The sequence below is a fragment of the Methyloceanibacter stevinii genome, from assembly GCF_001723355.1.
Taxonomy (GTDB): Bacteria; Pseudomonadota; Alphaproteobacteria; order Rhizobiales; family Methyloligellaceae; genus Methyloceanibacter; species Methyloceanibacter stevinii.
This window is the reverse complement of the sequence record NZ_LPWE01000011.1, coordinates 341,550-447,500: the sequence shown is the minus strand read 5'-3', so window position 1 is coordinate 447,500 and position 105,951 is coordinate 341,550. Positions and strand designations below refer to the sequence as shown.

89 protein-coding genes, 2 tRNA genes and 9 pseudogenes (2 of these 100 running past the window's edge) are annotated in these 105,951 nt (G+C 62.5%); 46 read left to right on the top strand and 54 right to left on the bottom strand.

Translation table 11 applies throughout. The features are described from left to right. The 3 genes from AUC70_RS08900 to AUC70_RS08895 all read left to right on the top strand — a co-directional run. Window positions 1-1,052 carry the 3' portion of a M23 family metallopeptidase gene (locus tag AUC70_RS08900; RefSeq protein ID WP_141702043.1) on the top strand. 832 nt of this gene lie to the left of the window's left edge, so the window shows 1,052 of its 1,884 coding nt (coding positions 833-1,884); the start codon falls outside the window, past its left edge; it ends in the stop codon at window positions 1,050-1,052. Further along, on the top strand, window positions 962-1,186 hold the full coding sequence (locus AUC70_RS18845; protein ID WP_083241454.1) for a M23 family metallopeptidase: 225 nt from the start codon (window positions 962-964) through the stop codon (window positions 1,184-1,186). Before AUC70_RS08900 ends, AUC70_RS18845 begins: the two co-directional genes overlap by 91 nt. 922 nt (window positions 1,187-2,108) lie before the next feature. Beyond that, window positions 2,109-3,167 (top strand): hypothetical protein, encoded by a 1,059-nt coding sequence (locus AUC70_RS08895; RefSeq protein WP_069444486.1) that lies wholly within the window; start codon window positions 2,109-2,111, stop codon window positions 3,165-3,167. Window positions 3,168-3,832: 665 nt separating this feature from the next. Here AUC70_RS08895 and AUC70_RS08885 read toward each other — a convergent pair. Then, the gene (locus tag AUC70_RS08885) at window positions 3,833-4,642 is read right to left on the bottom strand and encodes a bestrophin-like domain (RefSeq protein ID WP_069444484.1); all 810 of its coding nucleotides are present in this window, start codon (window positions 4,640-4,642) and stop codon (window positions 3,833-3,835) included. Window positions 4,643-4,879: 237 nt separating this feature from the next. Beyond that, window positions 4,880-6,889 carry an RNA polymerase sigma factor RpoD gene (rpoD, locus tag AUC70_RS08880; protein WP_206599340.1) on the bottom strand — a complete coding sequence of 670 codons (2,010 nt, stop codon included), beginning with the start codon at window positions 6,887-6,889 and terminating at the stop codon, window positions 4,880-4,882. A gap of 570 nt (window positions 6,890-7,459) precedes the next feature. On the opposite strand from rpoD, the gene AUC70_RS17155 reads away from it, so the two are divergent. Next, the gene (locus AUC70_RS17155) at window positions 7,460-7,627 is read left to right on the top strand and encodes a hypothetical protein (RefSeq protein ID WP_158007414.1); all 168 of its coding nucleotides are present in this window, start codon (window positions 7,460-7,462) and stop codon (window positions 7,625-7,627) included. Between the two features lie 208 nt (window positions 7,628-7,835). Here AUC70_RS17155 and AUC70_RS08875 read toward each other — a convergent pair whose 3' ends face one another. The 5 genes from AUC70_RS08875 to AUC70_RS16275 form a co-directional block, all read right to left on the bottom strand. Then, window positions 7,836-8,240, bottom strand: a complete 405-nt coding sequence (locus AUC70_RS08875; RefSeq protein WP_069444483.1) for a hypothetical protein — start codon at window positions 8,238-8,240, stop codon at window positions 7,836-7,838. Continuing rightward, window positions 8,237-8,728 (bottom strand): DUF6998 domain-containing protein, encoded by a 492-nt coding sequence (locus AUC70_RS08870; RefSeq protein WP_069444482.1) that lies wholly within the window; start codon window positions 8,726-8,728, stop codon window positions 8,237-8,239. Before AUC70_RS08870 ends, AUC70_RS08875 begins: the two co-directional genes overlap by 4 nt. 736 nt (window positions 8,729-9,464) lie before the next feature. Further along, window positions 9,465-9,541, bottom strand: a tRNA-His gene (locus AUC70_RS08865). A 407-nt stretch (window positions 9,542-9,948) separates the two neighbouring features. Then, complete coding sequence (locus tag AUC70_RS08860; RefSeq protein ID WP_244505574.1) at window positions 9,949-10,245, bottom strand: phasin family protein; 297 nt, start codon at window positions 10,243-10,245, stop codon at window positions 9,949-9,951. After that, window positions 10,188-10,454, bottom strand: a complete 267-nt coding sequence (locus tag AUC70_RS16275; protein WP_141702042.1) for a hypothetical protein — start codon at window positions 10,452-10,454, stop codon at window positions 10,188-10,190. Before AUC70_RS16275 ends, AUC70_RS08860 begins: the two co-directional genes overlap by 58 nt. A 315-nt stretch (window positions 10,455-10,769) precedes the next feature. On the opposite strand from AUC70_RS16275, the gene AUC70_RS17150 reads away from it, so the two are divergent. The 8 genes and pseudogenes from AUC70_RS17150 (at window position 10,770) to AUC70_RS08825 (ending at window position 19,106) form a co-directional block, all read left to right on the top strand. Beyond that, on the top strand, window positions 10,770-11,480 hold the full coding sequence (locus AUC70_RS17150; RefSeq protein ID WP_069444481.1) for a hypothetical protein: 711 nt from the start codon (window positions 10,770-10,772) through the stop codon (window positions 11,478-11,480). 64 nt (window positions 11,481-11,544) lie between these two features. Further along, a pseudogene (locus AUC70_RS18840) lies at window positions 11,545-11,700 on the top strand (histidine kinase dimerization/phospho-acceptor domain-containing protein); the annotation flags it as partial. Between the two features lie 137 nt (window positions 11,701-11,837). Beyond that, window positions 11,838-12,281: a sensor histidine kinase gene (locus tag AUC70_RS08850; RefSeq protein ID WP_069444480.1), complete on the top strand. Its 444-nt coding sequence runs from the start codon at window positions 11,838-11,840 to the stop codon at window positions 12,279-12,281. 317 nt (window positions 12,282-12,598) lie between these two features. Then, window positions 12,599-13,648, top strand: coding sequence for a Fe(3+) ABC transporter substrate-binding protein (locus AUC70_RS08845; RefSeq protein ID WP_069444479.1), 1,050 nt, complete (start codon window positions 12,599-12,601; stop codon window positions 13,646-13,648). 10 nt (window positions 13,649-13,658) lie between these two features. Next, entirely contained in the window at window positions 13,659-14,183 is a 525-nt protein-coding gene (locus AUC70_RS17140) for a hypothetical protein (protein ID WP_069444478.1), read from the top strand. Continuing rightward, window positions 14,155-15,942, top strand: a complete 1,788-nt coding sequence (locus AUC70_RS08835) for an ABC transporter permease (protein ID WP_083241424.1) — start codon at window positions 14,155-14,157, stop codon at window positions 15,940-15,942. The genes AUC70_RS17140 and AUC70_RS08835 overlap by 29 nt, the downstream gene beginning before the upstream one ends. Window positions 15,943-16,081: 139 nt before the next feature. Continuing rightward, on the top strand, window positions 16,082-17,878 hold the full coding sequence (locus AUC70_RS08830) for an AsmA family protein (RefSeq protein WP_069444477.1): 1,797 nt from the start codon (window positions 16,082-16,084) through the stop codon (window positions 17,876-17,878). Window positions 17,879-17,915: 37 nt separating this feature from the next. Beyond that, a complete protein-coding gene (locus tag AUC70_RS08825; RefSeq protein WP_141702040.1) occupies window positions 17,916-19,106 on the top strand; it encodes an extracellular solute-binding protein in 1,191 nt (396 codons plus the stop codon). 350 nt (window positions 19,107-19,456) lie between these two features. Here the strand turns inward: AUC70_RS08825 and bcsS are convergent, their stop codons facing one another. From bcsS to AUC70_RS08785, 8 genes are all read right to left on the bottom strand, one after another. Continuing rightward, on the bottom strand, window positions 19,457-20,242 hold the full coding sequence (bcsS, locus tag AUC70_RS08820) for a cellulose biosynthesis protein BcsS (RefSeq protein ID WP_069444475.1): 786 nt from the start codon (window positions 20,240-20,242) through the stop codon (window positions 19,457-19,459). Window positions 20,243-20,416: 174 nt separating this feature from the next. Then, window positions 20,417-21,601: a calcium:cation antiporter gene (locus AUC70_RS08815; protein WP_244505553.1), complete on the bottom strand. Its 1,185-nt coding sequence runs from the start codon at window positions 21,599-21,601 to the stop codon at window positions 20,417-20,419. Further along, window positions 21,598-22,335, bottom strand: a complete 738-nt coding sequence (locus tag AUC70_RS08810) for a proteasome-type protease (RefSeq protein WP_069444474.1) — start codon at window positions 22,333-22,335, stop codon at window positions 21,598-21,600. The genes AUC70_RS08815 and AUC70_RS08810 overlap by 4 nt, the downstream gene beginning before the upstream one ends. 20 nt (window positions 22,336-22,355) lie before the next feature. Further along, entirely contained in the window at window positions 22,356-23,165 is an 810-nt protein-coding gene (locus AUC70_RS08805) for a transglutaminase family protein (RefSeq protein ID WP_069444473.1), read from the bottom strand. A gap of 3 nt (window positions 23,166-23,168) precedes the next feature. Further along, window positions 23,169-24,128: an alpha-E domain-containing protein gene (locus tag AUC70_RS08800; protein ID WP_069444472.1), complete on the bottom strand. Its 960-nt coding sequence runs from the start codon at window positions 24,126-24,128 to the stop codon at window positions 23,169-23,171. Continuing rightward, window positions 24,122-25,573, bottom strand: coding sequence for a circularly permuted type 2 ATP-grasp protein (locus AUC70_RS08795; RefSeq protein ID WP_069444471.1), 1,452 nt, complete (start codon window positions 25,571-25,573; stop codon window positions 24,122-24,124). Before AUC70_RS08795 ends, AUC70_RS08800 begins: the two co-directional genes overlap by 7 nt. A 217-nt stretch (window positions 25,574-25,790) precedes the next feature. Next, window positions 25,791-28,952, bottom strand: coding sequence for an efflux RND transporter permease subunit (locus AUC70_RS08790; protein WP_069444470.1), 3,162 nt, complete (start codon window positions 28,950-28,952; stop codon window positions 25,791-25,793). Further along, entirely contained in the window at window positions 28,949-30,268 is a 1,320-nt protein-coding gene (locus AUC70_RS08785; protein ID WP_083241423.1) for an efflux RND transporter periplasmic adaptor subunit, read from the bottom strand. The genes AUC70_RS08790 and AUC70_RS08785 overlap by 4 nt, the downstream gene beginning before the upstream one ends. A gap of 363 nt (window positions 30,269-30,631) precedes the next feature. Between AUC70_RS08785 and AUC70_RS08780 the strand changes: the two genes are divergently transcribed. From AUC70_RS08780 to AUC70_RS08770, 3 genes are read left to right on the top strand one after another with little or no spacing between them, the layout of a single operon-like run. Further along, complete coding sequence (locus AUC70_RS08780; protein ID WP_425283590.1) at window positions 30,632-31,840, top strand: PQQ-dependent sugar dehydrogenase; 1,209 nt, start codon at window positions 30,632-30,634, stop codon at window positions 31,838-31,840. Window positions 31,841-31,895: 55 nt separating this feature from the next. Then, window positions 31,896-32,525: an SGNH/GDSL hydrolase family protein gene (locus AUC70_RS08775; protein WP_069444649.1), complete on the top strand. Its 630-nt coding sequence runs from the start codon at window positions 31,896-31,898 to the stop codon at window positions 32,523-32,525. A 45-nt stretch (window positions 32,526-32,570) separates the two neighbouring features. After that, complete coding sequence (locus AUC70_RS08770) at window positions 32,571-33,563, top strand: SMP-30/gluconolactonase/LRE family protein (protein WP_069444469.1); 993 nt, start codon at window positions 32,571-32,573, stop codon at window positions 33,561-33,563. A gap of 35 nt (window positions 33,564-33,598) precedes the next feature. Here AUC70_RS08770 and AUC70_RS08765 read toward each other — a convergent pair whose 3' ends face one another. From AUC70_RS08765 to AUC70_RS08745, 5 genes are all read right to left on the bottom strand, one after another. Continuing rightward, the gene (locus AUC70_RS08765; protein WP_141702039.1) at window positions 33,599-33,946 is read right to left on the bottom strand and encodes a hypothetical protein; all 348 of its coding nucleotides are present in this window, start codon (window positions 33,944-33,946) and stop codon (window positions 33,599-33,601) included. A 174-nt stretch (window positions 33,947-34,120) separates the two neighbouring features. Further along, on the bottom strand, window positions 34,121-35,485 hold the full coding sequence (locus tag AUC70_RS18370) for an efflux RND transporter permease subunit (RefSeq protein ID WP_069444467.1): 1,365 nt from the start codon (window positions 35,483-35,485) through the stop codon (window positions 34,121-34,123). Beyond that, window positions 35,434-36,405: an MMPL family transporter gene (locus AUC70_RS16775; protein WP_069444466.1), complete on the bottom strand. Its 972-nt coding sequence runs from the start codon at window positions 36,403-36,405 to the stop codon at window positions 35,434-35,436. The genes AUC70_RS18370 and AUC70_RS16775 overlap by 52 nt, the downstream gene beginning before the upstream one ends. 313 nt (window positions 36,406-36,718) lie before the next feature. Continuing rightward, window positions 36,719-37,195 (bottom strand): DUF2269 family protein, encoded by a 477-nt coding sequence (locus tag AUC70_RS08750; protein ID WP_069444648.1) that lies wholly within the window; start codon window positions 37,193-37,195, stop codon window positions 36,719-36,721. A 2-nt stretch (window positions 37,196-37,197) separates the two neighbouring features. Further along, on the bottom strand, window positions 37,198-38,538 hold the full coding sequence (locus AUC70_RS08745; RefSeq protein ID WP_083241420.1) for an SDR family oxidoreductase: 1,341 nt from the start codon (window positions 38,536-38,538) through the stop codon (window positions 37,198-37,200). An 87-nt stretch (window positions 38,539-38,625) separates the two neighbouring features. Between AUC70_RS08745 and AUC70_RS08740 the strand changes: the two genes are divergently transcribed. Continuing rightward, on the top strand, window positions 38,626-39,306 hold the full coding sequence (locus tag AUC70_RS08740) for an ion channel (RefSeq protein ID WP_069444465.1): 681 nt from the start codon (window positions 38,626-38,628) through the stop codon (window positions 39,304-39,306). A 30-nt stretch (window positions 39,307-39,336) separates the two neighbouring features. On the opposite strand, the gene AUC70_RS08735 is transcribed toward AUC70_RS08740, so the two are convergent. The 4 genes and pseudogenes from AUC70_RS08735 to infA all read right to left on the bottom strand — a co-directional run. After that, window positions 39,337-39,412, bottom strand: a tRNA-Phe gene (locus tag AUC70_RS08735). Between the two features lie 157 nt (window positions 39,413-39,569). Then, window positions 39,570-39,782: a DNA gyrase inhibitor YacG gene (locus tag AUC70_RS08730; RefSeq protein ID WP_069444464.1), complete on the bottom strand. Its 213-nt coding sequence runs from the start codon at window positions 39,780-39,782 to the stop codon at window positions 39,570-39,572. Then, window positions 39,779-40,489, bottom strand: coding sequence for a Maf family nucleotide pyrophosphatase (locus AUC70_RS08725; RefSeq protein WP_425283589.1), 711 nt, complete (start codon window positions 40,487-40,489; stop codon window positions 39,779-39,781). Before AUC70_RS08725 ends, AUC70_RS08730 begins: the two co-directional genes overlap by 4 nt. A 49-nt stretch (window positions 40,490-40,538) precedes the next feature. Then, a pseudogene (gene infA / locus AUC70_RS08720) lies at window positions 40,539-40,754 on the bottom strand (translation initiation factor IF-1); the annotation flags it as partial. A 230-nt stretch (window positions 40,755-40,984) separates the two neighbouring features. Here infA and AUC70_RS08715 point away from each other — a divergent pair. Further along, the gene (locus AUC70_RS08715) at window positions 40,985-41,257 is read left to right on the top strand and encodes a DUF3303 domain-containing protein (RefSeq protein ID WP_069444645.1); all 273 of its coding nucleotides are present in this window, start codon (window positions 40,985-40,987) and stop codon (window positions 41,255-41,257) included. A gap of 63 nt (window positions 41,258-41,320) precedes the next feature. On the opposite strand, the gene AUC70_RS08710 is transcribed toward AUC70_RS08715, so the two are convergent. The 4 genes from AUC70_RS08710 to AUC70_RS08695 all read right to left on the bottom strand — a co-directional run bounded on the left by AUC70_RS08710 (window position 41,321) and on the right by AUC70_RS08695 (window position 44,179). After that, window positions 41,321-41,992, bottom strand: a complete 672-nt coding sequence (locus AUC70_RS08710; protein ID WP_069444463.1) for a hypothetical protein — start codon at window positions 41,990-41,992, stop codon at window positions 41,321-41,323. Next, complete coding sequence (gene dnaG / locus AUC70_RS08705; protein ID WP_141702038.1) at window positions 41,989-43,239, bottom strand: DNA primase; 1,251 nt, start codon at window positions 43,237-43,239, stop codon at window positions 41,989-41,991. The genes AUC70_RS08710 and dnaG overlap by 4 nt, the downstream gene beginning before the upstream one ends. A 90-nt stretch (window positions 43,240-43,329) precedes the next feature. After that, window positions 43,330-43,671 carry a hypothetical protein gene (locus AUC70_RS08700; RefSeq protein WP_425283588.1) on the bottom strand — a complete coding sequence of 114 codons (342 nt, stop codon included), beginning with the start codon at window positions 43,669-43,671 and terminating at the stop codon, window positions 43,330-43,332. A 139-nt stretch (window positions 43,672-43,810) separates the two neighbouring features. Next, window positions 43,811-44,179, bottom strand: a complete 369-nt coding sequence (locus AUC70_RS08695) for an antibiotic biosynthesis monooxygenase family protein (RefSeq protein ID WP_069444460.1) — start codon at window positions 44,177-44,179, stop codon at window positions 43,811-43,813. A 99-nt stretch (window positions 44,180-44,278) separates the two neighbouring features. Between AUC70_RS08695 and AUC70_RS08690 the strand changes: the two genes are divergently transcribed. From AUC70_RS08690 to AUC70_RS08665, 6 genes are all read left to right on the top strand, one after another. Beyond that, window positions 44,279-44,755 (top strand): MarR family winged helix-turn-helix transcriptional regulator, encoded by a 477-nt coding sequence (locus AUC70_RS08690; RefSeq protein ID WP_069444644.1) that lies wholly within the window; start codon window positions 44,279-44,281, stop codon window positions 44,753-44,755. 89 nt (window positions 44,756-44,844) lie between these two features. Further along, window positions 44,845-45,234, top strand: coding sequence for a hypothetical protein (locus AUC70_RS08685; RefSeq protein ID WP_069444459.1), 390 nt, complete (start codon window positions 44,845-44,847; stop codon window positions 45,232-45,234). Between the two features lie 216 nt (window positions 45,235-45,450). Beyond that, entirely contained in the window at window positions 45,451-46,164 is a 714-nt protein-coding gene (locus tag AUC70_RS08680) for a DUF2189 domain-containing protein (protein WP_206599337.1), read from the top strand. A 227-nt stretch (window positions 46,165-46,391) separates the two neighbouring features. After that, window positions 46,392-47,249, top strand: coding sequence for an SMP-30/gluconolactonase/LRE family protein (locus AUC70_RS08675; protein WP_158007410.1), 858 nt, complete (start codon window positions 46,392-46,394; stop codon window positions 47,247-47,249). A gap of 95 nt (window positions 47,250-47,344) precedes the next feature. Further along, entirely contained in the window at window positions 47,345-48,538 is a 1,194-nt protein-coding gene (locus AUC70_RS08670) for a D-alanyl-D-alanine carboxypeptidase/D-alanyl-D-alanine-endopeptidase (RefSeq protein WP_069444456.1), read from the top strand. Window positions 48,539-48,632: 94 nt separating this feature from the next. Continuing rightward, complete coding sequence (locus tag AUC70_RS08665; protein WP_069444455.1) at window positions 48,633-48,899, top strand: hypothetical protein; 267 nt, start codon at window positions 48,633-48,635, stop codon at window positions 48,897-48,899. Between the two features lie 106 nt (window positions 48,900-49,005). Here AUC70_RS08665 and AUC70_RS08660 read toward each other — a convergent pair whose 3' ends face one another. The 3 genes from AUC70_RS08660 to AUC70_RS08650 all read right to left on the bottom strand — a co-directional run bounded on the left by AUC70_RS08660 (window position 49,006) and on the right by AUC70_RS08650 (window position 50,898). Further along, window positions 49,006-49,407 carry a hypothetical protein gene (locus AUC70_RS08660; RefSeq protein WP_141702037.1) on the bottom strand — a complete coding sequence of 134 codons (402 nt, stop codon included), beginning with the start codon at window positions 49,405-49,407 and terminating at the stop codon, window positions 49,006-49,008. Window positions 49,408-49,576: 169 nt separating this feature from the next. Continuing rightward, entirely contained in the window at window positions 49,577-50,194 is a 618-nt protein-coding gene (locus AUC70_RS08655) for a hypothetical protein (RefSeq protein WP_141702036.1), read from the bottom strand. A gap of 254 nt (window positions 50,195-50,448) precedes the next feature. After that, entirely contained in the window at window positions 50,449-50,898 is a 450-nt protein-coding gene (locus AUC70_RS08650) for a GatB/YqeY domain-containing protein (protein WP_069444452.1), read from the bottom strand. 281 nt (window positions 50,899-51,179) lie between these two features. Between AUC70_RS08650 and carA the strand changes: the two genes are divergently transcribed. The 3 genes from carA to greA all read left to right on the top strand — a co-directional run bounded on the left by carA (window position 51,180) and on the right by greA (window position 56,434). Beyond that, the gene (carA, locus tag AUC70_RS08645; RefSeq protein ID WP_069444451.1) at window positions 51,180-52,415 is read left to right on the top strand and encodes a glutamine-hydrolyzing carbamoyl-phosphate synthase small subunit; all 1,236 of its coding nucleotides are present in this window, start codon (window positions 51,180-51,182) and stop codon (window positions 52,413-52,415) included. 13 nt (window positions 52,416-52,428) lie between these two features. Beyond that, complete coding sequence (carB, locus tag AUC70_RS08640; RefSeq protein ID WP_069444450.1) at window positions 52,429-55,836, top strand: carbamoyl-phosphate synthase large subunit; 3,408 nt, start codon at window positions 52,429-52,431, stop codon at window positions 55,834-55,836. Between the two features lie 124 nt (window positions 55,837-55,960). Further along, window positions 55,961-56,434 (top strand): transcription elongation factor GreA, encoded by a 474-nt coding sequence (greA, locus tag AUC70_RS08635; RefSeq protein ID WP_069444449.1) that lies wholly within the window; start codon window positions 55,961-55,963, stop codon window positions 56,432-56,434. Window positions 56,435-56,471: 37 nt separating this feature from the next. Here the strand turns inward: greA and AUC70_RS08630 are convergent, their stop codons facing one another. Continuing rightward, complete coding sequence (locus AUC70_RS08630) at window positions 56,472-57,458, bottom strand: AraC family transcriptional regulator (RefSeq protein WP_069444448.1); 987 nt, start codon at window positions 57,456-57,458, stop codon at window positions 56,472-56,474. 185 nt (window positions 57,459-57,643) lie between these two features. Between AUC70_RS08630 and AUC70_RS08625 the strand changes: the two genes are divergently transcribed. Together AUC70_RS08625 and bla are read left to right on the top strand one after the other, a co-directional pair. Continuing rightward, window positions 57,644-58,108 carry a cupin domain-containing protein gene (locus AUC70_RS08625; protein ID WP_069444643.1) on the top strand — a complete coding sequence of 155 codons (465 nt, stop codon included), beginning with the start codon at window positions 57,644-57,646 and terminating at the stop codon, window positions 58,106-58,108. A gap of 60 nt (window positions 58,109-58,168) precedes the next feature. After that, window positions 58,169-59,053, top strand: coding sequence for a class A beta-lactamase (gene bla, locus AUC70_RS08620; protein WP_069444447.1), 885 nt, complete (start codon window positions 58,169-58,171; stop codon window positions 59,051-59,053). Window positions 59,054-59,056: 3 nt separating this feature from the next. On the opposite strand, the gene glk is transcribed toward bla, so the two are convergent. After that, window positions 59,057-60,031, bottom strand: coding sequence for a glucokinase (glk, locus tag AUC70_RS08615; protein ID WP_069444446.1), 975 nt, complete (start codon window positions 60,029-60,031; stop codon window positions 59,057-59,059). Window positions 60,032-60,368: 337 nt separating this feature from the next. On the opposite strand from glk, the gene AUC70_RS08610 reads away from it, so the two are divergent. The 6 genes from AUC70_RS08610 (at window position 60,369) to AUC70_RS08585 (ending at window position 67,175) form a co-directional block, all read left to right on the top strand. Next, window positions 60,369-60,827, top strand: a complete 459-nt coding sequence (locus tag AUC70_RS08610; RefSeq protein ID WP_069444445.1) for a c-type cytochrome — start codon at window positions 60,369-60,371, stop codon at window positions 60,825-60,827. Between the two features lie 93 nt (window positions 60,828-60,920). Beyond that, window positions 60,921-61,853, top strand: a complete 933-nt coding sequence (locus AUC70_RS08605; RefSeq protein WP_069444444.1) for a LysR family transcriptional regulator — start codon at window positions 60,921-60,923, stop codon at window positions 61,851-61,853. Window positions 61,854-62,003: 150 nt separating this feature from the next. Then, window positions 62,004-62,477, top strand: a complete 474-nt coding sequence (locus tag AUC70_RS08600; protein ID WP_069444443.1) for a formate dehydrogenase subunit gamma — start codon at window positions 62,004-62,006, stop codon at window positions 62,475-62,477. Then, window positions 62,474-64,030 (top strand): formate dehydrogenase beta subunit, encoded by a 1,557-nt coding sequence (locus AUC70_RS08595; protein ID WP_069444442.1) that lies wholly within the window; start codon window positions 62,474-62,476, stop codon window positions 64,028-64,030. The genes AUC70_RS08600 and AUC70_RS08595 overlap by 4 nt, the downstream gene beginning before the upstream one ends. A gap of 10 nt (window positions 64,031-64,040) precedes the next feature. After that, entirely contained in the window at window positions 64,041-66,887 is a 2,847-nt protein-coding gene (gene fdhF, locus AUC70_RS08590) for a formate dehydrogenase subunit alpha (RefSeq protein ID WP_069444441.1), read from the top strand. A 42-nt stretch (window positions 66,888-66,929) separates the two neighbouring features. Continuing rightward, window positions 66,930-67,175 carry a formate dehydrogenase subunit delta gene (locus AUC70_RS08585; protein WP_069444440.1) on the top strand — a complete coding sequence of 82 codons (246 nt, stop codon included), beginning with the start codon at window positions 66,930-66,932 and terminating at the stop codon, window positions 67,173-67,175. 111 nt (window positions 67,176-67,286) lie between these two features. On the opposite strand, the gene AUC70_RS08580 is transcribed toward AUC70_RS08585, so the two are convergent. The 9 genes from AUC70_RS08580 to AUC70_RS08540 form a co-directional block, all read right to left on the bottom strand. After that, a complete protein-coding gene (locus AUC70_RS08580; protein ID WP_069444439.1) occupies window positions 67,287-68,276 on the bottom strand; it encodes a PQQ-dependent catabolism-associated beta-propeller protein in 990 nt (329 codons plus the stop codon). A 23-nt stretch (window positions 68,277-68,299) separates the two neighbouring features. Further along, the gene (locus tag AUC70_RS08575) at window positions 68,300-69,466 is read right to left on the bottom strand and encodes an ABC transporter substrate-binding protein (RefSeq protein ID WP_206599336.1); all 1,167 of its coding nucleotides are present in this window, start codon (window positions 69,464-69,466) and stop codon (window positions 68,300-68,302) included. Window positions 69,467-69,926: 460 nt separating this feature from the next. After that, window positions 69,927-70,445, bottom strand: a complete 519-nt coding sequence (locus AUC70_RS08570; RefSeq protein ID WP_083241414.1) for a c-type cytochrome — start codon at window positions 70,443-70,445, stop codon at window positions 69,927-69,929. A gap of 512 nt (window positions 70,446-70,957) precedes the next feature. Beyond that, window positions 70,958-71,791 (bottom strand): hypothetical protein, encoded by an 834-nt coding sequence (locus tag AUC70_RS08565; protein ID WP_141702035.1) that lies wholly within the window; start codon window positions 71,789-71,791, stop codon window positions 70,958-70,960. 4 nt (window positions 71,792-71,795) lie between these two features. After that, window positions 71,796-73,562: a quinoprotein dehydrogenase-associated putative ABC transporter substrate-binding protein gene (locus tag AUC70_RS08560; RefSeq protein ID WP_069444437.1), complete on the bottom strand. Its 1,767-nt coding sequence runs from the start codon at window positions 73,560-73,562 to the stop codon at window positions 71,796-71,798. A gap of 221 nt (window positions 73,563-73,783) precedes the next feature. Next, window positions 73,784-75,673: a PQQ-dependent dehydrogenase, methanol/ethanol family gene (locus tag AUC70_RS08555; RefSeq protein WP_069444436.1), complete on the bottom strand. Its 1,890-nt coding sequence runs from the start codon at window positions 75,671-75,673 to the stop codon at window positions 73,784-73,786. A gap of 709 nt (window positions 75,674-76,382) precedes the next feature. Beyond that, window positions 76,383-78,299 carry a PQQ-dependent dehydrogenase, methanol/ethanol family gene (locus tag AUC70_RS08550; RefSeq protein WP_069444435.1) on the bottom strand — a complete coding sequence of 639 codons (1,917 nt, stop codon included), beginning with the start codon at window positions 78,297-78,299 and terminating at the stop codon, window positions 76,383-76,385. Between the two features lie 430 nt (window positions 78,300-78,729). Beyond that, the gene (locus AUC70_RS08545; RefSeq protein WP_069444434.1) at window positions 78,730-79,380 is read right to left on the bottom strand and encodes a response regulator transcription factor; all 651 of its coding nucleotides are present in this window, start codon (window positions 79,378-79,380) and stop codon (window positions 78,730-78,732) included. Next, window positions 79,377-80,813, bottom strand: coding sequence for an ATP-binding protein (locus AUC70_RS08540; protein ID WP_141702034.1), 1,437 nt, complete (start codon window positions 80,811-80,813; stop codon window positions 79,377-79,379). Before AUC70_RS08540 ends, AUC70_RS08545 begins: the two co-directional genes overlap by 4 nt. Window positions 80,814-81,351: 538 nt before the next feature. On the opposite strand from AUC70_RS08540, the gene AUC70_RS08535 reads away from it, so the two are divergent. Then, a complete protein-coding gene (locus tag AUC70_RS08535; protein WP_069444432.1) occupies window positions 81,352-81,768 on the top strand; it encodes a hypothetical protein in 417 nt (138 codons plus the stop codon). A gap of 438 nt (window positions 81,769-82,206) precedes the next feature. After that, a complete protein-coding gene (locus AUC70_RS17135; protein ID WP_158007407.1) occupies window positions 82,207-82,413 on the top strand; it encodes a hypothetical protein in 207 nt (68 codons plus the stop codon). Window positions 82,414-82,562: 149 nt separating this feature from the next. Here the strand turns inward: AUC70_RS17135 and AUC70_RS08525 are convergent, their stop codons facing one another. From AUC70_RS08525 to ppa, 5 genes and pseudogenes are all read right to left on the bottom strand, one after another. Beyond that, window positions 82,563-83,078 carry a hypothetical protein gene (locus AUC70_RS08525; protein ID WP_069444430.1) on the bottom strand — a complete coding sequence of 172 codons (516 nt, stop codon included), beginning with the start codon at window positions 83,076-83,078 and terminating at the stop codon, window positions 82,563-82,565. A 368-nt stretch (window positions 83,079-83,446) separates the two neighbouring features. Next, window positions 83,447-85,479, bottom strand: a pseudogene (locus AUC70_RS17960) (CYTH and CHAD domain-containing protein). 138 nt (window positions 85,480-85,617) lie between these two features. After that, window positions 85,618-86,258: pseudogene (locus AUC70_RS17955) on the bottom strand (GGDEF domain-containing protein). 733 nt (window positions 86,259-86,991) lie between these two features. After that, window positions 86,992-87,306 (bottom strand): hypothetical protein, encoded by a 315-nt coding sequence (locus AUC70_RS16765; protein ID WP_141702032.1) that lies wholly within the window; start codon window positions 87,304-87,306, stop codon window positions 86,992-86,994. A gap of 101 nt (window positions 87,307-87,407) precedes the next feature. Then, complete coding sequence (gene ppa, locus AUC70_RS08500; protein WP_069444425.1) at window positions 87,408-87,938, bottom strand: inorganic diphosphatase; 531 nt, start codon at window positions 87,936-87,938, stop codon at window positions 87,408-87,410. Window positions 87,939-88,515: 577 nt separating this feature from the next. Between ppa and AUC70_RS08495 the strand changes: the two genes are divergently transcribed. Continuing rightward, entirely contained in the window at window positions 88,516-88,803 is a 288-nt protein-coding gene (locus tag AUC70_RS08495; RefSeq protein WP_069444424.1) for a hypothetical protein, read from the top strand. 31 nt (window positions 88,804-88,834) lie between these two features. Further along, on the top strand, window positions 88,835-89,203 hold the full coding sequence (locus AUC70_RS08490) for a SpoIIAA family protein (protein WP_069444423.1): 369 nt from the start codon (window positions 88,835-88,837) through the stop codon (window positions 89,201-89,203). 2 nt (window positions 89,204-89,205) lie between these two features. Here the strand turns inward: AUC70_RS08490 and AUC70_RS08485 are convergent, their stop codons facing one another. The 3 genes and pseudogenes from AUC70_RS08485 to AUC70_RS08475 all read right to left on the bottom strand — a co-directional run bounded on the left by AUC70_RS08485 (window position 89,206) and on the right by AUC70_RS08475 (window position 92,441). Beyond that, entirely contained in the window at window positions 89,206-90,411 is a 1,206-nt protein-coding gene (locus tag AUC70_RS08485) for an ABC transporter permease (RefSeq protein ID WP_069444422.1), read from the bottom strand. Further along, window positions 90,411-91,138 (bottom strand): annotated as a pseudogene (locus AUC70_RS08480) (ABC transporter ATP-binding protein). Before AUC70_RS08480 ends, AUC70_RS08485 begins: the two are co-directional and overlap by 1 nt. Beyond that, window positions 91,135-92,441 (bottom strand): annotated as a pseudogene (locus AUC70_RS08475) (efflux RND transporter periplasmic adaptor subunit). Before AUC70_RS08475 ends, AUC70_RS08480 begins: the two co-directional pseudogenes overlap by 4 nt. Window positions 92,442-92,851: 410 nt before the next feature. Between AUC70_RS08475 and AUC70_RS08470 the strand changes: the two are divergent. After that, window positions 92,852-93,352, top strand: a complete 501-nt coding sequence (locus AUC70_RS08470) for a DUF4405 domain-containing protein (RefSeq protein WP_069444421.1) — start codon at window positions 92,852-92,854, stop codon at window positions 93,350-93,352. Window positions 93,353-93,379: 27 nt separating this feature from the next. On the opposite strand, the gene AUC70_RS08465 is transcribed toward AUC70_RS08470, so the two are convergent. Then, window positions 93,380-95,926, bottom strand: a complete 2,547-nt coding sequence (locus tag AUC70_RS08465) for a plasma-membrane proton-efflux P-type ATPase (RefSeq protein ID WP_083241409.1) — start codon at window positions 95,924-95,926, stop codon at window positions 93,380-93,382. A gap of 300 nt (window positions 95,927-96,226) precedes the next feature. Between AUC70_RS08465 and tkt the strand changes: the two are divergent. The 7 genes and pseudogenes from tkt to pgi all read left to right on the top strand — a co-directional run bounded on the left by tkt (window position 96,227) and on the right by pgi (window position 104,208). Then, window positions 96,227-98,325 (top strand): annotated as a pseudogene (gene tkt, locus AUC70_RS08460) (transketolase). A 62-nt stretch (window positions 98,326-98,387) separates the two neighbouring features. Next, window positions 98,388-99,399: pseudogene (gnd, locus tag AUC70_RS08455) on the top strand (phosphogluconate dehydrogenase (NAD(+)-dependent, decarboxylating)). A gap of 11 nt (window positions 99,400-99,410) precedes the next feature. Next, window positions 99,411-100,799, top strand: a complete 1,389-nt coding sequence (gene zwf, locus AUC70_RS08450) for a glucose-6-phosphate dehydrogenase (RefSeq protein ID WP_069444420.1) — start codon at window positions 99,411-99,413, stop codon at window positions 100,797-100,799. A 9-nt stretch (window positions 100,800-100,808) separates the two neighbouring features. Continuing rightward, on the top strand, window positions 100,809-101,474 hold the full coding sequence (locus AUC70_RS08445) for an HAD family hydrolase (protein WP_069444419.1): 666 nt from the start codon (window positions 100,809-100,811) through the stop codon (window positions 101,472-101,474). Window positions 101,475-101,497: 23 nt separating this feature from the next. After that, on the top strand, window positions 101,498-102,148 hold the full coding sequence (locus tag AUC70_RS18365) for a transaldolase family protein (protein ID WP_280138236.1): 651 nt from the start codon (window positions 101,498-101,500) through the stop codon (window positions 102,146-102,148). Further along, window positions 102,133-102,573 (top strand): transaldolase family protein, encoded by a 441-nt coding sequence (locus AUC70_RS18360; RefSeq protein WP_280138235.1) that lies wholly within the window; start codon window positions 102,133-102,135, stop codon window positions 102,571-102,573. Before AUC70_RS18365 ends, AUC70_RS18360 begins: the two co-directional genes overlap by 16 nt. Before the next feature lie 12 nt (window positions 102,574-102,585). Beyond that, window positions 102,586-104,208 (top strand): glucose-6-phosphate isomerase, encoded by a 1,623-nt coding sequence (gene pgi, locus AUC70_RS08435; RefSeq protein ID WP_069444418.1) that lies wholly within the window; start codon window positions 102,586-102,588, stop codon window positions 104,206-104,208. Between the two features lie 126 nt (window positions 104,209-104,334). Here pgi and AUC70_RS08430 read toward each other — a convergent pair whose 3' ends face one another. The 3 genes and pseudogenes from AUC70_RS08430 to rpe all read right to left on the bottom strand — a co-directional run. After that, window positions 104,335-104,907, bottom strand: coding sequence for a PAS domain S-box protein (locus AUC70_RS08430; protein ID WP_244505572.1), 573 nt, complete (start codon window positions 104,905-104,907; stop codon window positions 104,335-104,337). Continuing rightward, window positions 104,890-105,461 (bottom strand): annotated as a pseudogene (locus AUC70_RS16255) (EAL domain-containing protein); the annotation flags it as partial. The pseudogene AUC70_RS16255 and the gene AUC70_RS08430, both read right to left, overlap by 18 nt. A 336-nt stretch (window positions 105,462-105,797) precedes the next feature. Further along, window positions 105,798-105,951, bottom strand: the end of a protein-coding gene (rpe, locus tag AUC70_RS08415; protein WP_069444414.1) for a ribulose-phosphate 3-epimerase. The gene runs 536 nt beyond the window's last position; the window shows 154 of its 690 coding nt (coding positions 537-690); its start codon lies off the right edge, out of view; the stop codon is at window positions 105,798-105,800.

Below are 105,951 nucleotides of genomic sequence, written 5' to 3'. Positions count from 1 at the left end.
CCACCGTCATCCATAAGCTGACCGACGAAGACGAAGCCTTCCGCGAGACGCAAGTGGCGAATGCCCAGACGAAGCTCGTCACGGTCAGCAAGAACGACACGCTAATGGGCGTGCTCCTCAGTGTCGGCACCAGCAAGGAGCTGGCAAACGAGCTGGTGGACAGCCTCGATGCCGTGTTCGGCCCCGAAGATCTGAAGGCCGGACAGAAGATCGACTTCCGCCTCATCGAATCCGAGGCCGATTCGGAGGTCAAAGAACCGGTTCGCATCAGCATTTTCGCTAGCTCGGGCGACCACATCGTCACCACGTCGCGCAACCGCGACGGCGACTATCTGGCCTCGACCGTGGTTCCCCTTGACGAAGTCGTGGTCACCGCCTCCAACCGTGCTTCGCTGTATGAGAGCTTTTACGAATCCGCGCTCAAGCAGAAGCTTCCGGGCGACGTCATCATGAAGCTGCTGCGGGTCCACTCCTACGATGTGGACTTCAAGCAGAAGGTTCGCCCTGGGGACACGTTCGAAGTCTTCTTCGAAGGCGACGGCACCAGCGAGAAAGCCGGCGAGCTGCTTTACACGTCCATGACGGTGGCCGGCGAGACCCGCAAATTCTATCGCTTCCGCACCCCTGACAACACGATCGACTTCTATGACGAGAACGGGTCCAGCGCGAAGAAATTCTTGATGCGCAATCCCGTGAAGGGCGGCCGTCTATCGTCGGGTTTCGGTAATCGCCGCCATCCGCTGCTCCGCCGCATCCGCATGCACACGGGCGTCGACTGGGCCGCACCGGCAGGCACCCCGATCCTGGCCGGCGGCGATGGCACGATCGAGATGGCCGAGCGCCATGGCGGCTACGGCAACTACATCCGCATCCGCCATGCCAACGGCTTCGCCACCGCTTACGGGCACATGACCCGCTTTGCCACCGGCTCCAAGCCTGGCGCCCGCGCAAGCAAGGCCAGATCATCGGCTATGTCGGCACGACCGGCCGCTCCACCGGCCCCCACCTTCACTACGAAGTCCTGGTCAACAACAAGTTCGTCAACCCGATGACGATCGCCGTGCCCCGCGGCCTCGAGCTTGATGGTCGCAACCTGGCCGCCTTCCAAAAGGAACGCCGCCGCATCGATGCCCTGATGGAACTGGATCCCGTCACCAACCGCATCGCCCAAGCCGACATTCAATAGATTTGCCCTACCGCGCTAGCGCGCTACTTGAGGACGTTTCTGTTTGCGCTACCGCGCTTCGCGCTACTTGAGCGCGATATGCTCTATCGCCTAGCGGCTACTTGAGCGCGAGGGTCGCTTTCAAACCCTGCCTTCCCTCCTTCGTCATTGCCGGACTTGTTCCGGCAATCCACGTCTTTCATGCCGCCCCTCACATTCGTGGATGCTCGGGACAAGCCCGAGCATGACGAGTCAGAGGAAAAACGCGCACGCCAAAATTCCCGCTGCCGTCCGGCACCGGGTTCGCCAAAATCCCCCTACGTCTCAAAACAACTGCCCTCACGCAGTGAGGAGTCCCGAAGGGACGTGCGGGGCGCTGGTCGGCCGCCGTCCGATTGTTTTTGTTGGGCAGCCTTACTGCGCTCAAGTAGCGCGTATGCGCGGTAGCGCGAAGAATTGGCCCCGCATGGCGTTCGGACAGTGCTTCGCACACGCTACCAAACCTGCGCGAAGCTCGCCTCGACGCCGCAGCGATGTTTTAGAGCCCCCATCCGCTCTGCTTACCGCCGGTGGCACAGGCGCACGCGAACCGCATGCGCCTCACCCGATGGCCCACGCGTTACAGCGCAGGCGGTCGGAGCGGGGACCCCCGAGGCTGGTCCGTTAGCCGCGGCGCGGGTGTCCGGGGCAGGCCTCCACGGAGACATCAACACCCTTCCGTTCCGCGCCACCTCGGGCGCTGCATCCCCCGCCCCGAGAGCAGACGGTCTGCAGCTCGCGTCCTCACGAACGAGGGATACACACAGTGTACGGCAGGTTTTGGAGGGGGAGGATAAGAATCGGGCGGAAGTGTCGAGCAGTGCGGTCAACATAGAAGGCGCTCGCAATATAGACGCTTCAGCGTGTATTCTAATTCAACTTCACTACTTAACGTTGGTTCGGAATGTGGCAGGAATTTCGCCAGAGTCGCGTCAGGCAGTTCTGCGAGGAGCTAACCCCGAAGCGACTCGATAGCATCCTTCAGTACTTCACAAACCGGTTTCAAGGGTTCGGACGCGGCAGAGTCTACTTCGACGACTTGTCGCTCAGCATTGCGCTGACGCTCACGACAAATGACACACCCATCAATGAACTCATTAGTGACGAGTTTCGTCAACGATCCGTGTCACTGCTCCCAGCCATCCTGGAGGAACTGGTTATTGAGACGCCTTTCGACGTCTTGCGGGCGGTAAACACGATTGTCGTCTCTGCTGCACTTACGGCAGAGATCTCTCGTGCTCGGAGAATCTCCACCAAGCCCGAGCAGTTGGCGTCTGCGCTTCGCGAAGCAGAGCAGAAAATCGATGAGACTTATGCGTTTCTGCGCTCCAATCCAGAGCTCTGGTACTCTTTGACCGAGATACTCCACGATATCGATAGCGTAAGCGGGGCAAACTTCAAGCACAGTGAGATCGACAAGATCATGCATCTAGAAGCGCTCAAGCTAGCGCTGTATGTCGCGCAGAAGGATCATGCGTTCGACGATGGAGATGACGGCCGATATGTGGAGATCCATAAAGCAGCGGCTAAGCCAAAACTCAGCGCAGTTGACAAGGCCTACTACCTATCCAAAAGGTTCGGTGGCCCAAGATTTGTGACAACTCCGAACTCACCTTTCTCAGCTGTCGCAGCATTAATCTTTGAAATAGCGACAGGGACCCGAGACAGCAGCATGCTTGGCTCAATAAACCGATTCAAATCCGGGGATCGGCCATTCATGTCGGCAATTGAATGGGACACCGAGCACCTCACGCCTACGGACGCGGAGATGAGAGATATTACGATCAACTGGCATCACCGACGAGCAAAGCTCTTTGCTTCGTTGTTCAGGCGAAACGACCACAACATGGGCCTCTTTGGAACCATGGTCTTGGGAGAATTGGCCGAACAGAACTTCAAAGAAACTCAGGTCGCCTTGGAGACCCGTATAAAGGCTGACGCCAATCAATCCGACATCGACTGACTCTTGCAATTCTCACGTAGATAGAACTCGGCGCCAGTCTGGTATGACCCCCAATATTGGCGGCAGGGGTTTAGTATTTTTCAACCTTGCCTCGTTATTGTGCGCAGACACCCCCAAGATCTGCTCATTCTAGGCCGAAGGACAACGAGAAATGCAAAGGGTCAAAAATTTAGAGTCTAAATATTCGACACTTCAGGACGTGGATCTGACTGATACTGGGCCAACCCAAGACGAACTAGCTAAGACGTACGTCTCGGGCGATTTCGGGATGAACGCTCGTTTCAGTTTCAGAATGGAAACGCCTTTGAAGGCATTGAAGCAATGGCTGCATCGTCTCCTGGTCCAATAAGTGGCCCCACTGGTATGACCATCGAAGATTTCTGTGTACGGAATGGCTATAGCATTGAAAGGCTGGCCACCGAGTTAGAGGTTAGCAGGGCCACTATCTTCAACTGGAAACGACATCCGGCGGGACCGCCCCGGGCAGTTTTGCTCGCGTTGCGCGCGTTGGAACTGGATACCGACTCCAGAAAGACCCCCGAGAGAGATGAGAAGCTGCCCTCGAAAAAGTATAAGCGTAGCGGATACCGATAGTACAACTTAGACAAGCCAGCCGCTCCGACGACAAGAGATGTGACGCATCCGAAGGGTCACCTCACCGCCCCCTACTCCCCGCCCACCGGCCCCTCTGTCTTCATGCGCTGGATGACCGCGTCGATCGGGTCCGGGGTGATGTGGACCGGGCCTGAGAACGGGAAGTTCAGGTGGATGGCGAGGAAGAAGGTCGCGCCGACGATCATGGCGAGGCCCGCCGTCATCAGCACTTGCGGGCCTACTTTCTGCGTGGCGAAGAAGGCGGGATAGGCGAGCGTGATGAGCCCGCCGAGAACGAGCACGCCCCAGATGACCGGGGTCATGTGGCCGCCCACGTCCGAGAGCCGCTCCAGCCGCAAATCCGCCGTCTGCTGCAACAGATCGATGCCGTGCAGGATGGTCGGCATCAGGGCGAGATCGTTCGACTGGATCTGCCCCAGCGTGTAGCTCAGCTTCGCATAGGCCTCGGACGCCTCGTCGCTGCCGTGGCGGCCGAGCTCCATCTGCGGCCAGTCGTCGTCGCGCACGGCGACCGCATAGGTCATCAGCGCACTGCGGATCTTCGCGCCGTCCGCTTCCGGATAGTTGTAGCTGTTGCGGTAGAGATTGTAGAAGCGCTCGGCCTCCGCATCGACGGCGTGCTTGGTGTCCTCGAACTCCTGCCACACGCCGACCACGACGAAGGCCAGCAGCACCGAATAGGCGACGCCGACCACGGCATATTTGAAGCCGGCGACCTCGTGGTTGGTGGCGATGACCTTGACGCCGAACGTCCAGCGGACCGCGAGCTGCAGCCCCACGCTGAAGGCAACGCTCGCGCCGATGACGAGGCTCGCGAGCAGCCAGACCGGCATCGCGTTGATGATCTCCAGACCGGTCAAAATTCTTTTCCTTGCGCTACCGCGCTTCGCGCAACAAAAGCACGGCGTTCGCCCCCTTCGTCATTGCCCGGCTCGACCGGGCAATCCAGTAACCACCGCCGTGCCGGATCACGACGGGCGGAGTCTACTGGATGCCCGCCTTCGCGGGCATGACAGCCTCGGACATCGTGCCAGCCCCAAACAAAATGCCCGGCGCGAGGCCGGGCATTACTGCAATCCATAAAAGGCACGAAGTGCCTAATTGTCCAGGAAGCTGCGGAGCTTCCGCGAGCGGCTCGGGTGCTTCAGCTTGCGCAGGGCCTTGGCCTCGATCTGGCGGATGCGTTCGCGGGTGACCGAGAACTGCTGGCCTACCTCTTCGAGCGTGTGATCCGTGTTCATGCCGATGCCGAAGCGCATGCGCAGCACGCGCTCTTCGCGCGGCGTGAGCGAGGCCAGCACGCGCGTGGTCGTCTCGCGCAGGTTCGACTGGATGGCCGCGTCGATCGGGAGCACGGCGTTCTTGTCCTCGATGAAGTCGCCGAGATAGCTGTCTTCCTCGTCGCCGATGGGCGTCTCGAGGCTGATGGGCTCCTTGGCGATCTTCAGGACCTTGCGGACCTTCTCGAGCGGCATGGCGAGCTTCTCGGCCAGCTCCTCGGGCGTCGGCTCGCGGCCGATCTCGTGGAGCATCTGGCGCGAGGTGCGCACGATCTTGTTGATGGTCTCGATCATGTGCACGGGGATGCGGATGGTGCGGGCCTGGTCCGCGATCGAGCGGGTGATCGCCTGACGGATCCACCACGTGGCATAGGTCGAGAACTTGTAGCCGCGGCGGTATTCGAACTTATCGACGGCCTTCATCAGGCCGATATTGCCTTCCTGGATCAGGTCCAGGAACTGCAGGCCGCGGTTCGTGTATTTCTTGGCGATGGAAATCACGAGACGCAGGTTCGCCTCGACCATCTCCTTCTTGGCCTGGCGCGCTTCCCGCTCGCCCTTCTGCACGATGGAGACGATGCGGCGAAACTCGGCGATCTGCAGGCCGGTCTCGGTGGCCAGCTGATGGATCTCGCCGCGCAACTCCTTCACGAGCCCGCGCTCGTCGTGGATGAAGTCGGCCCAGCCCTTCTTCTTCAGGCGGCCGACGCGACGCAGCCAGTTGGGGTCGAGCTCGTTGCCCTGGTATTCGCCGATGAAGTCCTCGCGCTTCACGCCATAGCCTTCGGCAAGACGGAGCAGCCGGCCCTCGTAGCCCATCAGCTTCTTGTTGATGAGGTAGAGGGTCTCGACCAGCGTCTCGATGCGGTTCGCATTGAGCTGGAGGGATTTGACCTCGGTGACGATCTCGTCCTTGAGCTGCTTATAGCGGCGATGCTGGCTGGTGGAGAGGTCCTCGTTCTTCAGCGCCTTCTCGACCTGCTGATCCTGCAGCTTACGGAGCTTCTTGTAGTTGCTGGCGACGAGATCGAAGGTCTCGAGAACCTGCGGCTTCAGCTCGGCCTCCATGGCGGCGAGCGAAAGCGAGTTCTCCATGTCGTCGTCGTCGTCTCCTCGGACTCGCCTCGGCGCCCTCTTCCTCGGATTCCTCGTCGTCCTTGCCTTCGGCCTTAGCGGCGCCATTGGCCTTGTCCTCGCCCTCCTCGGGCTCCTCGCCCGGCAGCGGCTGCGAGGGCACCTGCTTGGCGTCAGGGCCTGATAGGTGGCTTCGAGATCGATGATGTCGCGGAGCAGAATCTTGCCTTCGTTCAGCTCGTCGCGCCAGATGATGATGGCCTGGAAGGTGAGCGGGCTTTCGCACAGCCCGGCGATCATGGCTTCGCGGCCGGCCTCGATGCGTTTGGCGATGGCGATCTCGCCCTCGCGGGACAGAAGCTCCACGGAGCCCATCTCGCGCAGATACATGCGCACCGGATCGTCGGTGCGCTCGGCCGGCTCGCGCGCGGTGGTCTCGGGCTTGGCCACGGCGGACTGCGCGACGACGGCCTTGCCGCCCTCGCCGTCCGTGTTCTCGCCTTCTTCCGCCTCTTCGCTATCGATCACATTGATGCCCATATCCGAGAGCATGGACATCGTGTCCTCGATTTGCTCGGACGAGACTTCCTCGGACGGAAGCACCTCGTTGAGCTCGTCATAGGTGACGAAGCCGCGCTGCTTGGCCGTCTTGATAAGCTTCTTGACGGCGGCGTCGGACATGTCGAGAACAGGTCCGTCCTGGGACTGAGTCTCGGTCTCTTGATCTTCGGCTTGGGCGGTCTTGGTGGCCATGCATGTCACTCCGGGGCGCGCGGGCGAAAACGGCGCCAGTATCGTGGCGGGAAGCGCTCAAAGGCGCCTCGCCGATCGGCGGCTCTAGCTGTGCCTGTGGTCAGGCCTGTCTAGGGCTAAAGCCTCTTCGGTTGTCTCTGGTTCCGCCCAACCCTCCAGACGGACCAGAAGCGATTAACGGGCGCATCCTTAATCGTCAATTAAGCATGCACCTCATGCGGGCGGCGATTTTCGCCCGAAAACCCTCAAGCCCGGAAAATTGTCCGGTTTTTGCCCGGAAATCCGGGGTTTTCCTACCGACGCGGGCACTGCGGAAAAAACGCGCGCACTCAGGCGTCTCATATTTGACGTACCAGGATGACTTGGCGAGCAGCGGTGCCCCTGTCAAGGGCGCAATCCGCGCACCCGGCTGGTTTTTTCGTCGCTCCCGAAGGCGCGGCCAGGGGCCCTGGTGAACAATCGCCAGAACCAACGCCAACGCTCCGGGGCCCTGAGCAGTCCACCTTGAGGCTTGCGTGGATCTCAGCACAAGAACATCCTTGAAGGCCAATCGAATAGGAGGATCGTCGGATGGCAGACTCAAAGGGGTTCGCAAGGGAGCTCAACGCGCTCATCAAGCGGTACATCGATGGGGGCAGCGACCCGGAGGATATCGCCGCCGAATTGGCTCGCGAAGCCAGTTACGTGTTCGGGCACTACAACCTCGAAATCTATCTCGAGACACGATCCAAAGGCTGAATTGCCAGCAACGCAAAGCCACGCCCGGGCGCTAGGGGCAATGACTGCGCAACGGGCTGGTCGTTTCGCGTCTCACGAAGGTGTGGGCGTTTGAGGACTTGGTCTGGTTCCGCAGGAAGTCAGTTTGTAGTGGTGGTGGAACCCCAGGCGACCATCTTGGCAGACATCTCTGTAACTCCGCTAGCTGACAAGACCGAAAGTTCGCGTCCTACTCGACGCTGCCATAGTTGCCGAGCCCATAGCCGGCTATTAGACCGCCGAGCGCCCCAAGGCCCAGCGAGAGCACACCTCCCATTAGCGCAATGAAGGTGTTGGCCCGTACAATTGCGTCCTCTTTGTCGTTTCCAGAACCCTCACGGCGCTGCCAGTTAGCAGCCAACTTCGCTGCAAGCCATGCAATGAGAATTGTACCGGTCTGCGGAACCGCGAAGGCGACAAGCACGAACGCAAGAGCCCTCTCGAAGGTACCAAGTAGCCCCGAGGGAACATGAGGGTACAGCTTTTCCGACGAGACTTGGCTCTGCTCACGAACCCATCTTGTGAATGGCCCAACAATTCTGTCGGAACCAAACACGAATAAGAGACCAAGAACGAACAGGATGCCGCTGCTCATAGCGCTTGCTCTGCCTTTCGTACGTTGTCAGTTATGTCAATGACACCAGGCATGTCCCACACGATGTCCTTCAGAAGGAAGCGATGTGCATTTACCCTGGGCATCGGTCCTGCTCTTTTCCGAACTACTTGATATGGGATTAGCGCCGCGCGCTGAACCTGGAAACGTTCGTCGAATAGGACGCCAGCCAAAACATCGAAGGGCTTTTGGTCGAGGCCGCGAAGCGCGCTCAGCTGGCGAGACTTGTTCCAAGGCGTAAGCCGGCGTCCTTTAATCTCATACCGGGTGCCATCAGGACCTACAGCATCAACTCCCTTGGCCGACTTGCCCTGACGCTTTAGACCAAGAGCGGAGCAGACGTACGTCTCTGCGAGATCGCCCACGATATTGGCGGACTGGATCACGTCTCGGCTGCGCAGTTCGTTTTGGCAGTCTGCGATGAGCGCGAGCAACTGGCTGTTAGTTTTCGATGACAGTTTGAGCGCCATGCGTCTCCCCTCCGCAAACGGCTAGTAGTTGAGCAGTCTGGTGCGCCGTCACGTGGCTGAGGCCGTCAACAACCCAAACGCTCAACGCTCTTAGTCATAAGATCGCTTGTTGCATCGCGACCCAACCCGAAACGATGGCATCGGGTTCCCACTAGCATCTACACCTGGTGCAGTCGCGCTCGCACTTGCACACACTGTCGACACACACCAGGGGCCCTCGGTATGATTCCTGTTGACATACCGGCGGGCTTGAATCGCTTCCCTCGTAGGCCGATTGATATTCAGGGTGATGGTGTAACGAGGATCCCACTCGCCATCACGTCCTCGACATGTACCCGTCGTGACGTACGCCTCATACTGCAGCTTGCAGTATCCGGCTTTCTGGCTACCAAACGCCCCGACACAAAGCTGTGCGGCACGCGCTGTTAGATTTGCAGCCGAAACTGACGCGATGAGGACGAGCACTCCAAGTAGCGGCCTTCTCTGCGGCATAACTCATGCCTCCCAATCTGCACTGGCGATTGCACACGCAAAATTAGTAGAGTGCGCATACTACACGCATTTGCAACTGTTAATGGGAACCATGTGGTGGGCAAAAGGAGTCTGCCAGGCAACGCATGAACCGCACTTGCCGCCAATGCTTTGTTTGTCTTCGGCGAACGTGGGATCAACCTTCGCGGAAACGGCGATGGTCTGCGCGCAGTCGAATAGGGAGGCTCAGGTCGTATTGGAAAAATGGTACCGCTGACTGGATTCGAACCAGTGACCTCTTGATCCACAATCAAGCGCTCTAACCAACTGAGCTACAGCGGCACATCTGCCTGACGGCTCCTGTCCTTGCCCGAGGCATTCGAGAGCCGGCCGTCCGTGCATCCGGGAACGTCTTCGAAAAAGCGCCTCGGACCGGCTGCCGGGCGGGCACCTCGACCGGACCCTAAGGGCAGCCCTTTGAGCTTGCAAGCAAGCCGTCCGATCGCCCCCGCAACACGCCGGAGGCGCAGATTTCACGACGGGCGTGGAAAATCAAGAGCCGCAGAAAACAAACTGAAAATAAAAGGCCCGGGATAAGACCCGAGCCTCAAAAGTGATAACGCAATACGCGACTGACAAACGCTGTTACAGGCGACTTTTTGCACCTTCGTTACGCATTAACTCGGTTACACGACGCGATACTCGGCTACGCTACACATACTTGGCCACGCGAGGCGGCGGCGCCTGGCTTAAGAGGCCTTGCGCACCGTCTCGAAAGACTTGGTCATCTGATCCTTGAGCGGACCGGACGTGTCGGTCGCAATCTTCTTCGTCAGCTCCTGGATCTCCGTCGCCTGGCCCGCGAACACCTCGAACTGGTTGCGGATGTAGGACGACTGCAGCTCCACGAACTCGGCAAGGGTCTTGGCGCCAGCCAGGCTCTTGGCGTAGTCAAAACCCGAGTTCAAATTGCGCTGCGCGATTTCGATCAGCTTACGATTGAAAGCCGTGGCGCCCTGTCCTGCCGCATCGAAGGAGCGCTCCAGCGCGTCGATCGATTCGTCCAGCGCTTCCTTGCCACGCTCGTAGGCTCGCGGGTCTGATTGACGGTGTTCTCCGCCATCGAGCGCACGCTCTCGGGCACTTCAGCATCGAATTTCAGGGCGTCGAATTCCTTGGCGGCAGTCTCGAACGACTCCGTCATCTTCTCCATGGTTTCCATGGGCGTCTGGGGCATTTCTGAAGTCTCTGTCATCGGGGCACCTCTCCGTTGTGTTCCTCAATTCGCCTGTGAAGGGAATGAACGCGGATTCAACTCTCAGCCGCCGCTTTTGTTGCACTGCACTATATTTTCTGGGCCGCGCCGATTCAAGTGACAGAGCTGTCAAAAAGGCTCTATTTATCGGTGCTGGACGAATTTCTTGCTTTCGGCCTATGGATCGAATCCAATTGCCCTAAGTTTAGTGGTCGAGTCGATCTGACGCCGCTAGACAGGCACCATTTGACTGGGCAGAGATGCACATCAAATGTGCGTAAGACGTGCTCAGGAAGGGTCTCACCGGGGCGGATCATGACCGACCTCAGGCTGCAAAATCGGATAGGACAGGACGACCGGGAAGCGCTTGAGCATATCGCGCGCGCGCTTGAGGGCCGTGTGTTGTCCGGCCCCGCCTCGGTCGGTGAGCCCGCGAACGTCAACGGCGAGCCGGCCAATGGCAGTCTTGCCGCGCCCGCAGCGACAGACGGCGACGCGGACGAGCAGCTGAGCACGCCTCAACTCGACCCCGCGGGCGTCGAAGCGCTGATCGAGGCGATGCCGGCTGCGATCGGCATTCTCAAGGGCGATGCCCTCAACACCGTCAACAGCGCCTTCGCCTATGCGTTCGGCTATCGCTCACCGGCCGAGCTGATCGAAGCGGGCGGCCTGGACGCGGTCCTGCCCGGCGGCCTGGCCGAGTTGCGCGGACATCCGCCGCGCGAGCCGATCGGCGGCATCGCGGCCGTCTCCCGGTCGCGGCGGCGCCTGAGCGTGACCTTTTTGCTGAGCCCGCTCGACCAGGGCGGGCAGGTGCAGCTCCTGCGTCTGGTCGACCCTTCGGATCTCGAGCTGGAACCGCCCGCACCCGAGGCAGAGGCAACAGCCGCCGCGGTCGCAATTCCCACCAGTCAGCGTCCGAGCCAGAGGCACAGGCCGAGCAAGAGGCACAGGCCGAGCCGCTTGCCGTGGCTGTGGCGCCCGCAGTTGCCGAGCCCGCGCCTGCCGAGAGCGCGCCAGAGGTAGCGCAGCCGGCGCCAAGCCCGGCCGTACGAAGGACCGGACCGACGAGGCGGACACAGCCGCCGCGGTGGCCGCCGCGTTGCGCGAACGGACCCGGGAAGTCGCGGCACGGCAGCTCGATTTCCTCGCCAAGGTCAGCCACGAGGTGCGGACCCCGCTCAACTCAATCATCGGCTTCGCGGAACTGATGCTGCATGAGCGCTTCGGCCCGATCGGCAACACCCGCTACAAAGGCTATGCGGAAGACATTCATCAGAGCGGGCTCTATGCGCTCAGCCTACTGACGACCTGCTCGACATTTCCAAGATCGAAGCCGGAAAGTTCGAACTCGACTTCACCTCCGTCGACGTCGCCGAGGTCGTGGAAGCGTGCGTCGCAAGCCTGCAGCCGCTCGCCAAGCGGACCCGGATCGTGCTGCGCACATCCTTCGCCGACGACCTGCCTCTGGTGCTGGCCGACCCAAGGCGCTTGCGGCAGGTCCTCCTGAACCTCCTCACCAACGCCATCAAGTTCACACGCGAGGGGGGGCAGGTCATCGTCTCCGGCACGATGGTCGGCAACGAACTGCGCTTGCGTGTTCGCGACAGCGGCGTCGGCATGAGCGAGAACGACATCGCTTATGCCATGCAGCCCTTCCACCAACTCGACACCTCGCCCCGGCACCAGTCCGGAACGGGGCTCGGTCTTCCGCTGACCAAGGCGTTGACCGATGCGATTCGCGCCCGGCTCGAACTTACGAGCGAACCCGGCGTCGGCACCTCCGCCGATGTGATTTTCCCGAAGGAACGCCTGTTCCGACGCTAGCGGCGAAGCGACGCGGCCCCGCTTCCAGAACCACGGCCAGACGGCAAATTTGCTCTCCAGCGCTGAGAAGACGCGTTCACGTTGCAAGAACAGACTGTTAAGTATGGAGGTCTCTTCTTGCGAATACTTATTTCTTTGAATTCTTCTAAATCCAATCTTTGGTTTAGAAGGCTTCTAAGTTCCGTTTCATTTACATAATCTTATTGACACCCGCCAGTCCGGCAGCTTTAAGCGAATATATGTGTCCCCGGCGTGTTCCGGGGAGAGGTACCACTGTCCGATACCAGGGCCTTGAACCCTGGCCATTGGAGGATTGAATGCGCTGGACATTTGCGTGCGCGGCCACGGCTGCGGCACTTCTCGCTACTTCCGTTTCACACATCCCGGCTCGCGCCGAAGCGCCCGGCGAAGTGAATATCTATTCTTACCGGCAACCCTATCTGATCGAACCGCTGCTCGAAGAGTTCAGCGCCGAGACCGGTATCAAGACCAACGTCATCTTCGCGTCCAAGGGCCTGATCGAACGCATCCAGGCCGAGGGGCGCAACAGCCCGGCCGACCTTTTGCTGACGACCGATATCGGCAATCTCAGCCAAGCCGTCACATCGGGCATTTCGCAACCCGTAACGTCGGCGGCGATCGATGAGTCGATCCCTGCGTCCTACCGCGGCACCGACGACGAATGGATCGGACTGACGCGGCGCGCCCGAGTGGTTTACGCCTCCAAGGACCGGGTCGAGCAGGACAGCATCACCTACGAAGAACTCGCCGACCCGAAATGGCGCGGCAGGATCTGCATCCGCTCCGGGCAGCATCCCTACAACGTCGCGCTCGTCGCTTCGATGATCGCTCATCTGGGCCCCGACGAGACCGAGACTTGGCTGCGCGGCGTCAAAACCAACCTCGCCCGCAAGCCCGCCGGCAACGACCGTCTTCAGGTGAAGGGCGTCTACGCAGGCGAATGCGATCTGGCGATCGGCAACACCTACTACATGGGCAAGATGCTGACCGACGAGGACCATCCCGAGCAGAAGGAGTGGGCCGAGTCCGTGAAGATGCTGTTCCCGAACACGGACGGCCGCGGCACGCACGTCACGGTCTCCGGCGTCGTCTTGGCGAAGAACGCGCCGAACAAGGACAACGCGCTCAAGCTCATCGAATTTCTGGCCTCGGACACGGGTCAGAACATGTACGCGGAAGTGAACCACGAATACCCGACCAAGGACGGTGTTCCGTGGTCGGACCTTGTCCAGTCCTGGGGAACATTCAAGGCGGATGCAGTATCGCTGAACGAGATCGCCGCACTGCGTAAGGCGGCAAGTGAGATGATCGATAAAGTCGGCTTCGACGACGGGCCGAGCTCATAAGGGGGCGGTAATGAGCTTTCAACCACGATTCACCAACCATCACGAAACCCGTGGCGAAGTCCACGCCTTCTCCGGGCCCGAATGGCTCGTAGGCGTCGGCTTCCGCTGCTGGCTCGCAGGGTATGACACAGGCGACATCACCTGCTGGGAGAACGGCTGGAACACCTTCAATCGGGTTCTCGGTCCGGCACGCGCGAAACGCGCCGTCACCGAACTTGCCTGTTGGGTGCGCGCCACGCGGGCTGCGGCCTCCCGCCCGATCGAGTACAACGCGCTCGACAGCCGGCGCTTCTGCGCCGACGAGTGCATGGCCATGTCCCTGATCGCCGCCTCGCAGCATCATCGCTGCCCGGCCATGCAGGCCTGCGCACTCGCCCTGACGGGATCGGACACGGTCGACCCGGTCATCGATGCCGCCAACGCCTTCGCCGACGCGCTCGACGAAGCCGATTACCGCCTCAACCAGGAGATCGTGGCCGCGCTGGTCGCCTCCGAGGCCCGTGCGCATGGAGGCTCGCTCTCTGTCCCGCGCTGATCTGCCGTCTGGGCAGGTCGCGCAGGCTCGGCCGGCGTCCTTGAGGCGCCGGTTCGCAAGGCTGTTTGAGAAGGGCAACTTTTCCTGGTCCGCAGGCGCCCTGATCCTATCTTTGCTCGCGGCGGCGCCGTTGTTCGCGATCGCCGTCATGGCGCTGCAGTCGAGCGGCGACACCTGGCCCCATCTCATCGAGAACGTCCTGCCGGGCGCCGTGCGGCGCACGCTGATCCTCATGGCGGGGGTCGCGGCCATCGCACTTGTCACGGGGACAGGGACCGCGTGGCTCGTCACGATGTACCGCTTTCCGGGCCGGGGGCTGTTCCAGTGGCTGCTGTTGCTGCCCCTGGCGATGCCCACCTACATCATTGCCTTTTGCTACATCGAACTCTTCGACTACTCCGGAGAGGTGCAGACGGCGCTGCGGAACCTGTTCGGCTGGCAAAGCGCGCGGGACTACTGGTTCCCGGACATTCGAACGCTGACAGGCGCGATCTTCGTCATGGGTGCGGTCCTCTACCCTTATGTCTACATCACCGCGCGCGCCAGCTTCGTCGCCCAGTCGATCTGCGTGATCGAGGCGAGCCGCACGCTGGGCCGCAGTGCCGCCGAAACCTTCTGGCAAATAGCCTTGCCACTCGCCCGCCCTGCCCTTGCCGCTGGAACGGCGCTGGCGCTCATGGAAACGCTGAACGATATCGGTGCCGTCGAGTTCTTCGGGGTGCGGACGCTCACCGTGACCGTCTACGACACGTGGCTCGATCGCGGCAGCCTCGCGGGCGCCGCCCAGATTTCCTGCGTGATGCTGCTCTTCGTGCTGGCGGTTCTGGGACTTGAGCGCGGGCTGCGGTCCGGCAAGCGGTTTCATCATACGACCGGTAAGTACCGGGATCTGCCTGAGTCGCGGCTAACAGGATGGAAGGCGGGCTTCGCGACGCTGGCCTGCGCCCTGCCCATCCTGATCGGTTTCGTTCTGCCCACCTACGTACTGGCGGGCGACGCCATCGTGCATCTTGCGTCCGGCCTGACCGAGGACTTTTGGCGCGCGGCCATGCACAGTCTCACGCTTTCGCTTGCGGCAGCCGTGCTCGGCGTGATCTTCGCCGTGGTCCTCGCCTATGGGCGGCGTCAGACCCAGTCGAAGCTTGTGCACATCGCGAGCTTCGTGCCCGCCGTCAGCTATGCGGTGCCGGGTACCGTTCTTGCCATCGGCATACTGATCCCGCTCGCCGGTCTCGACAACACGATCGACGACGCGGCCCGCTCTCTGTTCGGCGTGTCCACGGGGCTGATCCTCTCGGGTTCTGCCTTTGCCATTGTCGTCGCCTACACCATCCGCTTCCTGGCCGCCTCGCTCGGCTCCGTGGAGGCGGGGCTCAGCAAGATCACGCGCAACATCGATGCAGCCGGCCGGACCTTGGGTGCGTCGGTGACCCAGATGCTCTGGCGCGTCCATCTTCCCCTTCTTCGCCCCACGCTCGGCGCGGCTGCGCTGCTCGTATTCGTGGACTCCATGAAGGAGCTCCCGGCCACGTTGCTGCTGCGTCCCTTCAACTTCGATACGCTGGCGACCCAGGTCTTCACCCTGGCCTCGCTCTATCGCTACGAGGAAGCCGGTCTGTCAGCTTTGACCATCGTCCTAGTCAGCCTGGTGCCGGTACTGTTTCTCCACGGAATCATTGCCAGGAGCCGCCCCGGCACTTCGGCCTCGCGCGTCCACACTACCGGCACGAAGGAGGAATTGGCGTTGCCAATTTCCTGATAAACCAAGAGAATGAACCCCTTGGGTTCGCCTGGTTTGGGTTGTCGGCACCTGTCGGGGTGCACTGTCCGCCGCTCGTTCACGGACAGCCGATCCGCGCGGGCCGAGCCCATGCAGCCGGGTATGTGGAAGGGTCGGGATGAGGCCGCGCCAATCTATTTGGAAATGGCTTCTTGCCGTACTTCTCGCGATCATCGCCGTCGGCGTTGTAGTTCTGCTCCTGCGGCCTGCCGGGCCCCCGGCAGACCTCCGGGACCGGGTTGAAGCATCCTTTTCAGACTGGACCGGCGGAACGGTGAGGCTCCCAGAGCCACTGCGTGTGCGCTATCTGCCGCCCTCGATCGAGGGTACCTTCTCATTGTCGGGCGCCGCAAAGCTACCGAGCGTCCAAGCCGTGACCGCTCCCAAATTCCGGCTCACCTTGTCACTGCCCGATCTGCTCCTGGGCAGTGTCTCGTTCAGTGCGCTGCGGCTGGACGGGCCGACACTCACGCTCAAACCCGGAGAGGACGCGCGGACTGCGAAAGCGGTGCTCGGGAAGCTCACGGCCTTTCTGGCGGGCGCGCCCCTGGAAAGCGTGCGCATCCATCGAGGCGTGGTCGAACCGGCGACCGGCCAGCCGCTCCTTCGCAAGCTCGATCTCCGGCTGAACACGCGCGGTCAATCCGGCGCGTTGGAAGCCGTGGGCTCGTTCGTCTTCAACGGCGAGCAAGTCACCTTCTCGATGGACCGGGGCAGGACGAGGGAAACCGAAGACGGACAAAGCTCGCCACTCAAACTGAAAGTCACCTCCGCCCCTCTGACGGCCCGCTTCGCGGGGACGATGCAGCTGGGCGACGAACTCGGCGGCGAAGGCCGTCTGGAGGCGACGTTGCCCGACATCCGCCGTTTCCTGGCTTGGGTCGGGGTTGTGTTACCTGAGGGCGAGAGCCTGAAGGATGCGAGCGCCACCGGGCGCGTGCATTGGCTCGGACCGACGCTGACATTCGACGACGGCACCTTTGATTTCGATGGGAACGAGGCCGTGGGCTTGTTGGCGCTTACTGCTGGGGCGCGCCCGCGCATCGACGGCACGCTCGACTTCGAAAGCCTGTCGCTCGACCCGTACCTTACCGGCGCCTCGGCTTCACAGGCGGACGCCCCGCTGTTCGACTGGGTGCTGCTGAAGCATCTCGATGCAGATCTGCGCGTGTCGACAGGCCGTCTATCGGCCGGCGCTCTGCGGCTCGGCGGCGGCGGCCTTACGATCAACGCCAAGAACGGCGTCATCTCCAGCGAGATCGGCTCATTGGAGATTTGCGGCGGCCAGGCCGAGGGGCGGGTCGATCTCGATCTCTCCTCGCCTCGCGTGGAAGCGGCGTTGGCGGGCAGCCTTGCTGACGTCGCGATCGATTCATGCCGGCAATCACTCGGACTGAGCGTGCCGATCACGGGCTCGGGCACGGTGAACACCGATGTGTCGACTGGGGGCACCACGCACGAGGAACTCATTCGCGGCCTTGCAGGCACCGTTTTGGTGACGGCCAAAGACGGAACGCTGCCGATCGATCTGACGACGCTTCTATCCAAGCCGGACGCCGAGGCCACGGGATGGAGCGAGGGCGCGGCCACCCCGTTTTCAGAGCTCAAAGCGGACTGCAGCCTTTCGGCCGGGCATCTGTGGTGCCAGAGCTTTCACATGATCACCGGCGGCAAGCCCGTCTCGGGCGCGGGAGGCCTGGACATCGCGCGTCAAACCCTTGATTGGGACCTGCGAATGGCGGATTCTGAGGTTTCTCCTGATGCCGACGAACCCGTTTCGGGGACCCAACCAGGCATCACGATCAACGGTTCGCTCACGGCTCCGGAGATGGCGCGCGCGCGCGGCGGCGGCTCCAGAGGTCGCCGTACCGGAACAGGACACGGAGAAGCAGTAGCGCACGCCTTGAACGGCTGACTATAACGAAGACGACGACAACCGACGGTCATTGCTTGTGTTGCACCACTCCACCAACCACCGCATTTCCAACGGCATGCCCCGCGGCCGCGTTGCCGCGGCGCTCGCATTCGTCTTGGCATGGAGCATTCCGTCGGCGGCATGGTCGCAACAAACCTTGAACATCGCGACCTGGGGCGGCGCGTATGGCCGCGCCCAGCAGATCGCGCTCTTGGAACCGTATGCGAGGAAGACCGGCACAGCCATCGCCACGGAGATCTATGGCGGCGACGTTGAAAACGTCAGATCACTGATTAAGGACGGCAAGACACCGGTGGACGTCGTGGATGTCTCGGCCGGCGCCCTCAAGACCCTCTGCAACGAAGGTCTCCTGGAGCCTCTCGATCCGGAGTCGCTGAAGACCGACGGCGATGCGGCGGACGATTTCCTGCCGGGGGCCATATCGAAATGCGGCGTCGCCTCCGTCGCCTGGGCCATGGCGATCGTCGCCAACCGGAAGGCGTTCCAGGGCGGCCCGCCGGCAACGATCGGCGCGCTGCTCGATACGGGCCGGTTCCCCGGCAAACGCGCGCTCCCGAACAACGCGCAGCGCACTCTCGAGCTGGTCCTGCTGGCGGACGGCGTCGCGCCAGGCAGCGTCTACCAGGAGCTTGCAACGCCCGAAGGCGCGGACAGGGCCTTTGCCGCTCTCGATAGGATCAAAGGCAACGTCCTTCTGTGGAGTAAGCCCGAGGAAGCGATGGCGTGGGTCGTAACGGGCCGGGCCGCAATGGCTGCCGGCTATAGCGGCCGGATCTTCCGCGCCGCGGTCGTCGACCGCAATCTCGAGATCCTTTGGGACGGACAGATCTACGACCTTGACGCCTGGGCCATTCCAAAGAGCGCGCCGAACAAGGACGAGGCCATGCGCTTCATCCGTTTCGCAACCGAGCCCGCCCAACTGGCCGCCCAAGCTAGGCTCACGTCCTACGGTCCCATGCGGACGTCGGCCCTCGCGCAAGTTGGGAAGCATCCGGCCATCGGCGTGGATATGCAGCGATTTCTCCCCACGGCTCCGGACAACTCCCGGAAAGCACTTCGGTTCGATGAGCTCTGGTGGGAAGAGAACGGCGATGCTTTAAACAAGCGCTTCGCCGCATGGGCTGAGAGCTTGCGCGCGCCGAAGACGGCAAGCCCCGAGCAACCCAAGAGCAATGGGGCGAATGCTCCCTCAGCGAGCGCTCCTTGAGACGCGGGCGATCAAGCGCACACGCGCATCCACAGCACGTAAGAAAGTACGGGTATAAGCGCCACGTCCAATTGCGCTGCCTGCGAGCTTCGTGTCATCCTTTCCGATGGAGCGAGTCTTCGGGTCTTCGTTTTCGAAGCGCAATCATCTTCGAGTCGAGTCCCTTCCTTGACACTCTCTACACAGAACGCACCATCCGAAGGTCCGCTCGCCGGGGCGGTCCGCGTTCAAAGCACTGCCGGGGCGGGGCCGGCAGTGCACTTTGACCGCCAGCCGACGCAAGACAGCCTTCAATGGCGGTCTCCCGTCTCCCTTTTTCAGCGGCGTTTCGGCCGCGCGCAATGATCTCTCTAGAACTTGCGATAGAGGCCAACCGCGAGATAACCACTCGGGTCGCTTAGGAGATAGTCACCCGTAAAACCGCCCGACACAGTTGCTTCGAAAGTCTCGAACTTACCGCGCACGAAAGCGCCGCCGCGTCCCGCGTCGTATTCCTGATTGCCGAGCACGCCGCCTTCAAGTCCGACCGCGAAGATCGGTCCCACGCGGCATCCGATGCGGGTGAGCTGCCAGTACTCTTGGAAGGCCGAGCCATAGGCGCCGTCCGCGGAGAGGAACCAGCGATCGGAGATGTCCGTCCAGGTCTCGAGCGTGAGCCTGAGACCGAGTTCCGTCCCTTGAACCGAGTTGTTCGGATCGAACGGGGTGATGGCCTGGTCGACGGCTTCGATGCCCGCGTAGGTGCGCACAATCGTGCGGCCTCGATGGAACTCATACCCGGCCTGCACGGAGAGAAACGCGACCTCACCGTCAAACATGGTCCGGCGATAGGCGGCACCGTCGAACAGCGTACCTTCATAGTCGTAGGGGCCCCAGGCCCCCACGGCCCGAAGCCGCCAGCCCGGCGCGTCGAACCCCTCGCCAAAGGCATAGCCGCCGCCGACATAGATGCTCGTGTAGTTGTTGGCGGTCTCGACGCCGCCGAAGACTTCGCGCCGTGGCGCTGCCTCATCGGCCTTGGCGACACCTGCTGAGAACAGGGCGCCCGCGGCGGCAGCGAGCAGGACACACAACCCGATGGCCCGGGCGCGGCGGGTAGCCTCACCCGCCGTGTCGCCTAGCCGGTCCGCCGTCACGCGCCTGCTCCACCTGTGGTTGTCGATCAGCCATCGTAGACGGCGCGTTGCAAAAACCCCGGCAACCACGTTGTGCGGAAGCGCTTAGGTCACAACCATTGGTAGTCAAATGCGTGCTTTGTTCCCCACAAGTTGGCAGAAAATGCTCCTGGCCGCGGGGCCGCGACGCGAGCGCTAGGGCTTGAAGATCAGGAGCACATAGGTGCCGAACAACACCAGATGCACGAAGCCCAGCAGAATGTTGGTGGGCGCGCCCGAAAAGGTGATGTGGCACACGAAGAGCGTCACCGAGAGCAGAACGATGTCGACCGAGCTGAGGCCAAGCTTGAGAGGGGTTCCGGTGAACAAACTGATCGCCAGCATGACAGGCACGGTCAGTCCGATGGTCGAGAGCGCGCTGCCGAGACTGAGATTGACGGCGCGCTGCAACTGATCACGCATGGCCGCTTGAAGCGCGGCCGTCCATTCGGGCGACAGGATCAGCATGGCGATCACCACGCCGCCCAAGGCGTTGGGCAAGCCGATCTGTGCGATGCCATGGTCAAGAAGCGCTGCCAGGGGCTTCGACAGCAGAACGACCGGCAGCAGCGTGGCGAGCAGCAGCACCGCGTGGACAGGGCCGGAATAGGTCGGGCCGTGATGGCCGGAGTCGGCCATGTCCGTGTCGGAACCGCTTGGCGTGACGGCAGGGGTCTGCCCTACCCCCTTGCCCGCGCCGGTGAGTTTCGGCTGCACGAAGAATTTCCGATGCCGCGTCGTTTGGATTCTGAGAAACGCCGCGTAGAGAAGCGCCGTCATCGCGCCGATGACGATCGCTTGCTGCCATTGGAGTGTCGGCCCCGACGTCGATTCCGTGAAAGTCGGGATCACCAGCGCCAGGAAGGCGAGCGGCGTGATGACCGCAAGGTAAGCCAGCGCACCTTGCAGATTGTATTGCTGTTGCACGTAGCGCAGACCGCCGACCGCGAGCACCGTTCCGACCATCCCGTTGAGGACGATCATGAGAATGGCGAACATGGTTTCGCGGGGCAGCGTGGGGTTGGGCGTCTTGCCCAGCATGACGGTCGCGAGAATCGCGACTTCGATACTGATGACCGAGAGGGTCAGGATCAGCGTGCCATAAGGTTCGCCCAGGAGTTCGGCCAGGGCGTCCGCATGGCGTACGACGCCGAACGCGCACCAAATCATGACCCCGAACAGCCAGACGAACATGAGGCCAAGCCACGGCAGGCTGTCCAGGTAGCCGAGCCACCCCTTACCGACGGTGAAGAAAAGCACCGTGGTCACGATGCCCGCAATGAGACCGGACTCGGCGCGCAGGATGCCAAGGAGAGTCTGGGGTACGCCCGCCGCGGTCACAGGACCCAGCCGGGGTCGTGGCCAACATTATGGAAGGCATTGAGGAGCGCCGTCCCCCACCCCTCGCGAAGCTCCTGCAGATACGGGTTGTCTTCTTCGAGCCGAATGGTGAAGGCACGGCTCAGCGTGTCGCGCCGGTAGATCATCAGGTCGATGGGCGGTCCCACCGAAACGTTCGAGCGCATTGTCGAATCGAAGGAAATCAAGGCGCACTTGGCGGCGTCCGTCAAACTCGTCTCCCGCCGCAGGACCCGGTCGAGGATAGGCTTGCCGTATTTGACCTCACCGATCTGGAAATAGATCGTGTCGCCCATGGCCTCGATGAAGTTGCCCGCGTCGTAGATCTGAAACAGCCGGAGCCTGCCCCCCCGCACCTGACCGCCGAGCACAAACGAGGCGGAGAAGTCGATGTCGTGCTGCTGCAAATAACCGGAATCGACCTTGTGGACCTGGCGCAGGGCCCGGCCGATGATCCGCGCGGCCGTGAACATCGAGGTGGCGGCGTAGAGATCCTTCTCCGGGTCGTCGGACTCCAGCCACTCTCCGATGAGGCTGATCACCCCTTGCGTGAGCGACAGATTGCCCGCCGTGAGCAGGGTGAAAAATCGTTCGCCCGGACGTTCGAAGGTGAACATCTTACGGAAGGTCGAAACGCGATCGATGCCGGCGTTGGTGCGAGAATCGGACGCGAGCACCACCCCTTCATCAAGCAGAATACCGACGCAATACGTCACTGATCCTACCGTCCCCGGCTTTATTGCTGATTTGGAAAACTGACGCGGACACTCATTTCTTCGTCACCGCCGCCTGCCCGAACGCCGCGCATGGGACCAGCTTCGGAATAATCGAGACCGATAGCGGTCCGGACATACGACTCATCTGGGCAAGCGCGATTGGTGGGATCGAACCCCACCCAGCCGAGAGAGTCAACGAATGCCTCAGCCCAGGCATGACTGGCCGTGTGGGCGTCGTGGCCTATGCCTTGGGTCATATACCCGCTGACATAGCGGGCCGGAATGTCGAGAGAGCGGGCGGCCGCGCAAAAAATATGCGCGAGATCCTGGCACACGCCACTGCCCTGCTCCATAGCCTCGGCGCCCGTCGTGTGGACGTGGGTTTCGCCCGGCTTGTAGGCGACCGCCTTGGCGATGGCCAGCATGATGTTGTGCAAGACCTCGATCCGGTCCTTCTCGTCCTTGCCCTGGGCCGCAATCGCGAGTTCGCGGATCGGCTCCACCGCCACGGTCGCCGGCGTCTCGCGAAGATACAGCATGACAGGCAGCTCGGGGGACGCCACGCCGACGACGCCGCTGGTATCGCGCGTCCGCACAAGGCCGCTGACCCGGATATCGAGACGTTCGACGGGCTTCGTCACCGTGAGCGTATGGCATGCGTTGCCGTATTGGTCATGCCAGGGCGTCGTCGTGGCGCCCGGACAAATCAGGGCCCAATTCTCCACCGCCTGGGTGCGGCCGGAAAGCGGGGTCATGCGCAAGTACTGCGTCGTCGCCAGGAGCGGCTCCGTGTACTCGTAGGACGTGGAATGCTCGATGCGGATCAGCATGCGCTAGACGGCCTCCGCCATCACCATCGGGGTCATCAGGAAGTCTTCTTGGATCTGCGACCCCAAGGCGTGGTTGTCCTCGATGAAGCGGGTCAGATACTCGTGCAGCCCTTCGCGGAACACGGCCTGGATCTGCCCGTAGCAGAGTTGCGCGTGGGTCTGGCCCGCGAGCCGGCGGCACTCCAGCGGCTTCTCCTTGGACAGCTCGTCCAAGGTCGACAGTACGATGGCGTAGCAGTGATGCAGGGAGCGCGGCATGTCTTCCCGCAGGATCAGTAGCTCGGCCACGCGCCAGGGATAGATCGTGTCGTGGTAGATGCGCCGGTACGCGCGGTATGCGCCAACCGAACGGAGCAGCGCAGCCCACTGATAGTAGTCAACGTAGCCGCCGACCTTCTCGGTATCCGGCAGCAGGACGTGGTACTTCACATCGAGGATGCGGGCCGTGTTGTCGGCACGCTCGATGAAGGTGCCAAGGCGCAAGAACCGGAAGCCGTCGTCGTGGAGCATGGTGCCGAAGACCACGCCCCGAAAGAGATGGGACCGCTCCTTGACCCAGTCGAAGAAATCCCGAAAGCCCCACCGCTCGACTTCGTCGTAGTCGAAACTCTGCATCTGCAGCCAGGTCGCGTTCAGGGTTTCCCACGCCTCGCTCGATATCGAGGCCCTGCGGGCACGTGCATTTTCGCGCGCATTGCGAATAAGCGAGTAGATCGATCCGTTGTTCTCTGGGTCCAGCGCGACATAGCGCACGAGGTTCTCGTGAGTCAGCGCGTCGTAACGCTCGTGGAAATCATCGTCGCCCGGCGCGATGGTCAGGATCGGCTCGAACTGTTCTTCCCGGCCGAGCGAAGTCGGCAGCAGGGCGAGCCGGAAACTCACCTCGAGCATGCGGGCGGTGTTCTCGGCACGCTCCATGTTGCGCGCCATCCAATACAGATCCTCGGCGGTCCGGCTCAGCATGCTCCACGCTCCAAAACCCAAGTGTCCTTCGTCCCGCCGCCTTGGCTCGAATTGACGACCAGCGACTTCTCGCGAAGCGCCACACGCGTCAGGCCGCCCGGTATGACGGACGTCTCGTTGCCCGAGAGCACGAACGGCCTCAGGTCCACATGACGCGGCTCGATGTTGCCGTTGCACAGGGTCGGCGAGGTGGAAAGTGTGAGTGTCGGCTGAGCGATGAAATTGGCCGGGTCCTGCAGCACGCGCGCCTTGTAGGCCTCCTGCTCCGCCTTGGTGGAGGCCGGCCCAATCAGCATGCCGTAACCGCCGGAGCCCTGGACCTCTTTCACAACGAGATTCTCGATGTTCTGGAGAACGTGCTGGCACTGCTTGGGATCGCGCAGCATGTAGGTCTGAACGTTGTTCAGAATCGCGTGCTCGCCGAGATAAAACTCGATCATGCGGGGCACGTAAGTGTACATGGCCTTGTCGTCGGCCACGCCGGTTCCGAGCGCGTTGGCGAGGGCGACATGGCCTGCGCGGATCACCGACAGAAGGCCGGGAACCGCGAGCAACGACCCGGGATAGAACGCGAGCGGGTCCATGAAATCGTCGTCGAGACGGCGATAGATCACATCGACGCGGACCGGACCCTCGGTCGTGCGCATCCAGACATAGCCATCGCGCACGAACAGATCGACGCCTTCGACAAGATCGATGCCCATCTGCTCGGCGAGAAATACATGTTCGAAATAGGCGCTGTTGTAGCGGCCGGGCGTCAGCAGCACGACGACCGGGTCTTCCGCCCCGCCCGGCGCGACAGCGCGCAAATTCTCCAACAGGCGTTCGGGGTAGTTGCCGACCGGCGACACGGCCTGGCCGTTAAAGGCGTCCGGGAACAGCCGCATCATGATTTCCCGGTTCTCGAGAAGATAGGACACGCCCGACGGGGTGCGGACATTGTCCTCGAGCACGAAGAAGTCGCGCTCGCCCGTGCGGACGAGATCGACGCCGGCGACGTGCGCGTAGACCCTTCGGAAGATCAACACCGATCTCGGGCCGAAGGCGGGGTTCTTGAACACGAGCTCCGCCGGGACGAGCTCGGCCTTCAGAATCTCCTGGTTGTGATAGATGTCGTACAGGAACATGTTGATTGCCTTCACCCGCTGAAGGCAACCGCGCTCGACCAGATCCCATTCGGAGTGGTGCAGGATTCGCGGGATCAAATCGAAGGGGATCAGGCGCTCGGTCGAACCGCCTTCCGTATAGACGGCGAAGGTGATGCCAAGCCTGCGGAAGAGCGCATCGGCGGCTTCTTGCTTGGTCGCAAGAGATTCGAGCGAAAGGCCGTCGAGGAACTTGGCGAGCTGCTTATAGGCAGGCCGCACATTGCCCTCGGAATCCTTCATCTCATTGAAAAATTTGGCGTAATACTCGGCAGAGTCCGTCGGAACTTCCCCTGCCATCAGCGTCTCTGTGTCTTGCGGCAAACTCAGCCGTCTCCATTAAGCGCCTTGGATCGCCCGTTCCTCACGTCCGTTTCCGTCCCGTAGTCGTATTTTTTAGGCATCATAGTCGGATGCTACTGGATTGGGCAACACCGGCCTGAGCTTGCCCACCGCAACGAGGTCCCAAGGCCGTGACACGAGCATCCGGTCCCGCAGCCTTCGGACGCAAAACGCCCTACTCCGCAGGCTTGGCGCTCTCTTCCTCCGGCAACTTCCGGTCCGGCATGAACTTCCGCACCACGACATAGAAGATCGGCGTGAAGATCAGGCCGAACGCCGTAACGCCCAGCATGCCAGAGAACACGGCCGTGCCCAGGGACTGGCGCATCTCAGAGCCGGCCCCGGTCGCGATGACGAGCGGCACGACACCGAGAATAAAGGCCAGTGCCGTCATCAGAATCGGCCGCAAGCGCACGCGCGCCGCCTCGACCACGGCCTGGAACCGGTCCTGGCCTTGCTCCTCGTTCTGCCGCGCGAATTCGACAATCAGAATGGCGTTCTTCGCGGCCAAGGCAATCAAGACGACAAAGCCGACCTGTCCCAGAATGTTGATGTCCATCCCGCGCAGCATCAATCCACTGACCGCGGCTAGCAAACACATGGGCACGATCAAGATGACAGCGAGCGGCAAGCCCCAGCTCTCATATTGAGCGGCGAGCAGCAGGAACACGAACACAACCGCCGCGGCGAATACAAAGATGGCGGTGTCGCCGGCTTGTTTCTCTTGATAGGCGAGCTCGGTCCATTGGTAGGAATAGCCTTCGGGAAGGACTTCGGCCGCGAGCCGCTCCATGGCCTCCAATCCGTAGCCGCTCGAAAAGCCCGGTTTCGTTCCGCCTTGCACGGCTGCCGCGGGAAACAGGTTGAAGTGCTCAACCCGGTACGGCCCGGTGATGTCGCGGAACGCGGCCACAGAGCCCAGCGGCACCATTTCGCCTGCCGCATTGCGCGCCTGGAGTTGCGATATCGCGTGCAGATCCTGGCGGAACTTGCCGTCCGCCTGCGCGGTCACGCGGTACACGCGCCCGAGGAAGTTGAAGTCGTTCACGTATTGTGAGCCGAGGTAGACCTCGAGCGTCTGGAAGATGTCGTCCGCGTTCACACCGAGCATTTCGGCGCGCACCCGGTCAATATCCGCGTAGACACTGGGCGTACCGGTGTTGAAGGTCGTGAACACGCGCGAAAGACCGGGGTCCTGGTTCGCCGCGCCCATCAACGTCTGCGCGACTTCCGCAAGTTGCGACAACGGCGCGCCCTTCGTGTCCTGCACCTCCATCTTGAAGCCGCCCGTGGTGCCGATTCCGCGCACCGGCGGCGGCGAGATGCTCAAGATGAACGCATCCTCGATGGACGCGAAGCCCTGGTTGAGCGCACCGGAGATGGCGGCCGCGCTCAGGCCCTTTTTCGCCCGCTCCTGGAACGGCTCGAGCGGCGTGAAGACCACTGCCGAGTTCGAGTTCGTGGTGAAGGTGGCACCGTCCAGGCCGACGATCGGAACCGCATGGGCAACGCCCGGCGTCTCGAGGGCGATCTTGGTCACCTTCAGGGCCACCTCGTCGGTACGGGACAAGGCCGCGCCTGGCGGCAACTGGATGATGTTGATGAGATAGCCGAGATCTTGGTTCGGAATGAAGCCCGTCGGCGCCGCGCGGAACTGAAAGACGGTCAACCCGATCAGTCCGGCATAGATCGCCAGCATGATGCCGGACATGCGCAAGAGCCGGCCCGTGAGCGCGCCATACTTGTTCGCCACCCAATCGAAGCCACGATTGAAGACACCGAAGGCCCGGTCGAGCACCCGTCCGATCAGTCCCTTTTTCTCGCCGGCCTCATGCGGCTTGAACAGCAGCGCGCACAGTGCCGGACTCAAGGTCAGTGACACGACGAGTGAGATCAGCGTGGCTGTCGCGATGGTCACCGCGAACTGGCGGAAGAACTGGCCGAGAATGCCGCTCAGGAACAGCGTCGGGATGAACACCGCGCAAACGACGAGGGTCATCGCGATCAGCGCGGTGCCGACCTCGTCCATCGTGCGGTAAGCCGCTTCACGCGGCTTGAGGCCCTCACGAATGTTACGTTCGACATTCTCCACCACCACGATCGCGTCGTCGACCACGATGCCGATCGCGAGCACCAAGCCGAATAGCGACAGGTTGTTCAGCGAATACCCGATCGCCGAAAGCACAGTGAACGTGCCCACGAGCGAAATCGGAATTGCGACGATGGGGATCAGCGACGCGCGCCATGTCTGGAGGAAGATGACGATGACGAGCACCACCAGGATGACGGCCTCGAACATCGTATGCAGCACGGCCTCGATCGATTCGGAGATAAAGACCGTCGGGTTGTAGACGATGTCGTAACGCAGACCGGCCGGGAAGGACTTCGAAAGCTCCTCCATGGCGGCCTCGACCTCGGCGGCCGTATCGAGCGCATTGGAGCCCGGACGCTGGAAGATGCCCATCGGGATCGCGATGCGGCCATCGAGATAGCCATTCAGGTTGTAGTCCGCGGCCCCAAGTTCCACCCGGGCCACGTCGCGCACCCGCACGACACGCCCCTCCCCCTCGACCTTCACAATGATATTGCCGAAGTCCTCGGGCGTCGTCAGACGCCCTTGCGTCTCGACATTGAGCTGAAAGGCTCCAGGCTGGGGCACCGGCGGCTGGTTGATCACGCCGGCCGCGACCTGCACGTTCTGTCCGCGCAAGGCGCTGATGACATCGCCCGCGGTGAGATTGCGGAGGGCCAGCTTGTCGGGGTCGAGCCAGACGCGCATCGCGTAGTCTCGCGCGCCGAAGATCCTGACATTTCCGACGCCGTCGATACGCGACAGCACATCCCTCACATGCAGCGTCGCATGGTTCGAGACGTACAGCATGTCGCGGCTATCGTCGGGCGAACTCAGATGGATCACCATCATGAGGTCCGGCGACTGCTTCACGACCTGGACGCCAAGCGAGCGCACTTCCTCAGGCAGACGCGGGGTCGCGATCGCGACGCGGTTCTGCACCAGCACCTGCGCCGTATCGAGGTCCGTGCCCAACTTGAACGTCACGGTCAGCGACATCGAGCCATCGCCGGTCGACTGAGACGTCATGTAGATCATGTCGTCCACGCCGTTCACTTCCTGCTCGATGGGCGTGGCGACGGTATTGGCGACGATCTCGGCGGACGCGCCCGGATATTGCGCCGTCACCTGAATCGATGGCGGCGCGATCTCGGGATACTGTGAAACCGGCAAGCTGAAATAAGCGACGCCGCCGATCAGCGTAATGAGGATCGAGATAACGGCGGCGAAGATCGGCCGGTCGATGAAGAAGTGCGAGAGCTTCATTGAGCGGAGGCCTGTTGCCCTTTAGGTTTGATTTCGCCGGGCTGCGGCGTGACCTTCTGACCGGGCCGCGCCCTCAACAACCCGTTGATGACGACCTTGTCGTCGCGGGTGATGCCACTCCGGACGACACGCAAGCCGTCATCCGTCACAGAACCAAGCTCCACGGGTTTCGGCACGACCGTCCCGTCTTCGGCCACGGTGAACAGCAGTTTTGTCGACTGGTCCGTGACCACGGCGGCGTCGGGCACGAGCATCGTCGGCTTCTCCTGGGACATGGGCACGCGCACGCGGCCGAACTGTCCGGGCGTGATGAACAGGTCCTTGTTGGGAAACGATGCGCGGACGCGGATCGTGCCGGAGGAACGGTCGTATTGGTTGTCGACGAAGTCGATCGCGCCCTTCAGCGGCCAGTCCGTCTCGTCCATGAGCTGGCCTTCGACCGCCACGCTGTTGGTGCGGGCGGACTGCACCTCGCCTTTCTGGATGAGGCGCTTGTAGGTCATGCCGTCGCCCTCGCTGATGTTGAACATCAGCCAGATCGGATCGAGCGAAACAATGGTCGTGAGCAACGTCGTCTCGCCGGGGCCGCCGACGACCAGGTTGCCGACACTCACTTCGTGACGGCCCACACGGCCGGAGACGGGCGCCAGAACGCGCGTGTAGTCAAGGTTCAACTGCGCCTGATCGACTTCCGCGCGAGCCTTGTCGCGAGCCGCCGTCGCGTTCTTCACTTCCGCGGCGCGCTCGTCGAAGGTCTGCCCCGAGGCATAGCTTTTCTTATGCAGCTCAGCCGTGCGCTCAAGCTGCACCTTGGCAAGGTCGAGTTGGGCCTCGGCTTGGACAAGGTCGGCCTTGGCCGAGTCCAGCGCAATTTCGAACGGACGCGGCTCGATGACGAAGAGAAGATCGCCCTTCTTCACCAATTGTCCGTCTTTGAAATTGACCGATTCCAGGTAGCCGCTGACTCGGGCGCGGATCTCGACGGATTCCTGAGCCATGAACTGTCCCGTGAAGTCACTCCATTCCCGCAGCGTCTCGACCAGCGGCGCGGACACCGTGACCGGTGGCGCGGGCGGCGCGCCGCCGGGAGCGCCTGCCTGTTGCGCTTCCTGAGGAGCGGACATGTACCAGTACACGAGCCCGGCCACGGCCAGCACAGCCAGCGTGATGAAAAGGAGTCTGCCGCCACGGCCCGACGCGGCCGCTTCCTGTTCCGATCCGGACGGCGGCTTGGATGCCGGCGTATCGGACACGGATGGCTTGCCGCCCTTCGAGTCCTGTGCCTCGCGCTTGGCGCTTTCGTTTCTCTGCTGCATTCTAATGATCCGAGGAGGATGACTACCGTCGCCCGCAAGACTGCGATTCACGACTTCGCCGTGGGGCTTATCACATTATCTCACCCGCCTGCACGGTCCCATAGGCTGAAAGGCCGCAATGTCGCAGCGGGGCACCCAAAAACCCAAACAGCCGAAGCACTTAATGGCCGTTTCACACCAATTTGACCGCCGACGTCCCATCCCTGCCCAGGTTTGGCCAAAGTTGGCGCCCGCGAGGATCCGAAGCTCCATGCATAGACGTCTGATCACCGGTCTCTTCGCCGCTTTGGTTTGCGTGCTTCTGCCGGGCTGCGGCGAGGAGGCTACCTTGCCCGTATCGGCCGGCACGGCCCGAACCCTGAATTGCCCCCGCCTGTCGAAACCACGTTGCCCACGGTCGTGATCGCCGAAGCGACAGGCTGGCCGGATGGAAAGGCACCGCAAGCCGCGGACGGCCTGACAGTGAACGCCTTCGCCTCGGATTTGGACCATCCGCGCATGCTCTATGTCCTCCCCAATGGCGACGTGCTGGCCGCCGAGAGCGCCGCGCCGCCGCAACCCGGCATGACCGACGGGATTATGGGGCACCTGATGAAGCTCGGCATGTGGTGGGCAGGTGCCGGTGTCGAGAGCCCCAACCGGATCACGCTTCTGCGCGACGGCGACGGCGACGGCGTGGCCGAGACGCGCACGACGTTTCTGTCAGGGCTCAATTCGCCCTACGGCATGGCGCTCGTCGGCGACAGTTTCTACGTGGCGAACACCGACGGCATCGTCCGCTTCCCCTACAGAGCCGGCGACACAGAGATTTCCGGAAAGGGCGAACCGGTTGCGGAGCTCCCCGCCGGTCCGGTCAACATCCACTGGGTCAAGAACATCGTCGCCAGCCCTGACGGCACGAAGCTCTATGCGTCGGTAGGCTCCAACAGCAATGTTGGCGAACGCGGTTTCGACAGCGAGGCCGGACGCGCGGCGATCCACGAGATCGATCTCGACAGCGGGTCCTCGCGCCTGTTCGCGTCGGGCCTTCGCAATCCCGTGGGTCTCGCATTTCAGCCCGACAGCGGTACGCTGTGGACCTCGGTCAACGAACGGGACGAACTCGGCAGCGACCTCGTGCCGGATTACATGACCTCAGTCCAGGAGAACGGCTTCTATGGCTGGCCCTACAGCTATTACGGCGACCACGTGGATGCGCGGGTCCAGCCGCAGCGCCCCGATCTCGTGAAGACGGCGATCGTGCCCGACTATGCACTCGGACCGCATACCGCCTCGCTCGGGCTTGCCTTCTACACCGGCGACCTGTTCCCCGAGCGCTTCCGGGGCGGCGCCTTCGTCGGCCAGCACGGGTCCTGGAACCGCCGGCCTCCGAGCGGCTACAAGGTGATCTTCGTGCCGTTCGAGGGCGGCATGCCGTCGGGAGAACCCGAGGACATCCTCACGGGGTTTCTCGGCGCGGACGGCAAGGCCTACGGGCGCCCCGTCGGCGTGGCGGAAGACCGGACCGGAGCCCTGCTCGTGGCCGACGATGTGGGCAATACTGTTTGGCGCGTTGCGCCGGCCGCACAATGACGGCGAGACTGACGAAAGCCGACTTGGGCGGCACCAAGCGACCGGGGAGACATCCGTGACGAAAACCATCCTGTGCTTCGGCGACTCCATCACCTGGGGCTACAATCCTAAAGACGGAACGCGGTTTGCGCCGGAAGACCGCTGGCCCCGCGCGTTGGAAGCCGCGCTGCAGGGGCGGGTCCGGGTGGTCGAGGAAGGGCTGAACGCACGGACGCTCGCCACGGACGATCCCGCGCGTCCCTATCGCAACGGGATGGCGATGCTGCCGCCGCTCCTGGAGAGCCATGCGCCGCTCGATGTGGTCGCGGTCATGCTGGGGACGAACGACAGTGCGCCCTGCTATGGGCTCACCGCGGGCCGGGCCGGCATCAATCTCATGGCGATGGTCCGGGCGGTGAACGCGAGCCAGGCAGGCCCTGGCGGCACAGCGCCGAAGATGGTGGTGATCGCCCCGCCGCCGCTTGGATCGTTAAGCCCGGAAATGTCACTGATGTATTCCGGCGGGCAAGGCACCTCGCGGGGGCTCGCCGGCGCCTATGAAACCGTCGCCAAGCGTTTCGGCATCGGTTTTCTCGACGCGGGCGAAGTCGTCAAGGTGAGCGCTGTCGACGGCGTGCACCTCGATCCGGAAGCACAGCGCACGCTCGGCGTCGCGGTCAGCAAGGTTGTGGAACCGTTGTTATAGACGCGTGCTATAGGCGTTTTCGCGCCGCTCGAACGGAGGTCTGACATGACGGACGAAAGAGCCAAGCAAGAAGCCGACAGCTACACCTGCTTCCAGGCCGGATTCCGGAAGGTCCTCGGCAAAGACTTCGAACGGCGCGTCCTGATCGAGACAAACGCCCATGAGGGCCCGGTCTATGTCGCCGCCGAACACGCGCTGTATTTCACCACCGTGCCGGAACCGGGCCCCAAGAACATCGCCATCATGCGGCTTGGCTTGAAGGGCGACAGGTTTCCCTTCGAAGCGGGCACGCTCGAGGTCGTGCGGCAGCCGTCGAACATGGCGAACGGTATGTGCCTCGACCGCAAGGGGCGGCTTCTGATCTGCGAACAAGGCACGCTGGATGAGCGGGCGCGGATCAGCCGGATGGACCTTGCGACGCGCGCCCTGAAAACGATCGTCGATTCCTGGCGCGGGATGCCGCTCAACTCGCCGAACGATATCGTTGAGAAGTCGGACGGCACCGTGTGGTTCACCGATCCCAATTACGGCGAGCTGCAAGGCTTCAAACCGGCCGCCAAGATCGGCGCCTATGTCTATCGCTACGACCCCGCGAGCGGCGAAACGGCCGTGGTGGCGGACTCGTTCAACAAGCCGAACGGCCTCGCCTTCTCACCCGACGAAAGCGTGCTGTACATCACCGACACGGGCGCCAATCAGGCTCCCGGCACCTATTTCGTGAACCTGCCGCACCACATCCGCGCTTTCGACGTGCACACGGGCGGTCACCTGCGCGGCGACAGACTGTTCGCGACGGTGTCGCCGGGCTGCCCGGACGGGATCAAGCTCGATACGAAAGGACGGGTCTACACCTCGTCGGCGACGGGCGTGCAGGTCTTCTCACCGGAGGGCGACCTTCTGGGCGAGATAGCCGCGCCGGGCGTCGCCAACTTCACCTTTGGCGGCCCGAAGAACGATGTGCTCTTCATCTTGGGCGACACGCAAATCTGGCAGGCCAAGGTCAAGGCGAAAGGCGTTTCGACCTCAGACGGGTCGTGATCCTTGGGCGTGGCACGCCCCTGCCAGCGGCAAGCCTAACGCCGGTTGAGGATGACTTCGCCTTCGCCCCGCGGGCTCTTGAACGTCACCGTCTGCGTTTCACCCTCGACGACAACGCGGACCCGGCCGCTGACGTCGTACTGCGTGAGGATGAATTCGCCGGTGTAGACACCCGGACGCACTTCCAGAAGTTCGCCGATCTGCTTCATCATCTTCGACGTAGAGGCGCACTGGGCGACGACACCGAAGACCTTGGCGCTTTCCTGCTTATAGCTGACGCGGCACCGGACCTTCTCAGTCGGCCCTTCAGTCTGGGTGACCGTGCCCTCGCCGCTCCATTCTCCGGCCAGCGCGGCTGCCGATGCTGCTGTATTCGGCGCCACTGCCACTATGAGGGCAAGCAGTGCGAACCCAAAAAACGCGCGTCCGGTGACCTGCGCAAATTCCCGACCTGGCACCATCGAACTCCCGCGCGAAAGACGGTTCCCCATCACTTGCATAAATGTACCTCCGCTCATTGCCCACTGAGCATGATGGCTGAAGCCCCCAATCCGCCATCAATGCCGCGATCCGCTCTTCTTTAGCGGACCACCTTCCAGGATTGCAATCGTTGCGGGGAGTATCAGTAGGTTCGCCAACAGGGCCGTGGCAAGCAACATAATGGCGACTTCGCCGAAAAGACGCAGATTCGGCAGCTGACTCAACAGTGTTGCGGCGAATCCGGAGATCAAAACAACCGTCCCGACCGTCAGAACCGGCCCAATCGTGGTCAGCGTCTCTTCCAGCGCCGGACGCACGGCCCGGCCGTGAGAGCGCATCAAGCCGTAATAGTTGAGAATGTGGATCGTGTTGTCGACCGCGATACCGAATCCGATGGTAAAGGCGACGACGCTGGTGAACTGCAAGCCCAACCCGGAGAGATAGAGGAACCCGGCGACGACCATGATCGGAAGAAGATTGGGCAAGACACAGTAGAGGCCCGCGCGCACCGACCGGAACACCAGACCGACAAGCATGATGTTGAGGCAGATCGCGAGAAGAAGACTTCTGTTCAGCTGCGCGATCATCTCGTAGCTCGCTTTCGCGGAAAGAACCGAGAGGCTCGTCGCCGTGAAGACCACCCCCGGATAGGCGGCACGCAACTTATCGAGTTTGCTTTCCAGCTCCTTCACCACCGGCAGGAGATCCGCGGCATCCGTCCCTGGGAAATACCCGGTGACAAGCGTCGAGTTGTCGTCCACCGATAGGATTCTATCCATGAGCGGCGTCTTGGCTTCCTGGAGGAGGCCGAAGAATTGATCTTCGGTCATTTCGCCGGCAACCGCCCAACTTTCGATGCCATGGAGCGACGTCACGCTGCGTATCAGAGGCAAACCGGCGACGATCCCATCGACCTTGTTCACGAGCTCCGCGCTTTCGGGGCTGTCTATACGCGTGCCCGGCGGCATCTGAATATGGACGAAGATATTCTCGGTTCCCGCCAGCCGGTCGTCGATGGCGTTCATGGCGAGATGCGCCGGGCTGCGCTCGGGCAGGTACTCCCGATATTGATAGCGGGGACTGATCTGAGCGTAGAGCACGCCGGCGCTGACCAAGAGGATGAGACCGCATCCGAGCACCAGCCGCGGCCGCACCAAAGCGAAATGGGCAACGCCGTGGCAACAACGGCTTGCCGCGCCGAAGGCTAGATCGGCTTTGTTTCCAAGCGACTTTTTCTTCTTCACACGGCTGAAGAGCAGAAAGGCCAGCGACGGCACGACCGTGATGGTGACAAGGTACGCAATCGCCGTGCCGATCGCCGCCGTGAGTCCGAAGCCCGCCACGATCTTCAGCGGCACAAGGGTGAGCGAGAACAGCGCGATTGCCGTGGTCAGCGAGGCCAGCACACAGGCGGGCCCGATCTCGCGCACGGACCGGTCCACGGCCTCGTAGACCTCGGCGCCTCTGCGAGCTCGCGTCTGACCTTGAAGAGAAGATGGAGCGAGCTTGCCACTACGAGCACGATGACGAGGGCCGGCACGACCCCGCTCATGACGTCGACCTCCGTTCCGCGCAAACCCGTGATCCCGCCCAGCCAGATCACAGCGATGACGGACGGAAGCGCCGCCACGCAGACATAGGTGATGCTGTGGAAGAAGAGCCAGGAGATGAGCAGGACGATCAGGAACCCGACGGAGATGAACGTCATCTGGTCGGCCATGAGCGATGAGACAATTTCGAGGCGCAAGAACGACAGACCCGAATATTGGACCGTCATGTCGGTTCCTTCGAGCATGCGCTCCGTCACATCGCGCAACTCACTCGCCACGACGCGCAAGTCGTCGATATCCGGGTAAGGCTGCATCGCGATCACGAAGAGCGTGGTCTGCCCATCCGGCGACAGGAGCTTTTTGGCCACGAGCGGATGGTGAAGGATCGCTTCTTTCGCCTCCGGCAAATCCTTCTCCGTGATCTCCGGAGGGAAGAGCGGCTCGGCGCCGCCGGCATTGTCCGGCGGATGGCGGGCCGAAAACATCGACACGACATCGCGCACGCCATTCGCGAAGCTCAGCTCGAGATGGAGATCGCGCAGGCGCTCGAGATTCTTGACCGTGAAGAGATTGTCGGACCGGATGAGAAGCAGGACATCCTGGCCGCTGTCCGGATACTGCTCCTCGACCAGCTGGAACTTGGCGTAGTCGACGGTCCCGGAACGGAAGATCTCGCGAATATCGCTCGAGAACCCGACTTTCGTCGAGAAGTAGGCCAGCGGCAGCGTAATCAAGACGATGAGCAGAAGGGTCGCGCGCGGAAAGCGCAGGGCAACAAGCCCAATCCTCTCGAGCCCAAAACCAGCCGACATCAGGCGCAGAGTCTCCCAGGCCTCGAAATGGGCTGCATCGCCGACATCGCATTTCCCCCCAAACTTGACCGCCCACGCCGACGGCCGGCGCAGATCCTAGAATCGCGCCCCCCTTCAGTCCATTAGAGCACGAGCCGGGGGGCGATGCCCAGGGCTCGGTTCGCGGGCCCGAGAGGGCCGACTCCCCTCTGCAGGCGCCGAATCCTTTGACTTTGAAGCGCAAATTAAGACGTTAGCGAGGCTGGACCACGAGATTTCAGCCCCTGTGGCCCGTGAGCGGATCAGCCTGCCGGGCATGGCGTTTTCGGGCGGCTCAATGAAGCCCCAGCGCCGGCCGGGCGATCATCAGCCAAACGATGATGAGCACCGCCGCGAAGGCCGGAATCCCGAACGCGAACCACCAGCGAAACAGCGCGTGGTACTGCGGCGGAAGGGGCGTGCCCGCGCGCACCGCCGATGCCGCTAAATCCCGCATCCGGAGCTGCATCCACACCACGGGCACCCATAGCGCGCCGATCAGCAGATATAGAAGGACGGACAGGACGATCCATCCTTGATGGAGCGCGTAGCCCGCCTGCCAGGCGAGTGCGAGGCCCGTGAGCGGCTGCAGAACGACGGCCGTCGCCGTGAAGACCAAGTCGGCAATCACCACGATGCGCGCTACCCCGGCGATAACCGCCGGATCCTTGGTGCGATGGGCCATCAGCATGAAGAAGGCGATGCCCGCGCCGGTCCCCAACAGCACGCAAGCCCCGATGATGTGGACGTATTTGAGCGCGAGATAGGTCAGCATCAGCGCTCTTCCAGGATCATCAGGGCGACGAGGGTCAGCACGACAATCGGAATGACCTTCACGAGCGGCCCCAGCGGATCGACCCATAGCGCGGGCAGAAGGATCGTCCCGGCCACGAGATAGGCAGCGGAAAGCCCCAGCGCGGCCCAAAGCGCAACACGCGCCGTCCGCCGGTAGGCGGTCCCGAGCCCGATCGCGATATCGGCCACCGAACCCGCGACGACCCAGCCATGGCCCGGCGGCGCCGGCGCGGCTGCATTCAGCGGGTCCAACGCTCCCTGCCATCCGGGGCCAAGCGCAATCAGCCCCGTGAGGACCCAGTACAGGGCCAAGACGCCCAGGACCACCGGCTTTAGAAGATAGAGGCGCGCAAACCACTTCTCCTGAACCGATGGCGGTTCGGCCGCGAGCCCGTCCTGGAAGGATATCGGATCGATGCCGGTTGTCTTCATCCAGTCGCTGGGATCGCCGACGGCGCCGCGCTCGATCTCCAGCCTGGCGGTGCTGCGCAGCGGCGGACGCCAGCCAAGCCAGCTGACTGCATCGCCCAGACCGTAGACGAGGCGCTCGAGCGCTTTCGGCGCGCGAACGATCCTGGCCGGCTTCCAACCGAACCATCTGCGGAACGAGGCGACGACCTCTTCGAACCGCAAGAGATCAGGCGCCGCGACCTCCAGCGTCAGTTTCGACGGCGCCTCCGGCTTCAGGAAAAAGGCCACCGATTCCGTCAGATCGTCGAGTTGAACCGTTTGGAACGGTCTTGCATCCGCCGGTACCGCCAGGACGGGAAACGCGGCGAGCGCCCGCAGCAGCGCACTCCCGCCGAAGGCCGCGCGGCCGATCACCACGACCGGACGCAGGATCACCCAATCGAGGTCGCTGCCCATAAGAAGCGTGTCGCCTTCGCTCTTGGTGCGGGAAAACGCCGTCGGGTTCGGGCGGTCGACGCCGATCGCCGAAATCTGGATCGCGCCGCACCTGCCGCGCGACACATGCCCTGAACAGCGCGCCCATCCCATCGCGGTGACGCCCGCCGTCGAGTCTTGAGCACTGTCCTGGAGGGCACCGGCACAATTGACGACGGCATCGACGCCCTCGAGGTACGGAAGCCAATCCTCTTCCTGGGTGAGCTTTGCGATATCGGCTGCGATCGCTCCGGCCCGGTCCGTGCGCGAGGGGATGGAACGCGCCAGCCTGATCACGTCATGACCATCAGAGCGGAGGCGCGCCGACACCGCCGCGCCAATCAAGCCCGTCCCGCCAAGGACGAGGATGCGCAACTGGGCGGCAGCGCGCAGCGCGCTCGCGCCCACATCTTCTTCGCTCTGACTTGCCTGCATCACTCCCCCGACGGCCCAACGCCTAGTATAGTCCGGTCGCGTACCGCGCGTCCGCCGCCGGCGTGATCAGGGAATTGGGGAAACGCTATGGTTCGGAGCATGAGCGAACTGCGGGAGCGGTGGCAAGACCCACTGCTTACGGCGTTGACCATCTTGCTTGCAGTGTTGATCTTCGTCCTCGCGCCCCTTCGCGCCGAGAGAATTCCCGGCATACAAGAAATCGGGTTCGCACTCGTGACCGTTCTCACCGGCGCGGTCCTTGTCCTGTCCGGGAAACGCCTCGCGCTCTGGGCTCTGCTGATCGCCCTCGTGCTCGCGGCCATCGCCTCGGTTCGCCGTCACTTCCATCCCTCTATGGTCGATGTGTATCTCGATGCGACGGCATGGCTGCTGATCAGCCTGGCGCTCATGAGCGAAGTGGGACGCGTGGTTTTCGCACCCGGACGTGTGACCTATCACCGGGTGGTGGGCGCTATCCTGCTCTATCTCGTCATCGGTCTAGCATTCAGCGCGATCTTCACGTTCATCGGCGCCGCGTCCGAGAATGCCTTCTCCGGTTATATCGTAAAGGACAGTGCGTCTCTGGCGGACACGATGATCTATTTCAGCTTCGGGGCGCTGACGGGAATCGGCTCGGGCGACATCACGGCACTGCATCCTGTCGCGCGAAGCCTTGTCTTGGTGGAAGCCATGGTCGGACAGCTCTATCCCGCGACACTGTTGGCGCGGATCGTGACGCTGGAGATCGAGGACCGGCCCCGTTCATAGCTGCGCTTTGCAGCCTATGCTGGCGGAGAATGGTGCCCAGGGGCGGATTCGAACCACCGACACGCGGATTTTCAGTCCGCTGCTCTACCAACTGAGCTACCTGGGCGTGCCTACTGTCAGGCTGGACGCGATGGGCCGCCTGGCGAAAAAACCGCGCAAGGCCCTATCCCGTAAGGCCCTGGCTTATAGGCAATCGGCCGGGCTCTGTCGAGACCGGACTTCGCGGGTTTTTGCGTCCGCGTGCGACCAGTAAGTTTGTGGGCTCAGTCCTCGTTCCAGCCGGCGGGCGGCTCGGGATAGGCCTCCTCGGCGGGGTCTCCGGGAACGGCATAGGCGCCCTTGAGCCAGCGCCCGAGATCGAGCTCCGCACAGCGCTTCGAGCAGAAGGGACGATGGGCCTTGACCGTCGGCTTGCGGCAGATCGGGCAGCGCGCGACCGCCTTTTGCGCCGCTTTGCTGTCCCGTCCGGCGGTCACTCGGAGTCGACCTCGGCCTTGGCCAGCCACAGCAGCGCCACCGGATAGCCCTCGCCCGCCAGCATGCTGACCGTCTCGGTGAGCGGCAGGCCCACCACATTGGTATAGGAGCCCACCAGCTTGATGACGAAAGGCCCCGGCAATGCCTGAATGGCATAGCCGCCTGCCTTGCCGCGCCATTCGCCGCTGGCGAGATAGGCGCCGATCTCCTGGTCGGTGATGTTGCGGAAACGAACGCGGGTCTCGACCACGCGCTCGCGCCACCGCCCCTCGGGCGTCACCATGGTCACCGCCGTGTAGACGCGATGGGCGCGGCCGCGCAGGAGCCGCAGCATGTCCGCGGCCTCGTTCTCGAGCTCGGCCTTGCCGAGCACGCGCCGGCCGACGGCGACAACCGTATCGGCAGCGATCAGGAAACACTTGCCGAGTTCCGGCTCGTTTTTGACGAGCTTCAGCGCGGCCTCGGCCTTGGCCTTGGCCAGCCGCCGGACGATCTGACGCGGCACCTCGCCCTTCGAGACGCTCTCGTCGACCGAGGACGGGCGCAGCGCGTCCGGCACAAGCCCTGCCTGTTCGAGCAGCTGCAGCCGGCGCGGAGACGCGGAGGCGAGCACGAGTTTCGGCCGGAAGCTGGAGCCCGGCTTCGGCGCACGGCGGCGCGTCGGCCGCTTCGGCGCCTTGATCTTACCCGGCACAGCCGCGGCCACGGGCTCCGACTCGGCTGGCGCCGGCGTGCTCCGTTTCAGCCCGAGCTTGCTTAAACCGGTAAGTGATCCGACCTTTAGTGAGATCATAAGGGGTCATCTCGACCAAAACTTTGTCACCAGCAAGCACCCTAATCCGGTTCTTGCGCATACGTCCCGCCGTGTGGGCGATAATCTCGTGTTCGTTCTCGAGTTTCACCCTGAAAGTGGCGTTCGGGAGGAGTTCGGTGACCACCCCCGGAAATTCGAGCATTTCTTCCTTCGCCATAAGGCTCCTTCCGCATCCTTGAATTGCCGCGGAGAATGGTCGCGTGGGACGCTAAAATCAAGGAGGATTCCGGGATTTGTCTGGCACCCACAGAACTGTCCGCCGGCAATCATCGGCGCGTGCGGTCAACGCGATGTCGTATACAATCGCCAATCTTGTGGTGGCACGGGCTTCCTCCAAGGCTTGCGCCCGTGCTGCCAATGGCGACGGCTTAGCGAGTGGAGCACACCATGCTTTTTGTTTGCTATGTGACGATCGACCCCGACGCGCGCGATGAGAGTTTGGCGCGATTCATGGAGAACGGCGTGGTCGAACCCTCGGGCGTGAAGCTGCTCGGCGCGTGGATATCGCTCACGCAGCAGGAAACCTGGAGCATCTTCGAATCCGATAGCGCAGAAGCGATCATGGCCCTGTTCGATCCCTGGACGGATCTCAACGTGCATCAGATCGCCCCGGTCATGGACTTCGATGGCTTGAAGAAGTTTTTGGAATCGAAGGCCTAGCAGGTCCGGCGGCGCCGCTAATGCCCACCCTGCCGGCGGCGCCTTTGGCGGGTGGCGCGCTTTTTAGGCGCGCGAGCATGTCCTGAAAACGCTGCTTCGCGTCGCGCATGGCCGCATCGTCCGTGTCCTGCTTGAGGCCGACGCTCGCCACTTCCTGCTGCAGAACGGCGAAGCGCTCGTACTCTGCTTCGGACATGTCGGCGATAGCTCGGCGCTTTCGGCGATCTCACGGCTGAGCGTCGGCAGCGCCCGCCAGCGATAGAGCATGTCCGTGAACTGCTCCTCCACCTCGTCGCGCGGCATATCGGGTTTCAGGAAGGCATGCCGCGCATGATGGCTTTCCAAGAACAGCCGGTCCAGCAGCTCCCCGTTGGATCCGTCGCGGAGTTTCGCGATCAACGCCTCGCGCGTGATGGCATGGTCGTCGTGGATGGCTCTCGTGGCGGCGGCGAGCAGTGCGGCGAGCTTCTTGTCCGTCACATCCACGCTCGCGATCTCTTCGGCGTACTGATCGAGCAGCCAAGGATGGTTCACGAGCGCCAGAGCAACGATCGTACCGAACCCATACGCGGTTGGCGGCGGCAGCGCCTCCCGGCGGACGGACTTCGCTCCATTGCTCCGGCCCGGCCGACCGTCCTTGCCGCGTCGCGGCTGCGGCCGCCACAGTTCGAACAGCCTGTTTTTGATCTCGCGGCGATAGTGTTCGCGGACGCGCACATTCTCGATCTCGTTCAACAACGTCTCGAGCCGCGCTTCGAGGCGGCGCGCCGCTCCGGCGTGTCGATGGCGCCGGCGCGCATCTCCCGGCGCCAGGCCATGTCGATCAGCGGCATGGCGTTCTTGAGATAGGCCGAAAAGGCGGACGGCCCGGCGCTGCGGACGAGATCGTCCGGGTCCTGGCCTTGGGGCAGGAAGGCGAAGCGGAACGAATGGCCTTCGCGCAGCACGGGCAGCATCCGGTCCACGGCCCGCGCCGCGGCGGCCTCGCCTGCCCGGTCGCCGTCGAAGCAGATCACGGGCTCGGGCGCGAGCTGCCAGAGCTGCTCCATCTGCCGCGCGGTGAAGGCCGTCCCCAGCGTGGCCACCGCGTTCTTGAAGCCGGCCTGGTGCAGCGCAATCACATCCATATAGCCTTCCGTGACGATCAACTCGCCCTTATCGAAGGCGGAGCCGCGCGCGCGGGCGAAGTTGAACACTTGGGAGCCCTTGTCGAACAGCCGCGTCTCCGGCGAGTTCAGATATTTGGGCTGCGCATCGGGGGCCAGCGCGCGGGCACCGAATGCGATGACACGCGATTTCACGTCGAGAATCGGGATCGTCAGCCGATCGCGGAAACGGTCGTAAGTGGGACGACCGTCGTCCGGCTTGATGACGAGACCGGTATCGAGAAGCTGCGCCTCGCTGAAACCCTTTTGCAGCAGCGCGTTCTTGAGCGTGTCGCGTCCGCCGGGTGCATAGCCGATGCGGAACTCGACGATGGTCTCTCGGCTCAGCCCGCGCCCCTCGGCATAGGCGAGCGCGTCGCGCCCAACCGACGACCGCAATGCCTGCTCGAAGACCTTGGCGGCGGCTTCGAGCGCGTCCATGAGCCCGAGCCGCTCCTTGACCGTGCGCTCGTATTGGGGATCGGGCGCGGGCATCGGCACGCCCGCCTCCCCCGCCAGCCGCTCCACCGCTTCGGGAAAACTCAAACCTTCCGTCTCCATGACGAAGCGGAAGATGTCGCCATGCCGGCCGGACGAGAAGCAGTGATAAAAGCCCTTCTGATCGTTCACGGTGAAGGACGGCGTCTTCTCCTTGTTGAAGGGAGACAGCCCCTTGAACTCGCGCCCGGCCCGCTTGAGCTGCACGCGGCGCGACACGACCTGGCTCACGGGGAGCCGGGCACGGACCTCATCCAAGAACGAATCGGAGAACTTCATTTCAACGACAGTGGGCTTATCGGCGCGCCGAAGCGCGGTGCGATTCTCAATCTTCAACACTATCCACTGTTTGGAACAAAAGAGAAACGGGGGGATCCGCCCATCCCGGCGGGCACTGTGCCGCCAAAGGGGCGGTCTGCCCGGAATGGGTCACCCGGGCCGGGCGCGCAACCGCCCCGCCATCCTGAGGCCGTCGCGCATATTGAGGCCGATCAGCGCGATGTTCATCGCACCGGCAAAGAGTTCGACCGCTTGCAGCAGATAGAAGACGGCATCGAACTCTCCGGCGCGCGCCTTGAAGGCGAGAAAAAACGCCGCCGGAATCAAGACCAGGATGCCGTTCGCGGCAATGAGCGGCATGCGTTTGATTTTCCGGCCGATCAACCCGGCTCGGCGCCCATGCGCCAGGGCAAATCCCGATCCTCCCGCAGCGGCAAGGGCCGGAATCAGCAGGAGGAAGCCCCACGGTATGGCCGTCTTGACGGCGGTCACGGCCGCTTCGGACGCGAATAGCTCGCTGAAGGCCGTTGAGAGCCAGAAGGTCGCAATCGTCACGAGCGCGACCGCGCCCGCTACTGGATGAAGGATCTTAAGCATCGCCACACTCTCCGTTCCGGGGCGTTCGCGGCCGCTAGGCGACGCAAATCCCGGCCACAGCGACCTTCTGGAACAGGTGCGGCGCGGCCACGGCGGATGACGGGTAGGCTGCGTGCGTTGCCACGAACTCGGGATTATCGAACGCCGCCCGGAAGTGTCCCGTCGATTCCCAAACCGCGTAGTTGAGATAGGCAGGGCTCTCACCGATCGCGCGGTGGAGCTGGGTGGATATGAAGCCCGGCTGCCGCTTCATGAACTCCGCGTCCTGCTGCCACGCCTTCAGAAACAGTTCTTCGTCCGCTTTTTCGAGCGTGAAGACGTTCACCAGCACGACGGGGGAGGCATCCACCGCCAGTTGACGGTCGATCGGAAAGGCGGGGTCGAGTGGCCGTATGAAGGACATGAAAAGCTCCGTTCAGTTTGGTAGCATGATGTCAATTTGATATGATGCTCACATATATATTTGACATGATGATGTCAATATTAGCCTATGGAACCAATCATGACCCCTCGACTGCGAACGCCGGCCGGAAGCGCCCTGACCGACCTCATTCTCGATCTGTTTCGCCTCAACAACCGCGTCCTCGCCGCCGGAGACCGGCTGATTTCCGGGCTAGGTCTCACGAGCGGACGCTGGCAAGTGCTCGGAACAATCGTTGCCGCTGAGCGGGCGCAGCCGGTGGCTTGGCTGGCGCGCGACATGGGCGCCAACCGCCAAAACGTCCAGCGCATCGTCAACGACCTGGAGAGAGACGGTCTCGTGATGTTCAAGCCGAACCCGCATCACAAGCGCGCTCAGCTTGTCGTTCTCACCGACGAGGGTAGGCGCAGGTTCGACGCGGCCATGAAACTGCAGGCGCCTTGGGTCAACGACCTCGCCGAAGGCCTGCCTGTGGAGGCCATCGAGACGACGCGCTACACCATGGCCGAGTTGCTTCGGCGGCTGGAGGGACATGGCGAAGCCGACGGTCAAGACTGATCGCGAACATGCCGGCGGCGGATCGGCGTTCCCTGCCCGCGCCACGGTCGCGCCATAGAACTGTCACCGGCATTCACTACGCAGGACGGATGCGCGGCAGGAATGGCTCGAGTCTGAGCAACCTCATTTTGAAGATCGCCGGCGCGGTCTGCATGATCGCGGGCCTTGCCACCGTTTGGCTGCCGATCCCGACCGGCGTCATTCTCATGGTGATCGGACTGACGCTCCTGATCGCCAGCAGCCCCACCATCGCCGCCTGGGCGCGTCTTTTGCGCCAGCGCAACAAGGGGCTCGACGACAAGCTGAACACCGCCGAGCCGTATCTGCCAAAGCAGATGCAGCGGGTGCTGGCGAAGACCAGGCCCAACAGGACAAAGCTCGATCCGGCGGCACAGGCCGCTCAGCCGGCCCCGGCCCCAGAAGCACCCAAGCCGCCCAGCTTCACCGCGTCGGCCGGCGGACAGGCCGAAGCCTCCTAGAACCGCCTTGCACTGCCCCGCCTAAGCCCCTAAGGACCCGCGTGGGCTTGATGTGCCGCAAGGACGCATACGCCCCATTTCGCGAGCATGCAACTGCTCTGCCGGCGACGGCCATAGGGCCGTTGCCCGATGCGGGGCCACTTTGGGGGAGGATGGTGTGGAGACTTCAGGCGGACTGCCCGATATCGCCATTGTCGATTGGAAGGCGCCGTTCCGGTGGCTCGCCGGCGGCTGGCGCGACCTTTGGAGGCGCCCGTACCCTGCCTGACCTATGGCCTTCTCCTCGCGATCGTGAGTTTTGCCATCGGCTACGCGTTGGTTGTCTCCAACGCAGAGTTTTGGGCCTTGGCCCTAACCTGCGGCTTCGTGTTCGTCGCCCCAATGATCGCCATGGGGCTGTACCAGGCGGGACGCAGCATCGAGCGCGGCGAGAAGCCGACGCTCGGAGAGATGCTCTATGTCCGGGACGCCGTCCGCGGCGATCTTGCCTATCTCGGTCTATTCCTGCTGATGATCTACCTGCTTTGGGGGCGTATCGCCCAGATCGTGTATGGCCTGTCGACCTATCAGTTGCACCGGACCGTCGACGACTTCGTCACCTTCGCTCTCACGACGTCGGACGGGAACACCATGCTCGTCACGGGCACGCTGGCCGGAGGCTTGATCGCCTTTCTCACCTATTGCGGTGTCGTCGTAGCGGCGCCGATGCTGCTCGATCGCCATACGGGGGTTTTCACGGCCATCGCCACCAGCGTCCGGGCCGTGGCCGAGAACTTCTGGCCGATGCTGATATGGGCCGCGATCCTCGGCGTCTTGACCCTGGCGAGCGCCGCGACCGGTTTCATCGCGCTGATCGTCGTCTTCCCGTGGCTCGGTCTTGCCAGCTGGCGCGCCTACCGCGACCTGGTGCCCGGACCTCTGCCGGCGTGAGCGGCCGGGCAGCCCAGCCCCTGCTCCGCCGCACTTAGCCCCCGCCCTTCCCTCGCCCCGCGGAACGTGGCATCGCAAAGCATGGCTTTGCACAGACCGGTCCGCTGGCGGCCGCCGCCCAGTCCCGGATTAACGAGTCCCGCGACAAGGCGATCACGGCACCGCTGTCCCTGCACGGCCTCCCCGGCTCCGGCGGCGAGGATGTCCTGATCGAGGACGGCGGAGCGGTGGTCACCGGCCTTGGCAATGGCGATGTGGTGCGCCTGACGCCGGACGGCACTGCCGTTCTCGGCAATACGGGCGGTCGGCCGCTGGGTCTCGAGGCCTGCGCGGACGGAACATTGCTGGCGTGCGATCACGACAAGGGCCTGCTGTGCCTCGACCCCGCAACCGGGCGCGTCACAGTCGTGCTGAACGAGATCGAAGGCGCACCCTTGCGCTTTTGCAGCAACGCCGTCCGATCCGAGGACGGGAGCATCTACCTAACCACGTCGTCCGAAACGGCCACGTGGAACGACTACCAGGCGGATGTCATTGCGCACGCGACATCGGGGAGATTGATCCGTGTACACTCTAATGGAGATGCCGCCGTGCTCGACCGGAACCTCGCCTTCGCGAACGGAATTGCGCTCGCACCGGATGAGTCCTGTCTCTATGTCGCCGAAACACTCGGCTACCGGATCCGCCGCTATTGGCTGAAGGGCGAGCGCGCCGGAACCTGGAGCGATTTCGTCACCGGGCTGCACGGCTTTCCCGACAATATCAGCCTATCGAATACGGGACTGTTGTGGGTGGCGCTGCCGGCGCCGCGCATTGCGTTGCTCGACTTCCTGCTGCCACGACACCCGGCCTTGCGGACGCTCGCGCTGAAGCTGCCGCGCGCCCTGCAGCCGCGCCCCAAACGTATCGTGTGGGTGCAGGCCTACGATCTCGATGGACGGCTCGTCTACAATATCCGCATGCGCCACCGCCGCTACTCGTTCGTGACCGCCGTGGCGCAATCCAAAGATGCGCTTTGGCTCGCGAGCGTTCGGCATGCGGCACTTGCGCGACTGGCGCTGCCGCCGCGCAATGCCACCGTTTGATACCACCCGTGTGCGGGTGGTCATGTAAACGCCTCTGTCGCAAACCAAGATCACTGTAGCCATTTCGTTCGGTCGGCCTGTAAAAGAGAGCTACTATGTGGTCCCGCCTGCTGATCCTTGCCTTCGTTCTCCTGCCCGCTCAAGGAATCGCAACGGTTTCGTTCGCCGGCGCGAAGGAACGCGTCAGAGCGCTGGCGCCCAACGGCATTGTCTATGTGATCGACGAACAGGGCACCGAGCTCATCACGCAGAACGCCGACAAGCCGTTCGTTCCGGCTTCCGTCGCGAAAGTCGTGACCTCGTGGCTCGCGATGGAGGTCCTGGGCCCGGCCTATCGCTTCAAGACGCATTTCTATCTCGACGAGAATCGCGTGCTCTACGTGCGCGGCGGCGGCGACCCGATGCTGGTCTCCGAGGAGCTGGCCCTGCTGGCGCCGGAACTGGTCGCGGCGATCGGGCCTGAGCCGATCACGGGCATGGTGCTGGATCCAAGCTACTATCCCGAGAAGGTCAGCATCCCGGGGATCGAAGACAACAGCCGCTCGTACAACGCGCTGAACTCCGCACTGGCGGTGAACTTCAACACGATCAGCGCGGTGCGCCGCGGCACCAAGGTCTATCCCGGCGAGAAACAGACGCCGCTTACGCCGTTGGCCGTGAGTCAGTTCAGGTCACGGGGCCCGAACGGACGCGGCCGCATCAGTCTTGCGAAGGATCCCGAGCTCAGCCTGCTCTATGCGGGCGAGTTGCTCGAAGCGTTCATGAAGCAGTCTGGCGGCAAGGTGGAGGGCAAGATCACGATCGGGCCGGTGCCGCCGGGACTCCAACCTGTTTACGTGCATCAGCAGTCACGAAGCCTCGCGGCCATCATCAATCTGCTTCTGATCGGCTCCAACAACTACATCGCCAACCAGGTTTTCCTGGAGATCGGCGCGGCGCGTTACGGCGGCCCCGTGAGTCTCGAGAAGTCTCTCATGGTCGCCAACGAGATGCTGGCCGCGCACGGGCTTCAAGACGACATCTATCTGGAAGAAGGTTCCGGGCTCAGCCGCGGCAACCGCTTCACGGCGCAGGGGCTCGCCAAGGTTCTCGATCTTTTCGTGACCTATGCGGAGTTGATGCACGGACACGACGGCGGCACGAACAAGACCGGCACCATGTCCGGGATCAGGACTCTGGCCGGTTATGCCGACACGGCCAATCATGGACGCGTGCGCTTCGTTATCGCCCTGAGAGGCGGCGGCCGGCTGCGCTACTCCGTGCTCAAGGCCATCGAGCAGGGGCTCTAGCGCGCAGCGCTGCTGGCGTTCGAGCGATGCTCGTTGTCCACGCGGCAGGAAGGTGCACTCTACGGATGTCGAGACGTTTCGGGGACAGGTGACGATGGAAGTTGTTCTGGTCGTATTGCTCGCGCTCTTCGCCGTGATCGCCCTCTTCGTCTGGTGGCGGTTCGACTTCGACCTTTCCGATGTCGTTGCATCGAGCGTCACGCCGGCGATCGGCCTCGGCCTCATCTATGTCTATGGCACGACTCTGGCCTGGGCCGGAGGCATTGTGCTCCTCGCGATCGGGGTATTCGCGCTGTTCTATCTGATGAAACGGCGCGAACGCATTGCCGCGCGGCGTAGCCCGTATCGTGACGAGCCATAGGCTAGAGCAACGACAGCGCAGAAAAAAGGCCGGACGCTTTTGCCCCCGGCCCCAATTCAGTGTGCCGCTGTGACGGCACGCATGTTCTATTCGAGCGTCGCGAAGCCTACTTGGCTTCGACGCACGTCCCGAACTGCGTGAAGGCGCGGCCGGCCTGCGCAATCGTTCCGGACATATTCCCCGACGGCTTTTCGACGACCGCCGACCAGGTCTGAAGGCCCTTGCGCCCGCGCATGATCAGGACCTTCTCGTCTTCATAGACGTCGCCCTGCTGCAAAAGGGCGCCACCGCCGAAGAGACCCGAGAACAGGTTCTTCTCTTTGACGTTGAGCGTCAGCATGGGCGGGATGCCGGCTGTCTCGTGCTTGATACGCTTGCAGCCCGAAACGGAGGTGCACTCGAAAACTTCGTGCACAGCGCAAGCATATTTCGGCACAGCGTGTGCCGGCGCGGACGAGAGCGCCATAGCCGCGAACGGCACCACAGCCGCAAACTTTAAAAGTTTCATCAGATTGTCCCTTTGCTTTGCAGTGAAAACCGCGCGCATGCTGTCCTGGTTGCAGGCGGCCCACAAGGGAAAGTGCTGCAGAGAAACTGACAAAATAAAACCGGGCGGAACTCACGTTCCGCCCGGCCAGGTCCCCGCTCGCAGCAGCAAGGGCTCTCGTCAAAGACGCCTAGTAAACGACGTTGCTCGCCTGCCGGGTCAGGACCTCACCCTTGTTGAGTACGGTCATGGCCTTGGCATCGGGCGCGCAGGTGAAAACCACACGCTCGTTATTCACGCCGTCGAGGTGAAACAGCTCACCGGGGTGAAGCGACACACGCACGCGCTTGGCATCGACAGCACCATCGGCAGCCGCCGTCGACATGACGGCGCTCACCGCGCACTTGCCCTGATCGGGCTCGTAGTAGGCAAGAAGACGCGAGTCACCAACCTTCGCGAGAATCGGCTGATACGGTCCGACGGGACCGAGATTCGTCGCATGCGAGTCGTCGGCACTAGCGAAGCCGGTGGCCGCAAACAGCGAAAGCGCGCCGGCGGCAGCAATAGGAAGGATGTTCTTCAACATCGGTAGGCCTCCAATCTCAAAATCGGACGCGAACTGATTCCGCGCCCCGTTGAGTTGATAGGTAATGCTGCATCGCGGCATGTCTATGGTGCAGCGCAATGACATACTGCCGCGTGGCTCGCTGCCGCACGATTTTCCCGATGACTCGATCAGAAATTCAGAACGAAAAACCTGCTGATTTTGCGGGCATTTTTGAATGTCTCGATCAGGAAACCCAATCAAGATTCGCGACTCGTTTCGGCTTCGCGCGGGTGTGACGGAAGTGTTAACGCAATGTGGTTTTGGCGTGTCTAAGAGGCGTTCGCAGTGTGTATCGAACGCACATTTTTGTGCATCTGCACAATGCACGATCAGGACACTGACGATGATCGAATTCCGATAGATGGAGAGCCGACGCCGATCAACGCATCGGTGCGGTCATGCGCCGCAAGGCGGTCGGGCGTAACCACACTCAACTCTTGGAGCAAATCGACGGATCAGCCGAGCTTGGCCTTCACGGCGCCGCTGGCCTTGCCGAAATCCATCTGGCCGGCATAGCGGCCTTTGAGCACGCCCATGACTTTGCCCATGTCGCGCATGCCGCTCGCGCCGGTCTCGGCGATCGCGTCGTCGATGGCTTTGGCCATGTCCGCGTCGGACAATTGCTTGGGCAGGAACTCGCGAATGATGTCAGCCTCGGCGCCTTCCTGCTCGGCAAGCTCGGTACGCCCGGCGTCGGCGTATATCTTCTGCGACTCCTCGCGCTGCTTGATCATCTTGGCGAAGAGTTCGAGCAGTTCGGCATCGGTTCGCCTTTCCGGCTCCCGACGCCGGGCCGCGATGTCGCGATCCTTGATGGCGGCGCTGACAAGGCGAAGCGTGGACACGCGTTGCATCTCGCGCGCTTTGGTCGCGGCTTTCAGTGCGGCGGTGATGGTCTCGCGCATCTGTCTCGATTTTGGGCTGCTTTTCGAAGGAAGCCACCAACCTAATCGACGGCGCCCGGACAAGCAAGCGAATTTGCGCATCTAAGGCATTGTTTTAACAAGAAAATTTTTGAGCTCCGCCATTGACCCCGTCACAAAGCTGACGTAAAGAACGCATCTTAAGGACGCGCGCTCCTTAAAAAACGTGGTTCTCACGCCTGACTGACCAGAGCGCAACGCCCCACCGTTTGCAGCTTTCGTTTTGGCGACCACCGACACCGGCCGAACATAGATATTCGCGGATGACTGACGAGCACGACACAGGGTCCTCGCCCCTTGCGCGGACGCACGCGGCAGCGGCAAGCACGCAGCCTTGGGCGGACGAAGCGCCGACGGCCCTGCTCGTTCTGGCGAACGGGACCGTGATCGAAGGGCGCGGCGCGGGCGCGACCGGCAGCGCCGTGGGCGAAGTCTGTTTCAATACGGCCATGACCGGGTATCAGGAGATCCTCACCGATCCCTCCTATGCCGGACAGATCATCACCTTCACCTTCCCCCATATCGGCAATGTGGGCGCCAACACCGAGGACATCGAAACCTCCAATCTCGCCGCCTCGTCCGGCGTGAAGGGCTGTGTCTTGCGCACCTCGATCACCGCGCCGTCCAATTGGCGCGCCGCGCAGGACCTGGACTCGTGGCTCAAGGCACGCGACATCATCGCCATCACGGGCGTGGACACGCGGGCGCTGACGGCACTCATTCGCGAGAACGGCATGCAGAATGCGGTGATCGCGCATTCCCCGGACGGCGTTTTCGATATCGACGCGCTGAAGCGCGAGGCCGCTGCGTGGTCCGGCATGGTCGGCCTCGATCTCGCCAAGGACGTCACCTGCGGGCAAAGCTACACCTGGGACGAGACGTCCTGGCGCTGGGGCGAAGGCTACGGCCGTCAGGAGGCGCCGCGCTTCCATGTGGTCGCCATCGACTTCGGATTGAAGCGCAACATCCTGCGCGAGCTGGCGACGGTGGGCTGCAAGATCACCGTGGTCCCGGCGGACACCAGCGCCGAGGCCATTCTGGCGCGCAAGCCCGACGGCGTTTTCGTCTCGAACGGTCCGGGCGATCCGGCGGCGACCGGCAAATACGCCGTCCCCGAGCTGGAGAAGATCATCGACAGCGGGGTCCCGACCTTCGGCATCTGCCTCGGCCATCAAATGCTGGGCCGGGCGCTCGGGGCCGAGACGGCCAAGATGCATCAGGGCCATCACGGCGCCAATCACCCCGTCAAGGATTTCGAGACCCACAAGGTCGAGATCACCTCGATGAACCACGGCTTCGCCGTGACGCGGGAAAGCCTGCCTGAGACGGTCACCGAGACTCACACGTCTTTGTTCGACGGCTCGAACGCTGGGCTGAAGGTCAAGGACAAGCCCGTCTTCTCGGTGCAATACCATCCGGAGGCCTCACCCGGCCCCCAAGACAGTCATTACCTCTTCACGCGCTTCGTCGAGCTGATGGCCGCGCGGAAGACCTCATAGCCCGGCCGGAACGATGCCCAAACGCGACGACATCAAATCCATTCTGATCATCGGCGCCGGTCCGATCGTGATCGGCCAGGCGTGCGAGTTCGACTATTCGGGCACGCAAGCCTGCAAGGCGCTGAAGGACGAGGCTTACCGGATCATCCTGGTCAATTCGAACCCGGCCACGATCATGACGGACCCGGATCTGGCCGACGCCACCTATATCGAACCGATCACGCCCGAGTTCGTCGCGCGGATCATCGAACGCGAACGGCCCGACGCCCTGCTGCCCACGATGGGCGGCCAGACCGCCCTCAACACGGCGCTGAGCTCCAGAGCTTCCGGCGTGTTGGAGAAGTACGGCGTGGAGATGATCGGGGCGAAGGCCGACGTCATCGACAAGGCGGAAGACCGGGAGCTCTTCCGCAAGGCCATGGACAAGATCGGGCTCGAATCGCCCAAGTCGCGCCTCGCCGATGCGGGCTCTCTGAAACGCGCCGACCGCGAGACCTACAAGGCGGAGGTGGAGCGCATCGAGGCCGAGAACTCGGACCCGGACGCGCGCGCCGAAGCGATGCTCGAGTTCGAAGCGGACTGGGGCCGGCACGAGACCGAGCGGCGTCGCCGCTATGTCGAGAAAGGCCTGATCGAAGCGCTTGAGGCCATGCAGGACGTCGGCCTGCCGGCCATTATCCGGCCATCGTTCACGCTCGGCGGCACCGGTGGCGGCATTGCCTACAACCGCGAAGAGTTCCTCGAGATCGTCGAGCGCGGCCTGGATGCCTCCCCCACCTGCGAAGTGCTGATCGAAGAGTCGGTCCTGGGCTGGAAGGAATACGAGATGGAGGTCGTCCGCGACAAGGACGACAACTGCATCATCATTTGCTCCATCGAGAACATCGACCCGATGGGCGTGCACACGGGCGACTCGATCACCGTGGCGCCGGCACTCACGCTCACCGACAAGGAATACCAGATCATGCGCGACGCCTCGATCGCGGTGTTGCGCGAGATCGGCGTCGAGACCGGCGGGTCGAACGTTCAGTTCGCGGTGAACCCCGAGGACGGACGGCTCATCGTCATCGAGATGAACCCGCGTGTGTCCCGTTCCTCGGCGCTGGCGTCGAAGGCAACCGGCTTTCCCATTGCCAAGATCGCCGCCAAGCTCGCCGTCGGCTATACGCTGGACGAACTCGAGAACGACATTACGGGCGGCGCAACGCCCGCCTCGTTCGAACCCACGATCGATTACGTGGTGACGAAGATTCCGCGTTTCGCCTTCGAGAAGTTTCAGGGTTCCGCCCCGACACTCACCACGGCCATGAAGTCGGTCGGCGAGGCCATGGCCATCGGCCGGACCTTCCCGGAGTCCCTGCAGAAGGCATTGCGGTCACTGGAGACGGGGCTGACGGGGCTGGACGAGTTCCACTTCGAGGGTCTTGGCCAGGGCGACGACAAGAACGTGATCCGCGAAGCGCTCGGATCGCCGACGCCCGACCGTCTTCTGAAAGTCGCGCAAGCGCTCCGGCTCGGAGTCGATCACGAGCAGATCTACGACAGCTGCCGCATCGACCCGTGGTTCATCCGGCAGCTTCAGGACATCATCGACACGGAGACCCGCGTCCGCGAACACGGACTGCCGCAAACGCCAGGCGCGTTCCGTGCGCTGAAAGCCATGGGCTTCTCGGATGACCGCCTGGCCTCACTTGCCGGGCTGACACCCGCCGAGGTGCGCCGCGCGCGGCATGCGCTGCACGTCCACCCCGTCTACAAACGCATCGACACCTGCGCGGCGGAGTTCGCCTCGCCCACGGCCTATATGTACTCGACCTATGAGACGGGGTTCACCAGTGGCGAGTCCTGCGAGGCGCGGCCGAGCGCTGCGGACAAGATCATTATTCTCGGCGGCGGCCCCAACCGGATCGGCCAAGGTATCGAGTTCGACTATTGCTGTTGCCACGCGGCCTTCGCGCTGTCGGCGGCCGGCTTCGAGACCATCATGGTCAATTGCAATCCGGAAACCGTCTCGACCGACTACGACACATCGGACCGTCTCTATTTCGAGCCGCTCACGGAAGAAGACGTGCTCGAGATCGTCCAGAAGGAACAGACGAACGGCGCCGTGAAGGGCGTGATCGTCCAGTTCGGCGGCCAGACGCCACTGAAGTTGGCGGCGGCCTTGGAAGACGCGCAGATCCCCATTCTCGGCACCTCGCCCGACGCCATCGACCTCGCCGAAGACCGCGACCGCTTCAAGGCGCTGATCGACCAGCTCGGTCTGAGACAGCCCAAGAACGGCATTGCCCGCTCGGCCGAGGAGGCCATCGCCATCGCCAAGCGGATCGGCTTCCCCGTGGTGATCCGGCCCTCCTATGTCCTGGGCGGCCGGGCCATGGAAATTGTCCATGAGGAAGCGCAACTCGAGCGCTACATCGCCGAGGCCGTGGTCGTGTCCGGCAAGAGCCCCGTCCTGCTCGACTCGTACTTGCGCGACGCCATCGAAGTGGACGTGGACGCGCTGGCCGACGGGCGCGACGTCTTCATCTGCGGCGTGATGGAGCATATCGAGGAAGCGGGCGTGCATTCGGGAGACAGCGCTTGTTCGCTGCCGCCCCATTCCTTGAAACCGGCGATCATTGCTGAACTCGAACGGCAAGCGAGGGAGTTGGCGCGGGCGCTGAGTGTGGTCGGGCTGATGAACATTCAATTCGCGATCCAGAACGACGACATCTACATCCTGGAGGTCAACCCGCGAGCCTCGCGCACGGTGCCGTTCGTCGCCAAGGTTATCGGCAAGCCGATCGCCGGCATCGCCTCCGAGGTCATGGCCGGCAAACCACTCAAAGATTTCGGACTGACACCGGCGAAGCTCGACCATATCGCCGTGAAGGAAGCGGTGTTTCCCTTCGCCCGGTTCCCGGGGGTCGATCCGGTACTCGGACCGGAAATGCGCTCCACCGGCGAGGTGATGGGCCTCGACCGCGACTACGCCGTGGCCTTCGCCAAGAGCCAGCTCGGCGGTGGCGCGAAGCTGCCCCTGTCCGGGACCGTCTTCGTTTCCGTGAAGGACCTCGACAAGGACAAGCTGCTCGCGCCGGTGCGGACCATGATCGAGATGGGTTTCCGCATCGTCGCCACGCGGGGAACCCAGCGCCATCTTGCCGCACATGGGATCGCCTGCGAGCGGGTCAACAAAGTCCTCGAGGGGCGCCCGCACATCGTCGACGCCATCACAAACGGCGATATCGACATCGTCTTCAACACGACCGAAGGCGCCAAGGCTCTGGCTGACTCTATGTCGATCCGCCGGTCGGCCTTGCTGAACCACATTCCTTACTATACAACGCTCGCCGGCGCGCTCGCCGCTACCGAGGCCATTCGGGCCTTGCGGGCAGGCAGCCTGACCGTCGCCCCTCTACAAAGCTACGTTGGCTGAGGCTCTGCGGAGCCCACCGGCAAGCTTTAGAAAACGGTCTAAATCAACAGATTCTTGACTTCGGTGGGTCAATTCCTTGACAGTATTGTCAAAGGGGGCCCGCCCTTAAGGAGTTTGAACTGACATGGAAAAGGTGCCGATGACCGCAGAGGGATACACATCCCTCGAGGCCGAGATCAAGAATCTCAAGACCGCCGAACGGCCGCGGATCATCAAATTGATCGCCGAAGCCCGCTCGCACGGAGACCTGTCCGAGAACGCCGAATACCATGCCGCCAAGGAGCTGCAGGGCATTACGGAGGCGCGCATCGCCGATCTCGAGGACAAGCTCAGCCGCGCGGACATCATTGACGTGTCCAAGCTCAAAGGCGACCAGGTCATGTTCGGTGCAACGGTCACGCTGATCGACGAAGATACCGAAGACAAGGTCAAGTACCGGATCGTCGGCGAAGTCGAGGGCAACGTGAAGGAAGGCAAGATCTCCATCACCTCCCCGATCGCCCGCGCCCTGCTCGGCAAGCGCAAGAACGACGTGGTCGAAGTCTCGACCCCTGGCGGCGGGAAGTCCTACGAGATCGTCAAGGTCGAGTTCAAATAAGCTTGCCCCCGGGGGCGGAGCCCCCTTCCGCTACACTCTATTGGACCAAGCGACGCCGCCACTGTTGCGGCGTCTCACCCGTCCAGCGCCGGAAGGCTCGGGTGAAGTGGGCCGGATCCGAGTAGCCCAGCTCGTAGGCGATATCCGTGATCGGAACCTCGGTCTCCTCTAGGAGGCCGCGCGCCTGATCGCGCACGGTTCGCTGGGCCAGCCCTTCGAAACTCACTCCCTGTTCCGACAAGCGGCGCTGCAGGGTTCGGCGCGAGAGACCGAGCCGCCGGGCAACGCTGTCGATACCGGCCTCTCCTTGATCGAGCTGCAACAGCAGGATGTGCCGCACCACCTCGCTGAACTCGGTCTCGGCAGGCACGGGCGGATAGTCGGGCTCGCGATCTTGGGGCGGGCGCGGATTGGTCAGTGCCAGAAGCCTCGCCGGAAAGACGACCCCGGCCCGGTCGCCGCTGATCACATCGCAAGAGACGACCTTCTCGATCTCCCGGCGTCCGTCGAAGCGGCCCGCGACTTCCACTCGGTCGGGCGTCCATCTCGGCCCCGCAAAGTATCGGAGAAGGCCGAGCATGTAGCCTATGGCCAGCATCTCGTTCTTCTGCTGGCCGAGCCCCAAATTCTCCGTGACGCAATAGGTCCACTTGGCCCAGCGCCCTTCCACCGCCAGCGCGATGGTAGTCGCTCCTTGCAAGAGGCTGGCGAGAGAGCGGCTGCTCTCGAGAATGGCCTCGCCCAAGGTGGGCAAGGTGATTAGGTGCGCGCCATAGGCTCCGAGGCCCGGAATCCCGGCTTCCGTCGAGAGGCGGACGGCCAGGCTGTGATCGCCGATGGTGCGGGCGGCTGTCTCCAGGAGATGAAACTGATCGCGTAATAGGATCAGCCGCTGGGGCTGCTCCAACAGCGTGAGCGGGAGCTCCGCCTTCCGGAAGACCTTGGTGATCGAGCCGCCAGACGCCGCCACGATATCGGCGATCGGCCCGACAGTGCTCGCTTTGGTGAGCGCGTAGCTCCGCATGGCTCCATTTCCTGAGGCGCTGTTTGTTTGGCACCAAATGGCAAGTGCAGTCCTCTCCGGACCCTACCGTCCTTCCGCATCGCTGCCGATGGGAAGTTTGGCCAAAAGGCTTGTCCAAAAGCTGGCCCGAAAGAGCTGGCCCTCCGGCGGCAGACAACAACGACAGTCCCAATAAGGAGGAAGCCATGGCAGGCAAGGGATTTGACGACAGCAACATCAACTGGCGCACGATCGATGGCATCGACCACATCGCCTATCACATCTGCGAGGTGGACGTTGAGAACGGCACGGTCGATCTGCTGTTCAAGTTCGACGCGAACTCGAAGATCGCCATGCACAACCACATGGTCCCCTACCGGACCCTGGTGCTGCAGGGCGAGTTGCGGATCTATCGCCCCAACGGCGAGATCAAGGAGATCCGTCCCGTCGGCAGCTACGTGTCCGCCGGCCCGGGTGAGACGCATACGGAAGGCGGCGGCGATGAGGACGTCATCGTGTTCTTCTCCAACCGCAACGTGAAGGACGTTGTCTACGAGATCCTGGATGAGAACGGCGGCGTGGCGACCACGTTCGGCATTCCCGAGTTCTCGGCGCTTCTGGAGCAGCAGCGCGCGGCGGGCGAGAAGTGCAGCGAGCCGTATCCGGTCTAGGGACTTTTTCGGAAGGCGGCCGGACGTTTTTCGGTCGCTTTCCTCCGCTAGACGGGTCCCATGCTCACCCGCCGCCAGTTCGCTCAAGGCGCTACGGCCATATCGCTGCTCGCCCTCGCCCGAGGCGCCGGGGCCGCTACTCAAGCGCTTGCCGCCGAAGCCGATCTCGCCAGTCAGTTCGCTAAAATCGAAAAGAAAATTGGCGGCCGGCTGGGCGTGGCCGTCTCCGGCGCCGGCCTGAAGGCCGCGTACCATGGCGGCGAACGCTTTCCCATGTGCAGCACGTTCAAGCTGCTTGCGGTGGCGGCCGTCCTGCACCGGGTCGACGAGGGCGACGAGATGCTCTCGCGCGAAATCCCGGTCCCGCCCGATGCGATCCTAGACTACGCCCCCGTCGCCAAAGAACATGCCGGCGGCACCATGACCATCTCGGAACTGTGCGAAGCCGCGATGGTGTGGAGCGACAACACTGCCGCCAACCTCATCCTCGAAAGTCTCGGGGGCCCCGAAGCGGCAACGGCCTATGTGCGCTCGCTGGGCGACACCGTCACGCGTATCGACCGCATGGAACCGGAAGCCAATGTGTTCGGGCCCGGCGAGCTGCGCGATACGACACGCCCGAGGGCGATGCTGGACGACATGCAAGAGCTGTTTCTGGGCGATGCGTTGTCGCCGCTGTCGCGAGACCGGCTCACCGAATGGTTCGTGGCCAATCAGACGGGGAAGGATAGGCTCCGGGCCGGCCTGCCGCCGACATGGCGCGTCGGAAACCGCACCGGAACCGGGCCCCACGGCACGAGCAACGACGTGGCCATGGCGTGGGGGGAAGACGGCCAGCCCATTCTGATCGCCGCCTTTCTGACAGGCTCGAAGGCGGATGCGGCCGCGCGAGACAATGCGCTGGCCGATGTGGGCCGCGCCATCGGAGCGGCGGCAGCGGGCTGACCCTTAAGCGTTTGCGAGTTTGGTACGCAGCCCCGCGGCGGCCCCCTTCAGGCCCGGATAGTCGCTGATGACCACGTTGATCGGGATCGACTCAACGAAGGGCTTCATGCGGCCCTTGCGCTCGAATTCCTCACGGAAATCCGCTTGCTCCAACCGAGCCAGCATCTTGGGCGCGATGCCGCCCCCGATATACACCCCGCCACGGGCACCGAAGGCGAGCGCCATGTCGCCGGCAAACCGCGCCAGCCACTTGACGAAATAGTCCAAGGCCTGGACGGCCATGTCGTCCTCGCCGGCGATGGCAAGCTGTTCGACTTCCGCCGGCGTATGTTCCGCATCGCTGAAGCCGTAAGACCCGGCGACAGCCCGGTAGATATCGGCAAGGCCGGGACCCGACAGCGCGCGTTCCACGGAGAGACGCTCAAGCCCTTTACGCATGCGCTCCAGGATCGCGAGTTCGCGCTCGTTCTCCGCGGGGAAGGTTTGATGCCCGCCCTCGCCCGGAACCGGCACCCAACCGGTCGGCGACCAGACGAGGCTCGCCACGCCCAAACCCGTCCCCGGACCGAGGACCACTTTGGGCGCCTTCTCCACGGCGGTCCCGCCGTGCAGCGTGTAAAGCTCGTCCTTTGTCAGTACGGGAAGCGCATAGGCCTGAGCCTCGAAATCGTTGAACACGTATGCCGCGTCGAGCCCGGCCTCCTGGGCGAGCGTGCTTCGCTTGAACGTACAAGTGGCATTGGTGAACGAGACGGTGTCTTCCAGCAGCGGCGCCGCCACGGCCAAGCCGGCATGGGCGACTTTCTGCGGCGCATCCTCGAGATAAGCGCGCATGGCGGCCGCGAGGGTCGCATGCTCGGCCGTGGGAAAGGTTCGAATGTCGGAGAGATCGAGCGAGGCAAGATCGGCGATCGCGAAGCGCGCATTGGTGCCGCCGATATCGGCGACAAGTGCGTACGCTGGAAGTTTTGTCGTCATGGCGTCGAACCCTCGGCATCAAACCCTTGGCATCGAACCCGTGGCCCCCACCCCAGGCATCCGGGGCAGCGACCGCGAAAATTGCGGCCCTCGTGTTAGCCGATTTGGCGCCGTCCGGCGACTACTTCTCAATCGGCTTTGCCTTTTCCTCGGCTCCGGAACGCTCGACAGCGCCGATCACGCGAGCGTGACCGGGGCCTGTCTTCCTGAGGCCCCAATACTCCCCTTAGTCTAGTTGGTTGCGATTCGGGGGACGGCGTAACACGGGCTAAGCGAACTGGGACCAGCCCATCGTCCAACCGCGCCAAGTTCACCAATGCCTGCTCGGGAGACACTAATGAAATTGAAGTTGGCTCAGCTCGTTGCCGTTTGCACCTTGCTTCTCACGCCCGCCGTCCTGTCCGCCCACGAAGAAGCGACGGGCGTCGTCAAAGAACGCATGGACCTGATGGATAAGCAGAAGGACGCCATGAAAGTCCTCGGCGGCATGGCGAAGGGCCAGACGCCATTCGATGCTGCGAAGGCAACCGCCGCCGCAAAGGAGATCGAGGGCACCTCCGCCGAGATTCTGCAGCTCTTCCCGGAAGGCTCCGGCGGTCACCCCAGCGAGGCTAAACCTGAAGTTTGGACCCAGTGGGACAAGTTCACGACGGATACCGAGAAGCTGGCGACGGCCGCGGCGGCCCTGGAAGAGGCGGTGTCCAGTGAATCCCCGGAGTGGAAAGCCAAGTTCAAAGACGTCATCGACGCCTGCAAGACCTGTCACAAAACCTTCCGGGCGGAGAAGAAGGACTAGGCTGGCCCACTTCAAAGGTTGCTGTGACGGCGTGCTGCCTCCACTATCGGAACTGGCTGCCAAACTAGTACCGGGACGGCGCGCGGGCACGGCATGATCGACAAGCTTGAATTCCTCATCGCGCTCTCGCGGGAGCGCCACTTCGGTCACGCCGCAGAAAGCTGCGGCGTGAGCCAGCCGACGTTCTCGGCCGGAATCAAGCAGCTCGAAGACACGCTCGGTGTGCTGCTCGTCGAGCGCGGCTCGCGCTTCCGCGGGTTCACGCCCGAAGGCGAGCGCGTGCTGGACTGGGCACGGCGGATCGTTTCCGACACGCGCGCGATGCGCCAGGAAATTGACGCGCTAAAACATGGTCTTGCCGGACATTTGCGGATCGGCGCCATCCCGACGGCGCTGCCCATCGTAGCCATGTTGACGACCCCCTATCAGTCGAACCATCCGGACGTGCGCTTCACCATCCACTCCAGGACCTCCATCGAGGTCTTGAGCATGCTGGAGAATCTGGAGATCGACGCCGGACTGACCTATCTCGACAACGAACCGCTTGGCCGGGTGCAATCCGTGCCGCTGTACACCGAGTACTACCGCCTGCTCGCCTCCAGCGAGGGCCCGCTGGCGGATCGGGAAAGCGTCACATGGCAGGAAGTCGGCCAGATGCCGCTCTGCCTGCTGACACCCGACATGCAGAATCGCCGGATCATCGATGCGCAGTTGGCGGAGGTTGGCGCGGAAGTGGAGCCGAGGCTGGAATCGGATTCCGTCATCGTTCTCATCGCGCATGTGCGGACAGGAAAATGGACCAGCGTCATGCCGTCACGACTGGCGGAAGTATTGGGCGTCACCAAGAACGTCCGCGCCATCCCGATCGTCGATCCCGTGGTGACGCACTCGATCGGACTCGTCGTGCCCCACCGCAACCCGCTGACGCCGTTGATCAGCGCACTCGTGGCGGAGGCCAAGCAACTCGCGCCGGTCTTGGAGGGCATAGCGGCGATCAACTCGTCGCCGGAAGCCTTGGATGCCTAGCGACCGATGGGCCCAATCTGGTAACGCCGGAAACCAAGGCAGATTCCTATGGGTTCAATCAGGAATCCCGATCTCCCAACGGCTTTGCTTTATTGATTTCACAATAATAAATGTCCATTTTGAACACGGCTGAAGAAACGTTTCTGGGCAATGCAAAAGTACGAAAAATGGACGTCTGAGCGCGCAATCGAGATCATTGCGCAGCATCAGGATCAGAAGGGCGCGACGCTCCCCATCCTCCATGCTCTACAGGAGGTTTTCGGTTGCGTTCCGCTAGAGGCGGAGCCCTTGATTGCCGAGGCCCTCAATATTACACGGGCCGAAGTGCATGGCTGCGTGACATTTTATCACGACTACCGGCGCGAACCGCCGGGACGCCGTGTCCTCAAGATCTGTCTCGCCGAATCCTGCCAAGCCGCCGGCGTACGGTCGCTGGAGAAACGCGCGAAAGAGAAGCTCGGGGTGGAGATGGGCGGCACCACGGCTGACGCCCGCGTAACCCTCGAGCCCGTTTACTGCCTCGGACTGTGTCATTCCTCCCCCGCCGCCATGCTGGACAAGGATGTCTACGCGGGGCTCGACGAGGAGCGGCTGGACGAGCTGCTCAAGGAGGCGCAGGCGTGACCCGCATTTATATTTCCCGCGATTCCGGCGCGCTGGCCCTCGGGGCCGAAGCCGTCGTCAAACGCTTCGAAAAAGAAGCCAAGGAGCGTGGCCTCGATCTTGAGATCGTGCGCAACGGATCGCGCGGCATGTACTGGCTGGAGCCCTTGGTCGAAGTCGAAACGGATGAAGGCCGCGTCGGCTACGGTCCGGTTCGGGCCTCCAAGGTGGATGACCTCATCGAAGCCGGCATGCTCGAGGGCAAGCCGCACAAGAAATGTATCGGCGTCGTAGAGGAGTATCCCTGGTTCAAGAACCAGACCCGCCTCACCTTCGCCCGTGTCGGCACGACCGATCCGCGGTCGTTGGACGACTACAAGGCTCATGGCGGCTATGCGGGCCTGAAAAAGGCCCTCGAGGTCGGCCCCGACCGCATTATCGAGGAAGTCCTGGCCTCCGGCTTGCGCGGCCGCGGCGGTGCGGGCTTCCCCACCGGAATCAAGTGGCGCACGGTCGCCGACACGCCCCCGCAGCAGAAATACATCGTCTGCAACGCGGACGAAGGCGATAGCGGCACGTTCGCCGACCGCATGATCATGGAGGGCGATCCCTTCGTGCTCATCGAGGGCATGACGATCGCCGGCATCGCGGTTGGCGCGACCTACGGCTACATCTACCTGCGCTCCGAGTACCCGCATTCGAGCGTTGCCTTGCGCGCCGCCATCGACGCGGCACGCGAAGCGGGCCTCCTCGGCGACAACGTGGCCGGGTCGGGCTTTGCGTTCGACATGGAAGTCCGCGACGGTGCGGGCGCCTATGTTTGCGGCGAGGAAACGTCCCTGCTCGACAGCCTCGAAGGCAAACGCGGCGAGGTGCGCGCCAAGCCGCCGCTTCCGGCCCATATCGGCCTGTTTGGGCAGCCGACCATCATCAACAACGTCCTGTCGCTCGCGACCGTCCCGATCATCATGGACAAGGGCGGCAAGTATTATCATGACTTCGGCATGGGTCGTTCCCGCGGCACAATGCCAATCCAGCTGGCCGGTAACATCAAGCATGGCGGTCTCTACGAGACGGCTTTCGGCATTACGCTCGGCGAACTGGTCGACGACATCGGCGGCGGCACCTATTCCGGCCGTCCGGTTCGCGCGGTTCAGGTGGGCGGCCCGCTCGGCGCCTACTTCCCCCGCGAACTCTTCGACACGCCGTTCGACTATGAGGCCTTCGCGGCCCGCGATGGTCTCATTGGCCATGCCGGTGTCGTCGTTTTCGACGACACCGTGGATATGGCGCAGCAGGCGCACTTCGCCATGGAGTTCTGCGCGATCGAGTCCTGCGGGAAGTGCACCCCGTGCCGGATCGGTTCCGCCCGCGGCATGGAGGTGATCGACAAGATCGTCGCCAACGAAGACCGTGCCGCGAACCTGGAGATCCTCGAAGATCTCTGCAACACGATGAAGCTGGGCTCCCTCTGCGCGCTCGGAGGTTTTGCGCCCTATCCCGTAATGAGCGCGCTAACCCATTTCCCTGAAGATTTCGGCGCCGAAAAGAAGCGCCTCGAGGCCGCTGAGTGAGGAAAATCCGATGCCTTTGAATCCGGAAACCGACTACGGAACACCACAATCGAAGTCAGAGAAGCTCGTCACGCTGACCATCGACGGCACCGAGGTGACGGTCCCGGAAGGAACGTCCATCATGCGGGCGGCGATGGAGATGGGGACGCAAATCCCCAAGCTCTGCGCCACGGACATGCTGGACTCTTACGGGTCTTGCCGGCTGTGCCTCATCGAGATCGAAGGCCGTAACGGAACGCCCGCTTCGTGCACCACGCCTGCTGGCGAGGGCATGGTGGTCAAGACGCAGACGGATCGGCTGAAGCGGCTCCGCAAGGGTGTTATGGAGCTCTATATCTCGGAGCATCCGCTCGACTGCCTGACCTGCTCGGCCAATGGCGACTGCGAATTGCAGGACATGGCCGGCGCCGTGGGCCTGCGCGACGTGCGCTACGGCTATGACGGCCAGAAGCATCCCAATCCGGGCATCGACGACTCGAACCCGTATTTCACCTACGAACCGTCCAAGTGCATCGTCTGCTCCCGCTGCGTGCGCGCCTGCGAGGAAGTGCAAGGCACGTTCGCGCTGACGATCGCCAATCGCGGCTTCAAGTCGGTGGTCTCGCCCTCGATGCAGGAAAGCTTCCTCGAGTCCGAGTGCGTGTCCTGCGGCGCTTGCGTGCAGGCCTGCCCGACCGCGACGCTCAACGAAAAATCCGTGATCGAGATCGGCACGCCCGACACCGCGACCGTGACGACCTGTGCCTATTGCGGCGTGGGCTGCTCCTTCCGGGCCGAGATGCGCGGCGACGAACTCGTCCGCATGATCCCGCAGAAGGAAGGCAAGGCCAACCGCGGCCACTCCTGTGTGAAGGGACGCTTCGCCTACGGCTATGCGCACCACAAGGACCGCATCACAAAGCCGATGATCCGCGAGAAGATCACCGATCCGTGGCGCGAGGTTTCGTGGGAAGAAGCCATTCAGTACACCGCGTCGGAGTTCAAACGCATCCAGGCCAAATACGGCAAGAGCTCGATCGGCGGCATCACCTCTTCCCGCTGCACCAACGAAGAGACCTTCCTGGTGCAGAAGCTGATCCGCGCCGGCTTCGGCAACAACAATGTCGACACCTGCGCCCGCGTTTGCCACTCGCCGACCGGCTATGGCTTGAAAACGACCTACGGCGAGAGCGCCGGCACGCAGGACTTCGACTCCGTCGAGAAATCCGACGTCATCCTGGTTATCGGTGCCAACCCCACGGACGGCCATCCGGTCTTCGCCTCGCGCATGAAGAAGCGCCTGCGCCAGGGCGCGAAGCTGATCGTTGTCGATCCGCGCAGGACCGACCTGGTGAAGTCGCCCAACGTCGAGGCCGATTACCATCTGCCTCTGAAGCCCGGCACGAATGTCGCCGTCGTGACCTCTCTCGGCCACGTCATCGTCACCGAGGGCCTCGTGAACGAGGACTTCGTCCGTGAGCGGTGCGAGTGGGACGAGTTCCAGGATTGGGCCCGGTTCGCCGCCGATCCGCGTCACGCGCCCGAAGAGGTCGAGAAGATTTCCGGCGTTCCCGCCGAGCTGATCCGGAAAGCTGCCCGGCTCTACGCCACCGGCGGCAACGCGGCCATCTATTACGGTCTCGGCGTCACCGAGCACAGCCAGGGCTCCACCACGGTCATGGCCATCGCCAACCTCGCCATGGCGACCGGCAATATCGGCCGTGAGGGCGTCGGCGTAAATCCGCTTCGCGGTCAGAACAACGTGCAGGGCTCCTGCGACATGGGATCCTTCCCGCACGAACTGCCCGGCTATCGCCACGTCTCCGACACCGCAACGATGGAGCTGTTCGAGTCCCTGTGGGGCCGTCCGCTGCTCGATGAGCCCGGCTTGCGTATTCCCAACATGATCGACGCCGCGCTCGATGGCTCGTTCAAGGGCATCTATATCCAGGGCGAGGACATCCTTCAGTCCGATCCGAACACCCAGCACATGGCCGCCGGCCTCGCCGCCATGGAATGCGTGGTGGTGCAGGACCTGTTCCTGGTCGAGACTGCCAACTACGCTCATGTGTTCCTGCCCGGTTCGACCTTCCTCGAGAAGAACGGAACCTTCACCAACGCCGAGCGCCGCATCCAGCGCGTGCGCAAGGTGATGGCGCCGGTGAACGGTTATGAGGATTGGGAGATCACCCAGATGCTGTCCAACGCTCTGGGCTACCCGATGCATTACGATCATCCGTCGCAGATCATGGACGAGATCGCGCGCCTCACACCGACCTTCACGGGCGTCTCATACGAGAAGCTCGACGAGCTCGGCTCCGTGCAGTGGCCGTGCAACGACGAGGCGCCGGAAGGTACGCCGGTCATGCACATCGAGAGCTTCACGCGCGGCAAGGGCAAGTTCGTCGTCACCGAATACGTGGCAACGGACGAGAAGACCGGCCCGCGCTTCCCGCTCTTGCTGACCACGGGCCGCATCCTGTCCCAGTACAATGTGGGCGCCCAGACACGGCGCACGGAGAACGTGGTCTGGCACGAAGAGGATCGCCTCGAGATCCATCCCTTCGATGCCGAGAACCGCGGCGTGCGCGACGGCGACTGGGTGAAGATCGCCAGCCGCACCGGCGAGACGACCTTGCGGGCGCTGATCACCGAGCGTGTGGCGCCGGGCGTTGTCTACACCACGTTCCACCACCCGACGACGCAGGTGAACGTGGTGACGACCGAGTTCTCCGATTGGGCCACGAACTGCCCCGAGTACAAGGTGACGGCCGTTCAGGTCGCGCCGTCCAACGGGCCGTCCGAGTGGCAGGAGGAGTACGAGGAGCTGTCGAAGGCAGCGCGCCGTATCGCCGAACCTTTGGTGGCGGCGGAGTAGACCTCCGCCCCCTCGCCTCGCATCACGGAGAGCCTTGCGTTTATGAAGCCCGATAATCTCGTCTACATGGCGAACCAGATCGGTAAGTTCTTCCAGTACCAGAAGGAAGACGAAATCGTTCCGGGGATAGCCAGCCATATCAAGAAGTTTTGGGACCCGCGCATGCGCGAGGCGATCTTCGCCTATCTCGACCAAGGCGGAGACGGCCTCGATCCGTACGTAAAAGAGGCGATCCTTCATCTGAAAGAAGTGAAGAAGCCCGCGGAGACCAGCTTCCAGGGCACCTAAACAACACGGCCGGCGCGCTAGCTAGCGCTCAGCCATTCGCTCAAAAGAACCGGCCGCTCCCGATAAGGGAGCGGCCGTTGCTGATTCCTACTTGGATGTGTCGCCAGTGAGTTAGGCGCCAGGCTTGCCGGGCATCACGGCGACACCCCAGGGCAGACGTCCGACGGGCACGGACTTGACCGCTTTCAGCGAGTCGAGGTCGATGATCGTCATGTCGTTCGTCAGGCCGTTGGCCACGTAATATTTCTTGCCGTCCGCGCTGGTCTCGCCGTGCCAGGGGCGCTGACCGACCAGGATGTAGTCCACGACTTCCTTCTTGGCGGTGTCGATGACGGCAACGCGGTTGGACGGACCGAGCGGCACCATGACAAGCGACTCGTCCTTGACGAAGTCCATGCCGACCGGCTGAAGCTGCTCGGGACGCACGCCCGGCACCTCGAAGCGAATCTTGTTGGTGATCTCCCAGGTCGACGGATCGATCACGGAAACCGTGCCGCCCACTTCCGAAGAGACCCACAGCTCCTTGCCGTCCTTGGTCCACTTCGCCTCGCGCGGCCGGGAATCGACCAGCACGTTGGCGATGAGCTGGTGCGATTCGTTGTCGATGATATGCGCCATGCTCGTGCTTTCCGAGGTGGCGGCGGTGTACTTGTTGTCGGGGCTGACTGCCATGCCTTCGGGCTCCACGCCCACCGGCACCTCGGCCAAGACGTCGCCGGAGCCGAGATCCATGATCGTGACCATGCTGTCGTCTTCGTTGGCGATATAGATAATCTTGCCGTCGGGATCGATGTCCATCAATTCCGGATCGGGGCCACTTTCGAGCTGGCGCGTGATCTTGAGCGTCTTCGTGTCTACAACGTCGATGATGTCGCCGTCACCGGCCGCGACGAACAGTTCCTTGTTGTCGGGGCTCAGAACGATGCCGCGCGGGCGGCGGGCGGTCTCGATCGTATCGATGGTCTCCATCGTGTCTCCGTCGATGACCGTGACGGTGTTGTCCTTCTCGTTGGAGACGAAGATCGTCTCGGCGTGAGCCAGCGGAGCGGCGGCGAGAACAAACGCCGTCGCACAAACAGTTGCAAGGCCGATGCGTGTCATTGGGTACCCTTTGCGGCAGCTCGTTAGAATTTGCACTTGGTTTCTGGTTTGTCGAAACCGAGCGTGTCGGTGACGTATTTCGGATGAAGGAAGCCTTCCTGCGGCGACGTGGAAACCGGTACGCGCGTGCCGCCGCCCAGAATGATCGGCTGGCGCATCTGGTGATCCCAGGTGCGGAAGCTCAGCGCTTGGCCCTTGAAGGCCTCGAGCCGGAACTCATCCGACAGCATGTAATCCTTCACGCCTTTGGGATCGACCGTGCCGGACTTCTGTGCCGCGTCCGACAGAGCGCGGAGGCCCAGCCAGGCCGTATAATCCCGTTCGACCGGCGGGCGGTTTGCCAGACGAGGAATCGCGCGCTGAAAGCGCATGCCGCCCGACTCCGTGTAGGACTTGTCCCAGGCCGTCGCCTGAAGGCCCTGCGTGCCCACCACCGGGCGGGGCATGGTGGTGCGGTACATCAGATAGTCGCCGAAATCGTCGTCGCTATTGATCGACCAAACCACATCGTGCTCCGGAGCACGCTGGGTCTCCAACGCCATCTGCTGCTGTATCTGCTGATGCCCCGAGTCCAGATTCCGGGCTCCGGGGGGAAGGTCGTAGAGGTGGTCTTCCACCACCTTGCCGCCGAAACGCTTGGCGGCACGCTGGACCTGCGCAACGTAGTCCTGATCCTCGGGCGTATCGCGGCGGACGACATACCATCTCGGCCACTTCTTCCAGATCAGGTACTGCGCCAGGGCGTCGGCGCGCATCGCGTAGTCCGGAATGATATGGAAGACGTTCTGGCGGCATTCCTCCTGGCGCAGCTTGGTCGCGCTGGAGCGGATGTTCATGATGAGCGCGTCTTTGGCCTCTGGCAGATCGGCCACGGCCAGCAGATCGTCGGGCTCCAGGTCGGCGATAAAGAAGCGGTGGCCGGCCGCCAGCGCTTCCTTGGCTTTCGCCACGATATCCTCGTCTGCGGGGATGATGACTTCCTCAAGCTCGAAGCCATAGCCGACGAAATTACCGGCCTGGTTGGCCTCTTTCAGCATGAGGCGCGCGCCTTGGATGCCTTTGTCGGTGATCACCTTCTCCGCATAGGAGAGCGGGAGCGGCTCTTCGTATTCCTTGCCGAGATAGACGACATGCATCGTCTTCTTGGCGGGGTCCGGCTTTGCAGCCTTCGGCTTGCCGGTATCCGCCACAGCGTCGTCGCCGGCCTTCGGCTGCGCGTCGCCGGTCTTGGCCGGCGTCGCAGCGTCATCTGTGCCTGGGGCGTATTCAGCGCCAGCGGGCAAAGATCCAACAGCAAGAGCTGAAAAGAGGAGTGCCGCACTTACCAGTCCGAAAAAGCGGGTATGGGGCACACGGGGGGAGTTCGAACGCAAAGGCACCATCTCTCTTGAATGTTTCCAACCAACATTTCTTCGCCGAGGGCTTCGCGCCCTTCTGTCTCAGACCTTCACCCCCTTGGCAAGGTGCGCTGCACAATACTGCCTAAGCTCCAAGGCCGAGGGCGACGGTTCTGTACTAATGATATAGGCGCGCCCAGGAACCAATGCCAAGTGATGGTGCTTTTCATTACCAATGTTTTAGGACGCAAAAAGGCCGCCGTCCCAGGATGGGGCGGCGGCCTTTAACGACCAAATTGGTAGGCTGCGAAGCCTATTGACCGGGCGTCTGGGCCGGCTCGTTCACCTTCTTCATCGAGCTCGGGTTCTTCGAGCGGATGAACGCAATGACCTTCCACAGATCGTCGGATGTCTTGGCGATCGTGCCGAACGGCGGCATCGGGCCGGTCACGATTTCCTTACGGACGCGCTTGTAGCCCTGCTCCTGCAGCTTGTCGGAGCCCTCAGAGATCAAACGGAACACCGTGTCGTCGTCGGCGCCGTAGACCCAGGCGTCGTTCGTCAGGGGCGGGCACATGCCGCCGCCGCCGCCGCCGCCGTGGCAGCCGTTGCAGCTATAGGACAGATAGATTTTGTGTCCCTTCTCCGCGACGGCATCGATTTCGTCGTTGTAGGGGTTGTGGAGACCGCCAATCGGGGTCTTCTCAATGAGCTCCAGCGGGGGCGTGGTGTCGCCCTTCTCGCAGCATTCCTCTGCCCGAGCATCCAAAGCAAAAAGGCCAATCGCGCCTACGAAGGCGGCAGCTACTACTCCAGTGATAATCTTGCGCACGGTACGTCTTCCTTACCCTAGTTTCAGTTCTGGTTGAGCCTATCGAAATCAAAAACGCCTATTCCGGCCTTCCTCGAGCAATTGGCATGCATGCCTTCGTTTGGAGGGCATGCCGAGCCACACTACCGTCTTTAAAAGCGGTTGCGTCAGAAAAAAGTCGGAAAAAAGCCCACGGGCAGAGGACTTGCACGGCAGGGAAGCATGCCAAATGTTCCCCGGCGCGGGACGCAATCGCCCTGCGTTGCCGGTTCGGTGTTGCCCAGCCGCGCCGCCCATGAAGCGGCCCGTCTTACTCTTCGCCACGATCGAAATGGCGTTGTCCTCCTCAGCCCCAGAAGGGGGTGCAATCTTTCGATTGGGAACAATAGGAATTTTTTCTTTGGATTCTTGGGCGCTTTGGCCGTTTTGCAACCGTCATAGTCGAAATGGCGCGAAGCGCAAGAGTATGTCACATGCGGCAAAGCGATGCGCCCTAAGCGGGCCCACCCGGTGACGCGCCCTCGCCCTCGGGTCTATTGGGTGATCTCGAAATCCATATCCTCGAAGGTGTAGCGCGGCACCTGGATCCAGATGCCGTCCTCATTGATGGGGACCTTGTGGATCTTCACGTCCGTGACATTCAGCCGGCCCGTCTTCTCGTCGACCCAGAAGTCCACGTCGAAATACTCGTCCTTGCTGCCGACGCGCCGGAAGTCCGTACAGGCAAAGTAGTGGCCGTCCTTCTTGAGATAGCGAACCGGCTGGTGCATTTCGACGAACTCCAGCGGGATCGTCTCCCCGGTCTTCTCGTCCTTCAGTTCAAGCGCGCCTTCGTCGTTCTTGTTCTCGGCGATGTAGTTGTGGATGGCACTCATCACGTGCCAAGCCCGCACCACTTCCATGTCGCCCGGATGCTCCTGCACCGGTAGCCACCACCAAGCCACCGGCAGGCGGGTCACCATGATGTACCCATCGCCGTCGCGCTTCGGTCCCTTCTGAACGCGGATGTCGATCAGATCGAGGCTGTCCCCGTCCCGCTGGGGCTTGAACCAGAAGTCGAGCGCGTATTGCCTCTGCGGGTCGCCCTTTTCGTGAAAGATCGCATTCGCGAACCAGCCGTAACCCTTCATGCCGCGTATGACGCGCATCTTCTCGTAGACGAGATTGAGGTCCTTGTTGAGCTTGGGATCGTGAAAGACGAACACCCCGTCTTGCGAACGCTCTTTGATGACCGCTTCTGTTCGTGCCGTTACCGAGGCATCGTCGAAATCCGGGTAGTCAGCCGCTTGCGCGAAACCGACCGCTCCAAACAAAAGGGCCGCGGCGATCGCCGCAGCCCCCCAGTTTTTCAGTAGAATTCCGGTCATCGTATCACTGCTTCACGGTGCTGCTGTCGTCGCTGTCTGCTTTCGTCGAAGCACTGGGCCGCGACAACGACAGGACCCGGATCGCCTGCGAGGCTTCCTTGTTGTCGTTCAGATTCGCGACGTCTACGGCTGTCTGGCCTTCCGTATTCTTGACGTCCGGGTCGGCGCCAGCCGCCATCAGCAGGCCGATCATCGGTGCGCTGTTGTTCGCAGCCGCGATCATCAGCGCCGTCATGCCATTCGCCGCCTGTGCGTCGATATTGGCACCCTCATCCACCAACGCCTTGGCAATATCGGTGGGGCGGACGCTTCCCGGCAAGAAGATCGATCCTTCCGCAGGGCCGGTCTGCGCCGCGACAATCATCAGCGGGGTCAAGCCTTGCTTACCCGAGGCGACACTGACATCGGCCCCGCCGTTCATCAGCGCCTTCGCGGCCTCGTACTTCTTCTCCGCAAGCGCCAGGGCGAGCGGACGGAAGTCTTCCTGACCCGGCACTTCCACATCGGCACCGTGCTCGACCAGAGTCTTGATCGAGGGAACGTGGTCCCGCATCAGCGCTGCCGCCAAGGGCGTCATGCCATTGCCGTCAGCCTTGTTGGGATCGGCGCCCAACTCGACCAGAAGGTCGATCGTCTCGTCCCGCCGTTGGCGTGCCGCGGCCGTCAGCGGGGTCCAGCCCTGCAAGTCCGGCTTGTTCACGTCGGCGCCCTTGGACACCAGGAACTTGATGCGGTCCTTGTCGCCGGACAGAAGCGCGTTGCTCAATTCCTGATTGGGATCCGCCCCTTCTTCAAGCCAGCCTTCCAGCTTCTCGCGGGTCACGATCTGATCGGGCGAAGCGAGATCCGGGCGAGCCTCGAATTTCTGATCGGCGAGCTTGATGTAGCTGCCGTGAGCCGGCAGATCACCAGGAACGTAGCACTTGCTGCACTGGACCAACGGCACGCCGTATTCCTTCATCAGCGCGGTGAGTTCCTCAGCCTTGTCGTCCATGGCCCATTCGAGGAGGTATTTGAGGAAGACGTCCGTCGGACGCACGCCGATCGACATCTCGAATTCCATCGGCACCGTGTCGTCGTCCAGGTTGATGGGAACGATGTCGACCGGCTCGTTCTTCATGGTCTTCACCCAACCGGCGAACGGCCCGAATACGGCCGCAACATCGAATTCTCCATCCAGCATTCTTTGAATCACGTACCAGGGCTGGTTCTCGGGCACGAGGTCGCCGTCGTGCGTTTGGAGCTGCAGCTTCACGTTGTCGATGATGCCGCGCTTCGCCATCGCCTGGCGCACGCCGGAGGTCTGGAAGACGCCGATGGTCAGATCCTTCAACTTGGGATCGTCCAAGCCCGACAGCTTCAATCCCTTGTCGTTGCGGTAAACCAGGACATACGGCGTCTTGTAGACCGGCTCGGTCGTGAGCAGACGCTCATAGCCCGTGGGAATGTCGAACATCACGTCGCAGAGGCGTTCGTCGAAGGTTGACCGGGTCAGCCCGCGCTCGATGAACGGCTGCCAGTGATACTTGATCGTGGCGCCGGTCGCGTTCGCGAGGATTTCGGCCATTTTGTTCTGAAAGCCCTCTCGCTGAATGCTGGAGAGCGGCATGTTCCCGGGGTCCGCACAGACATTCAGGGTCTTGAGCTTCTTGCTCTTGTAGGCGGCCTTCGCGGCGGCACGGATCGCAATATGCTCGGCGGGGGTCAGTTCCTCATAGGTCTTATTGAGATCGCGCCGGACGGACTGCTTGTCGTCGGCGTGGGCCGACACAACAGAGATCGCAAGCGCTGCAACGGCAATTGTCGCGGAAAGTCTGGGAATTGGGAATGGCACGGGCGTTCGCCTCAACTGGTAAGGCGGGGCCGATCGGCGGGACTTGATCCCACCAGGCTTACCCGCCATGGGGGTCTATTTCTTCCCGGAATATATAAAAAGAGGCGCCCGATGCCACAAGGGCATCGGGCGCCAATTATTCTACACGTTTACGAGAGTTACTCGTAAATGCGGAAGACGTTCAGCGTACCGCCCTGCGGGATATGCTGCAGGCCAGCGGCCTTGGTCATGGCCGTAGCACCGATGGCGCCGAACTTATCGCTCAGGTCCAGACCAGCGGTGACCGGAAGACCGATCCAGCCGCCAATGCCGGAGTACACGCCAACATACTGCTTGCCACCAACCTTATAGGTGATGGGGTTGCCGATGATGCCCGAGCCCAGCTTGCGGCTCCAAAGAACCTTGCCGGACTTACGGTCGACAGCGCGGAAGTCACCGCCCAGCGAACCGTAGAACATCAGACCACCGTCGGTGACCATCGTACCACCCCAGTTCGGATACGGATCCGGGATCTCCCAGAGCGTCTTACCCGAAACGACGTCGTACTTCTTGATCTTGCCGGTCGTGCCCTGCTTCTCAGGATACATGTACACGTTCGCGAACACGTAGACCGTGCCCTGGTTCGTGTGCGTGCGCTCCTGAGGCTCAAGCTCCATGCACCAGTTGTTGGTGGGCATGTAGAACACGTTCGGCTCGGCGGGATCAACCGCACCAGGCTGCTGGTCCTTACCACCCATCGCAGACGGGCAGGCAGAGACGTTGCGGCCAACTTCGAGCGGCGAGTGGTCACGCACCTTGATCGGACGACCGGTCTTCATGTCGACCTTCTCGGCCCAGTCCGTCGTCACGTATTTCGTGGCGCGGTGCAGGGTACCGTCGGTACGGTCGAGCACATAGGCAAAGCCATTACGATCGAAGTGGGTGAGAGCCTTCACCTTCTTACCGTCAATTTCCATGTCGGTAAGAATGTTCTCGTTGATGCCGTCATAGTCCCACTGGTCAAACGGAGTCATCTGATAGGCCCAGACAGCGTCGCCGTTTTCGATCTTACGAGCGAAGATCGTCATCGACCACTTGTTGTCGAACGCACCAGTGTTGCACTCCTCATGGGTCTTATCGGGGCAACGATAGGACGGGCTCCACAGGCCGGGGTTACCGGTCGAGTAGTAGACCAGCTTCAGCTCGGGATCGTAGGAATACCAACCCCAAGCAGCACCACCACCAATCTTGTAGTCCTCACCGGGGAAGGTCTTGATACCAAGATCCTCACCAGCCTGACCGAATTGGGGGTTGGCCTTGTTGGTTTCAGGCGTCAGGCACACGCCCTTTTCGGAACCCGTGCTGTGGCACACCCAAGCCTCGGAACCGTCCGCAAGATTGAAGGCGGCAACGCGGCCACGAGCGGCGAACTCATCGCCACCAAAGCCCATAATAACCTTGTTATCGGCTATCAACGGAGGCGGCGTGATGGTCTCACCCTTCTCGGGATAGGCGTACTTGACGACCCAAACTTCCTTACCGGTCTGGCCGTCCAGGGCAATCACGAAACCATCGAGAGTGCCATAAACGAACTTGCCATCGGCATAGGAGCCGCCACGGTTGACGGTGTCGCAGCAAGCGCGCGGCACAGCCGACTCGTCACGGTCGGTCTTCTTGACATACGACCAAACCTGCTTCGGGTTGTCGGCATCCGTCAAATCGAGAGCCTGAACAACGTTTACAGTTGGCCATGGACGGCAACCAGAAACCATGAACAGCATGGTCTTGCCACCAACATCCTTGATCACAAGCGGCTGACCCTCGTGACCACGAAGGGCGTTCGTGCCCTGGGCCCAAGACATCTGCAGCTTGTTGACGTTATCGGTCGTAATGTCTGAGAGCGTGCTGTGACGCGTCAGCTGAAAGTCACGACCAGGGGCAGGCCACTGGTCGGGATCAGCCATGCGCTTCAGCTGCTCTTCGTCGGTGTTCATAGCCGACGCCTGACCCGCGAGACCCATCGTCACTGCGACGATGGTGCCAGTCAGGACACCATACTTCAGTTTCATATCTTTCTCCTCTCCCTAGCTACTCAGTTCACCGAAACGAACTCTGAGCAATTCTTTGTGCCTTGGCGCTCCAACCCTAAGCGTTGCTTAAGGTCAATGAGCCTTCAGCAAATTCCGAAGCTGCCAACGTGTTTGTGGAAATTGGAGACTGCCAGAAAACGCAGAAGCAAAATCTCGCCTCGCGCCCGCTACTGGCTGCGGGTTCTCCGTTGTACACAAGACGCGGTGACACCTCACGAGGAAATTGCGCCCGACTCTTTGTAAGTCACGTTGCACCGTTCTTTCTGTGGAACTTCGTCACTCACTCATTGCCGAGCTACCCCCTCATAATTGCCAAATGTAATGCCATTGCAAGTGAAATGTGCCGATGGCAACGATTTCTGCCAAATCCAGTTTTCATTTGTTGCGCCGCACAAGATTCGACTGTGCGCACGCGGTAGAGCGCTTTCTCATCTGCATTTCACGTCTGAATTTCACGTCTGACGAGACGTCGCCGATGACCAATGCTCCTCACCCGGCGGGAAAACTCGGCCTGGCGAAAATGCGCGGCGCGCCGACATCGACGCGAGCGCCGGCGTCACGCGTTCGTCTCCGCCAAGTGATTGCGACTCACGCGCATGCGGCCGTCAAAGCCGCGGTCGAACGAAAAGCGCCCGGTGCAGCACAGCACCGGGCGCCAATCCTCTAGGTGTCCTAGCAGATACGAGTGTTAGTCGTAGATGCGGAAGACGTTCAGGGTGCCACCCTGCGGGACATGCTGCAGGCCAGCGGCCTTGGTCATGGCCGTCGCACCGATGGCGCCGAACTTATCGCTCAAGTCCAGACCAGCGGTGACCGGAAGACCGATCCAGCCGCCAATGCCGGAGTAGACGCCGACGTACTGCTTGCCGCCGGTCTTGAACGTGATCGGGTTACCGATGATGCCCGAGCCCAACTTGCGGCTCCACAGGATCTTACCGGTCTCCCGGTCGACCGCGCGGAAGTCGCCGCCCAGCGAACCGTAGAACATCAGACCACCGTCGGTGTTCATGGTGCCACTCCAGTTCGGGAAGGGATCCGGGATCTCCCAGAGCGTCTTGCCCGTGAGGACGTCGTACTTCTTGATCTTGCCGGTCACACCCTGCTTCTCAGGATACATGTACACGTTCGCGAACACGTAGACCGTGCCCTGGTTCGTGTGCGTGCGCTCCTGGGGCTCCAGCTCCATGCACCAGTTGTTGGTGGGCACATAGAACAGGTTCGGCTCTTTCGGATCGACCGAAGCGGGCTGCTGGTCCTTGCCACCCATCGCGGACGGGCAGGCAGAGACGTTGCGGCCAACTTCGAGCGGCGAGTGATCGCGCACCTTGATCGGACGGCCCGTCTTGAGATCGATTTTCTCGGCCCAGTCCGTCGTCACGTATTTCGTGGCGCGCAGAACCGTACCGTCGGCAGCATCCCAGACATAGGCGAAGCCGTTGCGGTCGAAGTGGGAGAGAACCTTCCGCTTCTTACCGTCGACTTCCATCTCCGTGATGATGTTCTCGTTGATGCCGTCATAGTCCCACTGGTCAAACGGAGTGATCTGGTAGACCCAGACAGCCTCACCGGTCTCGATCTTCCGCGCGAACATGCTGAGGGTCCACTTGTTGTCGAAGCGGCCCACCTGCCCGTCGAGTGAAGGATCGACTGCGTTGCACTCTTCGTGGGTCTTGTCGGGGCAGCGATATTGCGGGCTCCACAGACCTGGGTTGGCGGTCGAGTAGTAGACCAGCTTGGTGTCCGGATCGTAGGAGTACCAACCCCACGCCGTGCCGCCGCCGATCTTCCAATCCTCATTGGGGAAGGTCTTGATACCAAGATCCTGTCCGGCCGTGCCGTAATGCGGGTTGGCCTTGTTGGTCTCGGGCGTCAGGCAGACGTCTTTGTCCGAACCCGTGGTGTGACACACCCAAGCCTCGGAACCGTCCGCCAGGTTGAAGGCGCCGACGCGGCCGCGAGCGGCGAACTCACTACCGCCGAAACCGATGAACACCTTGTTGTCGGCGATCAACGGAGCGGGCGTGATGGTCTCGCCCTTTCTCGGGATAGCCCATTTGACAACCCAGACTTCCTTGCCGGTCTGACCGTCGAGCGCAATCAAGAAGCCGTCGAGCGTACCGAACACGAACTTTCCGTCCGCATAAGAACCACCGCGGTTGACGGTGTCGCAGCAAGCGCGCGGCACAGCCGACTCGTCACGGTCGGTCTTCTTCACGTAGGACCAAACCTGCTTCGGATTGTCGGGATCGGACAAATCCAGACCCTGGACAACGTTACAATTGGCCATGGACGGACAACCCGAAATCATGAACAGCATGGGCTTGCCACCCACGTCCTTGATCATCAGAGGCTGACCTTCGTGACCGCGAAGGGCATTCGTGCCCTGCATCCACGCTACCTGAAGCTTGTTCACATTCTCCGTCGTAATGTCGGACAGGTTGCTGTGACGCGTCAGAGCAAAGTCACGACCAGGGGCAGGCCACTGGTCGGGATCAGCCATACGCTTCAGCTGTTCCTCGTCGGTATTCATGGCCGACGCCTGACCCGCGAGCCCCATCGTCACAGCGACGACGGTGCCGGTCAGGACACCTAACTTGAGTTTCATATCTTTCTCCTCTCCCTAGCTACTCGGCCGCAAGAGACCAAGCATCCACTTGCCGGAGACCGACGCACGCAGGCCGGTTGTGTCCCAGCTGTGCGCGTGCGTTCTCCGACCTTGGTTTGGAATGCCAGTGATGCGAAGCGGAGTGGGCTGCGCGGGATGACTGGCTATTGCCAATCGCAGCGATCTCACTTGTCATCGTGCGGCATTCGCGACTTCCAAGTTAGCGCAGAATGCCGAGACGACTTTCACCATAGTAGTTGGAAGATAGCATCCCGCAGGTTGCCACTTTGCACCCGCGGTCTTGCCAATCTAGTCATTCGAGAGACTTCGATATTCTATGTGTTGCGCCGAATCCTGGCACAAACTTTCCAGTATGCTTGCTGATTAGGCCAGAGGCGGCCGCGTAACGGCCGGCGAACCTATGGCAATGCTACCGCTGCATTTTACTGTTGGCTGCTGGAAGATGCTGAATGGCGATTCGCATGAGTTCCGGCAACGTCCGCACACCAAGCTTTGCCTTCAACTGCGTGCAGGTGTTGGCCACGGTCTTGTAGCTCACGTGCAGATGCTCGGCGATGACTCCGTACGGCTTCCCTTCCGCCACGAGGGCAAGGGTCTGCAGTTCGCGAACCGTCATGCGGCGTAGCGGATTGGTCGTACCCCGCGCTTCCATGAAGGCCACCTCCGACGCGAGGTCGTGGCTGAGATAGGGCCTGTTCTCCCGGACGCGCTGAAACGCCGTTTGAACTTCCTCGGGCGGCGTATCCTTCAGGACGTACCCGGTGGCCCCGACCTCGAGCGCACGGGACACGATCACCGGATCGGAATGCATCGTGAAGACCAAGATGGGTGTGTTCGGATCGTGCAGCCGCAAGCGACGGATAAACGACAGGCCGCCGAGCGACCCGCTATGCATGGCAAGGTCGACGATGATCACGTCGGGCTTCTGCATTCTGTAAGCACGGAAACCGTCGGCCAAACTCTGTGCCTGATGGACTTCTTTTACGCCGACATCCTCCAATAACTGCCGGGTTCCCTGCAAAACGATCGGATGATCGTCGATGACGAGGACTCTAGTCATGATAGCTCCCTGACCGATTCTCGCGCCCGGACGGGCGCCGTAGATTCATTCTTTTTCTGTTTGATTGGAATTTCGACGCGAACGGTGGTGCCCTTGGACGGGACACCCTCGATCACGCAGGTACCGCCGACCGATCGGACGCGCTCCGTCATGGTCGTAAGTCCGAAACCTTTGGCTTTGTCTGGCTCCATGCCTTTGCCGTCGTCCGCGATCGTCAGACGGACTGCTTCGTAATCGCCGGCGCCGTTCGCGAGCTGCACCTGGTCCAGATCCACATCGATGTTTCCGGCATGCCCGTGGCGGATCGCATTGGTGATCGCCTCCTGAACGCAGCGATAAATCGCAAGATCGACAGACTCCCCGTAGGATTTCGCGACCGAGCCAACGGCCGTATGAATCTGCGTATCGGGGTGTTGGCTTTGAAGGCCAGCGGTGAGCTCGACGATCAGGTCCGCCAGCTTGACTTGGCCGAGCGGGCCCGGCCGCAGCTTCTTGAGAAGCGCCCGGTTCATGACCTTCAGCCGTTCCGCAATCGAGAGAATCTCACCGGCGCGGCTGGAAATCCTCGTCGCCCGTTCCCCGTCCAACTGCCCTGCCGTGGTTTGGATCGACGACGCGTTCGCGGCAATGCCGAACAGACAGGCGCCCGCCTCGTCGTGGAGTTCGTTGGCGATTTCGCGGCGCTCGGCTTCCTGAACGTTGATCAGCTGCTGGTAGAGGCTCTCGTTCTCCTTGCGTGCCACGTCCAGCGCGCTTGCCAGCATGTTGAACCGATCCGTGATGACGGCCACTTCCTTGACCTTTGCACTCGGCAACCTGGCCCAATACTCACCACCCTCCAGCTGGTGCATGCCTCGAGACAGGCTCGCAAGCGGATTGAGCACCCGCCCGAGCACAATGTAGAGCACCACCAAGACAATGGCGTTGATGGCGCCCCAGATCAGCGCAAGCGAGAGAAAGTCCTGCCACGCCTCCGAGATTTCGTCGGACGGCTCGCCGAGGATGATCACCGGATGCGAACCGTCCGGGAGAAGGCGCACTTTCCTTTGGGCGATCTCGGGATGGACCAGGGAAACGAACCAGCCGGGAGCATGGGATCCCTTGACCCCGGCGGTGGCGCCCTTGGGCGAAATGATGGCCAGCTGGCCGGAGTCGCTCAAGAACATGATGCGGACGTGCCGCAGATGTCTCAGCAGGGGCGGCAGTTCTTCGTCGAGGTCGTCCAGCTTGCCTTGCCGGGAGAGATCCCTGAGCGTCACGTCGACGAAGCGTTCGGCGACTTCGAGCGATGACTCCATTTCGGCCTTGGTTGCCGTGCGGGTGTTGAGAATCGCCACGACGCCAGCCAACAAGGCGGCAAAGAGATTGATCGCCGCCACGACCACAATAAGTTGGGTGCGAACTGGCTGATCATACCAGAGCTTTTGCAGCACTTTCAGTATGTCTCCACAGTGCAGCGGACCAGGACAAGCAATGAACCCTCGCGGCTTGTCATCGGCCTTACCTATGCAAGTACCCGGGTGCGCCTATTATCAGCCTCAAGCGCGCTGCGTAACGCATTGGAATCGCACGGGTAGGCCCTACGCAGTCCACGCCCGAAGTGGCCAAATAGCAATGCCACTCGTGGTAATAGCATTGCAAGATGTTCCCGACCAAGACTGGGAAAACCGGGACATAGCCGGAGGTCGCCTACATACCCCTCCAATTGGGCGATTTTGCCGGGGCAGGCCTCCCCGCGATCGCCATAGACCCTGACCCTCGCCTTTTTGCCGCCGCTTCGATTTGCGACACGGAACCTCCGTGCCGTTCGGCCGTTTTCCCCGCACCTGCCCGCGACATTTCCGCCAGGGCATGCCGAGGCATTTGTCCTTTCACGCCATACCGCTGGAAAGGTCGAGAGCCGCTCCCATATGGGGGTGGCGATGTTGAATTTGGCCCCGTTCGGGGGCCTACCTTAAGGAGACCAAGCTCATGACTTTCACCAAAATTGCAGGCACCACGACGGCTTTCATGCTGCTTCTCGGGGTTGCCGCCGCGCAGGCCGGCGACGTCAAGGACGGCGCGGAGGCAATGACCGACGGCGCGGCCCAAGGCACTGTCGGCGCCGCCAAAGGGGCCGGTGAAGGCGCGGTCGACGCGGGCAAGAGCGCCGTCGAAGGTGTCGGCGGCATGGCCAAGGGCGCTGCCGAAATGACCAAGAATCCGGTCAAGGGCGCCGGCGAAGTGGGTAAGAGCGCCGTGGGCGGCACGGTCGGCGTCGCGAAGGGCGTCGGTGAAGGTGCTGTCAAAGCCGGCAAGAACGTCGTCGGCGGAGCCGCCGGTGTTGTCGGCGGCGCAGCCAAAATGACCAAGGGCGCCGTGGACGGCGTCGTCGGCGGCGGCAACTAGCCCATCGATTATCTTTGCAATGCGCAACCGGGGTGTGTGATGGGGTCCATCGCACACCCCGGTCGATTCGGCATGTCGCGATTGCCGCCACACACGGCGGCAAGGGACTACGAGACTACGGAACTTCAAGACTTCGGGACTTCAAGACAGGGAGACGAAACCAATGACGATCACCCAAAAGGCTTGCGTCGCGCTTGCGCTGACGATTGGCCTCGGCCTCGGAACGGCGCACGCCGAGGAGAGCTGGCTGGACACCATCAAGGGTGCCCTCGGACTCTCCGAAGACGCCGCCGATAAGGCAGCGGACAGCGCCGAAGGCGCCGCCGACACGGCTGGACAGGCCACGGAGAACGCCGTGGAAGGTGCAACCGGCGCCGCGGAGAATGCCGGCTTCAGGCGCGGCAGCATGACCGAAGCGCCGTCGAGGGTGCGGCCGACATGGCCAAGGACGCCGGTCGCGGCGCGGTCGACATGGGCAAGGAAATGTCCAAGGACGCCATGGGCATGGGCGAAGCCGCCGGCGGCATGATGGATAGCGCCGTCGAAGGCGCTGCCGGCATGGCGAAGGAAGGCTCCGACTCTGCGGTCGATATGGGCAAGGAAATGACCAAAGACGCGATGGGCATGGGCGAGAGCGCTCAGTAGGCTTCCATCGCCGTTCGCTCTCAGAACGATATGGGGCGCGAGGCCGGAAGGCGCGCGCCCTTTTTTTTTGCGCGTCAGTTTCTACGTGTCCGTCATGTGCCTTCCAAGCCTGCGCCGGACGGGCCGCTCGCGGCTCGTCTAATGGCTCATCAAGACGGCAACGTCGGTGTTGCGCAGCACGTGATCGGTCGCGCCGCCGAACACCCATTCCTGCCAGCGCCAGCGGCCATATCCGCCCATGACGAGCAGAACGCCGGATCCCGCCTCCTCGAGGATGGCATCGCCGACGTCCCGCGTGCCCAGCGGGGCCGACGCAACTCGACCGGCAGGCATGCCGCTTTCAGATAGTTGGCCATGGCCGTGGCCGTCTCGTCTTCGGGTTCGCCATCGGGAACAAGACTGATCAGCCGGACCCGCCGCGCTCCTTCGAGAAACGGCGCGGCCGCGGCAACGGCGCGGGCGGATTCGACGGAGTCCTTCCAGGCGATGACGACCGTCTCGCCGACATGGTCACTCGCCTCGTCCGGAACGAACAGCGCCGGGCGCCCCGATGAGAACAGGGCGGCGTCCCGGGCTTCTCCAAACATCTCGTCGTCGGCCGCCGAGACGGTCGGCAACACGCTGAAGTCCGCGGTCTTCGCCCGCTGTGCAATCGCCGGCCCCACGAGCCTTCGACGGTAAGCAATTGCGATTCGACGTCGTCCCACTTGGCCGCAGCCTTTTCGAACCAGGCAACCGCCTGCTTTTCCTCGTACTCGACCTGCTTCCGGGACACGTCCAGATAGGCTTCGAAATAGACGGGGCTGAGCTCCGTCGCATAGGGCAAGCGTTGCGACGGCGGCGGACAGGGATGCAAGACCTCAAGCTCGGCCTCGAAACGCCGCGCAAGCCCGAAAGCCACGTCGGAACAGGTGGCCGTCGTTCCTTTCGAATTGATGGGAAGTAGCACTCGTGTGGGCTTCATGACGGACCTCGAAATACTCCGTTCGGCTAGTTGTACACGCTGTCCGCCGCACCGTATCGGCGCTTTGACTCAACGCAAACAAGACGCTCGCCTTTTCTCCACATTTGGGAGCAAAATAGGTGACATCGTTTGCAGAATTGAGACGCAGTAAGGAGGCGCTTTATGGAATTTCCCTTGGATATCAGCTTCCGCAATATGGATCCCTCTGAGGCAGTCGAAACGCGAATCCGCGAAAAGGCCGCCAAGCTCGGCCGGCTCTACAACCGGATTATCGGCTGCACGGTCGTGGTCGAAGCCCCTCACCGACATCACCACAAGGGAAAGCTCTACAGCGTTCACATCGACATCAGCGTCCCCGGAAAGGACCTTGTCGTGGATCGGGCGAAACCGCTCGACCATGCCCACGAGGATGTCTATCTCGCGGTTCGCGATGCGTTCAACGCAGCAGAACGCCAGCTCGAAGATCATGCGCGCCGGATGCGCGGTGATGTGAAGAATCACCCGGCCGCCCGCGACGCGCCGTTCCGCCTGCGGAGTAATCCGCCTAGGCCTTCCAAAAGGGTTTGACGTCGCGAAGCGCGCATAAGCGTGCTTCGCCGTTTTCATCAGAGCCTTCTCTTCGCCGGGATCCACTTTCGGCATGGGCATCGTCCCGGACTCATGCCCGGCGCCGCCGATGTTGAAGATCGTCTGCCGGTTGGCGATATCGTTGAGCGTCCCGAGCGAGTCTTGCAGCAGCTCCAGCGCCGCGAGGGATTTCCGGCACCTCTTGGCTTGTCTCTTGCCCGGAAACGTCGCGCTGAAAAATTCGCTTCCGTACCGCATCCGCTTGGCATGGATGCGCACCCTGTGGCGCTCGGCCACGCTCAGCTTCGGCAGGCCCTTCCCCTTCTTCACCACGCTTCGGCGCAGCGCGATAGCTTCGCCGAAGCATAGTCCGCGACGGGCTTTCCAGCGAGCGGGTTGTCGCTGTGGGTCCAATCGCCGAACTCGATCCACGCCCCGAGATCCAGAAGCGCCATGCGGAAGCGCGCCGAACCGGTTGCTTCGACGGCCGCTCTTTGGGCCTGCGCCCGCGCTTCCCGCACACGATCCTCGACGGCCTTCCATCCCGGATCGTCAGGATATTCCGCGCGATGCGGCGCCACGATGTCGGAGCTGAACACGTCGAGGTCGCGGGCGGTGCCGAGGTGGCTGGCGATCCATTTGAGCTCGGCGGCAATTCGGGGACGCTGCGGGCTGTCGACGACCTCTCCGAACAGCAGCACTGCTGCCCGCATGCGCCGGAGCCCAACGCGCATCTGGTGCAACGCCTCGGCTTTGCCCTCGCGGGTTCCGTGCAAGTTCGCGAGCACTTGTCGCAAGCAATTGCGCGCGGCGATGCGGAATGCGTTCGCACAGGTCTCATCGGGCGGGATGTCGACAGGGAGTGCCTTTTCGAATTCGGGCTCGCCGCCGTCGAGGAGATCGAAACCGCGTTCCGCCTTGGTCTTGACACTGAGAGTCAACGGCACGGTTTCGGCGAGGCGCTTCGCCAGTCCAAACAAGACGGCCGCGGTCCCGGACTTCAGTTCGAGTTCCAGCTCGCAAACACGCGCCCTCGCCTCACCGGCGACGATATCGCCCTGATCGACCGCCACCTCGATCAGACTCCCGCCGTCGTCGATCAGAAATGTCCGCCGCAAAAACCGGGTCTCGAAACGCGGGCCGAGGCCTTCGCGCACCGCGTCGCTGAGCAGCGGCTCGAGAGCCGTTCCCGCGGCTGCCGACAGGTCGTAGCTTTTCGTCGGCAGATCGCATTCCCACTCGCTCCGTTCCAAGAACTCGCTCTCGGCGCGCGCGGTCTTGATGGTCTGGACATAGCCCGTGCCGGTACTGCGCACTCGCAAGAAGACGCCCGCTTTTCTCAGAAGATCGTCCGGCGTGTCGTAATAAACGGAGAGAAGCTCGCGCTCTTTCGATTCAAGAACGCGCTGCCCAGGCGGCCCGCCATCTCCTGCCGCCAGGAGGGGGTGCGCCAACACGGCCGAGGCGTGCTCGGGGTCGAAGACGAGCTTGAGCTCGATTTCCTTTGCGTCACTCGCCGGGGTCTCTCCGGACACAATCCCCTCCCAGTGCGAACGGTAGCGGCACGCCGATGCCGTTTGTGGTGATTATTCTAGCCTTGCGTGACAGGAAGGTACATGTGCGGCCCGCGCGGATCGACCGCCACACGGCCGGTGGGACTGCGGCGGATAGCGTCAGGCGGGCCGCACCTGCGAGAACTCCAACAGACCGGGCCTAGCAAAGAGCCGTGTTGGAGAAGTACGCACGACGCGCCCTTCGCCGACCGGCACGACCGTGTCGTCGGAGCCGATGAACACGACCCGGTTCCGGCCCGCGCTCTTGGCGGCATACAGGGCCGCATCCGCGCGGCGGAAGAGGCTTGAGAGCCCCGAGTCGACTTGCCGGTCGGCGGTCACGCCGATACTCACCGTGGCGCCAACCGGAAGGCCGCTCACGAAGCCGCCGGACTCGGCGAAACGCGCCCGCAGACGCTCGGCCGCTTCGACCGCTTCCTCGGCACCGACACCCGGCAAAATGGCCGCGAACTCCTCGCCGCCGAGCGACCGATGACGTGGCTCTCCTCGAGGCTCAGCTGCGCAACCTTGGCAAAGAGGCGCAGCACCTCGTCGCCGACCGTATGGCCGAAGGTGTCGTTCGTGTCCTTGAAGTAGTCTAGATCCGCGATGATGAGCGAGACCGGCGTGCCGCCGCCGTGCATGCGCCGCTCCACGACCGTCTCCGCAATCTCAAACAGGGCCCGCCGGTTCGGCAACCCGGTGAGACTGTCCGTCAGCGCATTGCGCCGCTGCTCCTCCTCGTCGCGTTCCTTCGCCATGGACAAGACCATGAAGGCCAGCGCAACACGGAGCAGCAGGGTCGCGAGCACGACAAAGGGAAGCCATTTGCTGGTCATCGCCGCGGAAATGGACTCGAGCGGTACCGTGACGGCGACCGGGATCCAGGAGACGTACAAGGCACTGGCGAGCACCAAGAGCGCGATGGCGGGCCAAGACTGGGATGCATCGGGCATCCGTCTCAGCTCAAATGCCGCCGCAAACCCATAGGCGGCCAAGATCGAGCAAACGACCACGAAGCGATCGTCCGTCGAGGTCGCAAGCCCCAAGAGCACCGAAAGCAGAAAGGCTGCCGGACCCAGCAGGATCAGGAACGGCGCCGACGGGCGCCCCGCAAAGCGCCGCACGGCATGCCATTTCATGCCCCACGCCAGGGTGGCAAGGCTCGCCCCGAGCACCACGCCGCCGGTGTAACCCGATGTGATGGACCAGAGCATGGCCGCACCGCCCAGGCTGAAAACCAACACCGCGAGGCCCCACGAGCCGACGAAGCGCGGCGCAGCCTCAAGCGACCAGCCGTCGCGGCCCCAGGTGAGCAGCAACATGCCAGCGAGGATCGCGGCCACAGCAATGTCTGCGGCCGACATTGTTACCAAGTCGAGATACATACCAATACGTATTGTGAGGCCCGAGTGCCCAAGTCTATTCCCGGGGGGATATTACCATCGTGCGACAGCGACGCACGCCCGTTTTTTCACAATACTGAAACAGACCCTACTGCCCGGGCACACGTTTGACCGTTTCCCCGACCGGCCCGCACGCCACCACGCTGTCTGGGCTAGCTCTTGACGGCCTGGAACAGGGTGGCGTTCGGACAGAACGGTTGCGGGTCGCCTGCGGTGTGGGCGGCGAGCCAAGTCGTGCACGCGTCCTTACATTCGCAGGCATGACAATTCGCACGCGCGCGGATGTAGGATTGCCGCCGTCGAGATCGACGACGTCGAATTGCTCCACGCCGACGGTCTCCATCATGTCCTCCATGAGGACCTGACGGTGGAAGCCGGCGAGTTCAGGCTTTGGATCGGTCATGACGTTCCCCCGGGCTGCGCGGATCGATCTCGCGCTGTCCGGGTACTGGACGACAGAGGGAAGGCCGCCACCTTGAGTTGGATCAAGCGATCCGGACGCCCCTAGGCTTCCGCGTTGCGCTCAATTCCGGTACGGATCAACTCGCCTGCCTCGCCAACCTCGGCCCAGCGCACGACCTTGACCCATTTGCCCGGTTCCAGGTCCTTGTAGTGCTCGAAGAAATGGCCGATCTGCTCGACGAGAATCTCGGGAAGGTCGCGATAGCTCGACACCCGCTTGTAGTACGGATGGAGTTCGTCGATCGGGACGGCGATGATCTTTTCGTCGATCCCGGCCTCATCCTCCATGAGAAGCGCACCGACAGGACGTGCACGAATGACCGCCCCCGGCGCCACGGGCGTCGGCGTGATCACGATGCAGTCGACGGGATCTCCGTCTTCGGAGAGCGTGTGCGGGATGAAGCCGTAGTTCGCCGGATAGAACATCGCCGTGTGCAGGAAGCGGTCGACGAAAAGCGCGCCCGACTTCTTGTCGACTTCGTACTTCACCGGCGATCCGCCTTGCGGAATCTCGATGATAACATTGACTTCGTGGGGCGGATTATCGCCGACCGGAATGTGAGGGATATCCATAGAAACGCTCTCTCCTAAGCTCTTTGAACGGCCGGCCAGTCCAGCGCCGCCGTCCTAGTCAAACCCGACGCTCCCCGCGTCGCATCCGGCCTGGATGTACCGAGGGGCTTTACGCGGCAACAGGGCCCGGCAACGACCTTGTCCATCCAAGTCGTTGAAACTACGGGCATTGGATGCTCCGCCGGGTCGCGCCCGGCGCCGTGCCGCGTGTGAAGTCCCGCTGCTGATAGCACGTCCAGAGAGGGTTTCCAGGGCTATATCCATGCAATTGATAACAAGTCGCACTGTCGTCGAGCCCCCTCCCCGATCCCGCCACGACCCGTCGCCGTAGGGCGCCAAAGCCCGGCCAACATCGTCACAAAACCGGCTGCCGTTTACGCGAGAGTTCGGCAATTCCGCCCCACGCTCTACCCCGGACCATACCGGCCGGTCTAGAAGCCTAAAGTAGGACGCCGTCTGATGCGGTCCTTGGCGCGCCGGAAAGCCTCGGACCGCGCACCCCGGCGGGGCTGTTCACCGCCCGCGCGCTTCGGTAAGAAAAGGATCGGACGCCCAAACAAAACAAATCGGAGGAATCATGCGATCGGGTTTTATTGCTTTCGGCATCGCTGTCGTCGCGCTCACCCTTTGCGGGACCGCCGCCCAAGCCGAGGAGATCCGCTGCCAAGCCATCCGCGACTCCGCCATGTGCGCGTCTCAGCCCGAATGCTGGTACGACGCGGCCAACAACAAAGGTTGCCTCCCCGGTCCTGCCCCGGCATCGGACCCCTGCTCCAATCATCTCGGCGAGTCGACCTGCAATACGAGCAGTTTCGGCTGCACGTGGAACGCCGGCGACGAGACGTGCGTTTCCAAGGGTCCTTGAGGATCAGTCCTCCAGATACAGGGAGCGCTTCATGATCGCGCTACTCAAAGGCTTCCCGAGCAACGTCGTGGCCATTGCCTGCCACGGCAATGTCTCGCGGCAGGACTACGATGACGTGCTGATTCCGGCGGTGGAGAAAGCGCTTCAATCCCACGACAAGGTCCGCATGCTGTACGAGGTCGCGCCCGACTTCACCGGCTACGAGGCCGGCGCGGCCTGGGAGGACTTCAAGACAGGCATGGAGCACTTCACCAAGTGGGACCGCATTGCCGTCATCACCGACATCGAGTGGATCTCGGGCGCGGTGAAGATCTTCGGCGTCTTCCTGCCGAGTTCGGTCCGCGTCTACCCGCTTGCCGAGGCGGCCCAGGCCCGGCTCTGGATCACGCAAGCCTCCTAGCGCTACTCGTGCCGGAGCGCATCGATCGGATCGAGTTGTGCGGCGCGGCGCGCCGGGAAGTAGCCGAACACCACGCCGATCAGAGCCGAGAAGGCAAAGGCGATCAGCACGATCCCCGGATCGAAGACGAAGGGGATGGCCATGCCGGCGGAGGCCGCGCCCGCAAGCCCAAGCCCCAATAGGACGCCGACCACGCCGCCGAACAGCGACAGCACGACCGCCTCCACCAGGAACTGCATCAGCACCTGGCTTTCCTGCGCGCCGATCGCCAGCCGGATACCGATTTCGCGCGTCCGCTCGGTTACGGAGACGAGCATGATGTTCATGATGCCGATGCCGCCGACCAGCAGGCTGACGCCGGCCACGGCGCCAAGCAGCATGGTCAGGACGCCGGTGGTCGCCGCTTGCGTGTCGGCGATCTGTTTCATGTCCGCGACACCGAAATCGTCCTCTTTTCCGGCGGAGATGCCGCGCCGTTCCCTGAGCAGCCGTTCGATGTCCGCCTGAACCTTCGATGTATCGGCGCCGTCTTCCGCCGAGACCGTGATCCGGTTGATGTCGGTATTGCCGGCGATCCGGCGTTGATACGCGCGAAGCGGGATCAGAACCACATCGTCGCGATCGTTGCCGAAACCGGATTCACCCTTGGACTCCAGCACGCCGATCACCTCGCAGGAGACATTACTCAAGCGGATGCGTTTGCCGATTACGTCTTCGCCGCCAAACAGCTCGTCCTGCACCGTTTTGCCGAGAATGCAGACGGCCTGGCCACTGCGTGTCTCGCTATCGAGAAAATTCCGGCCCTCCGCGAGATTCCAATCTTGCGCAACCACATAGCTTGCGTCGGTTCCGATCGTGCCGGTGCTCCGGCTCTCATTGCCGTAGACGACGGTTACGGACTGCTGCGCCAACGGCGCGACGGCGCGGACGCCACGCAATTGCTCGCGCATCTCGATGATATCGCGCGCATTGAACGGCTTCGCCGTCGCGCTCGACCGTCCCGGCCCCCACTGCCCGGGACGGACGAACAGGACGTTCGTGCCGAGCTTGGCCATCTCTTCCTTGACCTTGGCCGTCGTGCCGTTGCCGATCGTGACCATGGCGATGACGGCGCTGACGCCGATGACGATACCCAGCAGCGTCAGGAACGAGCGCAAGGCGTTGCGCCGGATCGCCTGAACCGCAAGCTTCAGGGTCTCGTAGAACATCAGGCGGCTTTCAGGACGGTGCTGTCGCTGGCAATGCGGCCATCGAGGAACTCGACAACACGGCTGGCATAGCGCGCCATCTCCGGCTCGTGGGTGACCATGAGCACCGTGATCCCACGGGACCGGTTGAGCTCAACCAACAAGGTCATGATCTCACCGCTCGTCTTGGTATCGAGATTGCCGGTCGGTTCGTCGGCAAGCAGGACCGCGGGGTTCGTCACGATCGCCCTGGCGATGGCGACGCGCTGCTGCTGACCGCCCGACAATTCCGCCGGCGTGTGTCCGGCTCGTCCCGCAAGGCCGACACGCTCGAGGGCGTCCATCGCAAGCGGACGGCGCTCCGCCTGGCGCATGCCGCGATAGATCAACGGCAGTTCGACATTCTCGACGGCGGAGGTCCGGGCCAGAAGATTGAAGCCCTGAAATACGAAGCCGAGATAGTTGCGGCGCAGAAGCGCGCGCTGGGTGCGGTCGAGACCGCCAACCTCCACGCCGTTGAAAAGGTAGCTACCGGACGTCGGCTGATCCAGGCAGCCGATAATGTTCATGGTCGTGGATTTGCCAGACCCGGACGGCCCCATGACCGCCGCGAATTCGCCGCTGGGTATCGTCAGGTCGACGCCGTCGAGCGCCGCACCTCGGCCTCGCCGTGTCCATAGATCTTCGAGACGTTGCGCAGGTCGATGACGTTCGGCGCAGCGCTGCGGCGGGCCTTGTCCGTGCTCACTTGGCCGTCTCCGTATCGACGATCAGACTCTCGTCCACGCTGAGGTCGCCCTTCACGATCGCAGTGCGCTTGCCGTCGGTTGCGCCGATGGTGACGGAACGCGCCTCGGGCGCGCCATCGCTGAGCGTCCAGACGGTGCGTTCCGGCCCCGCCGGCTGGCCTGTCGAACTCGGCCGGCGCAGCCGCGGGGGACCCGGCATCAGCTTCTGCAGGAAGCTGCGCTGGTCGCGCGGTTCGGTGCTGGGCGGCGTGAATCGCAAGGCCGCATTGGGCACGGTCAACGCATCGTTGCTTCGGCGACGATGATTTCGGCCGTTGCTGTCATCCCCGGCCGCAACAGCAATTCGGAATTGTCCGTCGTCAGTACGGCCTTGTAGGTCACGACGCCCTGAACGACCTCCGACCCGTAACGGAGCTCCCGAATTTCGGCATCGAAGTGCCGGCTGGGATAGGCGTCGACGGTGAATCGGGCTTTCTGGCCTTCGTGAACCTTACCGACATCCGCCTCGTCGACATCCACCTGGACCTCCATCTTCTTGAGGTCCTCGGCGATGGTGAACAGAATGGGCGCCTGCAGCGAAGACGCGACGGTCTGGCCGGGTTCGACATTGCGGCTCAAGACGACACCGGTGATGGGTGAAAGGATCTGTGCCTTTTCCAGGTCGGTCTCGGCCTGGGCGAGATCGGCGCTCGCAGCAGCCACGTCGGCCTTGGCGCTTTCCTCCGACGCCAGGGCGCGCTTGAGATTGGCCTCGGCCACTTCCAGATCGAGGATGGAGCCCGCACGGGTCTTGGCCAGCTTGCCCTTGCGGGCGAACTCCAGACGCGTCTCCGCCACGCTGGCTTGCGCTTCGCTTACCTTGGCCTTGGCGGCCTGCAGCCTGGCGCTGGAACTGTCGACGGCGGATTTGAGCTTTTGCGTGTCGAGTTCGGCGAGGACCTGGCCCTCGGTCACGGCACTGTTGTAGTCAACGAGGACGGTGCGGACGATGCCGGACAGCTCGCTCGAGATCTCGACGTCATTGGTCGGCTGAACCGTGCCGGTGGCCGTAACGGTCACGGTGAGGTCGCCGCGCGTTACGGGCTCCGTCACGTAGTTGACGCCGTTCGTCGACCCGCCGCCCCCGATGAGCGTGTAGGCGAGCAGTGCGGCGGCCGCGACAAGGCCGAGAATGATGACAGGACGAAACCGGCGAAGGCGCGATGCCGGTTTGCCTAGGCCCAAGACGGACTCGAGCTCGGCCCTTGTGTCTTCCGGTGTGTCCTCCGGCTTGATCTTCTCAGGGGGCACGACTTCGTTCATGAACTTCCTTCGGGTCACGGCCTTAAGCGAGTGCACCGTGCGCCCGCGTGACGAGTGTCAAATTAGCGTCTTGCAGCGCGCGTTGCCGGATAATTTTGTAACGAAACCAAGCAACTTGCACCCCAGCAACGTTTCGAAACAAATTTCCGGCGCGGGAAACGTTCCGAAACGCCCCAGCCCCAACCCGGCAAAGTTCGGCACTTATTGTCAATATCGCGACATGCAGGGATCACCCAACCTCCGGGGTTGCCGATGCAGATCGAGTTCACAATTGCGGCCCTCCGCCTCTTCGCCGCCGCGCTGACGATCGGCGTCCTTTGGCCGGTCCTCTCGCCTGCGTGGCAGCGGACGCGCCGGGCCTTGGCGGACGGCGCCGAGAAGCGAATGCACGAAAGAACGAGAAAGACGAGATGAGCGATACGTTGAAGAACTACATCACCGCGATCTCCGCGGCTCTGTTCCTTGTCGTGGCGGGCTCCGGCCTCGCCATGTTTTTTGGTATCGGCGAGGACCTCGTGAAAGAGTTGCACGAATGGCTCGCGGTGATCTTCATTGTCGCCATCGGCCTGCATATCGTCCGGAATTGGGGTGGCATGAAGACGTATTTCCGGCGCGGCACGATCATCGCCCCGGTCGCCGTCGCGGCGGTCGTCGCTGCGGCCTTTGTCGTGCCCGCGGCGCTCTCCGGGCGCGAGAATCCGATGCCCGTTCTGTTCCAATCTCTGGAGAAGGCGAAACTCGAGGATCTTGCGCGCGTCCTGGAACTGCCCGCAGACAGCGTTGCCGACATCCTCGAACAAAAGGGCTTCGTCGTTCTGTCGACAGATCTCAGCGTGTCGGAGATTGCGGCCGACTCAGGCCGCCCGCCAATGGCCGCGCTCATGACCATCGTCGAAGCCAAACGCGAGTAGCACGCCTAGGTGAGACGTGCGCCTGTCCTACGCGGCGGCGGGTGCGGCTGTCTTGCGCTGATCGATCACGGGCTTGGCCGCGGGATCGAAGATGCGGTAGGCGAGCAGCTTCACCTGGTCGTTGAACAGGAACCAGACGAGCGCATAGCCCCAGACGATCGCGGCGAGTTCCCAGCTGATGGCCGGCATCAACAGTCCCGATACCGCGATGATCGTCGCCAAGGCCTGGGTGCCGAACACGGCGATCAAGAGGATCTTCGCCGGGGCGATCGACCAGAACGGTCCGCGCGTGCGCGTGACGAAGATGTTCAGGTGCCCCGCCACCGAGAGCTTCAGATACATCAGCGTCTGAACTACTTCGCGGTCCAGCTTCAAGACCTCTTCGCCGATATAGAACATGCCGAAGGACGCAGCGACGCCGGCGAGCCCAAGCAGGGTCGAGACGCCCAGCACGCGCCGCATGTTCCACGCTTCGGGCTTCGGCGACGGTTTCACGTTGTCGTAGGCGATCGAGAGGATCGCGCCGTCGTTCAGCAGCGCCAGCAGCACGATCATGATCGCGGTGACCCGGATAAAAATTGAGACGATGATCGAGAGCGTCATGAACAGCAGCACGCGGATCGTCTCCGCGATGCGGTAGATCGCATAGCTGTTCATACGCTGAAAAATCTTCCGCGCTTCCTGAACCGCATCGACGATAACCGTCAGGCCCGGCGTCAACAGTACGATGGCCGCCGCGGCGCGGGCCGCGTCGGTGGCACCTGAAACCGCGATCCCGCAGTCCGCTTTCTTCAGCGACGGCGCGTCGTTCACGCCGTCACCGGTCATACCGACGATATGGCCGTGCTTCTGCAGGACATCGATGATGTGAAACTTGTGTTCCGGGAACACTTGCGCGAAGCCATCCGCCGTCTCGATGTCGTGATCCAGCTTGGATGTTTCGTGGGCCTTGGTGTCGCCGAACTGGCTGGCATCGAGAATGCCCGTGCCAAGGCCGAGCTGGCTCGCGATCTCCTTGGCGATGGCAAGCTGATCACCCGTGATCATCTTCACGTCGATGCCGAGTGCCTCGGCTTGCGCAATCATGTCCTTCGAGGACGGGCGCGGCGGATCGTAGAGCGGCAGTACGCCGAGGAACTCCCAGTCGCCACCATCGGAGGCTTTCGCCACGCCGAGCGCCCGGTAGCCGCGCTTCGCCAACGCATCTGTCGTCTTGTCGACATCCTCTTTGACGGTGTCCGCGTTCTTCGACAGCGCGAGGATCACCTGGACGGCACCCTTGGTGACCTTGAACGTCTTGTCGCTCTTGTCGGCGACCGTCGCTTCGGTGCGCTTGTGCACCGGGTCGAAGGGCTGATAGTGGCCGACGGTATAGTCCTTGAGCTCGGCCGCATCCTTCACGCCCGCGATGACCGCCATGTCGATCGTGTCCTGGTCTTCGGCTCGGGACGCGAGCGCCCCGTCGAGAACGAGATCGTCTTGGCTTTCACCACCGACCGAGACGGGATCACCGAGGGTCAACTTGTTCTGGGTTAGCGTGCCTGTCTTGTCCGAACACAGAACGTCGACGCCGGCGAGTTCCTCGATGGCCGCGAGCCTGCTGACGATGGCCTGCCGTGCCGCAAGCCGGCGGGCGCCGACGGCCATGGTCACCGACAGCACGGCGGGCATGGCCACCGGTATCGCGGCCACCGTCAGCACAAGCGCGAACTGCAGCGTCTCCATGACGTCGTCGCCCCGGAACAGTGCGACGGCGAAGATCAACGTCACCAGCGCGATGGCGATGACGATCAAATAATCGCCGATCTTCATCACCGCCTTTTGGAAATGGCTCGTGGTATGGGCTTCCTGCACGAGTGCGGCGGTCTTGCCGAAGAACGTCTCCCCGCCCGTGGCATAGACGAGCGCATCGGCTTCGCCCTGACGCAGGATCGCGCCCGAATAGAGAACGTCGCCGCTGCCCTTCGACACGGGCAAGGACTCGCCTGTGAGCGCGGCCTGGTCGACCTCAACGGCGTCGGGGCCGAGCGAGCGGGAATCGGCCGGGACGATGTCACCGAGACGCAAACGGACGATATCGCCCGGCACGAGAAGGCGCGCGGCTACGTCCGACCAGGCGCCGTCGCGCTTGACGCGCGCATGTGGTGCGAGCTTGGCCTTCAGCGCGGCGATGGCGTTGCCGGCCTGATACTCCTCCCAGAAGCCAACGATGGCGTTGGCGAGAAGCAGCACCATGATAATGACGAAGTCGGACCAGTGATGGACGATACCGGAAAGAATGGCCGCGGCCTCGATCATCCAAGGGATCGGACCCCAGAAGTAGGACAGGAACTTCAGGAACGGGTTTGTTGTCTTTTCGGAGATCTCGTTGGCGCCGTACTGCGCGAGCCGCTTATCGGCTTCGGCCTTGCTCAGCCCCGTCTCGGGCGAGGTGCCGAGTTTCAGCTCGAGTTTGGCAATATCGAGCTTGGCCAAGTCGGATTGGTTAACAGTGGCGGACTCAATGCCGGAGCCGGATTGCGTCTTCGCGTGGGAATTCGCATCTGCCGTTGAATCGGCTGTCGCATCCGCCATAGGCCGCCCTCCTCGTCCAAGCCCGCCTGGTCGACTGAAGAGCCTGCATGATGCGCGATCCGCTTACCATGCTCCAGGCTTCCTAAGACATTGTGCAAAATTATCGCGTACAAGACTCATGCGTCAGTTCTAAGACTTGATCGAAACGCCAGACACGGACACTGTGCGTACTGGCTCCGGTCTCCTCGGAGCCGCCATCGGCTTATCAGGCTGGCGCACGCGGTGAACGGAGACTTTCACCGGCCTGTCATTCGCGTTTGTGACTTTGACGGACGCCTTCGCGCACCTGAAGGCTTGAGCATGAGAAGCGTAGGAGGTTCGGGCACCGTGGCGCAGACTCAAGACAAGATCGACGAGCTGGCGATCAACACGATCCGAACTCTGTCGATCGACGCCATCCAGAAGGCCAATTCCGGACATCCGGGCACGGTCATGGACGCGGCGCCCGTCGCCTATACGCTGTGGCAGCAGTTTCTCCGCTACGACCCCAAATCGCCCCATTGGATCAACCGTGACCGCTTCGTCCTGTCGGCGGGCCACGCCTCGATGCTGCTTTACAGCCTGATCCATCTGGCGGGGATCGAAGCGGCGGACATCGGCTACCAAAGCCACGATGGCGCGGCCATTACGCTCGACGATATCAAGAGCTTCCGCGAGGAAGGCAGCCGCTGCCCGGGTCACCCCGAATATGGCTGGACGACCGGCGTGGAATCGACCACGGGACCGCTCGGCCAGGGCGTCGCCACCAGCGTCGGCATGGCCATCGCCGGCAAATGGCTGGGCGCGACCTACAACAAGCCCGATTTCGAGCTCTTCGATTACAATGTCTATGCGCTGTGCGGCGAAGGCTGCCTGATGGAGGGCGTCGGCAGCGAGGCGGCGTCCCTCGCCGGACATCTGAAGCTGTCCAATCTGTGCTGGATCTTCGACAACAACAACGTGACCATCGACGGCCACGCCAACATCACGTTCACGGAGGATGTGGCCAAGCGCTTCGACGCCTATGGCTGGAATGTCGTGCGTGTATCCGACGCGAATGATCTCGGCGAACTGGCCGGCGCCTTGAATGCCTTTCTGGCGACGGACGACAAGCCGACGATTATCATCATCCACAGCCATATCGGCTACGGCTCTCCCGGCAAGCACGACACACCCGCCGCCCACGGCGAACCGTTGGGTCCCGACGAAGTGCGCCGGACCAAGGAGTTCTTCGGCTTTGATCCCGACAAGTTCTTCGTGGTGCCGGATGGCGTGCGCGAACACTTCGCCTCTCAAATGGGAAGCCGCGGTGGGGACCTGCGCGCCAAATGGGAGGCCCTGTTCGCCGACTACGCCCGCGCCCATCCCGACCAAGCCAAGCAGATCGAGTTGATCCGCGACCGGGAACTGCCGGAGGACTGGGACGCGGACATTCCGAGCTTCGATGCAGACGCTACCGGGATCGCGACGCGGCAGGCTTCCGGCAAGGTCCTGAACGCCATCGCCGCCAAGGTCCCCTGGGTGTTGGGTGGCGCCGCGGACGTGGCTGGCAGCACGAAGGTTATTCTCGACTATCCGGATGCCGGCGACTTCCAAGCCTATGGCGAACTCGGCGACTATGCCGGCCACAACATGCGCTACGGCATCCGCGAGCATGGCATGTGCGCCGTCGTCAACGGCATGGTGCTTTCGGGCTTGCGGGCCTACGATTCCTGCTACCTGATCTTCACGGACTATGCGCGCGGGTCGATCCGCCTTTCCTCGCTGATGGATATTCCCGTGCTCCATATCTGGACGCACGATTCCATCAGCCTCGGGCAAGACGGCCCGACTCATCAGCCGGTCGAGCAACTGGCTTCTCTGCGCGCCATGCCGGGGCTCGTCGTGATCCGGCCGGCGGATGCCAACGAGACCGTGGAAGCCTATCGCCTGATGATGCCGCACAAGAGCCGCCCGGTGGCATTGGTCCTCACGCGGCAGGCCGTTCCGACGTTCGACCGTTCCACGATGGCGCCCGCCTCGGGCCTTGCCAAAGGCGCCTATGTGCTGGTGGACGCGGACGGCGGCAAGCCGGACGTCATCCTGATCGCACGGGCAGCGAAGTGGCGCTTTGCGTTGAAGCGCGGGATATTCTGGCCAAGGACGGCATCAAGGCCCGCGTCGTGTCGATGCCCTGCCGCGAAATGTTCGAGGACCAAAGCGACGACTACAAGCGCTCGGTTCTGCCGCCGGAGATCACCGCGCGCGTCACCGTCGAGGAGGCCTCCCCGCTTGGCTGGGATCGGTACGCCGGCCCCGAGGGCATCGTGCTCGGCATGAACACGTTCGGCCTGTCGGCGCCGCTCAAGGTCGTCTCGGAGCATTTCGGCTTCACGCCCGAAAAAGTCGCCGAGGCCGCGAAGAAAACATTGGGACGATAGAACTGCCGCGCTCCGCGGTGCCGGAGCGCATGACTTGAGATTAGGAATCGAGGAGAGACGCAATGCAACTCGGCATGATCGGCCTCGGCCGGATGGGCGCCAACATGGTCATTCGCGCCATGAAGGCGGGACATGACTGCCACGTCTTCGATACTCACGCCGAAGCGGTCGACGGCCTCATCGCGAAGGGCGCCAAGGGCAGCACCGATCTGAAGACCTTCGTGGACGGGCTCGATAAGCCCCGCGCTCTGGATGATGGTGCCGGCGGGCGCCGTGGACGCGGTCATCGCCGAACTCACGCCGCTGCTCGACGCCGGCGACATCATTATCGACGGCGGCAACTCCTACTATCACGACGACATCCGCCGCGCGGGCGAACTGAAGGACAAGGGCATTCACTATGTGGATGTCGGTGTCAGCGGCGGCGTCTGGGGCCTCGATCGCGGCTATTGCATGATGATCGGCGGCGAAGACGACGTGGTCGCCCGCCTCGACCCCATCTTCAAGACGCTGGCGCCGGGCGTGGACGAAGCACCGCGCACCCCGGGCGCGACCGGCGAAGCGTCACCTGCCGAGAACGGCTATCTGCATTGCGGGCCGAATGGCGCGGGGCATTACGTCAAGATGGTCCACAACGGTATCGAGTACGGGATCATGGCCGCCTACGCGGAAGGGCTGAACATTCTGCATCACGGCAATGTCGGCAAGACAAAGCAGACCACGGATGCCGAGACGACTCCGCTGCGGAACCCGGAATATTATCAGTACGACATCAACCTGCCCGAAGTCGCCGAAGTCTGGCGGCGCGGCAGCGTGATCGGTTCGTGGCTGCTCGACCTCACCGCAAGCGCGCTGCGCAAGAGTCCCGACCTCGCCAATTTCGAGGGCCGCGTGTCGGACTCGGGCGAAGGCCGCTGGACCCTGCTCGCCGCGATCGACGAGGGCGTGCCGGCGCCCGTTATCTCATCGGCCCTGTTCTCGCGCTTTGCCTCACGCGGCAATGCGGAGTTTGCCGACAAGCTCATGTCCGCCATGCGTTTCGAATTCGGCGGCCATCTCGAGAAGAAGGACTAGGCGACAGCGACATGGGACTTCCGAACAACACGCACTCAGACGCGTTCGTCTTTTTTGGCGCCAGCGGCGATCTCGCGTTCAAGCAAATCTTTCCCGCGCTTCTCGGCCTTGTCCGCGACGAGGGCTTGGACATTCCCATTATCGGGGTCGCGCGCACGCAATGGTCGCTCGACGAGTTCAAGAAGCGCGCCGAGGAAAGCGTCAAGACCCATGGCGGCGACGTCAAGAGCGAGGCCTTCAAGAAGCTCTTGAGCCTGCTTCATTACGTTTCGGGCGACTATGCCGACCCGAAGGTCTTCGCTCAGCTGCGCAAGGAGCTGGGCGACGCCAAGTGTCCCCTGCACTACCTGGCTATTCCGCCGTTCCTTTTTTCCGAGGTCGCCGGCCAGCTCGCGCAATCGGGCTGCGCGGAAAACGCGCGGCTCGTGGTCGAGAAGCCGTTCGGGCGCGACCGGGAGTCGGCGGACGAGCTCAGCCAGATTCTCGACAAGTATTTCTCCGAGCGGAACATCTTCCGCATCGATCACTATCTCGGCAAGGAGCCGGTGCAGAACATCCTCTACACCCGCTTCGCCAACTCGATCTTCGAGCCGCTCTGGAACCGCAACTATGTGCGCAGCATCCAGATCACCATGGCGGAGAATTTCGGCGTGCAGGATCGTGGCTCGTTCTACGACAGCGCCGGCGCCATCCGCGACGTGCTGCAAAACCACATGCTGCAGATTCTCGCCTCGCTCACCATGGACCCGCCGACGGGCCAGGAGCACGAGGCGCTCCGCGACCGCAAGGCGAGTCTCTTGAAATCCGTTCGCCCCCTCGACGCGAACCATCTCGTGCGCGGCCAGTACAAGGGCTACCAAAGCGTGCCCGGGGTCAAACCGGGCTCGACGGTGGAGACCTACGCCGCCGCCAAACTCTATATCGACAGCTGGCGCTGGGAAGGCGTGCCGATCTTCATCCGCACGGGCAAGTGCCTGCCCGTCAGCGTGGCCGAGGCCGTCGTCGAGTTCAAACGGCCGCCGCGCGAGACGTTCGGCGAGATCAAGGCCATCGGCTGCGGCCATATGCGGTTCCGGATTCAGCCTGATGTCGCCATTGCACTCGGCACGCGCGTGAAGGTGCCGGGGGACCGCATGATCGGCGACGACGTCGAACTGGTGCTGACGCGGCAGCCGGGCGTGGACAGGCCGCCCTATCAGCGGCTACTGGGCGACGCCATGGAGGGTATCGCCGACCTCTTTACCCGGGAGGACATCGTGGATGCGGAGTGGCGCATCGTCGGAAACATTCTCGACAACGTCACGCCGGTCTACAGCTACGACCAGGGCACATGGGGACCGACCGAAGCCGAGCAACTGTTCGGCATGGATGGACGCTGGCTCAACCCGAGCCCAAAATAGCCGAACGCCATGTCCCAAGCACATAGGACCGTCTTTCTGTTCGACGTGGACGACACGTTGCTGGACAACGACCGCATGAAGTCGGACTTGGGCGACTATGTTGCGGCGACTTTTGGCGATGCCTCGAGAGACGAGCTTTGGGCGATCTACGAAGAGCAGCGAGACAAGCATGGCTACGCCGATTTTCTCGGCACGCTGGAGCGCTTCCGTCTCGCTCATTTGGGAGACATGCGCATTGGGGAATTGGCAAATTGGGTCATCGACTACCCCTTCGCCGATCGGCTGTTCCCGGACGCGTTGGCTGCCGTTCGTCATGTGAGCCAATGGGGCCTGCCCGTGATACTCACAGACGGCGACGGCGTGTACCAGCCACACAAATTGGAGCGGGCCGGGTTGATCACCGCTTTCGACGGGCGTGTCCTGAACTATGTGCACAAGGAAAACGAGCTGGACGCCGTGAAGCGGGCTTTCCCTGCCGAGCACTACGTCCTGATCGACGACAAGCTCAGCCTTCTCGACGCGGTCAAACGCGCCTGGGGCGATACGGTCACCACCGTGTTTCCGCGCCAAGGCCACTACGCCAACGACCCTGCAAAATTGAAAGACTTGCCGCCTGCGGATATCGAAATCGCCCGCATCGCCGATTTATTGACGCACGATTTCAGTACGCTCTGACGGCCCAATGAGGAGATAGACCCGTGAAGCCCACGAAAGCCTTGCACGATCTCGGACAAAGCCTGTGGATCGACGACATCACCCGCGACATGCTCGATAGCGGCACGCTCAGGAAATATATCGACGACTACTCCGTGACGGGCCTCACGTCGAACCCGACGATTTTCGACAACGCCATCTCGAAGAGCGATAGCTACGACGACGAGGTCAAGCGCCTGTTCAAGGCGGGCTATTCCGGCGAAGCGCTGTTCTTCGAACTGGCTCTGCAAGACCTGTCGCGCGCGGCGGACATGTTTTTGCCCGTGCACGAACGGACCGCGAGCGTCGACGGTTTCGTCTCTCTCGAAGTCTCGCCGCTGCTCGCTTACGACACGGAGGCGACCGTCAGCGAGGCGAAGCGGCTGTTCGAACGGGCCCATAAGCCGAACCTCTTCATCAAGATCCCCGGCACGAAAGAAGGCCTACCCGCGATCGAGGAAGCTATCTATTCGGGCGTGTCCGTCAACGTGACCCTGCTGTTCTCTTCGCAGCACTGCATCGATGCCGCCGACGCCTATATGAAGGGACTGGAGCGGCGCGTTGCCGAAGGGCTCTCGCCGGACGTGCGCTCGGTCGCTCGGTCTTCGTCAGCCGCTGGGACAAGGCGATCATCGACAAGGTGCCGGCGGAGCTGAAGGACAAGCTCGGCATCGCGGTCTCGACCCAAGCCTATCGCGATTACCGCAATCTTTTGGACAGCGACCGCTGGCAGCGGCTCGAGTCCATGGGCGCGCGGCCGCAGCGGCTGCTCTTCGCCTCGACCAGCACCAAGGACCCATCCGCGCCGGACACGCTTTATGTAGAGGCGCTCGCCGCGCCGAACACGGTCAATACCATGCCGGACAAGACGCTGCTGGCGTTTGGCGACCACGGCAAGGTCAGCGGCGTGTTGCCCCCCAACGGCGGCGATTGCGAAGAGACGCTCGCCGCCTTCGAGAAGGCGGGCATCTCCGTATCGGATCTTGCGGCGCAGCTGCAGAAGGAAGGCGCGGCTTCCTTCGTGAAGTCGTGGGAAGACCTGCTGCAGTCCATCGAAACCAAGAGCAAGGCGCTCGGCTAGGGAGTTTTCGACATGTCCAACGTCACCGACACGCCTGCCTGGCAGAAGCTTGCCGCGCACCACGACAAGATCAAGGACGTGCATTTACGCGATCTGTTCGCCAGGGATGCCGGCCGCGCGGAGAAGTTCACGGTCGAGGGCGCGGGGCTGACGCTCGACTATTCGAAGCAGCGGATCACCGAGGAGACGGTGGCGCTGCTCGCCGAACTCGCCAAGGAGCGCAAGGTCGCCGAGCGGCGCGACGCCATGTTCCGCGGCGAGAAGATCAACGTTTCGGAGAACCGGGCCGTGCTGCATGTAGCCCTGCGCGCGCCCAGCGGCGAGGTGATCGAGACGGACGGACACGACGTGGTGCCGGACGTGCACGGCGTTCTGGATCGCATGGGCGCCTTCGCCGACAAGATCCGGAGCGGTGAGTGGGTTGGCCATACGGGCAAGCGCATCAAGAACGTCATCAATATCGGCATCGGCGGGTCCTATCTCGGGCCCGAGATGGCCTATCTCGCCCTGCGCCCCTACTCGGACCGGGACATGACGTTCCGCTTCGTCTCGAACGTAGACGGGGCCTGCTTCGACGAAGCCACGCATGATCTGAACGCCGAGGAGACGCTGTTCATCGTCTCCTCCAAGACCTTCACGACGCTCGAGACCATGACCAATGCCGCGACGGCACGCGCCTGGGCGGTCGAGCGCCTCGGCACGGAGGACGCCGTCGCCAAGCACTTCGTGGCGAACTCGACCAACACCGAGGGCGTGGAGAAGTTCGGCATCGACACCGCCAACATGTTCGAGTTCTGGGACTGGGTCGGCGGCCGCTACTCGATGGACTCGGCGATCGGTCTTTCCACCATGATCGCGATCGGGCCCGACGGCTTCCGCGACATGCTCGCCGGCTTCCACGAAATGGATGAGCATTTCCGCACCGCGCCGGTCGAGAAGAACCTGCCGATGCTCATGGGCCTGCTGACGGTCTGGTACAACAATTTCTTCGGCGCCCAGACCCTCGCGGTGCTCCCCTACTCGGAGCACATGAAGCGCTTCCCGGCCTATCTGCAGCAGCTGCAGATGGAGAGCAACGGCAAGCACGTGGACATGGCCGGCAAGCATGTGGACTTGCAGACTGGCCCGATCATCTGGGGCGAGCCGGGGACGGACGGTCAGCACTCTTTCTACCAGCTCATTCACCAGGGCACGAAGCTAATCCCCTGTGACTTCATCGGCTTTCTGACGCCGTTGAGTTCCCTCGCCCATCACCACGACCTCTTGATGGCGAACCTGTTCGCACAGGCCGAGGCGCTCGCATTCGGCAAGACGGCGGCGGAATTGACGGCGGAAGGCTCGCCCGCGGCACAGACGCCGTTCCGCGTGACCGAAGGCAACCGGCCGACGAACATGATCCTCGCCGACAAGCTCGATCCGAAGACGCTCGGCCGGCTCGTGGCGCTCTACGAGCACAGCGTGTTCACGCAAGGGGCCGTGTGGAACATCGACTCGTTCGATCAATGGGGCGTCGAGCTCGGCAAGGTGCTCGCCAACCGCATCATTCCGGAGCTCGAAGCCAAGGACGAGCCGAAGCTCAGCCACGATTCATCGACCAACGCGCTGATCGAGCGCTACCGGGCACACAAGGGCTAGGTTTTGGCGCGCTATGCGTTGCTGGATTCGCCCGGACATTTGCACGCCCGTATGCAGGTGGATGAACGGGCGAACTTACTACCCTAATGCATGCGCGCGGCATGCTTTGGTGAGGGCGAAGCTAGGCTAGTCGTCCTTCTGAACACCACGGAGCCGCTTTGGCGATGTCAAACTCTTGGGGTGCTGAATTTCATCGAGCGAATCCGGCAGGTCGACCACCACGACGGAGAAGCCGATAATATCCTTGCTGAGGTCGAGCACCCGCGCCACGAACACCTGTAGCCGCCTGTCTTCTGTAAAATAAAGCTGGGACACGGGCTCGTCGCTAGAGGCGGCCGCCCAAAGGGTCCGCTTCACGGTCTCAAGTGTCGTTTCGTCCATGACGTCGGAGATATGCTTGCCTGCAAGCTCAGCACCCGTCATGCCGTGGATGCTTGCAAAAAGGTCGTTCGCGACCACGTGGTAAAAGTCGAGATCCGCAAAGCAGATCCCGACAGGCGCGTGGTCGTAGAGCGTTTGCAGTTGGTGCAGCTGCTGATAAGGGGAGGCGCCCGCTGGAAGCGCCGTTACGCATCCCGAGCCGCTCAGCGCGAGCTGACGTTCCGCAGAGGCTGCGGGGCTGGGCTTCCCATAGAGCCAACCCTGGCCCAACTGGCACCCCAACTTGCGCAATACGGACTCTTCAGCCGTTGTCTCCACGCCCTCCGCAACAACGTTCATCCCGAGACTTTGACCGAGCCCAATCACAGCGGCGGCAATCCGAAGTTTGTGCGGTTCGCGGTCGATCTCGTGAACAAACTGCCTGTCTATCTTGAGCTTTCTGAATGGGAACTGCTCAAGCGCGCCAGGTTGGAATGACCCGTCCCGAAATCGTCGATAGCGAAGCCTACGCCCATCTCTGCCAGTTTCTCGATGTTGGCGCTTGTGTGTTCGTTGTCTGGTCCAAAGGCCTCTTCGACAATCTCGATCCGAATACGGCTGAGGGCGATATCAGTTTCGCGCACGGCATCGGCAATAAGGTCAACGATTCCGACTTGGGCAATCTGCCGAGGTGTAAGGTTGAAAGCTAGGAACAAACAGTCGGGCCACGCAGCTGCGGCAGAACACGCACTGCGAATGAGGTGTTGGGTGAACCGATTGATGCCGCCACTCTCTTCCAGCCGCGGAATGAATATATCGGGTCCGATCTCCGAGCCATCTTCCGCAGTCTGGCGCCCAAGCACCTCGAAACCGACAATAACTTTCGAGCGCAAGTCGACGATTGGTTGGAAGGCTGGCCAGAACTGATCGAGGTCGATCTCAGGCAATTGCTTACAACTCCAGTCAACGGGGGAGTCTTCTGCTGCTTCGCCCCCTCAATCAAAGAGTTTTAGCTTAAGTATTGCAGTCGTTATGCAAAATTACTACCACGAAGACTGAGCAGCACGCTATTGACAACCGAACTCGATTCGGCAATGCGACTCATTGGCTCGGACAGTTGGCAAATTGTCGAGAGTTCATGGCTCGGGATCGCAAGCGGGACCGTGGACAAGATCTAGCGTTGCGGGTCCACATTGCTGCGGCCCCATCGCTGAGCAAAAGCCGACGGCTCACGCGTCGGCGCGGGCCGACATGGCAGCCTTGCGAAGGGCGGCGATGTTTCCGGCATAGTCGCCGCCGTCGAACACACCGGAGCCGGACACAAAGACGTCCGCGCCGGCTTCGGCCGCGAGCGGCGCCGTCTGGAGGTGAACGCCGCCGTCC

Coding starts and splice junctions, on each gene's coding strand:
- AUC70_RS08660 (WP_141702037.1), bottom strand. CDS start 49,407: ATGAAACTTTTAAAGTTTGCGGCTGTGGTGCCGTTCGCGGCTATGGCG.
- AUC70_RS17155 (WP_158007414.1), top strand. CDS start 7,460: ATGGCAGACTCAAAGGGGTTCGCAAGGGAGCTCAACGCGCTCATCAAG.
- AUC70_RS08895 (WP_069444486.1), top strand. CDS start 2,109: ATGTGGCAGGAATTTCGCCAGAGTCGCGTCAGGCAGTTCTGCGAGGAG.
- AUC70_RS08845 (WP_069444479.1), top strand. CDS start 12,599: ATGCGCTGGACATTTGCGTGCGCGGCCACGGCTGCGGCACTTCTCGCT.
- AUC70_RS08550 (WP_069444435.1), bottom strand. CDS start 78,299: ATGAAACTCAAGTTAGGTGTCCTGACCGGCACCGTCGTCGCTGTGACG.
- AUC70_RS08770 (WP_069444469.1), top strand. CDS start 32,571: ATGACGGACGAAAGAGCCAAGCAAGAAGCCGACAGCTACACCTGCTTC.
- AUC70_RS08445 (WP_069444419.1), top strand. CDS start 100,809: ATGTCCCAAGCACATAGGACCGTCTTTCTGTTCGACGTGGACGACACG.
- AUC70_RS08875 (WP_069444483.1), bottom strand. CDS start 8,240: ATGAGCAGCGGCATCCTGTTCGTTCTTGGTCTCTTATTCGTGTTTGGT.
- AUC70_RS08565 (WP_141702035.1), bottom strand. CDS start 71,791: ATGACCGGAATTCTACTGAAAAACTGGGGGGCTGCGGCGATCGCCGCG.
- greA (WP_069444449.1), top strand. CDS start 55,961: ATGGAAAAGGTGCCGATGACCGCAGAGGGATACACATCCCTCGAGGCC.
- AUC70_RS08610 (WP_069444445.1), top strand. CDS start 60,369: ATGAAATTGAAGTTGGCTCAGCTCGTTGCCGTTTGCACCTTGCTTCTC.
- AUC70_RS08625 (WP_069444643.1), top strand. CDS start 57,644: ATGGCAGGCAAGGGATTTGACGACAGCAACATCAACTGGCGCACGATC.
- AUC70_RS08545 (WP_069444434.1), bottom strand. CDS start 79,380: ATGACTAGAGTCCTCGTCATCGACGATCATCCGATCGTTTTGCAGGGA.
- AUC70_RS08790 (WP_069444470.1), bottom strand. CDS start 28,952: ATGAAGCTCTCGCACTTCTTCATCGACCGGCCGATCTTCGCCGCCGTT.
- AUC70_RS08830 (WP_069444477.1), top strand. CDS start 16,082: ATGAGGCCGCGCCAATCTATTTGGAAATGGCTTCTTGCCGTACTTCTC.
- AUC70_RS08740 (WP_069444465.1), top strand. CDS start 38,626: ATGGTTCGGAGCATGAGCGAACTGCGGGAGCGGTGGCAAGACCCACTG.
- rpoD (WP_206599340.1), bottom strand. CDS start 6,889: ATGGCCACCAAGACCGCCCAAGCCGAAGATCAAGAGACCGAGACTCAG.
- AUC70_RS08695 (WP_069444460.1), bottom strand. CDS start 44,179: ATGTCCTTCATACGGCCACTCGACCCCGCCTTTCCGATCGACCGTCAA.
- pgi (WP_069444418.1), top strand. CDS start 102,586: ATGTCCAACGTCACCGACACGCCTGCCTGGCAGAAGCTTGCCGCGCAC.
- AUC70_RS08715 (WP_069444645.1), top strand. CDS start 40,985: ATGCTTTTTGTTTGCTATGTGACGATCGACCCCGACGCGCGCGATGAG.
- AUC70_RS08685 (WP_069444459.1), top strand. CDS start 44,845: ATGCGCGGCAGGAATGGCTCGAGTCTGAGCAACCTCATTTTGAAGATC.
- AUC70_RS08665 (WP_069444455.1), top strand. CDS start 48,633: ATGGAAGTTGTTCTGGTCGTATTGCTCGCGCTCTTCGCCGTGATCGCC.
- AUC70_RS08670 (WP_069444456.1), top strand. CDS start 47,345: ATGTGGTCCCGCCTGCTGATCCTTGCCTTCGTTCTCCTGCCCGCTCAA.
- glk (WP_069444446.1), bottom strand. CDS start 60,031: ATGACGACAAAACTTCCAGCGTACGCACTTGTCGCCGATATCGGCGGC.
- AUC70_RS08470 (WP_069444421.1), top strand. CDS start 92,852: ATGAGCGATACGTTGAAGAACTACATCACCGCGATCTCCGCGGCTCTG.
- bla (WP_069444447.1), top strand. CDS start 58,169: ATGCTCACCCGCCGCCAGTTCGCTCAAGGCGCTACGGCCATATCGCTG.
- AUC70_RS08555 (WP_069444436.1), bottom strand. CDS start 75,673: ATGAAACTGAAGTATGGTGTCCTGACTGGCACCATCGTCGCAGTGACG.
- AUC70_RS08485 (WP_069444422.1), bottom strand. CDS start 90,411: ATGTTCTACGAGACCCTGAAGCTTGCGGTTCAGGCGATCCGGCGCAAC.
- AUC70_RS16775 (WP_069444466.1), bottom strand. CDS start 36,405: ATGTCGGCTGGTTTTGGGCTCGAGAGGATTGGGCTTGTTGCCCTGCGC.
- AUC70_RS08805 (WP_069444473.1), bottom strand. CDS start 23,165: ATGCTGATCCGCATCGAGCATTCCACGTCCTACGAGTACACGGAGCCG.
- AUC70_RS17150 (WP_069444481.1), top strand. CDS start 10,770: ATGACCGACCTCAGGCTGCAAAATCGGATAGGACAGGACGACCGGGAA.
- AUC70_RS08585 (WP_069444440.1), top strand. CDS start 66,930: ATGAAGCCCGATAATCTCGTCTACATGGCGAACCAGATCGGTAAGTTC.
- AUC70_RS08605 (WP_069444444.1), top strand. CDS start 60,921: ATGATCGACAAGCTTGAATTCCTCATCGCGCTCTCGCGGGAGCGCCAC.
- AUC70_RS08690 (WP_069444644.1), top strand. CDS start 44,279: ATGACCCCTCGACTGCGAACGCCGGCCGGAAGCGCCCTGACCGACCTC.
- AUC70_RS08535 (WP_069444432.1), top strand. CDS start 81,352: ATGACTTTCACCAAAATTGCAGGCACCACGACGGCTTTCATGCTGCTT.
- AUC70_RS08465 (WP_083241409.1), bottom strand. CDS start 95,926: ATGGCGGATGCGACAGCCGATTCAACGGCAGATGCGAATTCCCACGCG.
- AUC70_RS08870 (WP_069444482.1), bottom strand. CDS start 8,728: ATGGCGCTCAAACTGTCATCGAAAACTAACAGCCAGTTGCTCGCGCTC.
- AUC70_RS08835 (WP_083241424.1), top strand. CDS start 14,155: ATGGAGGCTCGCTCTCTGTCCCGCGCTGATCTGCCGTCTGGGCAGGTC.
- carB (WP_069444450.1), top strand. CDS start 52,429: ATGCCCAAACGCGACGACATCAAATCCATTCTGATCATCGGCGCCGGT.
- AUC70_RS08650 (WP_069444452.1), bottom strand. CDS start 50,898: ATGCGCGAGACCATCACCGCCGCACTGAAAGCCGCGACCAAAGCGCGC.
- AUC70_RS17135 (WP_158007407.1), top strand. CDS start 82,207: ATGGCCAAGGACGCCGGTCGCGGCGCGGTCGACATGGGCAAGGAAATG.
- fdhF (WP_069444441.1), top strand. CDS start 64,041: ATGCCTTTGAATCCGGAAACCGACTACGGAACACCACAATCGAAGTCA.
- AUC70_RS17140 (WP_069444478.1), top strand. CDS start 13,659: ATGAGCTTTCAACCACGATTCACCAACCATCACGAAACCCGTGGCGAA.
- AUC70_RS08580 (WP_069444439.1), bottom strand. CDS start 68,276: ATGACACGCATCGGCCTTGCAACTGTTTGTGCGACGGCGTTTGTTCTC.
- AUC70_RS16765 (WP_141702032.1), bottom strand. CDS start 87,306: ATGACCGATCCAAAGCCTGAACTCGCCGGCTTCCACCGTCAGGTCCTC.
- AUC70_RS08745 (WP_083241420.1), bottom strand. CDS start 38,538: ATGCAGGCAAGTCAGAGCGAAGAAGATGTGGGCGCGAGCGCGCTGCGC.
- zwf (WP_069444420.1), top strand. CDS start 99,411: ATGGGACTTCCGAACAACACGCACTCAGACGCGTTCGTCTTTTTTGGC.
- AUC70_RS08800 (WP_069444472.1), bottom strand. CDS start 24,128: ATGCTGAGCCGGACCGCCGAGGATCTGTATTGGATGGCGCGCAACATG.
- carA (WP_069444451.1), top strand. CDS start 51,180: ATGACTGACGAGCACGACACAGGGTCCTCGCCCCTTGCGCGGACGCAC.
- AUC70_RS08795 (WP_069444471.1), bottom strand. CDS start 25,573: ATGGCAGGGGAAGTTCCGACGGACTCTGCCGAGTATTACGCCAAATTT.
- AUC70_RS08630 (WP_069444448.1), bottom strand. CDS start 57,458: ATGCGGAGCTACGCGCTCACCAAAGCGAGCACTGTCGGGCCGATCGCC.
- AUC70_RS08495 (WP_069444424.1), top strand. CDS start 88,516: ATGCGATCGGGTTTTATTGCTTTCGGCATCGCTGTCGTCGCGCTCACC.
- AUC70_RS08600 (WP_069444443.1), top strand. CDS start 62,004: ATGCAAAAGTACGAAAAATGGACGTCTGAGCGCGCAATCGAGATCATT.
- AUC70_RS08490 (WP_069444423.1), top strand. CDS start 88,835: ATGATCGCGCTACTCAAAGGCTTCCCGAGCAACGTCGTGGCCATTGCC.
- AUC70_RS16275 (WP_141702042.1), bottom strand. CDS start 10,454: ATGACAGAGACTTCAGAAATGCCCCAGACGCCCATGGAAACCATGGAG.
- ppa (WP_069444425.1), bottom strand. CDS start 87,938: ATGGATATCCCTCACATTCCGGTCGGCGATAATCCGCCCCACGAAGTC.
- AUC70_RS08785 (WP_083241423.1), bottom strand. CDS start 30,268: ATGCAGCAGAGAAACGAAAGCGCCAAGCGCGAGGCACAGGACTCGAAG.